The organism is Thermostichus sp. OS-CIW-30 (genome assembly GCF_054060215.1).
The window spans coordinates 1-84,183 of the sequence record NZ_JBSSCZ010000015.1; the positions used below are offsets into that span (position 1 = coordinate 1).

82 protein-coding genes and 1 tRNA gene are annotated in these 84,183 nt (G+C 57.9%); 41 read left to right on the forward strand and 42 right to left on the reverse strand.

The window, feature by feature from the left end:
- Window positions 1-124: 124 nt before the first annotated feature.
- From ACVWZF_RS07640 to ACVWZF_RS07665, 6 genes are all read right to left on the reverse strand, one after another.
- On the reverse strand, window positions 125-1,822 hold the full coding sequence (locus ACVWZF_RS07640) for a PP2C family protein-serine/threonine phosphatase (protein ID WP_238376753.1): 1,698 nt from the start codon (window positions 1,820-1,822) through the stop codon (window positions 125-127).
- Window positions 1,823-1,902: 80 nt separating this feature from the next.
- Window positions 1,903-3,072, reverse strand: coding sequence for a glycosyltransferase family 4 protein (locus ACVWZF_RS07645; RefSeq protein ID WP_011433651.1), 1,170 nt, complete (start codon window positions 3,070-3,072; stop codon window positions 1,903-1,905).
- A gap of 139 nt (window positions 3,073-3,211) precedes the next feature.
- Window positions 3,212-4,879 carry an MFS transporter gene (locus ACVWZF_RS07650; protein ID WP_238376752.1) on the reverse strand — a complete coding sequence of 556 codons (1,668 nt, stop codon included), beginning with the start codon at window positions 4,877-4,879 and terminating at the stop codon, window positions 3,212-3,214.
- A gap of 27 nt (window positions 4,880-4,906) precedes the next feature.
- A complete protein-coding gene (locus tag ACVWZF_RS07655; RefSeq protein WP_011433649.1) occupies window positions 4,907-5,251 on the reverse strand; it encodes an MgPME-cyclase complex family protein in 345 nt (114 codons plus the stop codon).
- 73 nt (window positions 5,252-5,324) lie between these two features.
- Complete coding sequence (locus tag ACVWZF_RS07660) at window positions 5,325-5,795, reverse strand: hypothetical protein (RefSeq protein WP_011433648.1); 471 nt, start codon at window positions 5,793-5,795, stop codon at window positions 5,325-5,327.
- Between the two features lie 160 nt (window positions 5,796-5,955).
- The gene (locus ACVWZF_RS07665) at window positions 5,956-7,074 is read right to left on the reverse strand and encodes a class I SAM-dependent methyltransferase (protein WP_011433647.1); all 1,119 of its coding nucleotides are present in this window, start codon (window positions 7,072-7,074) and stop codon (window positions 5,956-5,958) included.
- Window positions 7,075-7,329: 255 nt separating this feature from the next.
- On the opposite strand from ACVWZF_RS07665, the gene ACVWZF_RS07670 reads away from it, so the two are divergent.
- The 9 genes from ACVWZF_RS07670 (at window position 7,330) to ACVWZF_RS07710 (ending at window position 13,521) form a co-directional block, all read left to right on the forward strand.
- Window positions 7,330-7,986: a response regulator gene (locus tag ACVWZF_RS07670; protein WP_011433646.1), complete on the forward strand. Its 657-nt coding sequence runs from the start codon at window positions 7,330-7,332 to the stop codon at window positions 7,984-7,986.
- Window positions 7,986-8,678 (forward strand): queuosine precursor transporter, encoded by a 693-nt coding sequence (locus tag ACVWZF_RS07675; protein WP_457411219.1) that lies wholly within the window; start codon window positions 7,986-7,988, stop codon window positions 8,676-8,678. Before ACVWZF_RS07670 ends, ACVWZF_RS07675 begins: the two co-directional genes overlap by 1 nt.
- A gap of 142 nt (window positions 8,679-8,820) precedes the next feature.
- Window positions 8,821-9,006, forward strand: a complete 186-nt coding sequence (gene psbZ, locus ACVWZF_RS07680; protein WP_011433643.1) for a photosystem II reaction center protein PsbZ — start codon at window positions 8,821-8,823, stop codon at window positions 9,004-9,006.
- 350 nt (window positions 9,007-9,356) lie between these two features.
- Window positions 9,357-9,875, forward strand: a complete 519-nt coding sequence (locus tag ACVWZF_RS07685) for a DUF2808 domain-containing protein (protein ID WP_238376751.1) — start codon at window positions 9,357-9,359, stop codon at window positions 9,873-9,875.
- 222 nt (window positions 9,876-10,097) lie between these two features.
- Window positions 10,098-10,940, forward strand: a complete 843-nt coding sequence (locus tag ACVWZF_RS07690; RefSeq protein ID WP_457411220.1) for an undecaprenyl-diphosphate phosphatase — start codon at window positions 10,098-10,100, stop codon at window positions 10,938-10,940.
- Window positions 10,941-11,025: 85 nt separating this feature from the next.
- On the forward strand, window positions 11,026-11,163 hold the full coding sequence (locus tag ACVWZF_RS07695) for a DUF4351 domain-containing protein (RefSeq protein WP_011433640.1): 138 nt from the start codon (window positions 11,026-11,028) through the stop codon (window positions 11,161-11,163).
- 316 nt (window positions 11,164-11,479) lie between these two features.
- Complete coding sequence (locus ACVWZF_RS07700) at window positions 11,480-12,091, forward strand: hypothetical protein (protein ID WP_041436645.1); 612 nt, start codon at window positions 11,480-11,482, stop codon at window positions 12,089-12,091.
- Between the two features lie 18 nt (window positions 12,092-12,109).
- Window positions 12,110-12,742 (forward strand): hypothetical protein, encoded by a 633-nt coding sequence (locus tag ACVWZF_RS07705; protein WP_041436643.1) that lies wholly within the window; start codon window positions 12,110-12,112, stop codon window positions 12,740-12,742.
- Window positions 12,742-13,521, forward strand: coding sequence for a hypothetical protein (locus ACVWZF_RS07710; RefSeq protein ID WP_011433638.1), 780 nt, complete (start codon window positions 12,742-12,744; stop codon window positions 13,519-13,521). The genes ACVWZF_RS07705 and ACVWZF_RS07710 overlap by 1 nt, the downstream gene beginning before the upstream one ends.
- A 37-nt stretch (window positions 13,522-13,558) precedes the next feature.
- Here the strand turns inward: ACVWZF_RS07710 and ACVWZF_RS07715 are convergent, their stop codons facing one another.
- Window positions 13,559-15,121 (reverse strand): NAD(P)H-hydrate dehydratase, encoded by a 1,563-nt coding sequence (locus ACVWZF_RS07715; protein WP_457411221.1) that lies wholly within the window; start codon window positions 15,119-15,121, stop codon window positions 13,559-13,561.
- A gap of 56 nt (window positions 15,122-15,177) precedes the next feature.
- Window positions 15,178-15,579, reverse strand: coding sequence for a VOC family protein (locus tag ACVWZF_RS07720; RefSeq protein ID WP_457411223.1), 402 nt, complete (start codon window positions 15,577-15,579; stop codon window positions 15,178-15,180).
- Window positions 15,580-15,729: 150 nt separating this feature from the next.
- On the opposite strand from ACVWZF_RS07720, the gene ACVWZF_RS07725 reads away from it, so the two are divergent.
- On the forward strand, window positions 15,730-16,041 hold the full coding sequence (locus tag ACVWZF_RS07725; RefSeq protein ID WP_457411225.1) for a hypothetical protein: 312 nt from the start codon (window positions 15,730-15,732) through the stop codon (window positions 16,039-16,041).
- Window positions 16,042-16,449: 408 nt separating this feature from the next.
- Window positions 16,450-17,160, forward strand: coding sequence for a ribulose-phosphate 3-epimerase (rpe, locus tag ACVWZF_RS07730; RefSeq protein ID WP_011433633.1), 711 nt, complete (start codon window positions 16,450-16,452; stop codon window positions 17,158-17,160).
- 149 nt (window positions 17,161-17,309) lie between these two features.
- Here rpe and ACVWZF_RS07735 read toward each other — a convergent pair whose 3' ends face one another.
- Complete coding sequence (locus tag ACVWZF_RS07735) at window positions 17,310-18,164, reverse strand: hypothetical protein (protein WP_457411226.1); 855 nt, start codon at window positions 18,162-18,164, stop codon at window positions 17,310-17,312.
- Window positions 18,165-18,288: 124 nt separating this feature from the next.
- Between ACVWZF_RS07735 and miaA the strand changes: the two genes are divergently transcribed.
- Window positions 18,289-19,302, forward strand: coding sequence for a tRNA (adenosine(37)-N6)-dimethylallyltransferase MiaA (miaA, locus tag ACVWZF_RS07740; protein ID WP_457411227.1), 1,014 nt, complete (start codon window positions 18,289-18,291; stop codon window positions 19,300-19,302).
- Here the strand turns inward: miaA and menD are convergent.
- Both menD and ACVWZF_RS07750 read right to left on the reverse strand, forming a co-directional pair.
- Window positions 19,226-21,037: a 2-succinyl-5-enolpyruvyl-6-hydroxy-3-cyclohexene-1-carboxylic-acid synthase gene (menD, locus tag ACVWZF_RS07745; protein WP_457411229.1), complete on the reverse strand. Its 1,812-nt coding sequence runs from the start codon at window positions 21,035-21,037 to the stop codon at window positions 19,226-19,228. The two genes, miaA and menD, sit on opposite strands and share 77 nt — an antisense overlap.
- 10 nt (window positions 21,038-21,047) lie before the next feature.
- Window positions 21,048-21,956, reverse strand: coding sequence for a cyanophycinase (locus ACVWZF_RS07750; protein WP_414416841.1), 909 nt, complete (start codon window positions 21,954-21,956; stop codon window positions 21,048-21,050).
- A 188-nt stretch (window positions 21,957-22,144) separates the two neighbouring features.
- Between ACVWZF_RS07750 and ACVWZF_RS07755 the strand changes: the two genes are divergently transcribed.
- Window positions 22,145-22,387: a hypothetical protein gene (locus tag ACVWZF_RS07755; RefSeq protein ID WP_011433628.1), complete on the forward strand. Its 243-nt coding sequence runs from the start codon at window positions 22,145-22,147 to the stop codon at window positions 22,385-22,387.
- A gap of 132 nt (window positions 22,388-22,519) precedes the next feature.
- Here the strand turns inward: ACVWZF_RS07755 and ACVWZF_RS07760 are convergent, their stop codons facing one another.
- From ACVWZF_RS07760 to ACVWZF_RS07805, 10 genes are all read right to left on the reverse strand, one after another.
- Window positions 22,520-22,852 carry a fasciclin domain-containing protein gene (locus ACVWZF_RS07760; protein WP_011433627.1) on the reverse strand — a complete coding sequence of 111 codons (333 nt, stop codon included), beginning with the start codon at window positions 22,850-22,852 and terminating at the stop codon, window positions 22,520-22,522.
- A gap of 288 nt (window positions 22,853-23,140) precedes the next feature.
- Window positions 23,141-23,365 (reverse strand): DUF3134 family protein, encoded by a 225-nt coding sequence (locus ACVWZF_RS07765; protein WP_011433626.1) that lies wholly within the window; start codon window positions 23,363-23,365, stop codon window positions 23,141-23,143.
- Between the two features lie 102 nt (window positions 23,366-23,467).
- Window positions 23,468-24,805: a UDP-N-acetylmuramoyl-tripeptide--D-alanyl-D-alanine ligase gene (locus ACVWZF_RS07770; RefSeq protein WP_011433625.1), complete on the reverse strand. Its 1,338-nt coding sequence runs from the start codon at window positions 24,803-24,805 to the stop codon at window positions 23,468-23,470.
- A gap of 320 nt (window positions 24,806-25,125) precedes the next feature.
- Window positions 25,126-25,842, reverse strand: a complete 717-nt coding sequence (gene rpiA, locus ACVWZF_RS07775) for a ribose 5-phosphate isomerase A (RefSeq protein WP_011433624.1) — start codon at window positions 25,840-25,842, stop codon at window positions 25,126-25,128.
- Between the two features lie 50 nt (window positions 25,843-25,892).
- Complete coding sequence (rimO, locus tag ACVWZF_RS07780; RefSeq protein ID WP_011433623.1) at window positions 25,893-27,377, reverse strand: 30S ribosomal protein S12 methylthiotransferase RimO; 1,485 nt, start codon at window positions 27,375-27,377, stop codon at window positions 25,893-25,895.
- Window positions 27,361-28,191 carry a cobalt ECF transporter T component CbiQ gene (gene cbiQ / locus ACVWZF_RS07785; protein WP_011433622.1) on the reverse strand — a complete coding sequence of 277 codons (831 nt, stop codon included), beginning with the start codon at window positions 28,189-28,191 and terminating at the stop codon, window positions 27,361-27,363. The genes rimO and cbiQ overlap by 17 nt, the downstream gene beginning before the upstream one ends.
- Complete coding sequence (gene cbiM / locus ACVWZF_RS07790) at window positions 28,178-28,879, reverse strand: cobalt transporter CbiM (protein WP_011433621.1); 702 nt, start codon at window positions 28,877-28,879, stop codon at window positions 28,178-28,180. The genes cbiQ and cbiM overlap by 14 nt, the downstream gene beginning before the upstream one ends.
- 8 nt (window positions 28,880-28,887) lie before the next feature.
- On the reverse strand, window positions 28,888-29,388 hold the full coding sequence (locus ACVWZF_RS07795) for a hypothetical protein (protein WP_187147228.1): 501 nt from the start codon (window positions 29,386-29,388) through the stop codon (window positions 28,888-28,890).
- Between the two features lie 304 nt (window positions 29,389-29,692).
- The gene (locus ACVWZF_RS07800) at window positions 29,693-30,454 is read right to left on the reverse strand and encodes an SH3 domain-containing protein (RefSeq protein WP_011433619.1); all 762 of its coding nucleotides are present in this window, start codon (window positions 30,452-30,454) and stop codon (window positions 29,693-29,695) included.
- Between the two features lie 226 nt (window positions 30,455-30,680).
- Window positions 30,681-31,061: a hypothetical protein gene (locus tag ACVWZF_RS07805; protein ID WP_011433618.1), complete on the reverse strand. Its 381-nt coding sequence runs from the start codon at window positions 31,059-31,061 to the stop codon at window positions 30,681-30,683.
- 469 nt (window positions 31,062-31,530) lie between these two features.
- On the opposite strand from ACVWZF_RS07805, the gene ACVWZF_RS07810 reads away from it, so the two are divergent.
- On the forward strand, window positions 31,531-32,250 hold the full coding sequence (locus ACVWZF_RS07810) for a response regulator transcription factor (protein WP_011433617.1): 720 nt from the start codon (window positions 31,531-31,533) through the stop codon (window positions 32,248-32,250).
- A gap of 56 nt (window positions 32,251-32,306) precedes the next feature.
- Here ACVWZF_RS07810 and ACVWZF_RS07815 read toward each other — a convergent pair whose 3' ends face one another.
- Window positions 32,307-33,155 carry an ABC transporter ATP-binding protein gene (locus ACVWZF_RS07815; RefSeq protein ID WP_011433616.1) on the reverse strand — a complete coding sequence of 283 codons (849 nt, stop codon included), beginning with the start codon at window positions 33,153-33,155 and terminating at the stop codon, window positions 32,307-32,309.
- 443 nt (window positions 33,156-33,598) lie between these two features.
- On the opposite strand from ACVWZF_RS07815, the gene ACVWZF_RS07820 reads away from it, so the two are divergent.
- The 3 genes from ACVWZF_RS07820 (at window position 33,599) to ACVWZF_RS07830 (ending at window position 35,927) form a co-directional block, all read left to right on the forward strand.
- A complete protein-coding gene (locus tag ACVWZF_RS07820) occupies window positions 33,599-33,877 on the forward strand; it encodes a hypothetical protein (RefSeq protein WP_011433615.1) in 279 nt (92 codons plus the stop codon).
- A 60-nt stretch (window positions 33,878-33,937) separates the two neighbouring features.
- Window positions 33,938-35,563: a TM0106 family RecB-like putative nuclease gene (locus ACVWZF_RS07825; RefSeq protein WP_238376749.1), complete on the forward strand. Its 1,626-nt coding sequence runs from the start codon at window positions 33,938-33,940 to the stop codon at window positions 35,561-35,563.
- A 130-nt stretch (window positions 35,564-35,693) separates the two neighbouring features.
- Window positions 35,694-35,927, forward strand: coding sequence for a hypothetical protein (locus ACVWZF_RS07830; RefSeq protein ID WP_041436636.1), 234 nt, complete (start codon window positions 35,694-35,696; stop codon window positions 35,925-35,927).
- A gap of 169 nt (window positions 35,928-36,096) precedes the next feature.
- Here ACVWZF_RS07830 and ACVWZF_RS07835 read toward each other — a convergent pair.
- Window positions 36,097-36,170 (reverse strand) — tRNA-Pro (locus tag ACVWZF_RS07835).
- 233 nt (window positions 36,171-36,403) lie between these two features.
- On the opposite strand from ACVWZF_RS07835, the gene ACVWZF_RS07840 reads away from it, so the two are divergent.
- Window positions 36,404-37,597, forward strand: a complete 1,194-nt coding sequence (locus ACVWZF_RS07840; RefSeq protein WP_011433613.1) for an RNA-guided endonuclease InsQ/TnpB family protein — start codon at window positions 36,404-36,406, stop codon at window positions 37,595-37,597.
- Window position 37,598: 1 nt separating this feature from the next.
- On the opposite strand, the gene ACVWZF_RS07845 is transcribed toward ACVWZF_RS07840, so the two are convergent.
- Window positions 37,599-38,012 (reverse strand): NfeD family protein, encoded by a 414-nt coding sequence (locus ACVWZF_RS07845; RefSeq protein ID WP_011433612.1) that lies wholly within the window; start codon window positions 38,010-38,012, stop codon window positions 37,599-37,601.
- 90 nt (window positions 38,013-38,102) lie between these two features.
- Window positions 38,103-38,342, reverse strand: a complete 240-nt coding sequence (locus ACVWZF_RS07850; protein ID WP_011433611.1) for a hypothetical protein — start codon at window positions 38,340-38,342, stop codon at window positions 38,103-38,105.
- A 139-nt stretch (window positions 38,343-38,481) separates the two neighbouring features.
- On the opposite strand from ACVWZF_RS07850, the gene ACVWZF_RS07855 reads away from it, so the two are divergent.
- A complete protein-coding gene (locus tag ACVWZF_RS07855) occupies window positions 38,482-38,676 on the forward strand; it encodes a hypothetical protein (RefSeq protein ID WP_011433610.1) in 195 nt (64 codons plus the stop codon).
- Here the strand turns inward: ACVWZF_RS07855 and ACVWZF_RS07860 are convergent.
- The 3 genes from ACVWZF_RS07860 to ACVWZF_RS07870 form a co-directional block, all read right to left on the reverse strand.
- Window positions 38,673-39,728, reverse strand: coding sequence for an SAM-dependent methyltransferase (locus tag ACVWZF_RS07860; RefSeq protein WP_071818169.1), 1,056 nt, complete (start codon window positions 39,726-39,728; stop codon window positions 38,673-38,675). The two genes, ACVWZF_RS07855 and ACVWZF_RS07860, sit on opposite strands and share 4 nt — an antisense overlap.
- Window positions 39,725-40,327 (reverse strand): 3-isopropylmalate dehydratase small subunit, encoded by a 603-nt coding sequence (leuD, locus tag ACVWZF_RS07865; RefSeq protein ID WP_011433608.1) that lies wholly within the window; start codon window positions 40,325-40,327, stop codon window positions 39,725-39,727. Before leuD ends, ACVWZF_RS07860 begins: the two co-directional genes overlap by 4 nt.
- Before the next feature lie 107 nt (window positions 40,328-40,434).
- Window positions 40,435-40,761, reverse strand: a complete 327-nt coding sequence (locus ACVWZF_RS07870; RefSeq protein ID WP_011433607.1) for a phasin family protein — start codon at window positions 40,759-40,761, stop codon at window positions 40,435-40,437.
- A gap of 42 nt (window positions 40,762-40,803) precedes the next feature.
- Here ACVWZF_RS07870 and ACVWZF_RS07875 point away from each other — a divergent pair, with 42 nt between their 5' ends.
- Both ACVWZF_RS07875 and ACVWZF_RS07880 read left to right on the forward strand, forming a co-directional pair.
- Window positions 40,804-41,142 (forward strand): hypothetical protein, encoded by a 339-nt coding sequence (locus ACVWZF_RS07875; protein WP_011433606.1) that lies wholly within the window; start codon window positions 40,804-40,806, stop codon window positions 41,140-41,142.
- A complete protein-coding gene (locus ACVWZF_RS07880; RefSeq protein ID WP_011433605.1) occupies window positions 41,139-41,615 on the forward strand; it encodes an urease accessory protein UreE in 477 nt (158 codons plus the stop codon). The genes ACVWZF_RS07875 and ACVWZF_RS07880 overlap by 4 nt, the downstream gene beginning before the upstream one ends.
- A 43-nt stretch (window positions 41,616-41,658) precedes the next feature.
- Here ACVWZF_RS07880 and ACVWZF_RS07885 read toward each other — a convergent pair whose 3' ends face one another.
- Both ACVWZF_RS07885 and ACVWZF_RS07890 read right to left on the reverse strand, forming a co-directional pair.
- On the reverse strand, window positions 41,659-42,363 hold the full coding sequence (locus ACVWZF_RS07885) for a Uma2 family endonuclease (RefSeq protein ID WP_041436634.1): 705 nt from the start codon (window positions 42,361-42,363) through the stop codon (window positions 41,659-41,661).
- Between the two features lie 177 nt (window positions 42,364-42,540).
- A complete protein-coding gene (locus tag ACVWZF_RS07890) occupies window positions 42,541-44,469 on the reverse strand; it encodes a S9 family peptidase (protein ID WP_011433603.1) in 1,929 nt (642 codons plus the stop codon).
- A 383-nt stretch (window positions 44,470-44,852) separates the two neighbouring features.
- Between ACVWZF_RS07890 and urtA the strand changes: the two genes are divergently transcribed.
- The 6 genes from urtA (at window position 44,853) to mnmH (ending at window position 51,635) form a co-directional block, all read left to right on the forward strand.
- Window positions 44,853-46,127, forward strand: coding sequence for an urea ABC transporter substrate-binding protein (gene urtA, locus ACVWZF_RS07895; protein ID WP_011433602.1), 1,275 nt, complete (start codon window positions 44,853-44,855; stop codon window positions 46,125-46,127).
- Window positions 46,128-46,231: 104 nt separating this feature from the next.
- Window positions 46,232-47,389: an urea ABC transporter permease subunit UrtB gene (urtB, locus tag ACVWZF_RS07900; RefSeq protein ID WP_457411232.1), complete on the forward strand. Its 1,158-nt coding sequence runs from the start codon at window positions 46,232-46,234 to the stop codon at window positions 47,387-47,389.
- Between the two features lie 3 nt (window positions 47,390-47,392).
- Entirely contained in the window at window positions 47,393-48,601 is a 1,209-nt protein-coding gene (gene urtC / locus ACVWZF_RS07905; protein ID WP_457411233.1) for an urea ABC transporter permease subunit UrtC, read from the forward strand.
- A gap of 174 nt (window positions 48,602-48,775) precedes the next feature.
- Window positions 48,776-49,543, forward strand: coding sequence for an urea ABC transporter ATP-binding protein UrtD (gene urtD, locus ACVWZF_RS07910; protein WP_457403932.1), 768 nt, complete (start codon window positions 48,776-48,778; stop codon window positions 49,541-49,543).
- Between the two features lie 34 nt (window positions 49,544-49,577).
- Window positions 49,578-50,342, forward strand: coding sequence for an urea ABC transporter ATP-binding subunit UrtE (gene urtE / locus ACVWZF_RS07915; RefSeq protein ID WP_011433598.1), 765 nt, complete (start codon window positions 49,578-49,580; stop codon window positions 50,340-50,342).
- A 219-nt stretch (window positions 50,343-50,561) separates the two neighbouring features.
- Entirely contained in the window at window positions 50,562-51,635 is a 1,074-nt protein-coding gene (mnmH, locus tag ACVWZF_RS07920; RefSeq protein WP_457411235.1) for a tRNA 2-selenouridine(34) synthase MnmH, read from the forward strand.
- Here the strand turns inward: mnmH and ACVWZF_RS07925 are convergent.
- The 3 genes from ACVWZF_RS07925 to ACVWZF_RS07935 form a co-directional block, all read right to left on the reverse strand.
- Entirely contained in the window at window positions 51,628-52,431 is an 804-nt protein-coding gene (locus ACVWZF_RS07925) for a M55 family metallopeptidase (protein ID WP_457411237.1), read from the reverse strand. The genes mnmH and ACVWZF_RS07925 overlap by 8 nt on opposite strands.
- Before the next feature lie 192 nt (window positions 52,432-52,623).
- The gene (locus ACVWZF_RS07930; protein WP_011433593.1) at window positions 52,624-53,658 is read right to left on the reverse strand and encodes an amidohydrolase family protein; all 1,035 of its coding nucleotides are present in this window, start codon (window positions 53,656-53,658) and stop codon (window positions 52,624-52,626) included.
- A gap of 127 nt (window positions 53,659-53,785) precedes the next feature.
- Window positions 53,786-54,664: an isoaspartyl peptidase/L-asparaginase gene (locus ACVWZF_RS07935; protein ID WP_011433592.1), complete on the reverse strand. Its 879-nt coding sequence runs from the start codon at window positions 54,662-54,664 to the stop codon at window positions 53,786-53,788.
- Window positions 54,665-54,899: 235 nt separating this feature from the next.
- Between ACVWZF_RS07935 and ACVWZF_RS07940 the strand changes: the two genes are divergently transcribed.
- The gene (locus ACVWZF_RS07940; protein WP_414357523.1) at window positions 54,900-56,504 is read left to right on the forward strand and encodes an NAD(P)H-quinone oxidoreductase subunit 4; all 1,605 of its coding nucleotides are present in this window, start codon (window positions 54,900-54,902) and stop codon (window positions 56,502-56,504) included.
- A 51-nt stretch (window positions 56,505-56,555) separates the two neighbouring features.
- Here the strand turns inward: ACVWZF_RS07940 and ACVWZF_RS07945 are convergent, their stop codons facing one another.
- Both ACVWZF_RS07945 and ACVWZF_RS07950 read right to left on the reverse strand, forming a co-directional pair.
- Window positions 56,556-57,152 carry a Uma2 family endonuclease gene (locus tag ACVWZF_RS07945; protein WP_414387789.1) on the reverse strand — a complete coding sequence of 199 codons (597 nt, stop codon included), beginning with the start codon at window positions 57,150-57,152 and terminating at the stop codon, window positions 56,556-56,558.
- A 65-nt stretch (window positions 57,153-57,217) separates the two neighbouring features.
- Window positions 57,218-57,964 carry a rhomboid family intramembrane serine protease gene (locus tag ACVWZF_RS07950; protein WP_414412638.1) on the reverse strand — a complete coding sequence of 249 codons (747 nt, stop codon included), beginning with the start codon at window positions 57,962-57,964 and terminating at the stop codon, window positions 57,218-57,220.
- Window positions 57,965-58,171: 207 nt separating this feature from the next.
- Between ACVWZF_RS07950 and ACVWZF_RS07955 the strand changes: the two genes are divergently transcribed.
- Window positions 58,172-58,846: a response regulator transcription factor gene (locus ACVWZF_RS07955; protein WP_414342386.1), complete on the forward strand. Its 675-nt coding sequence runs from the start codon at window positions 58,172-58,174 to the stop codon at window positions 58,844-58,846.
- 88 nt (window positions 58,847-58,934) lie between these two features.
- A complete protein-coding gene (locus ACVWZF_RS07960) occupies window positions 58,935-59,879 on the forward strand; it encodes a hypothetical protein (protein ID WP_457387643.1) in 945 nt (314 codons plus the stop codon).
- A 172-nt stretch (window positions 59,880-60,051) separates the two neighbouring features.
- Here ACVWZF_RS07960 and psb35 read toward each other — a convergent pair whose 3' ends face one another.
- Complete coding sequence (gene psb35 / locus ACVWZF_RS07965) at window positions 60,052-60,360, reverse strand: photosystem II assembly protein Psb35 (protein WP_414331646.1); 309 nt, start codon at window positions 60,358-60,360, stop codon at window positions 60,052-60,054.
- Window positions 60,361-60,497: 137 nt separating this feature from the next.
- Window positions 60,498-60,716: a hypothetical protein gene (locus ACVWZF_RS07970; protein WP_414374672.1), complete on the reverse strand. Its 219-nt coding sequence runs from the start codon at window positions 60,714-60,716 to the stop codon at window positions 60,498-60,500.
- Window positions 60,717-60,900: 184 nt separating this feature from the next.
- Here ACVWZF_RS07970 and ACVWZF_RS07975 point away from each other — a divergent pair, with 184 nt between their 5' ends.
- The 4 genes from ACVWZF_RS07975 to radC are packed head-to-tail and all read left to right on the forward strand — an operon-like array spanning window position 60,901 to window position 65,737.
- Complete coding sequence (locus ACVWZF_RS07975) at window positions 60,901-62,178, forward strand: cysteine desulfurase (RefSeq protein ID WP_457411238.1); 1,278 nt, start codon at window positions 60,901-60,903, stop codon at window positions 62,176-62,178.
- Between the two features lie 38 nt (window positions 62,179-62,216).
- Window positions 62,217-63,278: a CIA30 family protein gene (locus ACVWZF_RS07980; protein WP_011433583.1), complete on the forward strand. Its 1,062-nt coding sequence runs from the start codon at window positions 62,217-62,219 to the stop codon at window positions 63,276-63,278.
- The gene (locus ACVWZF_RS07985; protein ID WP_011433582.1) at window positions 63,271-64,998 is read left to right on the forward strand and encodes an ArnT family glycosyltransferase; all 1,728 of its coding nucleotides are present in this window, start codon (window positions 63,271-63,273) and stop codon (window positions 64,996-64,998) included. Before ACVWZF_RS07980 ends, ACVWZF_RS07985 begins: the two co-directional genes overlap by 8 nt.
- Before the next feature lie 7 nt (window positions 64,999-65,005).
- Window positions 65,006-65,737: a RadC family protein gene (gene radC, locus ACVWZF_RS07990; RefSeq protein ID WP_041436627.1), complete on the forward strand. Its 732-nt coding sequence runs from the start codon at window positions 65,006-65,008 to the stop codon at window positions 65,735-65,737.
- A gap of 107 nt (window positions 65,738-65,844) precedes the next feature.
- Here the strand turns inward: radC and fmt are convergent, their stop codons facing one another.
- From fmt to ACVWZF_RS08005, 3 genes are all read right to left on the reverse strand, one after another.
- Window positions 65,845-66,813: a methionyl-tRNA formyltransferase gene (fmt, locus tag ACVWZF_RS07995; protein WP_011433580.1), complete on the reverse strand. Its 969-nt coding sequence runs from the start codon at window positions 66,811-66,813 to the stop codon at window positions 65,845-65,847.
- Between the two features lie 80 nt (window positions 66,814-66,893).
- Window positions 66,894-67,622: a hypothetical protein gene (locus tag ACVWZF_RS08000; RefSeq protein WP_011433579.1), complete on the reverse strand. Its 729-nt coding sequence runs from the start codon at window positions 67,620-67,622 to the stop codon at window positions 66,894-66,896.
- Window positions 67,623-67,787: 165 nt separating this feature from the next.
- On the reverse strand, window positions 67,788-69,512 hold the full coding sequence (locus ACVWZF_RS08005; protein ID WP_011433578.1) for a 4Fe-4S dicluster domain-containing protein: 1,725 nt from the start codon (window positions 69,510-69,512) through the stop codon (window positions 67,788-67,790).
- Window positions 69,513-69,605: 93 nt separating this feature from the next.
- Between ACVWZF_RS08005 and ACVWZF_RS08010 the strand changes: the two genes are divergently transcribed.
- The 3 genes from ACVWZF_RS08010 to ACVWZF_RS08020 all read left to right on the forward strand — a co-directional run bounded on the left by ACVWZF_RS08010 (window position 69,606) and on the right by ACVWZF_RS08020 (window position 74,737).
- Window positions 69,606-70,757, forward strand: coding sequence for an anhydro-N-acetylmuramic acid kinase (locus tag ACVWZF_RS08010; protein ID WP_238376748.1), 1,152 nt, complete (start codon window positions 69,606-69,608; stop codon window positions 70,755-70,757).
- Window positions 70,758-70,938: 181 nt separating this feature from the next.
- Window positions 70,939-72,387 (forward strand): DUF2079 domain-containing protein, encoded by a 1,449-nt coding sequence (locus tag ACVWZF_RS08015; RefSeq protein WP_011433576.1) that lies wholly within the window; start codon window positions 70,939-70,941, stop codon window positions 72,385-72,387.
- Window positions 72,388-72,736: 349 nt separating this feature from the next.
- The gene (locus ACVWZF_RS08020; RefSeq protein ID WP_457411240.1) at window positions 72,737-74,737 is read left to right on the forward strand and encodes a PhoX family protein; all 2,001 of its coding nucleotides are present in this window, start codon (window positions 72,737-72,739) and stop codon (window positions 74,735-74,737) included.
- A gap of 175 nt (window positions 74,738-74,912) precedes the next feature.
- Here the strand turns inward: ACVWZF_RS08020 and ilvD are convergent, their stop codons facing one another.
- A complete protein-coding gene (ilvD, locus tag ACVWZF_RS08025; RefSeq protein ID WP_457411242.1) occupies window positions 74,913-76,610 on the reverse strand; it encodes a dihydroxy-acid dehydratase in 1,698 nt (565 codons plus the stop codon).
- Between the two features lie 373 nt (window positions 76,611-76,983).
- Here ilvD and fbp point away from each other — a divergent pair, with 373 nt between their 5' ends.
- The 3 genes from fbp to ACVWZF_RS08040 all read left to right on the forward strand — a co-directional run bounded on the left by fbp (window position 76,984) and on the right by ACVWZF_RS08040 (window position 80,581).
- Entirely contained in the window at window positions 76,984-77,982 is a 999-nt protein-coding gene (gene fbp / locus ACVWZF_RS08030; protein ID WP_011433573.1) for a class 1 fructose-bisphosphatase, read from the forward strand.
- 37 nt (window positions 77,983-78,019) lie between these two features.
- Window positions 78,020-79,573 (forward strand): glucose-6-phosphate dehydrogenase, encoded by a 1,554-nt coding sequence (zwf, locus tag ACVWZF_RS08035; protein WP_011433572.1) that lies wholly within the window; start codon window positions 78,020-78,022, stop codon window positions 79,571-79,573.
- Window positions 79,574-79,669: 96 nt separating this feature from the next.
- A complete protein-coding gene (locus tag ACVWZF_RS08040; RefSeq protein WP_457411243.1) occupies window positions 79,670-80,581 on the forward strand; it encodes a tetratricopeptide repeat protein in 912 nt (303 codons plus the stop codon).
- 13 nt (window positions 80,582-80,594) lie between these two features.
- Here the strand turns inward: ACVWZF_RS08040 and dxs are convergent, their stop codons facing one another.
- A complete protein-coding gene (gene dxs / locus ACVWZF_RS08045) occupies window positions 80,595-82,541 on the reverse strand; it encodes a 1-deoxy-D-xylulose-5-phosphate synthase (RefSeq protein WP_011433570.1) in 1,947 nt (648 codons plus the stop codon).
- A 522-nt stretch (window positions 82,542-83,063) separates the two neighbouring features.
- On the opposite strand from dxs, the gene cysK reads away from it, so the two are divergent.
- Window positions 83,064-84,020, forward strand: coding sequence for a cysteine synthase A (gene cysK, locus ACVWZF_RS08050; protein ID WP_011433569.1), 957 nt, complete (start codon window positions 83,064-83,066; stop codon window positions 84,018-84,020).
- Window positions 84,021-84,183 lie beyond the last annotated feature (163 nt).

The following is an 84,183-nucleotide window of genomic DNA, read 5'->3' on the forward strand; positions in this document are numbered from 1 at the left end:
AACTCTCTCTTCTGTCTGTAAAAAAGCCAATATCTTCTGCCATTTGTTTTCATCTAAAAAAACCAACTTCATCCTCTTTCCTCTATAAATTATTCCCTCTATCCTAACATAAGATCAACACGACCTAGGCTGGCTCGGAGTCGGGCAACACCTTCAACACCACCAGCGTTGTGTCGTCCACGGGCTCAGGCCGCAGGGAAATCTCGTCCTGCAACAGGAGCTCTGGATCCTCGGGCAGCCATAGGGGAAGAGGGTGGGATCCCCGGCGGCCTCGGAAGGCATCCATCTGCTCAAACAAGCTCTCCAAAATGTCTTCGGGGGAGTCGTAGCGACGGGCAGCGTACTGGATGGCGTCCATCAGCCCAGAGGTTTCCAAGCGCTCGCCGCGGGTGTTGGCTGTCTCCGTGTAGCCATCGGTGTAGTACACCACCACATCCCCGGGTTGCAGTTGCACGCAGCTTTCCGAGTAGTGGCTGTTTTCTTCCAAGCCGATCAGCGCCCCCTCTGTGTCCAGGGGTTGAATTTCTCGGGTGCGGGCCTGCCACCACAGGGTGGGGTTGTGGGCCGCGTTGCTGAAGCAGAGGCGATGGGAGCGGGGATCGTACTCCGAATAAAACAGGCTGATGAAGCGATTGGAGTTTTCCAGGTCACTGTACATGGCCCGGTTCAGATGTTGCAGAACACGGGCCGGCGAATGGCGGTTGAGGGCCTCCGCCCGCACCATGGCGCGGGTCATGGTCATCAACAGGCCGGCGGGCACCCCTTTGCCCATCACATCCCCAATGACGATGGCCAAGCGAAAGCCTGCCGTTTCTTCAGATGAGTCGGATGTTTCCAGGCGTTCGCCGGGAATCTTGATGAAGTCATAGTAGTCGCCCCCCACTTTGCTGGCCACCCGGCAACGGGCTGCCAAGCGAATCCCCTTGACTTGAGGGCACTCCCGAGGTAGCAGTTGGGTCTGGATGTAAGAGCCAATCTCCATTTCTTTTTCCAGGGCCATCTTGCGGCGCAAGGCTGCCGTCAAGCGGTCATTTTCGATGGCCACCCCTGCCTGATCGGCGACCAAGCGCAACAGTTGTTGGCGACGTTCATCCCAGTGGTAGCCAGGCTGACGGCTGAAGACGTACAAGCGACCCTGGACAGAGTTGCGAATCAGCAGCGGCGTGCCGAAAAGGCGTACATCCGGCCCCAAGCTCTGGCGGAACCGTTCGTCCAAGAGGTGTTCCAGGGCAGGGATCTTAACAGACAGGGATCCCTCCGTTTTGAGGATGGGCTCTTGAGCCGAGAGGGTCTGGGTAATTTGCTCCATCTCAGCCCGAATCTGCTCGCGGTGATTGAGATCGGAACAATGCAGTTGATCCAACTGGATGGTGCCGTTGGGATTGAACAAAACCAGGGCTCCGCCTTCGGCATCGGTCAGTTGGCTGGCCACAAAAGCCGTCAGCTCCAGGATCTGGTTCAAGTTGTTAAAAGAGCGCAGAGCAAAAGCCAGCCACGCCAGCAGATACTGCATCCGATGGTGTTCTCTCTCCAGTTCTGCCACCCGATCCGGCATTGCAGGGGCAGGCACAATGGCCGGCTTGACCTCCGGCAGCTCTCTATCATCGGACGCAACGGCACCTGAAGAGGTGGGATCCTCATCCTGGCCGGTCTGAGCTGAGCGCAAGTCCCCCGAATTGTCCGTGGGCGACAGCGACGGAGCATTGGGGGGGAGGGGATTTTTGCCCGAATCCTGGGCCAGCAAGGACTCTGACCACAAAGAATCTGACAGCCCGGCAGGGGGCTGCCCTAAAACGGCCTTTTGGGGGCTGTGATCATCCATCGGGAAGACTGGCGTTAATCCCTTGGAAACGTAACGAAACAGCTTAGCAAAAATATCACAAGCTTCATCACACTCATCCCTCACACCCAGCGATGCTGACGGGATCCCTGGCACAGCTCTCGGTAGAGCTGTTCCACCTGGCTGAGGTTGTGGCTGAGGGTATAGCGCTCCAGCACCCGCTGGCGGGCCTTCATCCCCAGCAGTTGGGTAAACTCCCGTTGATCCCGCAGCAAAGGCAGCAGCGTTTGCAGCTCTGCTGTCACCCGTGTCGGATCCAGCGGGATCCCGGCTCCATCGGCCAAAACCTCTCCATCAGCACCCACATCGGTGGCCACTGCTGCCAGCCCACAGGCCATCGCCTCCAACAGGGACAAAGAGAGCCCCTCGATTAAAGAGGGCAAAATAAACACATCGGCTCCTCGCAAGATCTCGATGCGTTGCTGCTCGTCGGCAATATAGCCCAGCCAGTGGATCCCATGTTGAAGGGTGTAGAAGGGCTTGAGGGTGTTGAGCAGCGGCCCATCCCCCACGATCAGCAGACCACACTTCTCCCCCATTTGGGCGTGTTTCCAAGCCTTGAGCAGGGCCTCCAGGTTTTTCTCCGGCGAAACCCGCCCCTGATAGACGAAGATCCGCTCCAGTCCCAACCGCTGTTTGAGGGTGGAGGGCCCAGGCGCATACTTGTCCACATCGACCCCATTGGGAATGACCACCACCTGTTGGGGGCGCACCCCCAGCTTGACCAAGATCTCCCGCTGCGTTTCCGAGAAGACGATGGTGCGGTGATAGTTGGCCAAACACGGTGCGTAGAGCTGGTAGGCCAAGTATTGGGTGCGAGAGGCGATGTTGCGCCGCCGTCGGTCGAAGGCAGGGTGGAAAGTAGCCACCAGCGGCTGGTTGAGCTCAGCGCAGATCTCCGGCAACACAAAGTCGATGGGAGAAATGGTCAAGGAGGCATGCACCAGATCCGGCTGCAATTCCTTGAGAGCCTGGGTGAGCAACCGCTTGGCGTTGGGGGCCGGGATCGTGTAAATCTGCGATTTGTACAGACAGGGGAGGGAAACGTCTCGACGATCCAGCTCCGCCCTCCAGCCTTCACCACCGGGATCCAGAGCGGGCGGTTGGCCCTCGTTGGTGAAGTGAAAAAAGCTCACTTGATGCCCTCGATCCAAAAGGCCGTTGGTCACCTCGCGGCTATAGGTGACGTTGCCACAGAAAGGTGTTTTTTTGCCTATCCAGGCGATGTGCATGGGCGGATCCCCGCGGAGCTAAAACGCTGAGCTGCAAAGGGAGTCTCGATGCTCAAGCCTCTACAAGAGTAGCAGAGTTAGCTCCTGCCTTGGCCCGTCCCCTCGGAAGAGGATATCCAACCTCGCGCTGCGGCAGGATTTACGAGACCTCTCTGCCCAATAGGCTCCAGGTGTACAGCCCCGCCAGCCCCGCCAGAACAGACAGGGCCACAAACATCCAGGGAAGGCCAAGGCGGGCTTCCGCCAATCCCGTGAACACCAGCGGCAAACTGAGGGCAATGTTGGCGGCGTTGTTCTGGAGCCCAAAGATCTTGCCTCGCAGATGGTCAGGCGTTTCCTCTTGGATCAAGGTTTGCATCGGCACCGCCACCAAAGCCCCCCCACAGCCCAACAGGGCAATCCAGCCCAAGCTGGGCAGCAACCAGTGGGTCGTCCAGGATAGGGCTGCCAGAGCCCCACAGAGCAGCAGGGATCCCAGGCCAACCCAGGCGCGGCGGCTCACCCGTCGGCCCGTATGGCCCACCCAAAAGGCGCCGATCCCCATGCCCAGGCCAGCAGCGGCCAACAACACCCCGAACTGATCCGGCTTCAGCTCTGCCATCACTTCAGCCATGCGCACCGCCAAAACTGCCAGCGCCGCAAACAGCGAGTAAAGCACCACCACCTGCACCAAGGCAGCTCGGATCAGGGGCATCTGGCTGACATATTGCAGGCCCAAGCGGAGATCTTCCCAGAGGTGAGGGACTTCCCAACGCCGGGGCTCCAGCTTCTCGTGGGGTTGCAGCAGCAATAGCAGGGATCCCGCCAAGAGGTAGGCTCCTCCCACCAACAGCTCCGGCCCCACTTCCCAGCCCGGCAACCAATGGCGTATCCAACGATCCGCCAGGGTTAACAGCGGCTCCCCCACGGCAAACCCGACGATCAGCGAAGCCATCATCGTGGTGGTGTACAGGGAGTTGGCCGCCAGCAACTCTCCTTTCGGCAGGATCAGGGGCAAAGTCGCCTGCTCGGCAGGAGCAAAAAACTGGGTTAGAACCGAGACGGCAAAGCTCACCAGCAACAGCCCCGCAAACCCCAAGGGGATCCCCGGCCAAAGGTCGCGCCCGGCAGTGAGCCAGAGCAGCGGCGGCAACAGCAGCACTAGGATCCCACGCCCCAGGTTGGAGAGCACCAACACCCCTTTTTTCAGCCAGCGATCCACAAATACCCCTGCCAGGCTGCCCAATAGCATCGCCGGCAGCGTAAAAGCCAGCATGATGGCCGAGACCCAACCGCTGATGGAAGCCCCTTCAGGTTGAAATTCGCGGGCAACCAAGCCGATCAGCAGCACCAATAACACCTTGTCCGCCAACTGCGAACACACCTGCCCCATCCACAGCAGCAGGAAATTGCGTCGGCGCAGCACGGCAAGAAAGTTTCTCAGGCCCGGCTCAGACAGACCTTGATCTTCCTTCTCTGCTTTTTGCCCCTTTTCGGGATCCTCAGGAGGTGGCTCCGGCAGGGGATCCCCAGGAGAACACTCCGGCGAGCTGAGGGCGGGGCTTGCTGTCGGCTCAGGCAAGAGAGCTTCTGACTTCAGCCCCCAAGTTGGCGTTGACGCAGGTGGGGGATTCTGGAGAGGGGAATTGGGGTGGCAGATCCCTGCCCCTCCCTCCGGCCAGCCCCATCGTTGCTCCAAAGTCATCATGCTCCCCAGGTGACCTGCCCATTTCCCCGACGTCGGCCCCACAACAGAATGGGATCCCGTCAGCAAACAAAAGTGGAAATGGGGTGCCCCGATCTTATCTTGGCCCGCCTTCCAATCCACCAACCCAAATCTTGGGAATCGGCAGGCCTAGCTTCCTGCGGCAGACAAGGAGCGCAAGGGATCCGGGATCGACTCGCTGGGAGCCACAAAGCTGCCCTTTTCCACAAAAGTCAGGCGCAGGCTCAGCCAACGAATAAAATCCGCGTTGGTGGATACCACTGCCCCCAGGGGCTCCTTCAACTTGTCCCGCAGGGGCTTTAACTCTGGAGCCTCCATGAAGGCCGGCTGCGGCACCCAGAAGAAATCGACAGGGTGATGGTGCTCCTCGCAGTATCGACGACGCTCCTCCAGCACCTCTTCCAGAGGCTCAGAACGTAAGAAAGACAGGCTGGCAACGACAAAATGATAGGTAGTCGGTTCGGCAGCAGACATAAGATTGCTGTGGAACTGTGTTGAGAATAAAGGCTAGAGCCGGGCGTCCACCGCTCCTTGCAGATCCTCTCCCTCAGAGAGAGGCAGATTTGAGCAGATGCGGAGCCGGATCGCGGGAGCTACACAGCGGCTGACAGTCTTCCAACTGCCGGAGAACGGGTAGCCGCGCCATGACTTCCTCAGGGGGCATGGAGTGTTCTGAAGCCTGCTTGAGGGTAGGTAGAGCCTGAGCTGCCCATTCCCGAGCCCAGGGAGCGGACTCAGGAGTTTCCTTCTCCTCCAACAGCTCTTGGCAAAGGGCAGTTGAGCGCTCCAAGTCACCACTGCCCTGATATGCCATGATCAGAGCTACACGAGCCAAAACGCATTCTTCCGGATCTGCCCTCGAGCCATTGCGCTCGCTCAGGCGGCGGGACAAACTCTCTTGTCTTTCTTGGATGGAACAGCAGTAGCAGAAGGACTCGAGAAGGTTGATCGCCTCCAGGTAGCGCTCCTGCTTGAGAGCAGTGATACCGGCGCGGAGGGATCCATGGGGGTGGGACATGAGCCTAAGTACAAGAAAAGAGTTCGGACGGACTTGCACCTGAAGGTTATCCAGTCAGTGGCCCGTCTTCTCATCCAAGGTTTCGTGTCTAAAACTACTATACACCCTCTGGACGAGTGACCGCCGATTTACTCTTCCTCTTAACTTGTGGAAAGGGCGCTCAACCCTTACGGGCTAGGGTGTAGGCGCTGACATAGTGAGTCTCCCGGCGCAGCACCGCACAGCCTGCCTGTTGCAGGCGCACCCCCAGATCGTCGTGGATGTAGTCGCGGTAGTAGGGTTCGTGGAAGGTTTGCATAAAGGCTTCCATCGTCTCCTTCAGCTCTGGCGAATCCAGCAGTTGCACCGAGTCGCAGATGACCACCACGCCCCCTGGCTTCACCACCCGACTCATCTCGTTGATGACATTTTGTCTGGCCGGGCCAGGCAGCTCATGAAAGAGAAAAACGCTGATGACGGCGTCAAAGGTGGCATCGGCATAGGGCATGGCCTCGGCGTTGGCGCGGATAAGCTGGGGCAGCTCCCCCGGCAGCTCCTGCAACAGTCGGTTGGCCTTGCGCAGATAGGCAGGAGAAAGATCCAGGCCATACAAAGCTGCTTTGGGCAGGGATCCCCGCAGTAGGCGCAGCATCCGCCCCGTGCCACAAGCTACATCGAGGATGTGGGGGCTGACCAAGGTGGGATCCAAGGCATCTTTGAGCAGGCGAATCACCCGACGGCGCATCGCGTCCGCTGTGCCCCCAAACAGCAGCTCCACCTGCAGGTCATAAAGCTCAGCCGAGCTGTCGCTCAGGTAGCCGTTGGTTTGGTAATGAAAATTTTGCAGGTAGTATTTCGGATAGCCCTCGGTGGAGATGTCTTGAGAAAACTCTTGGTAACGCTTGCTGTGAACCCGCCGAGTAATTTGCGGCAAATCCAACCACACCTGTGGGTAATAGCGGGCAAAGTCCAGCCAGGGGTTGTCGAACAGGAGCGCGTGCGGGTAGTACCCTGCCTCAGCATCTTGCCAGTCCGCTTGCAGGAGTTGTTCGTAACGGGCCCGCAACACCTGTAGCGTGTCAGCGCTCACCCGCACCTTGGCCCGCGGCGGCGGGGTCCTCCCGGAGGAGAAGCTTTGCAGATCCCTGAGCACGGAGAGCATCAGATCTGAAGCTTGGGTGGAGAGCGCTTTGTGGGCAAAGCCGAAGATGTTTTTGCCCCACTGAAAAGCGCGGTAGGCAGCTTCTCCGACTGGAGATGGGATCGGCAGCGACAGCTCAGGACTTAGTTGTAGGCTCATAACCCTGCAAGGTGCGAATGAAGAATGAAGGCTTAACGTTTGTTTACACTTAATTATAGCAAGGCGGCCACGCCGGGCCGGCAGCCGCTGGGCGCGGGGAAAACCTGGCGGAATTGGATCCCTGAGCACACCCCATCTGGCCAAGCAGGGGAGTACTCTAGTGGTGTCCTCAAAAGGATGTCCCCGATTGCCCTATGAGCTGGAGGAAGGGGCTGATCAGGTCGATTTGATAATGGGAAGAGGGAGCGCCTCAGCATGACAACCAAGACGGTGTTGGTCATTGACGATAGCATCATGATTCGCAAGATGGTGGCCAGCATCTTGGCCGATCAGTTCCAAGTGGTGGAGGCCAAAGACGGGTTGACAGGGCTGGAAGCGGCCAAAAAACATCACCCCGACCTGATCCTGCTGGATTTTGTCATGCCCAAGATGGATGGCTATGACACCTTGCAGGCCATCCGCCGCGAAGACAGTCTGAAAAATACTCCTATCATCATGATGTCGGGGCTGAAGGAACAGGTGACTGCCCGCATTCCTGAGCCCTTTGTCGATTTTGATTTCATCGAGAAACCGTTTGAGGCAGATGCCCTTTTGGCTCTTATCCAAAAGGTCCTCCAGGTTGCCCCTGCCGCTGCACCGGAGCCGGGATCCGAAACCAACACCCAACTGATTCTGAACCGGCTCACCGCCATCGAGACGCTGCTGATTCAAGGTACGGAAAACTTGATCCAGCGGGAGGTGGTGGCGCGGCTTTCTGGGATCAACCAACGCCTGGCGCGTCAGGAATCCCGCAGCAGCAATCTGGAGGCCCAGATCAGCAAGCTCGCCGGCGAAGTGGAGCGACATGCCCAGGGTTTGGCCTTGATCGTCAAGGAGCTGCGACAGATCCGTAAACTTCTAGGAGGATCCTGATGTCTGAGAGGGTTTTTGAGCGAGCTTATCGACACCTAGATGCGGTGACGGCTCTATTTGTGGCCGTGCTGCTGATTTCCAACATCGCCTCGACCAAGATCGTTCTTCTGGGGCCCTTTACCTTTGACGGGGGCACCATTCTCTTCCCCCTCAGCTATATCTTTGGCGACATCCTCACGGAGGTCTATGGCTATGCCCGCTCGCGACGGGTGATCTGGCTGGGATTTCTCTCGGCGGCCCTCATGTCGGTAACGTTCATGATCGTGGGATCCCTGCCTGCGGCCCCCGACTGGCCCTATCAAGAAGCCTACGACCAGATTCTGGGCCTGACGCCCCGCATTGTCCTGGCCAGCTTAATCGCCTATTGGGGAGGCAGCTTTGCCAACGCCTACGTACTGGCCCGCATGAAGGTGTGGACGCGGGGACGGTGGCTGTGGACACGCACCATCGGCTCTACCTTGGTGGGCCAAGCGGTGGACACGGGTCTGTTTGTCACTTTGGCTTTTTGGGGGGTGTTCCCTGGCCTGGACAGCTTAATACTCTCCAACTATGTATTCAAGTGTGCCGTTGAGGTGGCGTTTACGCCCCTGACCTATGCCATTACCGGCTGGCTAAAGCAGCAAGAACAAGAAGACTACTTCGATGTGGCAACCGACTTTAACCCCTTCCGCATCCAGCCTGTATCCAGGTGAGTCCATCAACTGCCCCAACGGATTTGGCTTTGAGAGGGATCCCATTTTGGTATAGTCAAAGCGTTATCCTTTCTATCCTGCTGCCGTCCGGTGTTGCCGGGAGCTTTTATCCAAGACAAGACTTTTGTGAGGGATCCGCAAGATGATGCTCGTTTTCCAAATTGCTTTGTTGGTGTTGGTGCTTTACAGCTTGCTCTTGGTGGTGGCGGTGCCAGTGCTCTACAGCTCAGCCAGCGACTGGAGCCGGGCCAAGAATGTGATTTTGGTGGGATCCCTGCTCTGGGTGCTGATGGTGATCGGGGTGGGGGTGCTGAGTTTCCTCAAGTGAAGCCGTAGAAGGGCGAGGGCCAATCCACCGAAGGTCACCTTGTGGTCGCAATCAGCGTTGCGTGGGAGCTGCACCGTGGGTGTGGCGGCCCAAAGTTTTTGTCTGGGATCCTGGACGAACTACGCACTTCCGCACCTCGATAAGCCTTAAGCTCTCTCGGTAGAGGGGATCCCATCCTCTACAATGGACGGCGAGGCGTCGGCCTTGCTTGCCATCGGTCAGGCTGTCTACAGGCCGCGCTAGTGAGCTTTGAAGGTGCTGAGGTGTTTCAACCAGCGGAGGTTTGGGTGTTGAGAGCAGTGATGAGAGCAGGGAAATGTTCGCAGGAACTTGGCCTTGCTCGGCGAGGAATGAGGCTGGCCTTGGCGGTTCTGGTGATGGGGAGCCTGGGATCCCTGGTGATGCCCCATTCTGCAGAGGCGCAGTCGGGTTTGGTGATCACCGGCAGTGAAGGGGTACCTGTCCTCAGCTATCGGCTCGATTTTGGCGGGGTTCGCAGTCGTTTGGATCGCTATCGCCTGACCATTCCCCCCCAGAATGTGGCGGTGGCAGAAGTGCAGATCAACGGGGACAGGAATTTCGATGGCCGCATCGATCCGGAAAGTGTCCGCCTGGAGGTAGAAGGCCGCCCTGTAGAGCTGGATCAAGTGTACTGGAACGAGGAGTTTCGCTCTCTAGAGGTGGTGGCCCGTCAACCCATTGCTGCCGGTCAGGAGATCCGTCTGGTGCTCTCCAATGTGCGCAACCCCTCGTCTGCCGGCATCTATCGGGTGGAGGCGCGGGTACGGGGTACGGAACCCAACCCCCTCTTCCGGAATGTGGGCAACTGGCTGATTACCATTGAAGACCCAGAGCGGATTGGCTTCTGATCTATTGACCCGATGATCTGACCTACTGTCGATCTTTGCGGCGATCCTATAGGCACAGCCCTTTTGCGGGTCTGGGACAGCGACACCCAAGTTCCCGGCCAGTTGGGGTGGGATCCCTCTCCAAGTGTTTGTTCGCCGTGGTATGGGCTGCTGGAAAAAGCCGGAGTTCTGAGTTTTTCTAAGAATGGGGATTGTGCAAATCCGGCAAGTTTGGGTGGGGGAGTGTTTACCTTGTTGCTTGCTGACACCTGGTATCCCAATTGGTGGCAGGCTCTAATTTTGGGCATGGTGCAAGGGATCACCGAATTTCTGCCCATTAGCAGCACGGCCCATCTGCGGGTGTTTCCGGCTTTGGTGGGGTGGCCGGATGCGGGAGCTTCGTTTACGGCGGTGATCCAGTTGGGCAGTTTGGGGGCGGTGCTGATCTACTTTGCCTCTGACCTGCGCCAGTTGATCCTCGGCTCTTGGAAGGCTTGGCGAGAACGAGATTTTCAGCAGGAGCCTTGGCGGCTGTCGGTCGGGATCCTGGTGGGAACAGTGCCAATTGTGGTTGCCGGCTGGGCCATCAAGGCCATTTGGGGATCCCCGCCCCGCCAGTTGTGGGTGATCGCCACCGCAGCCATTGGCTTGGCTGTGTTGTTGGGCTGGGCAGAGCAAACGGGCAAACGCCAGCGAGACCTTCACAGCTTAGGCATTTGGGATGGGATCTGGGTAGGGCTGGCCCAAGCTTTGTCCCTGATCCCTGGGGTGTCGCGCTCCGGCTCGACGCTGACGGCAGGGCTGTTTCTCCATTTGCAGCGCTCGGCTGCCGCTCGCTACTCCTTCTTGCTGGGGATCCCGGCATTATTTTTGGCGGGGGTTGTGGAGTTTATCTCCGAGTTCGAGGCAGAGGCCCTGCTGCCGCAGGGGTTGGGGACGCTTTCGGCCTTCGTCTTTTCCTACTTGTCTATCGATTGGCTAATTCAGTTTTTGCAGCGCAGCAGCACCTGGCTGTTCATTGTTTATCGGATTGGCTTTGGCTTGTTTATTATCTTGGGTTTAGCGCTGGGGTTCCTAAGACCCTAATCAAGCTCAGTCAACTACAATCCACGGGGATCCCTGAGGTGGTCACTCCTTTCTGGCTGCTTTTCCCACTGAGAAGATTGGCAAAATGGGATCCCTGCCTGAGGAGGTGGAAAGTCAGATTCGCGCGTTGCCAGTGGAACGCTTAGAAGAGCTGGGTCTAGCCTTGCTGGAGTTCCAGTCGTTGATTGACCTCACCACCTGGCTTGATGGATTCAGCCATTAAAGGTTCTCCCCTTCAAAAAAGGGCTCCGTATCATACGCTGACGAATCTAAAGATTGAGCCCGTGTGTTGCAGCGCACTTGCACTTTGTTGAAGCAGATGTTAGTTTCTGCTTGAGCATCAGGCTGCAAATCCAGTCTTGCTCTTGTCGGGTGATGAACGGTAGATCCTCCTGAGAGAGTTCCTTCTAGGGATCCCTGCCCTAATTTTGTGTTGCTTGTAGCTCCAATAGAAGGATTGCCGGATCCCTGTGGGGGTCACTTGTGCCACTTGAACTGCTAGAACCAAGGCGATTATGAACGGCCTCAGGATACTGCTTATGTTGATGCTCTCTTCTGTGTTGGTGTTGCTGTGTGGGTGCAGTGGCGGGGGAGGTTCTACCCCCAGTGCAGAAGAAGAGCCCAATCCTGATCCCACTACTGGATTTGTGCCAGAAAATCCGGGTGAGGATCCCTCTCCAGATATGATCCCGGTCGATGAACTGGATAGATTGTTTCCGAATTTGCCACCGGATCCAGGGGAGGCGGGCAAGCAAACTTTGGAGGGGATTGATGCCGATGGAGATGGCGTGCGTGATGATGTGCAGCGCTGGATTTACCGCCGGTATCCCAATGATGAGCTGAAGCGGAAGGCCATGCTGCGATACGCCAAAGCTTTACAGGCAAGCATCGTGAATGTTGACAGGGATAGTCGAGACCAGGTGCGTGCAAGAGTGCTTGATGGTTTCCGAGCAGAGCGATGTGCAAGATTGGCATTCGGCGGAGTTGATCAATTTGATCTCATTGATGAGGTTGCTGAGGCAGTAAGGGAAGTGCAATTTCAAATGCTTAACACTCAAGAAAGAGTCATTGCAGATTTAACAGTTGATGCCAAGTTCTCTGGACAAGTCGTTGGCGCAGAAGAATGGACATGTACTGACCCAATTCGCTAGATTAGTGAGGATAAATGGATGTTCGGTCGAAATACTGTTCGTCTTGTTGTTTTATTGTGCTGTTGCCTGTCTGTACTGATTCTCAAGTCTTGCTCATTACCAAACAGACCAAATATTCACTCAGTTATTTCTCCCAATTTCAGCTTCAATACCGCTGCACTTGTCCTCAAGTCTAAAATTTACTATATTAACGGACTGGCAACTGAAATACGTGACGCTGAGGATAATCGTGATAGAATCATTGCTGCCATTGGAGGAAATGAAGAGAATGTATTGATCCGACTCAAAGACAATATTGGGTTCGAGCAAGACATCGCAAACTATCGGCTTGCTTACAGCATGGCTTTGGGAGGAATAACTGCGTCTGGAAATGTAACTCAAGCAGCAGACAACCCAACCTTTCAAATCGTTGCATCCATTGCACTCAAGATTCGGGAAGCACTGCCAGAACTGTCAGACCCTCAAGCGTGGCAATATGCTCGTGTTCTTCTAAAAGCCCCAAATGCAAATGATATTCTAAGGCCACTATTGCAAAGGTTTAATGTCCAAGAAACTCTAATTAATCTTCTTGGTCAAACAATGCAGAAAAAAATGAATGGCCAGGCTATTCAGAGTGGTTCCGCAGAATCGGTGCATTTGAAGATGGGGTGATGCTGCTGAAAGGCACTCGGAGCTTTGATGCAGGGGTTGGAACCCGGAATGTGGGGGTTTTGAACAAAGTGAATGCCCAGGGCCAAGTCTCGACGTTTGTGGATGATCTCCCATTTGGGGCCTTCGGAAGAGGAACTGCAGAATACCTATCCAACCTCGTTCAGGTGGGCAATAGCGTCGTTTTCACCCGGTATAGCTTCCCGGTGATTATGGCTCGGCAAAGTCGGGATTGGCTGCGTTCCTGTTGTGGTCAGGAGTTGCTGCAGGTGGATGCCACAGGGCAAACCACTCAGGTGATGGATTTGAGTGCTTTTTTCCCGCCTGGGTTTTCGCTTATCTCGGATAACTCCGCAACCAAGCTCGTCGGGCAGGAGTATTATTTTCTGGCCAATAACCAAGGGAATCCGAGTATTCTCAAGGCCAATCCCAGTCAGGGGCTAGCGGTAGTGGTGGATGGGCGGGTGATACGAGAACAAAATGGTGGAGATTCTGTACCCATCCGGGATATTGACCTACAAGGAGCCAACTTAGTGGCTTTGTTGGGGCAGAGTCGTCTTTTGGAAGATGCAGAAGGGTCTTGGCGCAGTGGGTTGGCACGGGTGTCCCCTCAGGGATCCCTGAGTCCGATTTTCCGGATCCCGCAGGATTTTAGCTTGCAGCCGGAGAAGATAGTGGTGGAGGATGCGGGCTTTGGTTTGGTGGCCTGTCCAAGGCTTTCGAGTAACCAGCCAGAATTCTATTCCTGTGCCCTTTACCGGGTGACCCCTAGTGGAGGGTAGGAGCAAGCAGGAAGGCTTGGGCTATGACTTAGAGTATTTATTCACCCGCCTGCGACACGGTATGAACAACTTCCTCCTGTTGAAGAGCTTGCAGCGCCTGGGGCAAATGCTCCGCCAGCCGTGCCGGATCCACTCCCGTTAGGCCGCGTTCTTGCGCCAGATGGACAGCCGCCTGAGCATGCCACCACACCCCCGCACAGGCGCAACTGAGCAGGGCGGGAGCGTCCAAAGGTTGACCGGCTTGAGCTCTTCTTCGCGCCACTAGGCCCCCGATCAAACCGGTCAAGACATCGCCGCTGCCACCGCGGGCCAAAGCCGGTGTGCTTTCCGGGTTCACCCAGCATTCCCCAGTGGGAGAGGCGATCACCGTCCGCGCCCCTTTCAAAACCACCACTGCTCCACTCTGGGCTGCCGCCCTTTGGGCTGCCTCGATGCGATCCCCAAGCGGGATCCCCGGAAAAAGCCGCCGAAATTCCCCCAGGTGGGGGGTGAGGATGGCCTGGATCCCTTTTTCCTGAAGGCGCTCTACCCCCATCTCCGCCAGAGCATTCAGCCCATCCGCATCGATCACCCAGGGGATCCCGGCCCAATCCCGCAGCAGGATCTCCAGCAGGGGCAAACGGGTTTCTCCCAAGCCCGGCCCCACGGCCACCGCCTGAAAGGGTTTCTCGGCAACCGGCGGCAGAGAAGGGATCCCTTCCCAGGCATGAACCAAAACCTCTGGCAAGGCGCTGTGGATCAGTCCTTTCAACTCCGCCGGCGCCGCCATCGTCACCATGCCCACCCCGCTGGCGCGGGATCCCAGCCCCGCCAACACCGCTGCTCCAGCATAGGCTGCCGAGCCTGCCACCAACAACAGGGATCCCTGGCGGTATTTGTGGGTATCCAAAGGGGGATCCGCAGGAAAGTGCTGCCAAGGCCGCAGCAACAACCGGGGAACCTCATCCTCTGGGCAGGCCCAAGGGGGGATCCCAAAATCAACGCGATGTAACCGTCCTACCCAAGGCAGAGCTGCTTCCTGCCACAGCCCCCGTTTCCAAAGGCCAAGGGTATAGGTATGGCTGGCGCGAATGCAGCAGCCCCAGACTTCCCCGGTTTGGTCGTTGAGGCCAGACGGCAAATCCAGGCTAAGGATGGGGATCCCACTGCCATTGGCCCACCCCACCGCCCCCGCCCAAGGCTCCCCCAAAGGCCGGTTCAGACCGATCCCAAACAGGGCATCAATTAACAAATCGCAATCGGCCAGCTCTTCAAGACTCTCCACAAACTCTGCCCCCAGCGCCTTGAGATAGCGGGCGTGGTCTGCCGTCAGGGGTTTGAGATCCGGCTTGCCCAGCCACACCTTCACCGACTTTTGGGCCAGCCATAGCTCCCGCCCGACCACCAACCCATCGCCACCGTTGTGCCCTGTCCCACAGAGGATGCCAATGCGCTGGGCTTGCGGAAAATCCTTCTGCAACTGAGCAACAACGGCCAGCCCCACCTTCTCCATCAGAGCGGCAACGGGCATGCCGGCAGAGAAGATCTGCTCCTCAATGCGCTGCATCTGCGCGGAACTAACCAAGCTGATGGCCGGATCGAACTGGCAACGAGAACCCATATCGCTACGCAACGCTGTTGCAACCGGCGGCATTGCTGAGGGGAGATGGCTCATGGCTAAGTTGCGCTAATCGAGCTTAGCTCTATCACATTCCCATCCGGATCCCGGACAAACACAGCCGCCCGCCCGGAAGCGCTCGGTTGCACCTCATACCCTTCCTGCCGCAGGCGAGCCTTCACCGCTTCCAAGTCATCTACCCCCAGCGCCACATGGGGATTACGCCCCCACTTTGAGGATCCCGTTCCGCTTCGCTGCCGTGGATCCATCAGCTCCTCGGCCACGATTAAATGAATTTGGGAGGAACCTACTTGATACCAAGCGCCGGGAAAGTTAAACGCAAACCGTTCCACCTTGGGGATCCCAAGCACTGTCCCGTAAAAATGTTCGGCTCTGGCCAGATCGCTTACCCAAAGGGCGGTGTGCAGGTGCTGGTAGGTTGGCTTTCGTGGAGTAGTCATCGTCTTGGCGGCGGATCTTGACCCGAGGGCTTTGCAGGATCTGGTGCAAACAGGTTTATTTTCTCGCAACAGCCAGCCAAACCTGTGAGCTAAGGTGGAGCTAGCGCACCCGCGACAACCGTATCTTTGTTTTCGCACAGGGGTTGGCCCATGGGATCCCGCACCAAGTTTTTTGGCACGGTCTTGGCCATGCTGGCCGTGAACAGCATCTACATGCAGTTGCAGCAGCTTTCCCTGAGGCTGGAGGAAAGGGATCCCGCCCCCTCTGAGCAGTCTTCTCCAGAGCCTCAAAGCAGCCAGGACTCCGTCCTGCTTCCGCGAGCGGAACGGCTGGATCCCTGGCGTCGTGTTGCCCAAGTCTTGCAGGGTCTGTGGCCCGGCGATGCGAGCTTGAAAGGACTCCGTTCCGCCAACGCGAACGGGATCCTGTCGCCAGAGTCCACGTCCCCCCTGGAGCCTTGAGTGCCAAGCTGAGAGCATGACTCTAGTCAATAATAAGCTCAACTATACTGAAAATAATGTATAATATGTTCAGTACGGATTACTACCAGTTGATCTTTCTGTTTACTTTCGAGTCTGCCAACATGGTAGCCAAAGCAAAGCAGAAAATTGGTAGTAAGACGACACGGAAACTGCGCTTTGGGTATTCTACTCAAAGCTTTGCGGGATACCGCCATTCTGTTTGGACTCCGTCCCGCTAACGCGAATGGAAACAAACAGAATGCTATCGCTGCATAGTTGAACAGTGATGTTCAGCAGTGTTCAGCGTAAATGTATCAGGGGATATGACGCTTTGCAAAGGGGATCAAACCCCGTACCATAGAGGAGCAGGTTTCTCCGTTTCTCTGTTTTCAATCCCCAGGACTCACCATGGTGCAGCCGTCAGCGACCTCTGGGCAAAAGCCGATTGTGATCGCCCCTTCCATCCTTTCAGCCGATTTCAGCCGGTTGGGGGAGGAAGTGCGGGCAGTGGATGAGGCGGGGGCCGACTGGATCCATGTGGATGTGATGGATGGCCGCTTTGTGCCCAATATCACCATCGGCCCGTTGGTGGTGGAAGCCCTGCGCCCGGTGACGGCTAAGCCCCTGGACGTCCACCTGATGATCGTGGAGCCGGAGAACTATGTGGCGGATTTTGCCAAGGCAGGGGCCGACATTATTTCCGTGCACGCAGAGTCCAGCTCCACCATTCACCTGCACCGCACCCTCAGCCAAATCAAGGATCTGGGCAAGCAAGCGGGCGTGGTGCTCAATCCGGCCAGCCCTTTGGAGCTGATCCAATACGTGCTGGATCTGGTGGATCTGGTGTTGATCATGAGTGTCAACCCCGGATTTGGCGGGCAAAGCTTCATTCCGGCAGTGGTGCCCAAAATTCGCCAGTTGCGGGCCATGTGCGATGAGCGGGGCCTGGATCCCTGGATCGAGGTGGATGGCGGCATCAAAGCCAGCAACGCTTGGCAGGTGATTGAAGCAGGAGCCAACGCCATTGTGGCCGGTTCGGCAGTGTTCAAAGCCAAAGACTATGCCGAAGCCATTCGCAGCATTCGCAACAGCCGCCGTCCCGAGCTGGTGACAGTTTGATTTGAAGGAAATTGCTCCCTTCTAAAATCCAGCTTGGCCCTGGCGCTTTGCGCCGCTGACTTAATCTGGCCCCCCACTCCCGGCTCTTCGTCCACAGAGGGGGAATGGTTTTAGCCTCACAACCTTATTGCTACGCAACACTGTTGCAACTAGCGCATAGCCGCAGTCTCTTTCTGGGCAGCGTGAGGCGCCGTCCCGCTGTTGGCAGCAGTCGTGCCCAAGCAATGGGGAGGCCCATCGACGGAGGGTGGGATGATCGGCTGGGGCAAAGTGGGGCTGAAAAAAGTCTGACAAAAAGGCACGTGGTTGCGCCGAATATCGGCAAGGTAGGGAGGAGGAATGGTGCCCAAATAGGCGCCCAGCACCTGCTGCTCGGGATCCTCTGGCAACACTTGGTAATACAACATCAGGCGATTATCGGGAAACCAGGCGCGGATAAGCCTTTGCAGGGCCTTCAAGTTGAAGCCCGGCTCTTCAGGGTTGCGAATCAGGTGCATTCCCGCCAGGCGCCCGCCGACAAAATAGGCTTGCACATAAAACCCACGGGCATAGATGGGGGGCTCCAAGGAGTTCTGAGATGAAGGGGAATCGGGCAGGTAAAGGGCTTCACCCCCAGGACGCAGTTGCCAGCGGCTCCAGCGGGGATCCTCCCGGTCGCTAGAAAGGGTCTCCCAATTGTTGGCGCGGGCGTAGCTCAAGAAGCGCTCCTCGACCATGCCCAGATAGAGCATTTCCATTTGCAAGGGCAGCCGAGCCCGGGTTTGCAACAGGGGCAGAGTGCGCACTTCTCCCTGCTTGAGCACCAAGGTCTCCCCCCGCGCCGAGCAAGGGACACCTATGAGCATAGCCATCAGCAACCCTGTTCCAATTGCCCGTCCAATCTGGCTGAGGCCGCGCCTTGCGAACAGCTCTAGCCGGAGAGGTAAAAACTGCGCCACTGGCTGCGGCTGTGGCCCATTGCCCCTCAAAACCGTCGAAGCAGGAATGTAGGATGAGATCAGCACAGCAAAAAAGCAGGGTAGTAAGTAACCGATCCTAACCCAAAGAGACAAGGTTCTTCGAGAATCTTAATCTGGTCTCTGAGGAAAGTTGCTTGCCAGTCTGCCCTGCCGATGGTTTGGGTAGCGAATGCGCATTACCCTCGAGAATGGCATTCCCGCTGCAGCAGCTTCTGACCGGACAGAATGGCCGGGATTGATCGTCATTGCCGGCCCCACGGCCACCGGGAAATCTCGACAGGCACTGCTTTTGGCCCAACGGCTGGGATCCCCGTTGTTGAATGCGGACTCTCGCCAGGTCTACCGCGAGTTCGACATCGGCACAGCCAAGCCTACCCCCGCCGAGCAGGCCCTTTGGCCCCACGAGTTGATCGACATTGTTGATCCCTGCCACACCTACACGGTGGCTGAGTTTCAGCAGGCGGCCCAAGCCCGCATCGCCGAGGCCCATCGGCAGGGACAGACTCCCATCTTGGTGGGGGGCACCGGTCTCTACATCCAATCGGTGACTGCTGGCCTAGGGATCCCTGCTGTACCCCCGCAGCCCCAACTGAGAAGACAACTGGAAACTTGGCCCCCTGAGATCCGCTACGCCTGGCTGCAGCAGTTGGATCCCGTTGCCGCCCAGCACATTCATCCCCATGACGCAGTGCGCACGCTGCGGGCTTTGGAGATCGTTTACACCACCGGGAAGCCGGCTTCCAGCCTACGGCAGGCCCATCCCCCCCACTACCCTATCTTGATCTTGGGTCTGAGCTGCCCAATGCCCCGTTTGGAACAACGCATTGCCCGGCGCACGGCGGAGATGATGGAGCGGGGGTGGATCGAGGAGGTGAAAACCCTGCGGGAGCGCTACGGGCCAGACTTACCCCTCTTGCAGACCTTGGGCTATGCGGAGATCGGCGCTTACCTGGAGGGGCGGATCCCGGAAGCCGAGCTGCAGCCCCTGATTGTGCGGCGCACCCGCCAATTTGCCAAGCGGCAGATGACCTGGTTCCGGGCCCTGCCAGGGATCCAGTGGCTGGACTGCGAAGCTGAGGATTTGCCGGAGCAGATCTGGAAGCAGGTCAAGGCTTGGATGGCAGCTCCGACCACTGTTGAAACCAGTCCCGCCGCCGCTGAGCATCGGCTTTTCGATCCGTAAGGATCTCCAACACCCGCACCCCTTGGGCAGGTAAGGGATCCAGAGCTTCGGCCAGCTCCTGCCAGCTTTCCACTCGGCGATGGGGAATGTGGTGGGCCTGACAGAGCAGGGCAAAATCCACCGCCTGGGGCGTGGCGAAATAGGGCTCGAAGGGTGGGCCCACCTCAGCGATGGGCAGCAGCTCAAAAATCCCACCCCCCTGGTTGTTGATGAGGAGAATGGTCAGGGATCCCCGCACCTGTTGGCCGAGCCGTAGGCCACTGCTGTCGTGGAGAAAGGCCAGATCCCCGGTCAGCAGCACCGTTGGGCGTTTGTGAGAGCCGTGGGCCACCCCAAGGGCGGTAGAGAGAAGGCCATCGATGCCGTTGGTGCCGCGGTTGAAGTAGGGCCGGATGCGGCGGTCGTTGGGGGGCCAAAACCACTCCACATCCCGCACCGGCGTGCTGTTGGCAATGAATAGCGGCGTCTCTGGCGGCAGGTGGCGGGCCAGCCACCAGGCTATCCTACCCTCAAACCACTCCGGCAGGTCAGCCATAGCCTGGTCTAAGGCGGTCCGGATTTGCGCTTCGGCTGTCAGCCAGCCCTGCAGAAAAGTTGTTTGCTTGGCCGGTGCTTCTGGGATCCCGGCGACCCACTCCTCTACGGCGAAAGGCAAGTGGGTGGTGGGGTTGTGCAGGGGATCCCCATTGTCGGGACGGGGATCCAACCGCCAAACGCGGGGAGCAACCTTGGCCAGGGTTTGCCGCAGCGCTTTGCTGGTGGGCAGGGATCCCAGTTGGATGACTTGCTGCGGCCAAAGCTGGGGATCATCCCGCTGCAGGATGAGGTCGTAGGTGGTGATGAGATAGGGGTTGAGGGAAGCGTAGTTCCGCAGGGGAGAAAGCCCCTCCGCCAGCACCGGCCAGCCCAAAGCCGTCGCCAAACGGGCCACTGCCTCCACATAACGCTGGGGATCCGCCGGTTGAGCCGGCCCCGCCAAGATCACCCCCCGCTCACAGCCGCGCCACTCCTGCCAAAAAGAAGCTGTCTCCGTCTGCAGAGGGCTCCGCACCGCCTGCAAGGAAGAGCCGGTGCATGGCGGAACAACTCCACGAAAAAAGGTCTTCTCAAACTCCGGATCTTCCTGCAAATGAATCAAAGGCGCAGTGCTGCCGTCAGCAATGGGAGCCAGGGGATCCCGGAAGGGCACATTCAAATGCACAGGGCCGGGGAAGGGGTAAAGGGTGCGCTCCCAGGCGTGCACTAGGGTTTGGCGCAGGTAGGCCAGGGCTTCTGGAGCCGCGCTGGGCACGGCCAATTCCGCCTGCCAGTTGGGGTAATGGCCGTAGAGCTTCACTTGGTCAATTGCTTGGCCGGCGCGACAGTGGCGCAGCTCTGGAGGCCGATCCGCCGTCAGGATCAACAGGGGAAAGCCACTTTCGGCTGCCTCAAGGAGAGCCGGGAAAAAGTGGGCGGCAGCACTGCCAGAAGTACACACCAGGGGGATGGGCTGCCGGGTTTGCTGGGCCAACCCCAGAGCAAAAAAGGCTGCCGACCGCTCATCCAGCACGGGAATTGCCTCGATGTCGGGGTGCTGGGCCAGCGCGTAGGTCAGGGGTGCTGAGCGGGATCCCGGAGACACCACCGCTAAACGGCAACCCAGCCGACTCAAGGTTTCGGCCAATAGGGATCCCCAGAGGGTGTTGAGGTTGCGCCAGTCCAGCCGCCTTGGCAGGACAAAGTTTTCAGCAGTCACATTTCAGCAGTCAGAGTGGAGACAAGGTGTTGAGATCGAATCGGGATCCCGGCGGCAAAAAGTGAATGCGGGCATTGTGCAGCCGAAAATACTCATCCGCCGCCGCCTCCTGAACGGTCGAGTACAGTTGCGTCCCGTCCACAATCGTCACCGTCCCCAAGCCGATCACCTCCATCACATCGTTGGCCTGGATCACCACCGCCGTATTCTCATCAATGCCGATACCCAAACATTGGGGATAGTGGGCCACCGCCGTAACCAGCCGCACCAGGCGATTGCGCTGATGGAAATGTTGATCGATGATGACGCGAGGCAAAAGGCCCAGGCCTGTCTTCACCGTTACAATTGCCGGCGTGGGCGGTTCTCCGCTGTAGCCGCGGGAGATCATCTGCTGCCCCAACGCAGAAGCTCCGGCGCTGGTTCCGGCAATTACCGTCTGCCCCCGCTGCCACTGCTGTCGAATGGCCTCCATCAGCTCGCTGTGGGCCAGCACCTCTGCCAGCCGCTCCTGATCCCCACCCGTAAAGTAGATGCCGGTGGAGAAGCGGATTTTCTCAACGTTATCGGGATCCCTTGCCTCCATCGGGCTGCGGATATCTAGAACTTGGAGGCTGGCCGCCCCCATCTGCTGAAAAATGTTGGCGTAGATCTCCCCCAGCACCGCCGGGATCCCAGAAGCCGCGGGCACGATGGTGATGTGGGCAGACTTTCCCCCCGCTCGGCGGAAGAACTCCCAAAGGATGTGGCGCTCATTTTCCTTATCCTCTGCTCCCCCGACGGCGATGATGTCGGAACGGGCGGTGATGGGATCCTTCACGGTAGAGCGGCTCAGGGGTTGGGCGTCGTTTGTCGGGGTGGAAGGAACTCCGTTCCACTCCAGCTCACGGTGGGCAGCAGAAACATCAGGCAAATGGGGCATGGAGCGCGAGGAAGATTAAAATGAGCACATTTCACTTTCACTATGCTACGGCTTGGGATTCGGTTTGGCGCAGCTCAATTCCAGATTTCACGGAAGAGTCAGGGGTTGGTTAGGGGTCTCAAAAGGGGGAATAATGTTCATAAGAACACCCCTCGTCTCGTCCTTCGGTTCACCCAGCAGGAGCATCCATGGCCAGAAAACCTGACGGATATCTTGTCCACATCATGCTGGAAGGTGGACAAACCATGCAGGTACGGGTCAAAGAAGCCAGAGAATACACCGAGCTGATCAACAACCTCATGGTGGGCGGCGAAGAGTTCATCACCTTGCCCAAGCAAATGGACAATGAGTACATGATCGTGCGTCCTCAACGGGTGTCCGGCGTGTCGGTGGAGGCGATCTACGCTTCCAGCGTTGGCATCGACCTATAGAGCCTATAGAGCAGACCAAGGTCAGGGATCCCTTGAGTATCGCCGGGCTGACAACGCAAAGCCCCCACCACTAGGGGCAGGGGCTGCCAGAGGACTAGACCCCGCAGGATTTAGAACCTCAGTACCGACAGGTTAGCTTTGCGGGGGCAGGATCACCTTGTCGATGACGTGGATCACGCCGTTGGAAGCTTCAATGTCGGCTGTTACCACATTGGCATCGTTGACCTTGACACCATCAGCCAAAGAGATTTCCACAGGGGATCCCTCGACCGTAACCACTTCCCCAGCTTCCAAAGAGGTAGAGAGAACTTTGCCGGGCACTGCATGGTAAGTGAGAAATCGAAAAAAGTCCCCGAAAAAGATGTTTCTACTGCCCCAAGATGCTTTCTTACAAAGGCTGCGGGGGTATCTTCCACTAAGGTTAGATTTGCAACAATCATCGCAGGGTGGTGGTGAGCAATCCAAAACAGGCTGAAAAAGGATCCCTTGAGGCTGAGGGATCAGTTACGTTTGTCTGCATCTATAGTCATTCTGATTCAAACTAAAACGCTGCACCCACACCTGAAGCGTTGAATGCGCGGGGCTGGAAGACTTTTCTTGGTAGCTCAGGCGTCTCACTCTAACCTGAAACGACTGTACTGTTTTGTTTGCTCGAGCTGTCTATCCAGCGGCAGCACAAAAAATAACACCCTCACGGTGCCGAGCAAAGGGATAAATGAGTTAACGAGCTCGTAATAATCCTGGCAGTTGTGCTTACTCTTCTTCCGGCTCGAAGTCTTCGTCGTAGTCGTCCCCGATCAAATCGTCGATATCGTCGATGTCTTCTTCCAAAATCATCTCAGGGACCTCAATGGGCTGCTCGATCAACCGGCCCTCTTTGCGCAACCAGTCAAGAATGGAGAGGCTGCTAGGAGAGGGCACCACCGTTGGCGGTTGATCGCGGGGTTCTTCGCGCAGAGAGGGATTGTGGTAGTACATGCCGTACAGAAGGCAGCTATCGACGAGGAATGAGCCCGGCTTGGGCTAAGCCCCTCTCAACAGAGGGACGCGGGCTTTTCATCAGCCGTTTCTTAGCTTAGCCTACGCCTGCCACTCCTGCAAAAAGCGGTGCAGCACCCGCTCCAGTTCAACAGCCCGCGCTGCCTTGAACAGCAGCCGATCCCCGGCTTGCACGTGATGGAGCAAGATTTCCAGCAGTTCGGATACCTCCTCGCAGCGTTCTGTCTGGGCTGCCGGTTTTTGGTCGAGCAGCGGTTGCATTTCTCCTTCGGGATCCAAGAGCAAGATCCGATCCAGCCCCAGAGGGGCAGCCGCCCGACCCACCTCTGCATAGAGCTGAGGCGCATGCTCTCCCAACTCCCGCATCGGGCCGAGAATGGCCCAGCGCCGTTTTCCCGGGGTTTGGGCCAGCAGGTGTAGAGCCGCGATCATCGCTTCCGGCGAGGCGTTGTAGGTTTCGTCCCAGATTTCCACATCTCCTGCCAGCTTGAGATGGCGGTTGCGCCCCTCCAGAGGGGTAGGCAAGGCGATGGGTTCTCGGAGCCGCTCCCAATCCAGCCCCAAGCTGCGCAAAGCAGCCAGCACCCCCATCCAGTTGAGGGCATGGTGTCTTCCCGGCAAGGGCACCGGCAGCGTTAGGCCCTCCACGGTTACCGTTTGGGCTTGGGGATCCCATTCTCCTCGTAAGTCCCCCTGATCCAGGCCATAGGTAAGGGTTTGTCCCGACCACAGGCTGGCGGCGGTAGACAACAGCAAGGGATCTTCTCCATTCAGCAGAGCCACCCCCTGCCCTAGCTCCTGCAGCAGCTCGCACTTGGCAGCAGCAATGGCCGCGCGGGATCCCAGTCTGCCGATGTGGGCGGTGCCAATATGGGTGATCAAGGCGTGGGTGGGCTGAGCCATCTGAGCCAGGCGGCGAATTTCTCCGGGGCCTCGCATGGCCATTTCCAGAACCACAAACTGATGCTCCGGTCGCATCTGGAGCAGGGTTTGAGCAACCCCGATGTCGTTGTTGTGGTTGGCCTCACTTTTGAGAACTGTGCCGTAGCGGGATAGGGCAGCCGCCAGCATTTCCTTGGTGGTGGTTTTGCCTGCTGAGCCCGTGATGGCTACTACGGAGGGGGGAAACTGCTCCCGCCAGCCTCTGGCAATGCGCTGGTAGGCAGCTAGGGTATCTGAGACTTGAAAATGGGGCCCAGCCACCGGACGCTGGCTGATGACGGCAACGGCCCCCCTTGCCAAAGCTTGTGGAATAAAGTTGTGTCCATCAAACCGTTCCCCCCGCAGCGCCACGAAGACTGAGCCTGGCTGGAGTTGGCGGCTGTCGGTGCAAATGGCTTGGACGGGAAGACCCAACAAATGGGGATCCCCCTGCAGGGGAGTTTGCAGCAGGTCAGCCACAGTTCGTAAGGTCAGCATCGGGCAGAAACTCCAATTCGCCTACAGCCTCTTCGTCTATGGTCATTTCAGACCCGATTGAGACATTTCCCAAGCGCTCCCCCTCACCCCCAGCCCCTCTCCCAGGGGGAGTCAGCCCTCACCCCCAGCCCCTCTCCCAGGGGGAGAGGGGAGTTGGGGATAGCTGTACAGCTTTTTTCAGCGTTGTTTACCACAGCCAGTGTCAATCAATCTCTTGCGTGGGAAGGCTCCCGCTTGGCTACGGAACTCCCATGAAGTCGGAAAAAGCTGTAAACCCAGTTCCTGGGCAACGCCAATACACGACTGGGTATAGGAAGTTGTCAGCTGGGTTGCAGCGTTTCGATCCCAGTCGGGAGGGCGATGATTGCCTCTTTGGCCATGCCGATGAACAGGCCATGTTCCACAACCCCCACCGTCCCCTTGAGTTGATCGGCGATCTTGGCAGGATCCGCCATGGGGCCGAATTGGCAGTCGAGGATGTAGTGCTGCTCGTCCGTCAAGTAGGGATCCCCGTTGGCATTCCGCCGTAAGGTGGCTGTGCACCCCAGAGCCTCTACCCGCGCCAAGGTGGTTTTCCAGCCAAAGCGCACCACCTCTACCGGCACCGGGAAGCGAATGCCCAACTGCGCGACTTTTTTAGAGGCATCGGCGATGATGATCAGCTCGGCAGCGCTGGCCTCCACCAACTTTTCCCGCAACAGGGCCCCTCCTGCCCCTTTGATCAGGTTCAGGGATCCCACTTCAATCTCGTCGGCCCCATCGATGGCCAGATCCAGGCGCGGCTGCTCTTCTAGGGTAGCCAGCGGGATCCCCAGGGAGCGGGCCTGTTCAGCCGTGCGCTCCGAGGTAGGCACGCCGATAATCTGGAGACCTTCGGTTTGCATCCGCTCTGCTAGGGCGCTCACGGCAAAGGCGGCTGTGGATCCCGTGCCCAGCCCCACCACCATCCCCGACTGCACCTTTTGAACCGCGGCTCGGGCTGCTGCTTGTTTCAGATCATCTAAAGACTCGGTCCCGCTGACGCGAAGGGTAGTCATTCCCAGCTCCTCTCCCGTGGATGAAGATCCTACCAAAGTGCTTTGCACCGCTACCGCCCGCTCCAGCTAAAACCCTCCGGCGCTGCCACCACTTGGCCAAAGAGATCATAGGGCTCAGCGCGGGTGATCTGCACCGGCACCAGGGATCCCAGGGATCCCTGCCCCTGCACATACACCACTCCATCCACCTCGGGGGCAAAGCGGGGGGAACGGCCAATCCACTCGCCGGTTCTGGGGTTTTCCTGCTCCAAGAGAACGGGAACCACCCGGCCTACCTGCTCGCGGTTGCGGCGGAAGGTGATCCCCTGCTGCACCTGCATCAGGCGGGCACGGCGCTCCTGTTTGACGGCCTCTGGAACCTGATGGGGGAGGTGGTAGGCAGGGGTGCCCTCTTCGGGAGAAAAGGTAAACACCCCCACATGGTCAAACTGATGGCGCTGGACAAAGTCTAGTAGATGCTGGAAGTGCTCCTCCGTCTCCCCAGGAAAGCCGACGATAAAGCTGGTGCGCAGCACGGCATTGGGCAACGCCTGGCGCAGCCGCTCGATCACCCGGTCGTTGACCTGCCCTTGCCAGGGGCGATTCATGGCCTTGAGGATCTGCGGATGGCTGTGCTGTAGGGGCAAATCCAGGTAAGGCAAGAAATTGGGAGTTTCTTGGATGGCCTCCACCACTGCAGGCGTGACGCCGGTGGGGTAGGCGTAGAGCATGCGGATCCAGGGAATGGGGATCTTGCCCAGGGCGCGAATGAGATCTGCCAGCCGCGGCTCCCCGTAGAGATCGATCCCGTAGTGGGTGGTGATCTGGGAAATTAAAATCAGCTCCTGCACCCCCTCTTCGGCCAGCTGTTCTGCTTCCCGTAGGATCGACTCGATGGAGCGAGAGCGTTGGTCGCCCCGCAAGTGGGGGATGATGCAGAAAGAGCAGCGGTAGTTACAGCCCTCGGCTACCCGCAGGTAGGCCACCGGCGCGTGGGTGGTGCGATAGCGAGGTACGGTCTCGTCGGCAATGTAATCCAGGCTAGAAGTAACGGCATTGACCCGCTCTCCCCGCTCCACCCGCTCGATGATTTGGACGATCTGGTGATAGTCGCCCGTACCCACGATAGCCACCGCCTCCGGGATCTCCTGCAGCAGCTCCTCCTGGAAGTGTTGCGCCAAGCAGCCGGCAATGATGATCTTTTTGCCTTGTACCGCCAGCTCCATCAGGGTACTGACCGACTCCCGTCGCGCTGCCTCGATGAAGCTACAGGTGTTGACAATCACATAGTTAGCGCTCTCTTCGTCCCCATCCACCCGGTAGCCCGCTTGGGCCAGCAGGCCCAGCATGTGCTCGGTGTCCACCCGGTTTTTCTCGCAGCCCAGGTGTAAAACGGCAACCGACGCCTTTGTACGCTGCACCGCTGTTCGCGTAAGCGGGACGGAGTCCTTAACGGATGGGAAACTGGAGACGGTCGCTTCTAACCCATTCATGGACTGAGCATCAAAAAGGGGGCAGCTTGCCAGAGGCTTATCTATTCTAGTTGAGGGCCGCATCAGCGTTGCGGAGCAATAGAGCCGTAGCCACGGCCAACGCGGTGGCCGCCCAACTGTAGGGATCCCCGCCAGCCGCCGTCGAAAACAGAGGTGCCCGTCCATAGCCCCGCAGGCGCAAAGCCTGATAAACCCTCTGCGAGCGCTCGTAGCTGCGAACCAACAGGGTGCCCACCGAAGCGGCCAGAAAGGGCAGATCTTGTCTTAGAGACGGCCCAGGACGCCACAGGGATCCCCGCGGTCGCCAACCCCTCAGCCGGGCTGCCCGTTGCATCTGCTGCCACTGAGCGGCCACCTCCTGCAAATAGCGCTGGGTGAGCCAGGCCAGTTCCAGCAGGAGGTCTGGGATCCCCAGGGCCCGCAAAGCTGCCAACAGTTCCGATGTGGGAGTGGTCTCCAGCAGCAGCATCGTGAGGGCAAATAGGGCCAGCCCTCTCCCCCCAATGCGAAGCGCCATCTGCAGCCCCTCCCAACGCAGAGCCAGGGATCCCCAGCGCCACAGGATGGTTTCCCCCGCCCAGAAGGGTAGGATCCCCATCAACCCTGCCACCAACAGCCCTGGGGCTGCCAGCCGCCTCAGCCCGAGGCTCCAAGGCAATCCCGACAGGCTCCACAGTCCAGCCACCAGCGCCCAGATGAGCGGCAAGAGGGCCAGGCACCTCACCGAGGCGAAAGCCGCCATCAGCGCCATCAGGCCCAGCACCTTGGGCAGAGGTTGCCACCGGTGCAGCCAGGAAAGGGGTTTGGAGGGGTGAGGATGGGATTGTTGACCGCGCCAGCAGCAAGGGATCCCTGAGCCGGCTTCATCTCTTGCCATAGTCTCCCAGCAGCGCCGGTTGTACCCGCTGCAAAAACAGCACCACCCAACTGGCGAACAACCCCTCCACCACCATCAGGGGGATGTGGGCCACCACCAAGCTCCCAAGAGCCAGGCGACCGGCTTCTGTGGAGAGGATCCCGCTGCCAGCGTCAACCACAGCAGCCATGACCACCCCGTAAAACAACAGCACTGCTAGACCCACCCCAACCGCTCCCGCCAAGAAGGCAGACACTCCGGCCCCCATCACCCGACGGCCTGCCCGAAAAATCCCACCGGCCAGGAGCGCCGGGATCCCCATAATGGCGGCGTTGATGCCCAATGTGGTCAGGCCCCCATGGCCAAAGGCCACCGCCTGAAAAAACAAGCCCACTACAATCGCCGGATAGGCCAAAGCCCCCAACATCAGACCCATCAACCCGTTCAGCACCAGATGCAGGCTGGCCGGGGGAAAGGGCAGGTGAATCGAAGAGGCCACAAAAAAGACAGCCGTGAGCAAAGCCGCTTTGGGCAACTGGTCGCGACAGCGTTGCGTAGCAATATGGCGGGGATCCCGTTCCCACCAAGGACATTGCTCCGCAACGCTGGCGCGACGGAGAAGCCGCAAGCTGTAGCTGGTGATCAGGGCGGTGATGCCATAACCCCCTAGCCAAAGCGGTGCCGGCAAAATGCCATCGCTGATGTGCATGGTCAGTCCTACTCCAGAGCAGAGGAGCCAGCCTGGGAGCCTGAGATTCCTGACCCTGGAGATCCCGAAACCGGTGGGCTCTCCACCGCTGCGTAACCAGATTGACGGGGCCTGGAGAAGAACAGAGCTGTGCCCAGACAGCCCCAAATGACACAGGCGGCCATAACCCCCCGCTGCAAAGGCCCAAAGGGTGGGGAAGCGCTGGGGATCCCTTCTGTCTGAGGGAACTCCTCGCCCACCGGCACATTGACCAATACCCCATGCCCGGCCTGGCGAATCCGCACCTGCCAGAGGCCCGTCAGGTTGGGATCCGGCTGCAGCAGAAATCGTCCCCGCGCATCCGTCTGTCCCTCCTGCCAAGGGGTAGTGGGATCCGTTGGCGCAAATACCGTCACCCGGGCGGATCCCATCGGTTCCCCAGAATCGTAGCGGGCCTCGATCTCAAAAGCGGGAACAGCCCGAAGAGAGGCTTCCACCCCATGGGCCCAAGCCGGAGCAGGCTCAAGCAAGCCAAGAAGCAGTAGCAAGCAAGAACGAGAAAGGATCCAGGGTTTTGGTCTGTCCATGGGCGGCGAAGATGGGGTCAGCAACTGCTTGATCTCCAGGAGATCAGAGGCAAGAACTCTGCCCTCCTAGCACTGAAAGCAGATCCCCCGACGCACTTCACCATTGCTCCGCGCTGCCAGCACGGTCGCGTAAACAAGCTGCAGCCCCAGCATAGCTTGGCATCGGTACTGTTCTACCGAAACACAGCCTTCCCGGTCGTCACAATCCCCCACCAGGGCATCTGTAGGGCTATGCCTATGGCAAGGGCTACTCCTGCGCCAGATTCCCCGCCCGCACCCAACCTTCCTGCCCATTCTGACGGCGGATGCGCTGCCAACGACCATCTTCGCTGAGGCCCAGCACCGTCACCACCTCGTTCATGGGCACACCACCAATGTAGGTTCCCTCCCGCTCTGGAGTGGCCCGCAGCGCCAGGCCAATGGGCTCGATCACCCGTCCCTGCCCACCTACTGCCACCATGGGGGGTCGAGCCGGCAAAGGAGTTAATTCAGGGTTGGGTTCAACCGTGGGAGCTGTAGAAGTTGAAGCTGAAGCACCATCCACAGGGCCCAAATTGCCGGCGCGCACCCAGCCCTCTTGTCCGTTCAACTCCCGCCGCACCCGTTGCCAACGACCATCGGCGCTGTACTCCAACACCGTCACCGTTTCCCCCACCACAATTCCCCCTTGGTAGGCTCCATCGGCAGAAGGTTGGCTGCGGATTGCCAGGCCAATTGGCTCGATCACCCGCCCGCGGCTGCCGGGGGGAAATCCCTCAGGGTCAACAGTGCCTGCAGCAGGGCCAGAGGGGGGAGAGGGAAAACTGGCTGGGCGGGGCAAGGGATCCAAGCGCACCGCCTGCGGAAATTGAGGCGGGGCAGGGGGGGCCAACATGGGGGCGACGAGCTGCCACAACTGCCAAGCCAAGGCGGCCAGAGCCCCAACCGAGACACTCACCACCACCAAGGTGCCCAAGGGAAAACCGCCAGAAGCAGGAGAAGAACGGCCTCGCATCGGGTAGTTAGCCATCCGAAATACCTTCCCGCAATGCTGCAGGCAAGAATCCGCAGAGAAGATGGGATCCCCGTCAAAACCGGGGATTTACGAAAGCCAGAGCACGACTGCTGCGCAACGCTGACGTGATTGCATCCCAATGTATCGTGTTCCGCAGCGCTCTTGCTAGGCCTGTGCAGAGGAATCGCAACGCTGACGGGGCGACGCGACCCCAGAGGGCAAGGGCGTCGGAGATTAGCTTCTACTTATTGGTGTTGGTGAACTTATTCTGCCAGTCGGTCGTCAAAATCTCTCGGCCAAATACCCATCCTGCCAGAAGGAGGGGCAATGCCAAGCCCAGAAAGCCAAAAAGACTGACCACCTGAGCCACTTGCCGCTGGGCTTGTTTTCTCCTGGGATCCGGGATGTTGTTAGCAGCCAGCACCACTTTAGAACAAAAAGCCACCACAACCGCCCCCACCGGCCCCAAAACCAAAGAGGGCCACAGCCAAGCCGCCACTTGCGAGAATGCGTAGGCTCCAGTGAATGGGATAATCACGAAACAAGCCAGCTCCAGGATCCCCCACGTGAAGAGGGCCAACCAGACATCTTTGCGGAAGACTTCATCGGGATTGGTGTACATAGGCCTCCAGGATAAACCGCCCACACTAAGGCCAGACCTCGAGACAGGAACGGAAGCGCCACGGCCTCCAGATTAACTCCAGGTGCTAAGGATCTTGCTTGACGGATCCTCCTTACGCTACTTTTCCCCTTGGGCAACTCAGTAAGATAATGCCCAAGATTCTTGGATAAGCCTCCGTTAATTTGGAGAGAAGGGCAGCCTTGACAAGGATGAACTCCCCCTGTGACCCCATACGTAAAGACTTGAAATAAGATTTAAGTGTTCAATCACTCATGAATTGCCTGCGCCTGTGGCCCTTTCCGGCCGAGGTTGGGGTCAAGCTTGCCCTGTTGAGAGGGCTCTTTATTCACCCGCGAGCCGAGGGCCCATCACCTCTGCACGATTGTTGCCCATGAGCTGCCGAAGGGATCCCCACACCCCAACGCCCTGCAACCTTGTCTCCTGCTGACTTCGAGAGTGCCAAGCTGCCATGTCACGCATCCTCATCATCGATGATGATCCCAGCATTTGTGCTCTACTGCAGCGGTACTTGCAGCGGCAGGGGTATTCGGTTGAGGTGGCGATGACGGGGGCCGAGGGCTTACAGCAGTTGCGCGCTTTTCAGCCGGCCTTGGTAATTTTGGATCTGAACTTGCCGGATGTGAGCGGCTACGATCTCTGCCAGCAAATGCAAAAAGAGACCGGCGTGTACGTGTTGATGTTGACCAGCCGCGTCAGCCCTGCTGATAAGTTGCACGGATTCCAGTTGGGGGCAGATGACTACCTGACCAAGCCCTTCAGCCTGCCGGAGTTACAGGCGCGAGTGCAAGCCATTCTGCGGCGGCAACGCATGAAGACCGAAGTTGCCAGCGCACCGGTCTTGACCTTTGCCTCTTTGGTAATCGACCCGGAAACCCGAGCAGTCATCCGCGAGCAGCGCCTGATCAACTTAACAGCACTGGAGTTCGATTTGCTCTATGCTATGGCTCGACATCCGGGGCGGGTTTGGCGACGGGCTGAGCTGATTCAAGAGGTGTGGGATTTTAACCACGAGGGAGATGAACGGGTGGTCGATGTCCACATTGGCCAAATTCGCAAGAAACTAGAGACTGATACCAGCCAACCGGAGTTGATCCGCACCGTGCGTGGAGTTGGCTACAAGTTTGAGCCCCCCGCTCCGAAGGAGGGATGGGGAGAGGAAAAACCTTAACCCCCAAATAACTCTCCCCTCTTCACGTTGGGAGAGGGGCCAGGGGTGAGGGCCCGTTAATCCAAGCGGCGGCCTGTCAAACGCACAAAAATGTCTTCTAAGTTGGCCGGGCGCACCATGAGGCCGGTTTTGTCAGGTTCAGCTTCCAACTGCCGCTGAGCTTCCGCCAAGCTGGGGAAAAAGGTGTACTCCACCTCCCGGCCAGGACAGGATCGCACCAGCAGGGCCTCTCCATACTTGGCCCGCAGTTGCTCGGTGCTGCCCAACTCGATTAACCTTCCCCCATCCATGATGCCAATGCGGTCGCACAGCTCTTCTGCCTCCTCCATGTAGTGGGTGGTAATCAGCAAGGTCATGCCCTGCCGATTGAGATCCCGCAAGATCTCCCACAACAGCCGCCGCGCCTGGGGATCCAACCCGACGGTGGGCTCGTCCAAAAACAAAATCTGGGGGCGATGCAGTAACGCCCTGGCCACCTGCAAGCGTCGTTTCATTCCCCCTGAGAGGGTTTTCACTTTGTCTTGCCGGCGATCCGCCAGCCGCACATACTCCAGCCATTCATCGATGCGCCGTTGCCGCTCTGGGTTGGGGATGTGGTGCATACGCCCGTGGAACTCCAGGTTTTCCCAAACGGTCAGCTCTGCCTCTAGGGTGATAGGCTGCAGAACTACGCCAATTTGCTGCCGCACCGCCACCGGATCCCGCACCACGTCATACCCCCCCACCCGGATGGATCCCTGGCTGGGTCGGGTAAGGCTAGTAAGCATGCGGATGGTGGTGGATTTGCCGGCGCCGTTGGGCCCCAACAGGGCAAACACTTCCCCCTGGGGGATCTGCAGGCTCAAATCTTGAACGGCAACCTGCTGCCCAAAGCGCTTCCACACCCCCTGCATTTCCACCGCCACCGTCTTGGTTTGGGGCAAGGTTGGGGCCGTCGAAAGAGCTGTCACAGTCTGCTCCGGTAAAGTGTAAAGAAATCTTTATTCTCCAGCATACGCCAGCCGTGTCAGCAAGCTGCAGGTCTTATCAGGGATCCCTGCCCTTGGCAGTAGTTTATGCTATCCCTTCAAGTCTTCCGTGGCTGTGATCTCGTTCCCTGTGGTTTTTCTCCAAGCTCTGCAAAATAGTGCACATTGCACCTGAAGGGTGAGTTACGTCCGCAGGGCAGGGCGTGATCGTACAGCAGATAGGGGAAGTCGCACTAAATAGCTAGTGCTGTATCTGTACGTACGGGTAACAATAAAGACACAAGCTTGAGCGGGCTGACTGTTCGGCTTGGGGCTTTTTCTTGGTGAAGTGACTTCCCTTCAGCGCCCACCGATACCCTCTACTAACCAATGTAAGGAAAATGCAGAGCAAAGACCGATTCGACCAAATTGACTTCCGGCTGGATCGCCTGGTTGGGGCTGTGTTGACCCTGGCCGAGACCGTCAGCTTCGTCAAGGATGACCTAACCCATCTGAAAGCCATTGTTCAACAACAGGTGCTGATATCCCAGGAGCAGAGCACTTGGCTGGGAGAGTTAAAGGCAATATGTCAACAGCAAGCCGATACAGCTCGTCGCCAATCTGAGATGATTGAGCGCATTATTGCCCATCTCCTGCCCACTCAGGATCCCAAGTCTTGAAGGATCAGAGGGCAACCTGGGGGCGTGCCACAATGGCAGCAGAGCTGAGGTTTTCCACCGTTGGAGTGCCAGGTTGCAGCAGCAGGACAGGGTTCTGTTGAGGCTGAGGAGCTGTTTGCTTTCTTTCGTTGCCGACGCTTGCCTTACCTGGATCGCTTTGGCCCTCAAGAGGCCAAGCTGCCGCCGGACAACCTGCTGGAGCAATGGCGGCGGGATCGCCAAGCCCTGGCAGCCGCTGTGTTTGAGCGATTCCCCGGAGAACAGGTTGCGCCGGGCAATGAAGCTCTCTTGGCAGCCATGGCCGACGGGGCGGAGCGGATCTACGGCGGACGGATTGCCGCAGAGCTGTTTTGGCAACCGCAGGAAGATCTCAACTGTACTGCTGAGGCAGAGCTGTTGCAGCTTGCTTCTGAACCTGTCCCTCACTCCTCCTCTCCAAGGGATCCCATCCCTGCCCCAGAAGACTGCGAGATGGTGCCCGCTCTTGCGTTGCCGCCTGAAGCTGTTCCAGAGGGACGTTCAGTTTGGGTGAGCAGCTCCCTGGATCTGCTGATTCGGGATCCCGCTCTCGTTGGCAGAAGTCGCCACGCCGCCCGATCCTCTTACCTGCCGGTTCATATTCGTATCGGCAAACGCCCCAAACCGGAATACGAATTGTTGCTGGCTTTGCAGGCAGAGTTGCTCGGATCCCTGCAGGGAAACGTTCCCAAGCGGGGCATTTTGATCCTGAAAGATGGGAAGTGGCACCCCGTCCACCTGAGCCGCCGACGAGCACAGGTGCGGCAATTGCTGCAGGAGTACCTGCACTCCCTCAACCAGCCGGAACCACCGCAGGTGTTCATGGCCCGCAGCCGCTGCCATCTTTGCCACTGGCGGGAGCATTGTCGGCAGTTGAACGCCGCCGCTCAACCCCTCAGCCTGCTGCCGGGCGTAACGGGATCCCGCTATCCCCTTTTGCAAGAGGCGGGGATCCACTCGATTGAAGCCCTGGCCAACGCTCAGTTGGATAGGTTGCAAGCCATTCCCAAGTTGGGATCCGGCGTGGCCCTGCAACTGCAGCTTCAAGCCCGTGCCACCCTCAGCCGGCAGCCTCTCTGGATTCAATCCCCCCCGGAAACCCTGCCCACCACACCCGTAGAGCTGTACTTCGATATCGAGGCGGATCCCCGCCACAACGTCGCCTATCTGCTGGGGCTGCTGGTGGTGGAGCAAGCCGAGGGGAAAAAGGTTGCGAGCTATCACAGTTGCCTGGCCGCCGAGCCGCGGGAAGAAAGGCAAGCTTGGGAGCAATTCTTGCAACTGGCACAACGCTATCCTGACGCTCCCATCTACCACTTTCACGGCTTTGAAGTGCAGACCTGCCGACGGCTGGGGGAGCAATACCGCACGGATCCCCGACAGCTGCGGCAGTTGTTGCAGCGCTTTGTGGATTTACAGGCCTGGGTGCAACGCTCGGTGGTGTTACCGATTGAGAGCTATTCCCTGAAAAACATCGCCCGCTGGTTGGGGTTTCAGTGGCGTCTGCCGGATGCCAATGGCGCCCAGTCCATTTATTGGTATAGCCAATGGCTGGAAACTCGGGAGCGCAGATATTTGGAGCACTCGATTATCTACAACGAGGATGACTGCCGGGCTACCCACCGCCTAAAAGACTGGCTGTCCCAAGGAGTCCTCCATGCCGAATGATGCGAATAAATTGACAAAGACGGCCTATCCCCAGCCGCAAATGCCGCAGCTTGCGCCGCCAGTCTTGTGGCCAGTTGCTGAGGTTTCGTTTAGAATCAGGCAGGACTGTTTAGTTTATCAGGGGAATCCCATGCTGTTGAAATCTCATGAATCTCCTCGCCATCAGGGCAGAAACCGTCGCGGTCGTGGGGGATCGGCACGCAAGCGCCAACTGGACAAACGGAACCGCGCCTTGATGCAACGATTACGACAACGAGAGCAAGCTCTCAACTCTCGATCTTCTCGGCAGGGGCAAGTTAACCCTGCCTTTTTTGTGCTTGCTTCTCCTTGGCCTGGCTACGAGGGATCCCGCTTGGCTGCCTGATCCGCCCATTTCTTTCATGGCATCGAAGAATCGAAGAGTTTGCTTCTTGCGCCTTCAAGACAAAGACTGCACCCCTGCCGATAGATGCGGGTTTTGGCTGCGGGGCTCTGGATAGGTGGGAAACTCTCGGTCAATAGCGTAAACGGCTCAATTCCCGTCGCAGTCAGGATCGGGATGACAGGATTTGAACCTGCGGCCCTCTGCTCCCAAAGCAGATGCGCTACCAAGCTGCGCTACATCCCGGCTTAACTTTTGTGATTATGCCAGATCCCCGCCTCCGATGCACCCCTAAGCAGGGATCCCTCGCTCAGATCAACAGGGGAACAAAAGAATCTGTCCGCTTCAGCTAGAGCCCGCAGGAGCCCCGCACTCTACATTAGTGGCTAGTGACTAGTGGCTAGTCACTACCCACTCACCACTATCCAGGGTCAGTGCCGAGAGGAATGCGGCCTTCCTTGATGAAGTACAATCGGCGCATGACCCAAGCCCTGACTGTAGCTTGCAAGCTCAAGGTGTCCCAGTCGCAGGCCGCAAAGTTGGATGCGACAATGGATGCCTTTGTGCAGGCGTTGAACTGGGTCAACCAAAACACACCAGAAAAAGTAGTCAACGCAGTCAAACTCCAATCCCTTTGCTATTACCAGATTCGCGCTCGGTTTGGCTTGTCCAGTAATCTGGCCCAGCAGGTCTGCAGACGGGTGGCAGGCGCTCGCAAAGTGGCGAGACAGCGCAACCGTCCAGTTAAAGAGTTCAAGCGTAGGTTCGTTACCTACGATGCACGTATCTTCTCGTTTCGCGAGAAAGACTGGACAGTGTCGCTTGCCACGGTTGATGGAAGAGAACGCTTTGAGCTAGCCATTGGCAACTACCAGAGGGGAATGCTGGCTGGCTCTAACCCCAAATCGGCCACCCTAGTCCAGCGCAAAGATGGCTCCTACTACATCCAGATTTGCGTAGAGAAAAAACCACCCAAGCAACAAGATACCGACAAGGTGATCGGGGTGGATTTGGGAAGGATAGATATCGCTCATACCTCAGAGGGGAAGAACTGGAATGGACAGCAGTTAAACAAGGTACGAGACCACTACTCCAAGCTGAGGGCGGCACTCCAACGCAAAGCCAGTAAGGGCACACGCAGTTCGCGGCGCAGATGCAGAGAACTGTTGCAACGGCTGTCTGGCAAGGAGAGGCGCTTTCAAGCTTGGGTGAACCACAGTATCGCTAAGAGCATCGTTAAAACAGCAAAATCTCTTTCTGCCTGCATTGCAATTGAGGACTTAAGCGGCATTCGAGAACGCACCAATCAACACCCCCGCAGTCGTGAGGAGCGGCGGCGTAGCAATAGCTGGGCGTTCTACCAGCTGCGGCGGTTTATCGAATACAAGGCTGTGAGGGCGGGTGTCAAAGTGGTAGCTGTCCCTGCGGCCTATACCTCGCAGATCTGCCACAAGTGCCTGCATATTCATCCCGACTCCGCTCAATCCTATCGCAAGGGTAAGCAGTTCAAATGCGGGCACTGCGGTTGGGAAGGGGATGCGGATTTTAACGGTGCGAAGGTGATTGCGCTTTTGGGGGCTGCTGTAAACCAGCCTAGAGGTTCGTGGTTGGCTTGCCAACTGCAGGGCTACCAAAAGCCCGCCCTGTACTGCGAAGCAGTCAGGGTCGGGTAGTTTACGACTTGAGCATCTTGGCCGGCATGACAATGAGGGTATTCCCCTGTCGCTCCACCACGTAGAGCTCCTGTCCGGCTTGGATTTCTAGGTTGGGAATGCTGCACTTGGCGTTCCAGGTGGAACCCAGATAAGAAACCCGCCCCCGTTCGCCTGGGGGAATGGGGGTGATTGCCCGCGCCTCGCGAGATTCCTCTACCTGAACCGATCCATGGGGCACCAGACGGCGGCTGAGGATAATCAACACCACCGATGCCCCAATCCAGCTGGCAAATTGTACCCAGATCGGCAGCCCCAAATAAGCCAAAAGCCCCGCCAAGAGCGCCGCCAGCCCCACCGAGCTGGCAACCAATTCTGGCAAAAACAATTCGGCAGAAATGAGGACTAACCCGATGATGATCCAAGGCCAAACCATAGAATCCAGGGATCCCACCTAACTCAGTATGGCTCAAAACCCCTGGATCCTCAGCAGGGATCCCTTGTCCTTAGGGAGACTGGTTGGGGCTTACCCGCCCAAGCGGTAATTCTCCAAAAACTGCAGGGGATCCATCTCTTCCTGAGGGGAGCTTTTGGGTAGGTTCTTGGATTCGGCGATCCGCATCAAGGTCTCCCAGTCGGTGCTCATGACAAAGGCCACGGCTTGGCGAGCCGCCTCTCGGTGGGGGCAGTCCTCTCCCAAGACACAGCCATCTCGACAGAGGGTGGCGCAATCGTGCGCAGTGCTCCTGGGATCCGGGCCAGCCATGATGTCTTCCTCTCGGTGGGTTTCACGTTTTCTTTAGGATACCTGAAGAGAATCTTGCGCTTGCAGGAGATTTGGGTCAGGGCGGGTAGCTTGGATGAGGAGATGAGGCGACAAGACCTGTTCAAGCAAGAGGAGCCTTATGGAGTTTTCGCAATTGCAAGCGCTGGTGGATCGAGCGCTGGAAGACAAAAAGCTCACCCGCACAGAGGTGGATCAAATCGTCAACGCCATCCGGTCGGACGGCAAAATCTCCCCCGAAGAGATAGGCTTGCTGGAGTCCATTCGCGAAATGGTGCTCCGTCGGGAGATTCAGGTGGTGGAAACGGCAGATTAAGGGGCAGGGATCCCCAAGTAGAGGGTGACTTCGCTGCGGTTGTGAAACAGGTGGCGGGCCCTCACCAAGGGGAAGGCACTACCCAAGATCTCCAAACTTTGCCGCAGCACCCGCAGGCGGTGTTGGCGAGGTAACTTCAGGGTCATCACAGCTCTCCCCTGTGGCTGCAGATGGGGGGCAAAAGCCACCATCAGGCGGGCAGAAGCCGGGCCATCCATCCGCATGTCGTTGAGGATCAGGTGAAACCGGCCTGGGCCACGGGCCAAGTAGGCTTGGGCGCTGAGGCGATGGTGGCAGATCCCCGGATCTTGGCTGAGGCGCTCGTCCAAGTCCGCCGGATCCACTGCCGTGACCTGCTGGCCATATAGACGCAAAATGCGCGACCATCCCCCCGGCGCTGCCCCCAGATCCAGAGCCTGTCCCCCTGGCACCAAGGGAATCTGAAACACCTGGATGGCCTCCAGCAGCTTAAACTCGGAGCGGCTGATCTGCTCTGGATCCTGCCGAAAGCGATGGATCCCACCGGCCCAGTTGGAGAGGTTCTGGGCAGCCAAGGATAGGCCCAGCCAAGCGCGAATGCCCATCGGTTGAGCCAGGATCACCACCGAGATTACCTGCTGGGGGTCTTTGACCTGCAGGGGGGATCCCACCGCTGCCATCACCTGTTCGGCCAGGGTTTCATTGACCTGGAAGGGCTTGAGAGCCGGCTCTCCAAACAGGCGCGTCTGAACCGAAAAGCTGAGGGCGGGGTCAATGGCTGCCAACATTTCCCCATCAAGGCGCAATTCAACTAAGGATCCCTCGGCCAGCCGCCGTTCTTGGTGAATGGGGCAGATGTGGCGCAAAAAAATGGGCGGGTCAGCTTGCCAAGCCCCAGCCAGGTCGGCAAATGAGCGTTGGCTGCATACCCACACCAAGCCAGGTGCTTCCTTTAGCCGCTGCACGGCAGCCTCTGGATCCGCAGCTTCTATCTCCCGGATCGCCAAATCCATAAAATCCGGGTCGGCACTGCCCAGCCATGTATGGGTATCAGGGGGGAGAGGATTGCTCAACGGGCTCGCTGCCAACGCACGTAGGGTAAAGAAGCGGCTACTTGCTGAATCTGGGCTTGGGCGGCCAGCAGTTGTCCTGTGGCGTCCCAGGTGCCCTGCACCAGCATTTGCCAGGCTCCCTGGGGGATCTCCACAGCAGCGGCGTTCTCCCCCCAGCACACCTGTTTGCTGGGCAGATCCAGTGTCAACTGGAGCTGGGGATTTTCCGCCACCGCCTTCTGCAGGGCTTGAATCACAGCCGGGGGTGCCGTAACACAAGGGATCCCTAGGGCCAAGCAGTTGCCGAAGAAGATCTCGGCAAAGCTTTCGCCAATGAGGGCGCGGATCCCCCATTTGGCCAGCGCTTGGGGGGCATGCTCCCGGCTGGAGCCACAGCCAAAATTGGCATTGACCACAAGGATCTGGGATCCCTGGTACTGAGGCTGATCGAAGGGGTGTTGGCCGGGATCCTGGGCGCGGTCGTCGGCAAACACGTGCTGGCCCAAGCCGTCAAAAGTGACGCACTTCAAAAAGCGGGCCGGGATAATCCGATCGGTGTCGATGTCGTTGCCCAGCAGGGGGATCCCTCGGCCTGTGACGGTCAAAACTTCGCTTGACATGGGAACTTGATGAATTCTCCCAGAGAGGACTTCAGGGTATCGCAACGTTCGGCAAAACCCTGCCCAACGGCAAAGGAAAGCCGGCAAAAGGGGAAGGCTTGGCTCGGCTACCGGCGGTAAACCTGATTTTCCAAATTGCGCACCTGCCGCTCCAGCCGATCCAGCCGCCCGCGCAGCTCGTCCATTTCCGATTGGCGGGGCACGCCCAGATCCTGCAGGACGTTGCGCACCTGCCGCTGAACGTAGGATTCAAAGTTACTCTGCTCGGCCTTCACCTGGTTGAGCAGGTTGTTGATGACATTGGATGCCTCTTCTGGGTTGAGCTGCCCCTTCTGCACCAAGTCGTCGGCAGCCTTTCTCAACTGTTCTGCCAGCAGAGTGGTTGTGCCCACGCCCATTAGCAAGAGCTGACGTAAGATACTGTTGTTGTCCAATGCTGCCCTCCAAAGGACGCTTCGCGAACGGTACGGGCCTCCATGACTACCCATTTTCCTCAGTTTGCCCTCAACTTCGCAACCGGCTCGGCCAGTTTCTCCCTTTCGCCTGAGGCGGCACAACAATGGCACAAGGCTCTGCAAATCCTCTTGGAGCGACTCAAGATCCGTTCCCGACAGCAGCCTCAGGAGCCGGTTGAGTTTCGTTACCCTACTGAAGATTTCAGCTTGGAGATGTTCTGCAACCCCAACATCTGGGCTGGCCCCCACGCAGCCAAGGTGCTGGTGACTCTGAAAACCAAGGTGCTGCGCCTTTCCACCGAAGTGGAGTTCTCTCGCCTTCAAGAAGACCTCAGCCAATATCTGGAGTCCCTAACATGAGCGAAGATGCCCATGCTGCGGGAGAGGATCCCGCGGCCATTACGGTGACGCAACTGCTGGACGAGCCGCCAGAGGGGATCCCCGGCCACTTGGAAGTGGTTGCCCTCACTTGGCACGACCGCCAGCGATCCCGGCAACGGCTGGTGAGCGACTGGGGTACCGAGATCCAGTTGATGCTGCCTCGGGGCACCCATCTTCACGATGGGGATCTGCTCTATGCGGATGCGCAGCGACACATTCGGGTCAAAGCCCAACCCGAACCGGTGCTCTTGATTCAACCTGAAAACCCCATCCAGATGGGCCAGGTGATTCATCAACTGGGCAATTGGCACCGCCCGGCCCACGTTTCCCCCCAAGGGCAGATCCTGGCGCTGGCCGATGATCCGCTGCAGGACTGGCTGGCCCACATGGGGATCCCGTTTCGGTTGGAGATGGCTGTCTTCGAGCCCAACCTGTTGGCCCACAGCCATTAACCTGGGCCTTTCTGAGCGCAAACCCGTCCCTCCGACTCATGGCCTAGGCTCCAGCCTCTGCTTCTCGGGTTGCCAACCGCGCTGCAAACTCTCGGTGTTCCTCCGACTCAATTCCCCTTTGCAGCACACCCAACACCTGCTGCATGTTGCCCGTCAGCAGCGCGTCCACGGCTAACCACAACCCCGGAAACACCCGACTGTACAAAACGCCCAACTCATTGGGCTGTTGCTGCACGTACTCTCCATTCTGGAAGACATACCAGCGAAAGGCTTGCTCTTGGGTTAGCCAGACCAGATATTCCCGCACGCCGTTGCGCCGGTAGGCCCGCAGCTTATCATGCAGGTCGTAGGAAGCTGTGCTGGCGGCAATCTCCACAATCAGCTCCGGTGCACCCTCAATGTAGTCATCCTCGCTAATGCGGGACTGTCCCCCACAAGATTCGTGCATCCGCAATATGGCATCTGGCTGCGGCTCATTGTCCAAGTCCAGGCGAACGGTTGGATTGCCCGCCGACTCAACCCCCGGCGTTGCTGCTTCATAAACTCCCAGCCAGGCCATGATGTGGCTGTGTGGTCTGCCATGTCGGCGATATCTGAGGGGAGATGCCACGTAAACAATTCCCTCAATCAGCTCGGCTTTTTTGAGCTGAGGCATGGCTTGATAGCGCCGTTCAAACTCATCGCGGGTGAGACGATCGCCGCTTTCTAAGATGGGCAGTTCACGGAAGGAAGGGCTACTGACGCTCATGACCAGCTCTCTTACCAGCAGTCGCGACAGTGTTGCGGAGCAATATCGATGACTCCATCCGGGTTGGCTGGTAAGTCCATCATAGAGGGGCTGCTCTGTCGCGACAGCGTTGTGGAGCAACAATGGGCCATAGATGGGACGGGATCCCTTTCTATTCGACCCATTGAGCAGTCATCATCAGATGTCCAAGTTCTCGATCCGAACCGGCTCAAGAGGTTCTGCCAGCGGAAACCCCAGCACCTGGGCATAAAAGTAAAGCTCTGCCTCCAAAGCCCGTTTGATGTTGGCCGCCTGGCGAAAGCCGTGTTGCTCTCCCTCGAAGGGCACATAGGCCACTGGGATCCCTTTGGCCCGTAGGGCTGCCACCATCCTCTCCGCCTGATTGGGGGGCACGATGGCGTCTTCCAACCCTTGGAAGAAGATAACCGGACAATTGAGGCCCTCCAGGTGATGAATGGGGGAACGCTCCCGGTAGAGATCCCGCCGCTCTGGGTAGGGGCCAATGAGGCTGTCCAAGTAGCGAGACTCGAACTTGTGGGTCTCCTGGGCCAGGGCTTCTAGATCGCTCACCCCGTAGTAGCTGGCACCTGCTCGGAAGACGGCGTGGAAGGTCAAGGCCGCCAACGTGGTATAGCCGCCAGCGCTGCCCCCTTGAATGAGCAGCCGTTCCCCATCCACCTTGCCCTGTTCTGCCAAAAATTGGGATCCGGCGATGCAATCTTCCACATCTACCAGGCCCCACCGGCCTTTGAGAGCATCCCGATAGGCCCGTCCGTAGCCGCTGCTGCCCCGGTAGTTCACATCCAAAACGGCAATCCCCCGACTGGTCCAGTATTGGATCCCCAGGTTGAGCACGGCTGCCGTCGCCCCGGTGGGCCCGCCGTGGCTTTTCACCAGCAGGGGTGGCTTTTCGCCAGCAGGGGCAACAAAGTCTCGGTTTTTGGGGGGATAGAAGAAGGCGTAGGCCACTTCCTTGCCGCCACCGGTGGGAAAAACAATGGGCTCTGGGATCGACAGATAGTCCGGATCCACCGCCACGCTGCTGGAACGGGCCACCACCTCCACTTGGCTGGAGGGTAAGTCTAGGCAGACCAAGGCAGTGGCTTCCGTCGGGGATCCGGCCAGGAAAGCGGCTTTTTCCCCACTCACCTGCAAACCGCTGATCTGGGTGTAGGGCAAGGGGATCCCTGCCAACTGTCCTGAATGGGGATCCAGATAAGCCAGATGAGACAGCCCGTCTTGTTCATAACAGGCCAGGATGCGCCCATCGCCACAGAAGCCGTAGGTGCTCAGGCCAAACACCCACTGCGGCTCTCCAAACTCCGCTTCCATAGGGCAGAGGGGAATGGGGCCCTGGGGATCCCAGCGATAGAGGTTCCACCAGCCGCTGCAATCGGAAACAAAGTAGAGATCCCCTTGCGGTGACCACTGGGGCTGGAAGATCGACTCGGCAGGGCCACCGGCCAGCTTTTGAGGTTCTCCCAAGCTGCCGTCAGGGTTCACCTCAGACCGCCACAGTTCCGTCCCATCCCAGGGCATCTGGGGGTGATCCCAGGTCAGCCATACCAAGGTCTGGCCGTCTGGACTGAGGCGCGGGCTGGCGTAGAAGTCGTGCCCAGAAGCCAAAATCTGCTGGGATCCGCTTTCCAAGTCAATCGAGACAAGGCTGTTTTCCGGCTCTCCCTGGCGGCTGTGATCTTCCCGCACACAGAGGATGCGTCCACGCGCCCGATCCACCACCCCATCTGCATAGCGATAGGGGCCTGCTTCTGTCAGGGGCTGGGGATCCGAACCCGGCAGCAGGCGGTAGAGCCGTTGGTCAGCGAAGTTGCAAAAATACACTACCCCTGCCGACACCCAATAAGCTCCACCCCCATACTCATGCACCCGTGTCCGCACATTGAAAGGTGCCGGTGTCAGCTCCACCAGGATCCCGTCGGCAGAGCGCCGCATCAGCACGTTTCGCCCCTTCTCTTGTGGGCGACCCTCCGTCCAGTAGAGATCCCCTCCATCCCAAACTACCTGTCCCAAGCGCAGGGATCCCGTCACCACCAGGTCAGCGGTAATCGGGGATCGCCAAGATCCATAGCCGGCCTGTTGCACCATAAGCTATTAACTCTCAACTAATTCTCGACCCCAGAACCCCTATTATGCCGGCAGCAAGGGATCCCTGCCTTTGCCTACAGCCTGTGGGGAAAGGGCTCGGATTCTGGGAAAAGGTATCCCGCGATACAATTCTCTCCGGGCTGAATGGGTTTGATGGAACACGTTAAGGCAACAGGGATGCACAACGCTTTCTCGACTGCAGGATTAGCCTTTCCCCTGTTGACGTTGGGAAGGCATTCGGTGAAAGCCTCAGCCGACTGCAGTTGGGCAAATTTAACACATGGGCGAGGTGATGAGCTAAGTGCTTCCCTCTGTTGGCCGGGCTGCTGCAACAACTGGACTTCTTAATACCCTTTGCACTCACTTCGTTTCGGAGATCACCGATGGCTCTATCATTTAATCGTCGTCAAGTGCTGAAAATGGGCGCTCTGGCCGGAGCCGGGGCTGCCCTAGGGCCGCAGATCTGGGTGAAGCGATCCGTGCCCGCCTACGCCCAGGGAGAGACCATCCGCGTTGGCATTTTGCACTCCCTTAGCGGCACCATGGCCATTTCGGAAACCAGCGTGGTGGATGCGGAAAAGCTGGCCATCAAAGAGATCAATGCCGCCGGTGGGGTTTTGGGCAAGCAGATCGAGCCGATTATCGAGGATGGCGCTTCCGATTGGCCAACCTTTGCGGAGAAAGCCACCAAACTGATCGATGTGGACAAGGTGGCAACGGTATTCGGCTGCTGGACTTCGGCCAGTCGCAAAGCCGTGTTGCCGGTGTTTGAATCCAAGCAGCACCTGCTCTGGTATCCCGTGCAGTACGAAGGACAAGAGTGCTCCAAAAACATCTTCTACACCGGCGCTGCCCCCAACCAGCAGATCGAGCCTTCGGTGGAATGGCTGCTCAAGAACAAGGGCAAAGAGTTCTTCCTGGTGGGATCCGACTACGTGTTCCCCCGCACGGCCAACACCATCATCAAGGCCCAGTTGGAAGCCCTGGGGGGCAAGGTGGTGGGTGAAGACTATCTGCCTTTGGGCAACACAGAAGTTACCCCCATCATCAGCAAGATCCGGGCCGCTCTTCCCAATGGCGGTGTGATCTACAACAGCTTGAATGGCGACAGCAACGTGGCCTTTTTCAAACAACTGAAAGGGGCAGGGCTGGGGCCGGATCGTTATCCTTCCATGTCCGTCAGCATTGCCGAAGAAGAGGTGCAGGCCATTGGCCCCGAATTTTTGGAAGGGCACTTCGCCGCCTGGAACTACTTTATGACGGTGGATACGCCTGCCAACAAGAAGTTTGTGGAGGCTTTCAAGGCAGAATACGGCCAAAACCGCGTCACCAACGACCCGATGGAAGCCGCCTACATCATGGTTTACATCTGGAAGCAGGCGGCAGAAAAAGCGGGAACGGTGGAGATCGACGCCGTGCGGCAGGCAGCCTACGGCCAGACCTTCGATGCCCCTGAAGGCTTGGTAACCATGAACACCAACCACCACCTGACCAAATATGTGCGGATCGGCCAGGTGCGCTCCGATGGCTTGTTTGATGTCATCTTTTCTACGGATGCCGTGGAACCACAGCCCTGGAACCAGTTTGTGGCAGAGACCAAGGGCTTTGCCTGCGATTGGTCAGATCCGGCCAAGGGCGGTCGCTACAAAGTCAGCTAGTCCTGGCCAGGGCTGGGATCCCTTGCCGTTTGGATAGGGTCGGGGATCCCGCCTAGATGCTCGGTTAGCCTCCCTAGTTTAGTTGGAAGGAGGATCCCCTGCCCATGACCTTGCTCTTGGATAGCTTGTTTAACGGCCTTAGCATCGGCACCGTCTTACTAATAGCCGCCTTGGGCTTGGCCATTGTTTTCGGCCTCATGGGGGTCATCAACATGGCCCATGGGGAGCTGATGATGTTGGGGGCCTACACCACTTTTGTGGTTCAAAATGCCTTTCGTCCCCTAGGGGATCCCTGGCGGGATCTGTACATCTTTCCAGCTTTGGTAGCTGCCTTTGCCGTCACGGCTCTGGTGGGACTAGCCCTGGAGCGGGGGGTGATCCGCTTTTTGTATGGCCGACCGCTGGAAACCCTTCTGGCCACTTGGGGTGTGAGCCTGATCCTGCAGCAGTTTGTGCGCAGCGTCAATTGGGTGCTGGCTTTCCGCTTGGGGGCCTTCGCGGTGCTCTTTTTCGGCGGCTGGTGGCTCTTGGCCAGGCGAACGGATTGGCCGCGCCTCAAAGGGTGGACGCTGGCGCTGCTGTTGGTGCTCTCCACGGCCATTGCATCGGTGGGGGGGCGGGTGCTGGCGCAAACCTATGCTTTAGCAGTCACTCAACCCTGGTTTGGAGCCCAGAACAAAGATGTGACCGCTCCCCGTTGGCTGGGGGGTGGGATCCCGGTGGGCAACCTGTTTTTGCCCAATACCCGCCTGTTTATCATCGCCCTCACTGTCTTCTGCATCCTGGGGCTGTACTTCTTCTTGCAACGCACCCGCTGGGGGCTGCGCATCCGGGCGGTTACCCAGAATCGGGCCATGAGCGCCTGTGTAGGGATCCCTACGCAAAAGGTGGATGCCCTTACCTTTGCCATCGGTTCGGGTCTGGCGGGAGTGGCCGGCGTGGCGGTCAGCCTGCTGGGATCCGTGGGGCCGAACACCGGCCAAAACTACATCGTGGATACCTTTATGGTGGTCGTCGTGGGGGGTGTCGGTAAGCTTTTGGGCAGCATTGTGGCAGCGCTTGGGATCGGGATTGCCAACTTTGTCATCGGTTCCGGGACGCTGGCTTTGATTTTTCCCAACGTGCCCATCCTGACCGATACCCTCAACTTTTTTGCCACCACGAGCATGGCCAAGGTGATGGTCTTTGCTTTGATCGTGGCCTTTTTGCAGGTGCGACCTCGGGGCCTTTTCCCCGAAAAAGGTCGTATGGTGGATGCCTAGGGAATGATCTCGCTTGGCGAAAACTCTAGGACCAGACTCTCCATCTTCTACTCCCTCACAAAGCCCATGAAACTGGTTCATTCCCCCCGTGCTGATCATGAAGTGGCTGCTCCCGCCGCGGGTGGGGATCCCAATTCTTCTCGCAAGCTTCTGTGGGAGGCCGGGATCCTCATCGTTTTGGTGCTGGCCTTGATCTTTGTGGCCCCAACTGTGCTGTCTGGCTTTCGGCTCAACTTGTTGGGGCGGTTTCTGGCCCTCAGCATTGTAGCTTTGGGGATCGACCTCATCTGGGGCTATACCGGCATGCTCAGTCTGGGACATGGGGTGTTCTTCGCCTTGGGGGGCTACGCTCTGGGGATGCACCTGAAATTGCAATTGCCGGAAGGTCAGATACCGGAGTTTTTCAGCCTCTACGGGGTAACGGAATTGCCCTGGTTTTGGTATCCCTTTTATTCGTTTCCGTTTACGGCTGTTGCTGTGGTCTTGATCCCGGCTTTGGTGGCGGCAGCCCTGGGGTATTTGGTGGTGAGAAATCGCATCCGAGGGGTTTATTTTTCCATTTTAACTCAGGCCACCACGATTATTTTCTTTAACTTCTTCAACGGCCAACAGCGCTTAATTAATGGCACCAACGGCCTGACCAACTTCCAGACTTTGTTTGGCCTAGATGTCAACTCGTCCGAAATGCGCTTTGCTGTCTATGTCACTACAGTTCTGGCGGTGGTTTTGGCTTACCTTCTCTGTCGTTGGCTGACCAGCGGCCTATTCGGTCGGATCCTGGTAGCCATTCGAGATGACGAGCCACGGGTTCGTTTTTCCGGCTACGATCCCACCGGCTTTAAAGTGCTGGTGTTTGCCGTGTCTGCTGCCCTGGCAGGCATTGCCGGAGCTTTGTTTACCTTGCAAACTGGGATCATCTCTCCCAATGCGATGGCCGTTCCCTTTTCCATTGAGATGGTAATCTGGGTGGCGGTGGGCGGTCGGGCCAGTTTGGTGGGGGCGGTGCTGGGGGCTCTGTTGGTTAACTTTGCCAAGAGCTTGCTGAGCGAAAATTTTCCCGAAATTTGGTTGTTTTTCCAAGGGGGATTGTTCCTGCTGGTGGTGCTGGTGTTGCCGGATGGACTGGTGGGTTGGGTGCGCACCCAAGGCAGGCAGCTTTGGGTCACTGTCCAGCTTTGGCGCAGGCGCTTGGCAGATACTTCCCCAGCTTAAATCTGGCTTTCTGTCGATGTGCATCATACGCAAGGTGCAAGTTCAGAGTAAAAGGATCCCAGATCTGATGGGTGAGCCAGCGATGCCAAGTTTCCTCTCCTATTTGATGGGTTTATTTGATGGGTTGAGAATCCGGTTTGACCTTTGGCCTTTCCGTTCTTGGATGTGATCCCTATGCTTACTGCAGCTCCCACCGCCACCCGACAAATTTTACAAACTCAGGATCTCACCGTCAGCTTCGACGGCTTTAAGGCTTTAGATGGGTTGAACTTCTCTCTGGAGGAAGGAGAGCTGCGGGTGGTCATCGGTCCCAATGGGGCGGGTAAGACTACATTTCTCGATGTGCTGACGGGCAAGGTTAAGCCCACCCGAGGATGGGTGCTGTTCAAAGGAAAGGATCTGGCCAAGCTCAAGGAACACGAGATCTCGATTTTGGGTGTTGGGCGCAAGTTTCAGACGCCGCGGGTCTATCAAAACTTGAGCGTGCGAGAAAACTTGGAGCTATCCCTCAACCCTGACAAAAGGGTTTTTTCCACCCTATTGGGCAAAAAGCATCTGCGAGAAAAAACGGATGCTCTTTTGGAAACCATTGGCCTCAGCCGTAAGGATCGGGTTCCGGCAGGGCTGCTTTCCCACGGAGAAAAGCAATGGCTGGAGATCGGCATGGTGATTGCTCAAGATCCGGATTTGCTGCTGCTGGATGAATGCGTGGCCGGGATGACGGACAAAGAAACAGAAGCTACAGGAGAGTTAATTCAATCCTTAGCCCAAAGCCACACCATTTTGGTGATCGAACATGACATGGTGTTTGTACGACAAATTGCCCGCAAGGTTACCGTTTTACACCAAGGCTCGGTGCTGTGCGAAGGTACCTTTGAGGATGTGAAAAACGACCCGCGAGTGATTGAGGTCTATCTCGGATCCCACAAGGGGAAAAACTAAGCAAAGAGGCTATAGTTCTGTATCTAATCGACTCATGCGCAGGCCTATGAATACGGAAAACGCGACCGCAACACAAAACTTATCCCGAGATGGATCCGGGCCTCTCCTGGAGGTCTCCAACTTGAGGGTTTACTATGGTCAGAGTTTAATTGTGAAGGATCTCTCTTTTAAGATCTTTCCCGGCCAAGCGGTTTGCCTTCTGGGCCGCAATGGTATGGGCAAAACCACCACACTTAAAGCCCTGATGGGACTTCTGAAAGACTGCACAGGCAAAATTGCTTTTGAGGGCCGTCCTATCAACCATTACCCTCCCAATTGGCGAGCCCGCGCCGGTATTGGCTATGTACCCCAAGGTCGAGAGATATTTCCCCGCCTAACGGTTGAGGAAAACCTGCTGGTGGGGCTAGAAGCGGCACCGGACAGAGAACGGATCATACCTGAGTTTGTCTATGACCTATTCCCAATTCTGCGTTCTTTTCTTAAACGGCTGGGTGGGGATTTGAGCGGTGGGCAGCAGCAGCAACTGGCCATCGCCAGAGCTTTGGTGGCAGAGCCCAAACTTTTGCTCCTGGATGAGCCTACAGAAGGGATCCAACCCTCCATCATCATCGAGATTGAAGAAGCCATCACCCGTATTCAAAAGGAGCGGGGCGTTTCGGTGTTGCTGGTGGAGCAGTATTTTGAGTTTGCCCAAAGTCTGGCCGATTACTTTTATCTTATGGAAAATGGATCCCTTATCATGGAGGGGCCGACTGACCAAATGGACGAAGAAAAAGTCCGAGCTCACCTTTCTATCTGAGGTGGCACCTGGAGAGCCTGAAAACCTCTATAACTTTTTTGAGAGAGGCAAATGGCATCCTGCATGTTCCAGAGACCTTGCCTAAACTTCTGGAAAAGCGAGAAGTCCACCTGCGAGGGGATAGGCTAGGGTTAGCCCTGGGCTTCCTTGAGCAGCAGCGTTGGCTAAGCTAGAAACTGTTCAAGATTGCGCTAGCTTGCCATTTCCATCCACAGGTTTGTGTCTCCTCCGATTCACTTCACTGCAGAGCCCTGGCTGCACACCTACAGCGAAATTATCGATGTGCGCTCTCCGGCAGAGTTCGCAGAGGATCATTGGCCGGGAGCCATCAACTTGCCTGTACTCTACGATACAGAACGGGCGGAGGTGGGCACGCTCTACAAGCAGGTGGATCCCTTCGCAGCCCGCAAACGAGGGGCAAGCTTGGTGGCCCAGAACATCAGTCGCCACTTGCAAACCCATTTTGCCGATAAAGATCGCGATTACCGGCCCCTAATCTACTGCTGGCGGGGAGGGCAGCGCTCTGCCAGCTTGGCATTGGTGTTGTCCCAGGTGGGCTGGCAGGTTACGGTTTTGCAAGGTGGCTACAAAACCTACCGGGCCTGGGTGCGCCGACAGCTGCAGATCTTGCCCCAGGAATTTACCTACCGAGTGCTCTGCGGACCAACAGGGAGCGGCAAAACCCAGTTGCTTCACCATCTGCGCCAACAGGGATCCCAAGTTCTCGATCTGGAAAAGCTGGCCTGTCACCGGGGATCCCTCCTGGGGGCCGAGTGGGGGGTGCCACAGCCCAGTCAGAAGAGCTTTGAAAGTCAACTGGTGCAGGTTTTTCTCCAGTGGGATCCCGCCAAACCGGTCTGGGTAGAAGCTGAGAGTGCCAAAGTGGGCCAGCTCCATCTGCCCCCTGCCCTTTGGCAAGCCCTCACCCAAGCCGACTGTGTCGAAGTGCAGTTGCCTCTAGAGGAGCGGGTGAAGGGGCTGATCGCCCATTATCCCCACTGGATTGCTCACCCCCAAGCGCTGAAGGAAAAATTGCTGCCTCTGAAGTCCCGTCTTGGCCAGGCCCGCCTGCAGCGTTGGTTTGAGCTGATCGACGCCCAAGACTGGCCGCAGTTTGTGCAGGAGTTGCTGGAGCAGCACTACGACCCCACCTATCGACACGGACTGCAGCAAAACTTCAATCGCCTTCGGGCCCGGATTGAGCTGTCTGACCTTTCCGAGACCAGCCTCAGGGAAGCTGCTGCTCGCCTCATCCAGATGCCGCTTGGATCCCCATCGGTCGCGGCTAGGTGAGCACAATAAACTCCAAAGCCCGCAACACCTCAAACCAGTCGGAAACTTCCAGCCGAACCGTGGAATCGGCAACCCACCGGCAGCCGGGATAAAAAGACTTGCGGTAGGCGCGAGCGGGATCCTTGTAGTCCACTTCCAATTGAAAGTGATCCGGCAGTGGGCGAGGCCGGTAGGCCGGCAGCCGCCTCAGGGATCCCTCTACACCTTGGCGGATGGCCCGCAAAACTTGCTGCGGATGTGGCGCAATGACCGACTGGCCCATTCCTTTGTGGGTGACCACCGTCTCGATTTGGGCGTCATAAGCTTTTGCTTCAGCACACACCTCCGCATCTCCGGCTACAAACACAACTGGGACTCCCTCATAGGCAGCCGTGAGGCTGACCAGGTGAAACTCGGCGATGGCCTGGCCGTTCAGCCGGATTTGGCTAACTTCGGTGGTGTAGGTGTGGGCGAGGGGGTTGGCAGCAGATCCGGCGCGGGCATGATAGCCGATTAGGAGCAGGGCATCGTAACTGCGATCCAACTCTTGCACCATACAGTAGGGGTGGCCGCTCCAGCCGCGGATGAGTTGCACCGGCTCCGGCAACCGTTCGGGGATGAGGTTTCGCCCGGAGTCATGGGCATCTTTGACCGTGATCTGCGTGGCTCCGGCAGCCAGGGATCCCTCACAAGCCGCGATCACTGCTCGGGTCATCTGCTCTCGGAATGCCTCGTAACCCGGCTGGCCGATGGTGGCCTCATCCCAATGGCTGATGCCGGCGATCCCTTCAATATCGGCACTGATATAGACCTTCATGCTTGGCTCAGTAGACTCAGCATTGGATTCTGTTGGGCTTCATCCACCCTCAGATGCCGCTCAACATCGCTCTGCACAAGGGATCCAAGCGGTTATTTCCCTTGCGAAAGCTGCCCCTGTCTCCGTTACGGATCCCTTCCCTATTCTCAAGAAGCTCGGATGAAGAATAAAGACTCCATCCTGCTGAGGCGGTCAGAGAGCCACCAAAGAAGCAGATACCCCCTGCTGTAACTCCGACAACAATGAGGCCGGACGCCCCTTGTAGGGCCAGGCAAAAGCGTGACGAAAGGCTGCTTCCTGGCAGTGTTTGAGCTGCTCGAAATCGATAATGTCGTGGGTTAGCAGGTTTTCGTACTCAAACGGCAGCCGCACATTGTGCAAGCCGGCGTTGTCGGTGCAGATGGCGATATCTACCCCCGCCTCAAAGCAGCGGTCAAAGACAATCTTGAGGGGCTCCAAACTGGGCAGGGTTCCCGTTTTTAGATAGGTGGTGGGACAAACTTCTAGGCATTGGCCTCGCCGCGCCAGCTCCGGCAGCAATTCTGGATAGTGGAGGGGGATCTGAATGCCGTGGCCGATCCGCGAGACATAGGGCAGCAACTGTGGGTAGCAGCCATCCAAAGTTTCGTACAGGTGGGCAGTGGTTTTCAGGCCGCGGGCCAGCGCATACTTGAACAGCTCAATCCACTCGTCCATCCGTTCGCCGTAGGGCTTGTCTCCCCCGGCCAGGTCGATGGCACACACATACTCCGACTCAGCGGCAGCTTCCACCATGGCCCGGTTGATGTGGCTGGGCAGGCGTGAATGCAAACAGACGATCTGGGTGGTGACGATGGGATACTCCCGCTGCTGGCTGGCCTGCCCCACCGTCTCGATTACCTGGCGCATCTGCTTGAGGCGCTCCGCCTCATCCAGGCTGGGATCCGTGCGTAGGTAGGGAGTGTAGCGAATCTCCAGGTAGGCCAGATCCTCAAAGACGTAGGCTCCCCGCAGCAGGCGGTAGATAAAATAGGGCAGGGTTTCCAGGGTTTGCACCTGTTCCACCAGCGTGTGCAGCTCCAGGTAATCTTCGAGGGTGTTGCGCGGGCGGGTGTAGAACTCCTCGAACTCGGCATAGGTGGGAAAGCGCTCTGCCACAGGGGATCCCTGGCGGTGAAAATAGCGCCACAGAATTCGGGGGACAACCGAACCGCCCAAATGACGGTGCAACTCCGCGTGAAGTGCCATAAACGCTCTACAGTGGCCCGCCAGGGGGCAGACTTGGTTTGTTTAAGTACTATTTCTACTCTTATCCTACTCTTATCCAACCGCCTCAGGCTTGTCCAGGTCTAATCCCGCAAGCCCGGCTAGAAGTTTAGATCGTCAAGCCGATCCCCTGCCCATCGTGATAGGCGGCCAGCAGTAGGTCGGTGGTGGTATCCCAAGCAATCTCGCCCGAGCGCGATAGAGCAATGGCCCCAAAGGAGCGGCGACGTTGGCGGGCCTCTTGAAAAGACTTGGCCATGGCAGCCTTCAGGCTGAGGCCATCTTCCACTCGAATCACAATCCGCGCCGCCAAGCTCTCATCCAAAATATCTTCCCCGACACCAGTACAACTGACCCCCGCCGCCGCACTGGCATAGGTTCCCGCTGGAGTGGCCGAATCGCTTACTCGCCCCACCCGTTCAAACCCCCGCCCGCCGGTGGAGGTGCCGGCACAGATTTGCCCCTGTTGATCCAGCGCCACCGCCCCCACCGTGCCCATGGCCAGAGCAGTGAGAACCCTGGTCGGGGGATGGGTTTGACGCAACTGCACCCACTCTTGAACCCGCTTGAGAGTGGCCGGGTCATAGACCGGCAACTGCAGCTCCCGCGCCAGCTCTGCTGCCCCTTGTTCGGCCACCACGCGATCCGGGCTTGATTGCAGAGCCTGGGCCATGAGGATGGGATGCTGAACTCGGCTGACGTTGATCACCCCGCTAAAAGACTGGGTGGCCCCGTTCATGAGAGCGGCGCTCATGCGGATTTGCCCATCCGATTGCAAGACCGACCCCGTCCCGGCATTGTAGAGCGGATCATCCTCCAGCAACTGGCAGGCATGCATCACCGCCGCCTCGGCACTCTGCCCAGCCAACAGCAGCTCGTAGGTGCTCTCCACCACCTGCTGCAGGGATCCCCTCACTTTTTCCAGGCTGCTTTCCCCTTCCAGGGCGCTGCCGGCTCCGCCGTGGATGATCAGTTTGGGCTGAGGCATGATGAGATCGGTTACCTTGTGAGAACAGTGGAAGACTATATTTTGATTTTCGGGTACAACATCCACCCATGCATCTGCTCCATCCCAGGGATCCCAACGCAAAGGGAGAGGGAGCCTTAAGATAATCCTGTAGATTTGCTAAGCATAGATACTCAAGGGCGATTCTGGTAAAGGGCTGTCGGATTGCAGCCGGCAGGGATCCCCCTGATGGTATGGCACAAGCGAGGTTACATCCATGGCGCTGCCCAGCTTGCACGAGTTTCCTTGGCTGACCACGGTCATCGCTTACCCTGTGTTGGCCGCCCTATTTATTCCCCTGATCCCAGCACCGGCTGGGGATCCCAGTACCCGCGCCTATGCGCAAAAGTTGGCCGAGCGGATCCGCTGGTTTGCTTTGTTCATTGCGGTCACGGATCTGCTGATTCTGCTGGCCGGCTTCTATGTCGGCTACGATCCCGGCCAGACAGGTTTGCAACTGCTGGAGCGCTACACCTGGGTACCCCAAGTGGGCTTGAGTTGGTCGGTGGGGGCTGATGGCCTCTCCATGCCCCTGATCCTGCTCACGGCGTTTATCACTACCCTAGCCATCTTGGCCGCTTGGCCGGTCACCCTCAAACCTCGCCTCTTCTACTTTTTGATGCTGGCCATGTATGGCGGGCAGATCGGGGTGTTTGCCGTGCAGGACATGTTGCTGTTTTTCCTGATGTGGGAATTGGAGCTGATCCCGGTGTACTTGCTCCTCTCCATTTGGGGGGGATACAACCGCCTGTATGCGGCCACCAAGTTCATCCTCTACACGGCTCTCAGCTCCCTGTTTATCCTGGTGGCAGGTCTGGCTATGGCCTTCTACGGGGATCCCATCAGCTTTGACATGACGGATCTGGCCCACAAGACCTATCCACTCACCTTCCAACTGCTGATGTATGGGGCCTTTCTGATTGCCTATGGGGTGAAGCTGCCCATTTTCCCCTTGCACACTTGGCTGCCCGATGCCCACGGCGAGGCCACTGCGCCGGTGCACATGTTGCTGGCCGGGATCCTGCTCAAGATGGGGGGCTATGCCCTGATGCGCATGAATGCGGGCATGCTGCCGGATGCTCATCTTTACTTTGCGCCAGTGCTGATCGTGTTGGGGGTGGTGAACATCATCTTTGCCGCCCTCACCTCTTTTGCCCAGCGCAACCTGAAACGGAAGATCGCCTATTCTTCCATCAGCCACATGGGCTTCGTGCTCATCGGTATCGGATCCCTGACGGAGATCGGCATGAGCGGCGCCATGCTGCAGATGATCTCTCACGGACTTATCGGGGCCAGCCTGTTCTTCTTGGTGGGGGCCACCTACGACCGCACCCACACACTGGAGCTGGAAGAAATGGGCGGTGTGGGCCTGAAGATGCCCAAGATCTTCTCCATGTTCACCGCCTGCTCCCTGGCTTCGCTAGCCCTACCCGGCATGAGCGGCTTTGTGGCCGAGATCATGGTGTTTATCGGCATGGCCACCACCGATGCCTACTCTCTCCCCTTCCGGTTGGTGGTGGTTTTCCTAGCGGCAGTTGGGGTGATCCTGACCCCCATCTACCTGCTGTCGATGTTGCGGCAGATTTTCTTTGGCCCAGAGAACAAAGAGCTCACCGAACACGAAGAGTTGGTGGATGCCGAGCCGCGCGAGGTGTTCATCATTGCCTGTCTGCTGATCCCCATCATCGGCATTGGCCTCTATCCCAAGCTGGTGACCAGCCTCTACGACCAATCCACCAACGCCTTGGTGGCGCTGCTGCGGCAGGAACTGCCTCAAACTGGTGAGACGGTTGCCCAAGCTCCTGCCCTCTACAACAACTGAATGTTGAATTTGAATTGAGAATTGAGGGATGGAAGGAGATCCACTCCCTTTCTATCCCCTATTGGGCTTGCGGCCCTCACCAGCTTGAACTTGCATCCAGCCAAACAAAGTTGCGATTGTCAGTTGGATCCCTGAGGCGAAGGCGGGAGCGGGGATCACCTCTTGGGGATCCTCATGCACCGTCGGCTGCTGCCCGGCAGGGTAGGCGAAAACAACCCTTTCTTCGGGAGCCACGATCCACCCCATTTGGCAGCCGTGATCCAGGCCGATCAAGATTTTTTTGACCAGCTTCATTGGATTTTGATCGGGAGAGAGAATCTCGATCATCCAATCAGGGCAAAAGGGGATGAGATTTTGAATGGTGCCATCTTCATCTACAGGGATCCGATCCCAGGGGATCACAGAAATATCGGGCACAATCGCGTATCCGGCGAAGGTGCAGCGCAGCTCTGGAAATGCCATTCCCAGTTGAGAAGGCTCCAACATCTCGTTAATGAAGCTACCCAGTTTTAGTTGGAGACGGCTATGTTTTCCCTGTGGCATGGGCTTCTGGATAATTTCTCCTTTGATGAACTCGCTGGCGGGCTGAGTTTCCGGCTGTTGTAGAAAGTCTTCCAGAGTTAGAGGCTTGGCAGATAGACTGACCATGGCTTTCTCCCATCACGCTGCTATCCGATTAACAATAGACTGAGAAAGTATCAAAGCTGATCAAATCAAAACAGATCCCTGTCACGTTGTTGCCATGTCATTTGGCGGTCATAAGGGCTTTTGCCGGAAAACAAACCCATTAGCGGCCCCAAAATGGCCCCAAACACAAAACCGCCTGCATGGGCCCAGTAAGCAATTCCCCCACCCTGCATACCGATATTGGTAGGCGTCTGTAGGCTGGCAATGCCGTAGAAAGCTTGCTGGATGAACCAAAAGCCTAGGAACACCCAAGCCGGAACGTAGAGGGTTGTGATGAAAATACCCAAGGGCACCAGGGTCAGAATCTCGGCCCGTGGAAAACGCAAAATATAGGCTCCCAATACGCCAGCAATAGCGCCGCTTGCCCCCAGTGAAGGAATGGGGGATCCCATATCGAAAAACCACTGCGTTAGCGCAGCCAAAGCTCCGCAAGCCAGGTAAAAGATGAGGTAGCGCACATGGCCCAAGCGATCCTCAACGTTGTTGCCGAAAACCCACAAAAAAAGCATGTTCCCGCCAATGTGGAGAAAGCCCCCATGCAGAAATTGTGAGGTGAATAGGGTTACCCATTCCGGACGCGACGAAGAGGTGAGCTCCCCTCGAAAACTGGCCGTCAACTCTATCGGTACCACTGCCCACTCCCGGAAAAAAGCTGCCAGCTCTTGTGGCGACAGGGTTAGCTGGTACAGAAAAATTAAGATGTTAACGATCACCAGGGCATAAGTGACATAGGCTGTGCGGGTGGTTGGGTTGCGATCTTGCAGGGGTACCACAGTTCAGATCCGGTTGACGTCACCCTCTAGCCTAACCTGTCCTTTCCCACCCCCCCAGGCTCACCTCTAAGCCCCTACCTGAGGCTACACTGGGGTAGTCGGCTGGGAGCTATGCTTGCAGACGGATCCCTTGCCGACGAACGCATCTCGGCCAAGCTCGCTCGGCAGAGAATGGACTACAAGATAAGGATTTAGAGGAGTGGATTGATGCCCGAGGTTGAAAGCGCCACTGCCCCGCTCAAGTTTTTGATCGTCGAAGATCATCCAGAGGTGGCCCAGAACAACTGTGAGTGGCTGCAACGGATTGCAGCCGATGCTCAGTGCATTACGGTCACCAACCCTATGGACGCCATCCTGCGCTTGCAGCGGGAACAACCGGACTTGGTTGTAGCCGATCTGCTCTACGGTCAAACCAGCGGGGAGCAGTCTGCCGAGCCTGGCCTAGAGTTCCTGCGTCATATCTTTGAGAACTACCCCACCCTAAATGTGATGGCCTATTCCAGCGAGCCGCTGCTGCTAACTCCATTGGTGGGCCTGATCAGCAAACACCAGGGTGGGTTTGCCGCGGTCAACAAAATGGAACGGCGCACCGTGTTTCTGGAGGGGGCCAAAAGCGCCCTGAATGGAGAATTGCGCATGCCGCGGGAGTTGCGCGGTCTTACGAAGCTGACAGAACGAGAAATTGAGGTCTTGAACTTGCTCTGCAAAGAAGCCCTCACCGATCAGGCCATCGCAGATCGCATTCACACCAGCAAGAAGACCGTACAAAACTGTATCCAGAGGCTCAAAGAAAAGTTGGATATTTTCGGCTCTGAGGATGAGATCAATGCTCGCGTTGCCATGTGTATGACAGCCGTTCAGAAAAAGATTATCCAGTGGTGAAACAGAATAGATTATGAGTTTGTCTCTAAACACTACTTTGGCATAGATTGCCAATGGAGCTTATCCAAGAAGTGAGGGGGGATAAGTGATGTTATTAGAGGCCGAGACAAAGCTGGTACGGGATAAGTCACTGGGATACCTCGTAACAACAGAAGAAACGCCAATCGAGAAATGGAGCCCTTTTACTTTGCTGATGCGTGTTGTGTCGGTATCTTTATCTACATTGCTACTTATTGGACTTCCTATCTTCGCAGTTCTATCGGCAATACTTTCTGCCTTAGGGACATGGATCCCTAGCACTTTGGCCAGTGGCATACCTCCTATTGCTATGGCTTTTTCTGGATTGTTGGGTGGTTTATCGATGCTTCTTTGGTACTATTGGTACTCAAATCAACCCTATAAATCTAGGGTTGTTATTTTGAGCAATGGCTTCATTTATCATGACATCTATCGTGACATCCTAGGAAAGCAGAACAGACTTGCCTATAGGTATAACGAAATTGTCTCAGTGAACGTGGACTTCAGAAAGAAGAGTGTCGGTTTTGTCAAATCAGAATGCTACCCATACTACAGCTACTACATCAATTGCCAAGGAAATCCTGTCGTATCTATATCTTCCCCGTCTTTGCCTTTGATGAGGTACGTAGCCAGCTACATTTGCTCCACGCGCTGGAAAGGCATGAGAGAAGCAATTGAGCGTGGACAAGAGGTTTCATTTGGATGCGTTGCCATAAGTAGGGAGTACGTTAGAGTCGAGGATTTCGGTTCTTCAGAGCGATTGTTATTTAGGATCCAGGCTATCAAAGAGATTAAGCTGTGCATTGATAGTGAGGATGGTTACGTATTCCGCCTGGAGTTTATCTCAGGGTCTAGGTCAACAAAGAGCTCTGATTGTTACTTCCGCTGTGACAAGGTAGATAACTTCCATCTATTTTTCAAGACACTCAAGCTTGTGGGTATCCCTACGAACCTTTCTGAGCTTCCAGCACGTCTCACCTTTGAGAATCATATTAGACAGGCAACAGATGGCTAGACACCAACCGAATGGAGGAGGCACCGATCTTTGGGTACAGCCTTTCCAGGAGATAAGCGAGGTAGTACTGCACGGCAAAGACAAAGAGCACGCATGAGGAAAAAGCAGGCTTCCATAGCTTCCGCCTTTATTTCCTCGAGACGACTGGGCGCCGGACAGCTTTCAACTTGGATCAGTGGATCCCCAGTGCAGAGGCAAACACGCTGTGGCCCACAATGGCCTCTACCACAACACTGATGGCAAACCCCAGCATGGCCAGCCGTCCGTTCCATCGCTCGGCCTTCTCCGTCCAGCCAATCTCCCACTCCGGCGGGGTATCGCCGTCTTGACCGTACTGCGGCACGTACCGCGGGCGACCGGCGCCTTCCCAGCCAGCAGGGCGCTTGGAGTTGAAGAAAGCCATCGAGCCAATCACAACAGCGGCCACCAGCCCGGCCACCATGACGGCAATGTAGGGGAGGAAGGGATTGTCAAGCATCATCGGACTGTCGAGATAGGGATTGAAGGGTGAAAAAGCTCCCAAAAAGGGTAGAGCTGTAACATCTCAAAGCCGAAGAGAAAGTCTGTGAGATGTCCAATGTGGCTCTACCGAAAAGTTCTTCGACAAATTATTGCAGGTTATTGCAGACCTAGCCACTGGGCGAGAGTGCTGGCAAAAACACTGTGGCCCAACGCCGCTTCCGTAGCGATGCTGATCACCAAGCCCAACATGGCCAAGCGTCCATTCCAACGCTCCGCTTGCTCTGTCCAGCCTGGGATCCAGTCGTTGGTGGTGTCGTAGTACTGGGCAACAGAAGCGGAGTCCAGACGAGAAGGGATTCTGGGAGACGATTGCATTGCTAATACCTCGTATTGGTTGCTGTAACCAAACTTAACACAAAGTTACATTTTGTGACAAGCTTCGCTTTCAGGTCAGGGAGGAAGGGATCCCTGGATGCTGGAAGGGATTGGGCGGATGGGTTTGCCGAAGGCTGGCCCGAAGCAATGTCATACTGAGGGAAGCAGGCTTTTTGCGCAGACCATGGCGGTATCCCCCCTTTCTTCTCTCAAGCTTGACCATTCTTTCGATCTGGCTGCCCAGGTGCGGTCAGATTTTCCGATTTTGCAGCGCCAGGTCAACGGCCACCCGCTAATCTACTTTGACAATGCCGCCACTTCTCAAAAGCCACTGGCGGTTATACAGGCGATGGATCATTACTATCGACACTGCAACGCCAACGTGCATCGCGGGGTGCATACGCTGAGCAACGAAGCCACAGATGCCTATGAGGGGGCGCGGGAAAAGATCGCTCGTTTTGTGAACGCGCCTTCTCCTCAGGAGATCATTTACACCCGCAATGCCAGCGAAGCCATCAATCTGGTGGCCTACAGTTGGGGCTTGAGCCATCTGGAGCGGGGGGATGAGATCGTCCTCTCGGTGATGGAGCACCACAGCAACCTGATCCCGTGGCAATGGGTGGCCCAAAGGACGGGAGCCCACCTCAAGTTCATCCAGATCACGCCAGAGGGAGAGCTGGATCTGGAGCACTACCAATCTTTGCTCAGCGACCGCACCCGCTTGGTGGCGGTAACCCAGGTCTCCAACATGCTGGGATCCATCAACCCCGTTCAGGAGATGACTGAACTGGCCCATCGTTACGGAGCCAAGGTTTTGCTGGATGCTTGCCAGAGTGTGCCCCACATGCCTGTGGATGTCCAGGCGCTGGATTGCGATTGGTTGGCCTTTTCGGGGCACAAGATGTGTGGCCCAACGGGGATTGGCGTCCTCTACGGCAGGCGGGAGCTGCTGCGAGCGATGCCCCCTTTTTTGGGTGGGGGAGAGATGATCGCCGATGTGTACTGGGATCACGCCACCTATGCGGATATCCCCCACAAATTTGAAGCCGGTACGCCGGCGATTGCCCAGGCGGTGGGGTTAGGGGCAGCCGTAGATTACTTGAGCCAGATCGGTCTGGAGCGGGTTCATGCCCATGAACAAAGGTTGATTACCCACCTGTTGGACGGGATCCAGCACATAGCGGGTATTACGGTTTATGGCCCCAAGGATCCGGCGCGACGGGCAGGGCTGGTTAGCTTTTCGGTGGAGGCTGTCCATCCCCATGACCTGTCTACTTTGCTGGATGAGCAAGGCATTGCCGTTCGAGCGGGGCACCACTGCACTCAACCCCTCCATCGCTATTTGGGAGTACAATCCACTGCCCGAGCCAGTGTTTACCTGTACAACACGTTGGCGGAGGTGGATCGCTTTTTAGACGTGTTGGCAGAAGCGGTGGAGTTCTTCGGCGCTGCCCTAAGCTAGGGATCCGGGATAGACCTCTGAAGAGATGAGGTAGACTCATGCCTTGGGATCTGGGGCGGTTCTGGAACACGCTCACCTACTATGAGGCCCTGCCTTTGGCGGAGGTGTGGCGTCGGGTTCAAAATGGGTTCCAGGCCGTGGAGGATGATTTTGTGCCACCTTCTCTTTCCGAGCCGGTCGCTATCCAGATAGGGGTGGTGGGGGAAGGTTTGCCTGACGGGTTGGCGGAGGCCCTGCGGCAGCAGGGCGTGGAGGTGAGCCATACGCCAGATTGGGCGACAGCAACCGTGATCCTAGGTTTGGGGGATCCACCAACGGCCAAGGCTTATCTGGAGCAATTGCGCAGCAGTGGGCAAACGGAGCGGATGCTGTTCGACTTTCGCCGGCCCAACCCAGATCTGAACCGGTTTTGGGGCATTTTGGACGATGTGGTCATGGGAGGGGTGAGCCAAAGCCAGTTGCAGTGGGGGGAGGGGCAGCTTCTGTTTACAGGGCAAGTTTCCACGGCCAACTTTGGGGGGTTTGTTTCCACGCGCACCCGCAATTGGCAGCCGCCGCTGGACTTGTCGGGGTTTGCCGGTCTGGAGCTGCGCCTGCGAGGGGATGGGCAGCGGTATAAGGTCTTACTGCGGGATCAAGGCGGCTGGGACAGCCCCGCCTACGGCTATGCGTTCGACACTGCGCCGGGAGAAGAGCAGACCGTTCAGATCCCCTTTGCGGAGATGGTTGCCACGTTCCGCGCCCGCCGGGTTTCTGCTCCCCCTCTCAATAGTCGCCAGATCTACTCGCTGCAACTGATGCTAAGCAAGTTCGAGGCCGATGGCAGCCCAAACCCCCGCTTCCGGCCTGGGCCCTTTCAGCTGGCCGTGCGCTGGATTGGGCTGTATCGTCGGGAGCCTCTGCCGCAATTGATCGGGGTGGCGCGGGGATCCCTTGCCCCGGAGTGGATAGCTGCCCTGCAGGGTAGCTCCAGCCGTTGGTGTGGGGTGGAGATTCCGGTAGAGACAGAGGGATCCGCTCTGGCAGCCCAGTTGCTCCGCCTCCTGCGCTCGCCTCAGAGCGTGGGCCGGGTGGTGTCTTCAGAAGCTTTCCATGCCTAGCTTTCTGGGCCGCCTCAAGGGATCCCTGGGGATGGGGCTTTTGGCCGGCCTGTGGCTGTGGGTAGGTCAGGGGATCCCCTACCTGTTCGACTGGGATGAGCTGATCTACGCCAGCTTGGCGCGGCAGATGCTGGCCAGCGGGGATCCTTTCTCGTTGGCCATCAACGGGGAGCCTTTTTTCGAGAAGCCCCCTCTCTTTTTTTGGCTGCAGGCCCTGTCCATGGCTGTTTTAGGGATGAACGAAGGGGCAGCGCGCTTGCCCAATGCTTTTGCTGGCGGGATCACGGTGGCGCTGCTGGTGGGGTGGGGATCCCATCTGCGTGGGGTGGGGTTTGGCTGCCTGTGGGGGATCCTACTGCTGACAGGCTACCTGCCCTTGTTTTTTTACAAAACTGGTCTCATCGACCCGCTACTCAACCTGGGCATGGGGGTGGGTCTGGGATCCCTTTGGGCCGCCGAGGAGGCCTGGCGGGCCGGGTACTCTGGACGCAGGTGGAGAGCGGTGGGGGCGCTGGCCCTGGGCTTGGCAGTGTTGGCCAAAGGGCCGGTGGGGCTGGTGTTGCCCCTGGCTATCTGGATCCTCTACAAGCTCTGGCAACGGGATCCTCCCCTTCGATGGGGGGAGAGCCTGGTTTTCCTCAGCCTAGCTGTGACTGTTCCCCTCACTTGGCTGGCGTTGGAGGGGGTGCAACGGGGGCCAGAATGGGTGGAAGAGTTTGGGCGCTACCAATGGCGCATCCTCACCAGCTCAGATGGGCATCCCGGCCCGGTTTATTTTCATCTGTTGGCCTTTGCCCTGGGGTGCTTTCCCTGGGGCGCTCTGGCTTTGGCCGAGATCCTGCAGCCCATCCCCAGGAGCGTGGGCTCGGTGGATTTGACTCGGCGGGCAGAATCTCTGCTGTTGGTGGCTTTTGGGGTGGTGCTGGCCCTGTTTTCGCTGCTGGTGCAAACCAAGCTGGTTCACTACACCTCGCTGCTGTACCCCATTGGGGCCTACTTTGCTGCCCTGCGCTTGCAGCGCCTGGTTGCTGAGAAAAGAGGGCCCAGTTTTTGGGAAAGTGCCTGGATCCTGCTCAGTGGCTTGTTTTGGCTGGCCCTGTGGCTGTTGCTGCCCTGGCTGGGATCCCAGGACCCCGCTGGGCTAGTCCAAGCATGGGTCTTTGCCGGCATCCCTGACGACTTTTCCAGCAGCTTGGTGCTGGGATACCTGCAGGCTGAGGTGGAGTGGCCGGTGTTGACCTACGTCCCCGCCGCGATCCTGCTGCTGGGAATTCTCCTTTGGAGTCGAGGACGGCGGCGGGCTTGGGGCTGGACAGTTTTGCTCTTGGCCACGGGACTGAGCGCCCAACTGGCCTGGTGCTGGGTCTTCCCCCGCCTGCTGCAACACACCCAGGGAGGAGCCGTCCACTTTTTCCGGCAGTTTGCCACTTCCGAAAACAACGCCCAGCCGGCTCTCTCTGGAACGGTGGGCCTGTACGGCTTTCGCTCTTTTGTACCCTATTTTTATGGCCCGCTGCAGGTTCCCTACGCCGCCAGCCCAGAAGAGCTGGCCGACTGGCAAGCCCAGGGGCAGGCGCCCGACTACCTGGTTACCTGGGATCCCTTTGTAGCTGAACTTACAGCTCCCGAGGGCGAACAGGCAGCCATTCTGGGATCTTGGCGGGTCGTCGAGCGCCGCAGTCCCTTTTGGCTGTTGAAAAAAACCTCTTCTCCTCCCTAGGCCCCAGATGAGCCAGTACGTGCTGCGCATCAGCGATATTCCTGCCCAAGATCGTCCCCGCGAGCGGCTGCTCAGCCAAGGGGCAAGGCACCTCTCCCACGCCGAGCTGCTGGCCATCTTGCTCAACACTGGCCAGGGGCCAGGCAAGCTCTCGGCAGTCGGCCTCGCCCAGTTGCTCCTGAAAAAATTGGAAGCCCAAGGAGATCCCTTGGCCCAACTGCGCCAGGTGGAGGCAGGGGAGCTGCTGCAAATTGAAGGCATTGGCCCGGCCAAGGCAGCCACAGTGTTGGCCGCCATCGAGCTGGGACGACGGGTGTTTTTGAGTCGTCCGCCAGACCGGACAGCCATTGAGTCGCCAGAACAAGCGGCTATGGCTCTGAGTGGTGACTTGATGTGGGAATCTCAAGAGCACTTTGCCGTCTTGCACTTGGATGTCAAGCACCGTCTGCTCAGCCAGCAGATTGTAACCCGGGGCACCGCCACCGAAACCCTGTCTCATCCGCGGGAGACTTTCCGCAGCGCCATCAAACAGGGGGCCAGTCGCATCCTCGTCGCCCACAACCACCCTTCCGGGAGCTTGGATCCCAGCCCAGAAGACCTTGCCCTTACCCGGCAACTCTTGCAAGCGGGGCAACTGCTGCAGATCCCGGTCTTGGATCACCTTATCCTCGGCGGCGGACAGTTCCTCAGCTTGCGCCAGCGCACCAACCTTTGGCAGGAGTTTCCCCAGCCGGAGTAGTCTTCACCCCCAGCCTTTCTCCCAGAGAGAGAGAGTAGAATCAAGGCAACGGACAGGTTCGCCGTCTTTGGGTTGACCACGCCCAAGGGATCCCTGTGTGTGGGCTCTCAAGAATTGGGCAGCGGCTCAAAGCGCATCCCCACCTTGAGCTGGCCGCCATTGACCAGGTCCCAAGCGGACTGTTCTTTTTTGCCAGGCAGTTGCGCCCGCCGGATCAACAGGGATCCCTCTCCTGTGGCTACGTAGATCCCTTCTCCTCTGGCCAACCCCACCACTTCTCCGGGACTGCCCTGGGGGATTTCAGGGGGTGGCGAGTGCAGTTGGGGAGAGGCGGAGCGGACAATCTTTATCCGCTGTCCCTCTATACCGGTGAAACAGTTGGGGGAAAAGGCGCGGATTTGGTTGTGCAAGGCCTGGGCAGGGCGCTGCCAGTCGAGGTGAAAGTCTTGTTTTTTGAGCAGAGGGGCGTAGGTTGCCCGGGATCCATCCTGAGGAATAGGGGTGAGTTCCCCTTTCTCCAATTTCAAGAGCGTTTCCACCAAGAGTTCTGCCCCCAGTTGAGCCAGTTGGGGTGCCAATTCTAGGCTGGTTTGCTCTGGCCCAATGGGTAGCTTGGCCTGGAGCAGGATGGCCCCCGTATCCATTCCCTCATCCATGAGCATCGTGGTTACGCCGGTCTCGGTTTCGCCGTTGGCAATAGCCCACTGGATGGGGGCAGCGCCACGATAGGCGGGCAGGAGGGATCCATGCACATTCACACAGCCCAGCTTGGGCATCTGCAACACCGTCAGGGGCAAGATCTGGCCGTAGGCCACCACCACAAACACATCGGCAGCCAGCGCCTCCAGAGCCGCCAGCACTTGGGGATCCCGCCGCAGGCGGACAGGCTGCCACACCGGGATCCCGTGGGCCTGGGCGAGAACCTTGGTAGGGGGGGGAAGCACCTTTTGTCCCCGTCCCTGGGGCCGATCCGGCTGGCAGACCAATCCCACCACTTCAAAGGGGGACTGCGGCTGCAACAGGATCTGCAGCGAAGGCAGGGCAAACTCTGGCGTGCCGAAAAAAACAACCCGCATGGCCAACCCCAACGAGCACTGTCCTTCAGAATACGCTCAGCCAGCGGCTGCAAACGCTCGGCTACTTACTATCTCCTCCGTCAACTGACACCCGGAGATTCAGTCTGGGAGGCAGGAGAAGGGGGTGGCGGCTTATCCAGCGGAGAGATTTCTCTCTCTGAGATGGGGGATCGCCCGGTCAAGGGCACCTGCGGGGACTGCCAAAAGGCGGGCTGTTTGAGATCGAACTCCTGGCTCCAGGCCGGGAAAAAGGAGCCCAGTTTTTGCCCGGAAAGCCGCAGCCTTTGCAAGAAAGTCCATTCCAGACGGGTCAAGGCTCGCCGCAGAAAATCCCTAGCCCAATCCGGATCCGGGGCTTCTGCCGCCTGCAAGTTCACCTGCAGGAGGCCCAGTTTGGGATGGAAATGAACCCGTGCTTGGATCCCTTCCGGACGCAACAGGTAATTGAACACCTGCTGGATGGCCACCTCATCCCCCCGCTGAGCGCGATACAGAGGGCTGTTGGGGTTGGGCTGGGGCTGGTAGCGCCACTCGCAGTGCCATTCCGGGATCCCTTCATTGGCCAGAAAGCCAAACAGCTCCACCTGACGCTGCCTGTGGGTCAGCGCCATTTGCTCCAAGGCCGGCGAGAGGCTCCCCAGCAAAGCATCCGGCTCAGGCAGGGGATCCCCTTCTAGACGCAGCAACAGGCGGTGGCCGGAAAGCCGCGCTTGTACCTGGAGATAACCCAACCCCAGGGATCCCAGGGCTTTTTGCAGATCGGCCAAAATGGCGGGCAGAGGAGCCTGGACATCCAAAGAATCGCTCACCGACAAAAGATCTCCAACAAGCCCTAACCCAACCTAGCCAATTTCCAAGGTTGCTTGGATCCCTGGGATCGCCGGCCAAGATGGCCAGATCCATTCTGCTTTGGATAATTGCTAGATCCCCAGGATCAGGCGAGCTGCAGCGAACTGAGTTAACCTCAGCAACGGCTACAGCCCATAGAAATCCGGCCCGGATCCCTCGTAGCTGGGGTTGACCCGCAAGTTTAAGTGGGGACAGATGATCTCGCAGGTGCGGCACTGGATGCAGTTTTCCAAAGACATGGCATGGGAGCGGATGCCATTTTGGTCGCGGATGTGGTGTACCTCTGCTGTGCAGTCGGCAACGCAGGGGGTGGGGCGATTCAGCTTGTCGTAGGTGGCGATGCACCGGCGGCAGGTTTCGGCGTCGAACTCCAGGATGTGACGGTTACCCTCGGGGTAGCGGGGATCCGCGAAAAAAACCGCATCGGGCCGCGAGAAATAGCCCGGTCGAGAGGCCAATTCCTGGGGAGCCAAGGTTGTGGGGGCCACAAAATCCGCTTGAATGGCAGCGTGGGGGGCCACATAGCTGCGCGGGGGTGGCTCGCTGGGGCTGACCCGCCCGGTGAGCAGGGTGTAGGCGCGCAGAGTTTCTCGTCCGCGGCGAACGGGATCCTGCAGGCCCCAGCGCAGGGATCCCAGCCAGGGGTGGCCGGCATCGACGCTGCGGCACACCTGAGGTAAGTATTCTTCCAGCAGGCGGGAGTTTTCCAAAAAAGCCTCGCGGAAATAGCGACTGCGGTAGAGGTTTTGCCCCACTGCACTTTCCATCACCGCCTTTTGATAGTCGGCTTGGATGCGCAGATCCCCTTTCAAGAAGCCATCGTGAATGAGGCCCGCCGCCAGATAGCCGGTTTCCATGGCATTATCCACCCCGGCCAAGCTGCCCACATCCAACACCCCCAGCGCATCCCCCAACAGCAGGGCTCCCTCAACGCCAAACCGGGTGGGCAGGCTGTGGTAGCCCCCTTCGGGAATCACGGCAGCCCCGTACTTGAGCAACCTGCCGCCAGCAATTAGGGACTGGATCCAGGGGTGAGCCTTGAACTCCTGCAGACGTTGCTGGGGGTTGAGGTTGGGGTTTTTGCTGTCGAGGCCGATGATCAGACCCAAAGCCAGGCGGTTTTCCTTAAGGCCATAGACGAAGCCGCCGCTGAAGCTACCATCCAAAACCGGGTAGCCCAAGGTATGCCACACCTGCCCCTGCAGGGACTGGGGGATCTGCCACACCTCTTTGACCCCCACCGACCACAATTGCGGGTTGGGGCGCAGTTGAAACTTCTCGATGAGATCTTTGGAAATGAAGCCTTTGTCGCCAAAGCAGGTGAGTTCGGCAAAGATGCAATCTTCGTACACTTGGCCAGAATCGCTTGCCCGTACCCCGATCACCCGCTCCCCCTCGTAGAGGATTTCATGGGCGGCAAAGCCGGGGAACACATCGAGGGTAACATTTGGGATCCCTTTGGCTTTTTCCTGCAGGGTTTCGGCCAGCCAACGGATGACGTGGCTGAGGGTGAGAATGAACTGTCCCTGCTTGCGAAATCCCGGCGGGATCACCGCTTCCGGCAGATCCCAGCGCTGTTGGGATCCCAACACGCTCAAGTGATTGGCTTCCACCCGGCCTTCGTGGGGAAATCCTTGGCTTTCAAAATCGGGGAAGAGCTTGGCGATCACTTGGAGGTTGCAGATGGCGCCACTGACGATGTGACCGCCGAATTGGCGGGCTTTTTCCAAAATGGCAATAGAGATTTTCAGCCCAGAGAGCTTGGCCAGATCCAAAAGGCGGTGGGCCAAGATCAAGTTGGAGGAGCTTCCCCCCACCAAAAGAAGGTCGTAGCGGATGGCTTCACTCATAGTCCCCCACACGGTAGCTCTGGATACCCTGCCTGTATCCTAAAAAGGGGAGGGGAGAAAGAGGGCAAAACTTTAGACCTTCTCAAGCCTCTGGTGCGAGCCCCCAGCAAGATGATCGTCGTCGGCCTAATGTCGGGCACTTCGGTAGACGGGATCGATGTAGCCATCGTCCGCATCGAGGGCGACGATTCCCTACAGTGGGAGTTAATGCATTTCCAGACGATCCCCTATTCCCCAACGCTGCGGGCGGAGATTTTGCGGGCTGCGGATCCCAAAACCGGCACGGTAGATCACATCTGCACCTTGAACTTTCGCTTGGGTCGAGCTTTTGCGGCAGCGGCCTTGCAAGGGATCCAGGCGGCCCATCTTACCCCCCAACAGATCGATCTCATCGGCAGCCATGGTCAAACCCTTTGGCATAACCCCAGTGGGCCAGAAGCTTCGACTTTGCAAATCGGTGAAGCTGCAGTTATTGCCGAGCTGACCGGGATCCCGGTGGTGAGCAATTTTCGGGCGCGGGACATGGCGGCAGGAGGTCAAGGCGCACCTTTGGTAGCTTTTGTGGATTGGCTGCTGTTGAGGCATCCCCACCTTCATCGTGTGGCCCAAAACATCGGCGGCATTGCCAACCTCACCTATCTCCCCAGCCTCTACAGTGGGGGATCCCCCTTGGCTTTCGACACCGGCCCCGGCAATGTTTTGATTGATTTGGCGGTGATGCGGGCCAGTCAGGGACATCAAGCCTTTGATCGCGACGGAAAATGGGCTGCCCAAGGCCAGATCCACTGGGAAAAAATTACAGAATGGATGCGGGATCCCTATTTTCAAAAGGCACCGCCCAAAACCACTGGTCGGGAGTATTTTGGATCCCTTTATTTGGAGCAAATTTGGACCCAATTTATATCCGCTCACGACTGTATTGCCACCCTCACGGGGTTCACAGCCTGCTCCATTGCCCAAGCCTATAGGGACTTTTTGCCCGCGACCCCAGATCAAGTTATCCTCAGCGGTGGCGGCACCCAAAACCCTGTCCTTATGCGACTGCTGCAGGAACAACTGCCGACCACAACCCTGTTGACTTCCGACCAAGTGGGGATCCCTTCTAAGGCCAAAGAGGCCCTTGCCTTCGCGGTATTGGCCTATAAAACCTGGCAAGGTAAGACCAACAATTTACCGGAAGCAACTGGGGCAAGACATGCTGCCATCTTGGGCCAAATCACACCCTCTTGTCGTAACCAGTCCTAACTCATCTGTATCGTTATCTCCAACAAGCTTGAGCCATTCCTCTTACTCCCGAGGAAAGAGAAATGTCCAGAATTGCGGCGGAGCCTCTGCCGAATCCAGATCTCGCTAGGATGTCACGCAAGGCTGAGAAAAGCGATAAAGTTACCTTGCCAAAATCTATAAATCAAAAGCCCTAGTTCTTATGAAGGATCGTCCTCTGCCTCCACTTCTGCTGGCAATCATGATTTTTAATTTCTTCATTCTCTTTGGCTGTAGTGTTGTCCGGCATCACCTGTTTCAGTCTGGAGGATATGATCTTGGCATCTTCGACCAATCCATCTATCTAATCAGTCGGGGAGAGGTCCCGTTTTCGACCATTCGAGGGATCCACATCTTGGGAGACCACGCAGCCTTTATTCTCTATCCCATCAGCTTTTTGTACCGCATTGTCCCCTCGGTCTATTGGCTGTTTGGGCTCCAATCCCTGGCGTTAACCTTGGGAGCATTGGCTATTTATCACCTTGCACTTCAGGCCAAGGTCGATCCCAGCCAAGTGATGGTGATTGCCACAGCCTATCTTCTCTATCCGGCCATTTTTAACGCCAACCTTTTTGATTTTCATCCAGAGGTTTTGGCCGTTCCCCTTTTCTTGGCGGCTGTGCTCTGCATTCGCTCTGGAAAATTGAGGGGGTTCCTTCTCTGTTTGAGCGGCATTCTTGGCTGTAAGGCGGTGTTATCTCTCAATGTTGTTGCTCTGGGAGTCTGGCTGTTGTTTTGGGAAAAAGGACGAATTCAAGAACGCTGGCAACAGCGCTGCCAAGTGGGCGGCTGGACGGCAATTGCGGCAGGATCAGCTTGGTTTGGGATAGCCACTTTTGGGGTCATTCCTCACTTCAGCGGCAGCGAGCCGGCAGCCGTTTCTCATTACGACTATCTAGGGAATTCTGTTGCGGAAATTGTTCAAGGTTTAATCTTGAGACCGATGCTGGTTTTGAGCAAAGTCTTCTCCCTGGACACCCTGCTTTATGGAGTTTTGTTGGTCGTGCCTTTGGCTTGGGGTCTCTCTTGGCGGCATTGGGATCCCTGGATCCCTGCCCTGCCTACCCTGGGTTTGAATATACTCTCCAGCAACCCCGCCTATCGGGATCTGGTACATCAATACGCTTTGCCTATCGTTCCTTTCTTGTTCTTGGCCGTCATCGAGAATGTGAAAAACCATCCCTTGCAGAGCCATTTTATAAAAGATGGAAAACTGCCCCTGATCTGGTCTTCGCTGGCCTTTTTGGCCTTGGGGAAATACACCTTTTTCGGCTCGATTTATCTCAGCTCCCTGGACACTTGGCAGGCAACCCGACAGGCTCTTGCCCAGATCACCACCCAAGGGGGCGTCCTCACCACCCACGAGATCAGCCCTCACCTCACCCAGCGACCTGTAATCTACTTTACAGACGAGGGCCGCTTCAATGGATCCCCGCCCTCTCAGTGGGATCCCTTTGATTATGTGTTGCTCAACACCCGTCATCCGGGGTGGCGCAGCACTCCAGAGTTCTCCCGTGTCCTGATTGAAGCTTTACAGAAGGAAACTCAATTCCAGCTTCTGTACCACCAAGATGGGGTGTATTTGTTCTCTAGGTTACGAAAAGACCTCTAAGAATCGCATAAGAATCGCAATTCTAAGGACTGCAGACTACTTTATTGGCACTTGATCTAATTGACTTAAACCAAGTCTTCTTCTCGTTGCAACAAATGATTAAGAAACTGCTGCTTCAATCTAAAGAAATTGTTTACACTTGCAAGGCTTAATCTGAGCTTAGTCTTCTCTTAACTTCAAGCCACTAACTCTGTAGTGCCTATCCTCATGCGCGAATAGAGTAGCGCAGGGGTTAGGTGCTGTTTTATAAGACTCGCCAAGTTTCTAAACAAAACTTGTCAAGACAAGAGGAGAAGTCAACGTGAGTATCCATTCGCATGGCCCTAAGCTTCGTCCTGGAGACGAGCCTATGTGTAACCACTCTCCCAACCCCACTTTCAGCAGCATCCTGGAGAGCCGTTTGCAGCGGCGTCAAGTGTTGCAGGGGGGAATTGCTGCGGCGGTGGCCACCTTTTTTGGCTTGCCTGCGCTGAACGGTGCTTCCAAATCGGCAAAAGCCGCCAGTGGCAGTGCTTTGCTGGGCTTCAAGGCAATTCCTGTGAGCGCGGAAGACAAACTGGTGGTGCCCGAAGGCTACACTGCCCGTCCGCTGCTGGCTTGGGGTACTCCCATCACCGGCACCTATCCACAGTTCAAGCTGGAAAACACCGGTGCCGAGCAGGGAATGCAGGTGGGCAGCCACCACGATGGCATGCACTTCTTCCCCATCGAAGGGAAGGATCCCTGGCAGGGCAGCTCCACCGAGGGTTTGCTGGTGTTTAACCACGAGTACGTCGAGCCTCGGTTTATGCATGCTGCGGCTGTGGGCCAAAAGCTGGATTCCGACTTGTATCCCACCAATCCTGACGGCAGCCGCGATCCCGACCAGGTGCTGAAAGAGCTGAATGGCCACGGGGTGAGCATTGTCCACATCAAGCAGCAGGGAGACGGCAGTTGGGAAGTGGTGCGGGATCGCCTCAACCGCCGCATCACCGGTCTTACCCTCATGGAGATCCAAGGGCCAGTGCGGGGATCCGACTTCGTGAAAACCAAGTTCAGCCCTGAAGGCACAATGACCCGGGGTACTTTGAACAACTGCGCCCACGGCGTCACTCCCTGGAATACCTACCTCACCTGTGAGGAGAACTGGGCTGGCTACTTCAGCAACACCAGCAAAGGCCCCGACCAAAAGCCCAACCTGCCCCGGGAGCACAAGCGCTACGGCGTAAGCACCGAGACTTCCCGCTACGGCTGGGAGCTGGCCAGCAACAAGGCGGACGAGTTCATCCGCTTCAATGCCACCCCCACCGCTGCGGATGCCACCCAAGACTACCGCAATGAGCCCAACACTTTTGGCTGGGTGGTGGAGATCGATCCCTTTGATCCCAGCAGCACGCCCAAGAAGCGCACGGCTCTGGGCCGCTTTGCCCACGAGGGCGTGGTGTTCCAGCCGCCGGTGGAAGGCCAGCCGATTGTGGCCTACATGGGGGACGATGCCCGCTTTGAGTACATCTACAAGTACGTCTCTGCCGAGCCCTACCGCAAGGAAACGGCGGGCGGACATCTGTTGGACAATGGCACCCTGTATGTGGCCAAGTTCAACGAAGATGGCACAGGGGAGTGGCTGCCGCTGGTGTTTGGGAAAAACGGTCTAACCCCGGAAAACGGCTTCACCAGCCAAGCAGATGTGTTGGTGAACACCCGCACGGCGGCGGATTTTGTCGGTGCTACTAAAATGGACCGGCCTGAGTGGGGAGCGGTGGATCCGCAAACCCGCATGGTCTACTTCACCCTGACCAACAACAGCCGTCGGGAACAAGACCAGGTGAACGCTGCCAACCCCCGTCCCAAAAACAAGTGGGGTCACATCATCCGTTGGAAGGAAGCCAACGACCGGCCTCAAGCCACCCGTTTCGAGTGGGATCTCTTTGTCTTGGCCGGGCCGCCGGAAGATAGCCGCAAGCTATCGGGCCAGCCCCTCAATGAAGACAACATCTTCAACTCTCCCGATGGTCTGTGGTTCGATGCCAGCCGTCGCCTCTGGATCCAGACCGACACCAGCGACAGCAATCTCAACAAAGAGGAGTTTGCGCCTTTTGGCAACAACCAAATGTTGGCTGCCGATCCGGATACAGGGGAAATTCGCCGCTTTTTAACCGGGCCGATTGGGCAGGAGATCACCGGTGTGGTCACCACTCCCGATCAGCGCACCATGTTCATCAACGTGCAGCACCCAGGCGCCAGCACCAGCGAGGACGACTTTGCTGCCGGCAAGGTCGATTCCCGCTGGCCAGACTACGACCCCAATCTCTACCCCCGCTCGGCGGTGGTGGTGATCACCAAAAATGACGGCGGGATCATCGGCACTTAATCGGCGCTGAATCCTCATTATCAACCGCATCACGCAATCAGGCGGCAGGGATCCTTCATCTCTGCCGCTTTCTTGCACTTAACCCAGCAAGGCTGATCCCTGCAGGGTCAGGAATCTGGAGCTATCTCTCAAGTACCAATTCTCCCTCTGGGAGACGAGCCGGGGGTGAGGGAAATTAATCCCACAGGTTCAAATCCGTCACTGCTCCCAAGCTGCTGCTGGAGACCAGCTTGGCGTACTTGGCTAGGGTGCCCCGTTTGTAGCGAGGCTCAGGAGGAGACCAGCGGGCGCGGCGGCGGGCCAGCTCTTCTTCGCTCACATGCAAGTGCAACTGGCGAGCCGGGGCATCAATGGTGATGAGATCCCCTTCCTCCACCAGGGCAATCGTGCCCCCCACATAGGCTTCGGGAGCCACATGGCCCACTACCATGCCGTAGGTGCCGCCGGAGAAGCGGCCATCGGTGATCAGGCCAACGCTATCCCCCAAGCCGGCGCCGATGATGGCCGAAGTGGGCGAGAGCATCTCCCGCATGCCGGGGCCACCTTTGGGGCCTTCGTAGCGGATCACCACCACATCCCCTGCTCGGATCTGGCCGGAGAGGATGGCCTGCAGGCAGGACTCCTCTGAATCGAAGACCCGCGCCGGCCCGGTAATTTTCGGGTTCTTGACGCCGGTAATCTTGGCTACTGCTCCTTCGGGAGCCAGATTCCCCTTGAGGATGGCCAGATGCCCTTGGGGATACAGGGGGCTGTGCCAAGGGCGGATCACCTCCTGATCCGGGCTAGGCTCGTCCGGCACATCCCGCAGGACTTCGACGATGGTCTGGCCGGAGATGGTGAGGCAGTCCCCGTGCAGCAGGCCGTGGTTGAGCAGCATTTTCATCACCTGGGGGATCCCGCCAGCCCGGTGCAGGTCGGTGGCCACAAACCGCCCTGAAGGCTTGAGATCGCAGAGGACAGGCACGCGAGCACGAATGGTCTCGAAATCATCTAGCGTCAGGGGCACTTCTGCCGCATGGGCAATGGCCAGAAAGTGGAGCACGGCGTTGGTGGATCCCCCTACAGCCATGATCACCGAGATGGCATTTTCAATGCTTTTACGGGTGATGATGTCGCGGGGGCGGAGGTTGGCTTTGATGGCCTCTGCCAAGACCTTGGCCGATTGGGCGGCACTTTCGGCTTTCTCTTCGTCTTCTGCAGCCATGGTGGAGGAGTAGGGCAGACTCATCCCCATAGCCTCAAACGCGCTGGACATGGTGTTGGCCGTGTACATGCCGCCGCAGGATCCCGCACCAGGACAGGCGTGGCGCTCCACCGCCAGCAGCTCTTCCTCGGAGATGCGCCCGGCACTGAACTCCCCCACCGCTTCAAAGGCGCTGACGATGGTGAGGTCGCGGCCATTGTAGTGACCCGGCTTGATGGTGCCGCCGTAGACGAAGATCGAGGGTACATTGAGGCGGGCCATGGCGATCATCGCCCCCGGCATGTTCTTGTCGCAGCCGCCGATGGCCAAGAGGCCATCCATGCTCTGGCCGTTGACCACTGTCTCGATGGAATCGGCAATCACTTCCCGCGACACCAGGGAGTATTTCATCCCCTCCGTGCCCATCGAGATGCCGTCGCTAATGGTGATGGTGCCGAACACCTGGGGCATACAGCCCGCTGCCTTCAGAGCCGCCTCCGCCCGCTCCGCCAGAGTTTGGATCCCCATGTTGCAGGGGGTGAGGGTGCTGTGGGCGTTGGCAATGCCGACAATGGGCTTGCCGAAGTCTTCGTCGCGAAAGCCTACGGCCCTGAGCATGGCGCGGTTGGGGGAGCGCTGTACTCCCTGGGTAACCACTTGGCTGCGCAGCGGGAAAGGGGAATTGGCCATCATTGCAAGAGGAAACCGGGACGAAGTAGGGAGAGGAGAAAAGGGGTAGAACTCATCCTACCGCGTTTCTTCGGGGGAACATGAGCTTTCCCGGAAAGAGGGATCCAAACCAAATCTGAAGCAACTCTGTAAGTTGTCTGCACCTGCGCCGAGGATCGGCCAGCCTACCTAATAGAAGGGATCCCAGGTTCCAATCGCCCTGGCAAGACCGAGTCCTTGCACTCCGGGTCAAGACGCAGGGGTCGGGGATCCCTTGTATGGGTGTTTTTCTTTCGTGTTGGCGAAGCCTCGTATGGTTCTCAGCTCTCCTCTCCCCTCGCCTGCAGTGCCCAGCAGTGCCGACCGCGTTAGCGGGACGGAGTCCTCACGGGAGATGTTGCGGGATGTGCTCACCCTCTCCCGTCATGTTTTACAGCAGTTTGGCAGTTTTACGGCAGAGGCCCAAGACTTCAGCGCCCTGATGAACCGCATTGCCCTGGCCGGCAAGATGATCGCCCGGCGGCTGAGTCAGGCAGGACTGATCGAAGGGGCGCTGGGGGTTACCGGCAGCCTCAATGTCCAAGGGGAAGAACAGCAACAGATGGATGACTATGCCAACCGGGCCTTCATTCGCGCTTTGGAGCAAACGGGCCTGGTGTGTCGGCTGGTCTCGGAAGAGATGAAAACCCCGGCTCGCCTGCCGGAAAACTGCTCCCTCAGCCGCCTGGCCCTGATGATCGATCCCCTGGATGGATCCTCCAACATTGACGCCAACCTCAGCGTCGGCTCTATCTTCTCCGTCCTTCACCCTCTTGAGGATCGCCCGGAAGCGGACAACCAAGACCTGCTGCAACCGGGCCGTCGCCAACTGGCTGCAGGATATATTCTCTACGGCCCCAGCACCCAATTGGTCTATTCCGTCGGCAAGGGGGTACACGGTTTTACGTTGGATCCCAGCTTGGGGGAATTTATCCTCTCCCGCAGCGACATCCGCATTCCTGAACGCGGCTCCGTCTACAGCCTCAACGAGGGCTATTTTTGCCAGTGGAGCGAAGGGATCCAGAACTATGTCCGGTATGTTCACCGCCGCGATGGCTACATCTCCCGTTACAGCGGCGCTCTGGTGGCGGATTTTCACCGCATTCTCCTGCAGGGCGGAGTTTACCTCTATCCCGGCACCCAGAAAAAACCGGAGGGCAAGCTGCGCCTGATGTACGAGGCCAACCCCCTGGCTTTTCTGGCCGAGCAGGCGGGCGGGGCGGCCACCACTGGCACCGAGGCCATCCTAGACATCGTCCCCCAATCTCTCCACCAACGGGTGCCCCTTATCATCGGCAGCCGCGAGAACGTGGAAGAAGTGCTGCGCTGCCTAGAGGGTTCTCTGGTGCCCTAGGTTCTTCCCAATCCTTCTCTTTGAGCCAAGCTGGCCTATGGTAACCCTGGCAGAAAACCCCCTTCGCGTTGGTCTCAACCAAGAACGCACCCCGGATCCCTGCATTGTGGTGCAGTTTGGCGCTTCTGGGGATCTGGCCGCCCGCAAGCTGCTCCCGGCCTACTATCGGCTGTTTGGGCAGCGGCGGCTGCCGCCGGAGTTTACTTTGGTGGGGGTGGCCCGCCGCGATTGGACTCACGAGGTTTATCGGGAAAAGATGCGGGCTGCCGTGCAGGAGTTTGCCCCCCAGGACTTGGGGCCGGAGGCCCTCTGGCAGGACTTCGCCAGCCGCCTGTTCTATTGCCGCCTCGATATCGGAGATGCTGAGAGCTATCTGCGCCTAAAGCAGCTGCTCAGCCAGCTGGACGAAGAGCGGGGCACCCGCGGCAACCGAGTGTTCTATCTGGCGGTGGCGCCGGACTTCTATGCCCAGGCCATCCAACAGCTGGGGGCAGCTGGCATGGTGGCCGATCCGACCAAAACGCGGGTGGTGATCGAAAAGCCCTTTGGCCACGACCTCACCTCGGCCCAGGAACTCAACCGCCTTGTGCAGCGAATTTGCCAGGAAGAGCAGATCTACCGCATTGATCACTACTTGGGCAAAGAGACGGTGCAAAACCTGCTGGTCTTCCGCTTTGCCAACGCCATTTTTGAGCCTCTCTGGAACCGCAACTACATCGACCATGTGCAGATCACCGTGGCGGAGACGGTGGGGGTGGAGGATCGGGCCGGCTACTACGACACTGCCGGCGCCCTGCGAGACATGGTGCAAAACCACCTAATGCAGATCTATTGCCTGACGGCCATGGAGCCACCTGTCTCACTGCGCAGCGATGGGGTGCGCAACGAAAAGACCAAGGTGCTGCAGGCCACCCGCCTAGCGGATCCCCGCAATGTGGCAGCCGCAGCGGTGCGGGCGCAGTACGGCCCTGGCTGGATTGCCGGCAAGCCGGTGCTGGGCTATCGGCAGGAGCCCAATGTCAATCCCCAGTCCAAAACCCCCACCTACGTCGCTCTGAAACTGGAGTGTGATACTTGGCGGTGGAAGGGGGTGCCCTTCTACTTGCGCACTGGGAAACGCCTGCCCAAGAAGGTTTCGGAGGTGGCCATTCACTTTAAGCAGGTGCCCCTTTCCCTGTTCCAATCGGCAGCTCGGGAGGTGAGTCCCAACATCCTGGTACTGCGCATCCAACCCAATGAGGGCATCTCGTTGCGCTTTGAGGCCAAGATGCCGGGGCCAGAGATCCGCACCCGCTCGGTGGATATGGATTTCCGCTATGGGACTGCCTTTGGAGCGAGTACACCGGATGCTTACGATCGCCTGCTCCTGGATTGTCTGCTGGGGGATCCAACGCTGTTTACCCGTGCCGATGAGGTTGAAGCGGCCTGGCGGGTGGTGACGCCGGTGTTATCGGCCTGGGAGTCTGAGCCCGGCAGCGGCAATGGCGGCGGTGCTGCACCGCCTCTGTTCACCTATGAGGCCGGCACTTGGGGGCCAAAGGCTGCCGAAGATCTGCTCACCCAATCGGGGCGGCGGTGGCGGCGCCTCTGATTTGGCCGATGGCAGTTGCAGAGGAGAACACTGAGAAGTAGGGATCCCCGGCTGTTGCAGCTAACATGGGCATGGCCTGTTTATTGCGTGGGTATCATGCCGCCACTGTTGTTCCGGTTATCCGTCCGGCCCTGGCGAGCCTTGTCGGTGGGCCTGGCAGTTGTGTTGGGGATGGGAGGGTGGAGCTCTGCCCAGGCCCAGGTGTTGCTGCACGTCCCTCTGCCCAATGGGGGCTTGATGCAGGCCCAAGCGCTGCAACTGGCCACCGACTCGCTGCGGTTAGCCCAGTTTGGCCAGACGGAAGAAGCGCTGCGCCGCCTGCAACTGGCCGTGTCCATGGTGCCCAACTCCTCAGAGCTACTCTACGTTTTGGGCAACGTACACCTAGAACTGGGGGACTTGGAGCAGGCGATTGCCTCGTTGCAAAAGGCCCGCGCCCTATCTCCTCAAGATGGGGATGTCCTCTACTCGCTGGGATCGGCTTATTTGCGGCAGGGCAGCTACTTTGCCGCTGCTGAAACCCTGGAACGAGCTGTGGCCCTGCAACCGGATAACCCCAATGCCCGCTTCCAACTGGGCAATGCCTACCTCATGCTGGATCGGTGGGATGCGGCCCGGCAGGAATATGAGAAGACCTTGGAGTTGGATTCCGCCTATTGGCCGGCCATGAACAACATTGGCTTGGTGGACTATGAGCAGGGGGATCTCGACGCCGCCATCGATCGCTGGGAACGCACGATAGAGATGAACAATGCCGTAGCAGAGCCCTATTTGGCCCTGGCGACTGCCCTCTACATTCGGGGAGAAACCGAACGAGCTGAGGAACTGGGGGCAAAGGCCATGCGCTTGGATCCCAACTATGCCCGCCTGCAGGTGTTGCGGGAGAACCTGTGGCGAGAAAACCTGCTGCGAGATGTGCAGATCCTCCTGCGCACCCGCCCTGTTGCAGAAGCTCTGCAGCAAGCCGCTATCGAGCAGTTCAACCGGCGGATGGGCCTCTCAGAATAGATTCAGGATAGATTTAGGAATTGACAGTGGGAAGTTCTGCAGGGGATCCCTTGAGAACTCGTGCCTGAAACTTGGCCCGAATCCGCTCGGCAATCCCGGCACTGTTCAAGCCTAGTTCTGCCAAGGATTCCTCGGGGGTGGCGTGCTCCACCCACACATCCGGCACCCCCAAGCGCAACAAGGGCACTGCCAGGTCGGCGTCGAGCAGGGCTTCGGCCACTGCCGAGCCAAACCCACCCATGAGGCAACCTTCTTCCACCGTCACCACCAAGCGGCTCTGTTCGGCCAAAGGCAGGATCAGCTCAGTATCCAGAGGCTTGGCGAAGCGGGCATTGACCACCGTGGCTGAGATGCCGTGTTCTTTCAAGATCTCCGCCGCCTGCAGGCTGGGATGCACCATCGACCCATAGGCCAGGATCAGCACCTCGCCGCCGCTGCGCAACACCTCGGCTTTGCCGATGGGCAGGGGTTCCCATCCCTCTTCTGCCAGAGGCACCCCCACGCCAGATCCGCGCGGGTAACGCATGGCGATGGGGCCCTGGGTGTACTGGATCCCGGTCACCACCATGCGCTGTAGCTCCGCTTCATCTTTGGGAGCCATTAGCACCATTTCCGGAATGCAGCGCAGATAGGCGATGTCGTACATGCCTTGGTGGGTGGGGCCATCGGCTCCCACAACTCCCGCCCGATCCAAGCAAAAGAAGACCGGCAACTTTTGGATACAGACATCGTGGATGATCTGGTCGTAGGCCCGCTGCAAGAAGGTGGAATAAATGGCCACCACTGGCCGCATTCCCTCACAGGCCATGCCAGCCGCCAACGTTACAGCGTGCTGCTCGGCGATCCCCACATCCACAAACTGATCCGGCAGCTTTTCCTTGAGCTTATCCAGGCCAGTGCCCGTATCCATAGCGGCGGTGATGCCGATGATGCGGGGATCCCGCTCGGCCAGCTTGCAGAGGGCATGGCCAAAGACCTTGCTGTAGCTGGGGGGCTTGGGCTTGGTGGGCGGGTAGGGCTTGCCGGTGGCCAGGTCGAAGCGGGATTGGGCATGATACCCCACCTGTTCCGCTTCGGCAGGCGGGTAGCCCTTGCCTTTGACGGTAGCTACATGCACCAGCACCGGGCCGGAGATGCCGTGGGCCAACTCAAAGGCATCCAACAACTCCGCCAGGTTGTGCCCGTCCACCGGCCCCACGTAGGTAAAGCCCAGCTCCTCAAAGATGATGCCTGCCTTGTTGTTTTGCACGGCGGTAACCAGCTTCACCGTTTCCTTGAGGCGGTCAATTTCTGGGCTGAGGCTGGATCCCAGTAGGGGCAGGTTCTTCAGTTGCTCTTCTAGGCTGTCGGCCAAAAACTGCACCGGCGGGCTGAGGCGCAGGCGGTTTAAATAGCGAGGGATCGCCCCCACATTGGGGGAAATAGACATGCCGTTGTCGTTGAGCACCACCATCAGGTTGGTCTTGGGCAGGTGCCCGGCGTGGTTGATGGCTTCATAGGCCATGCCTCCGGTCAGGGCACCATCCCCAATGATGGCCACCACCTTGAAGTTGTCTCCCCGCCGATCCCGAGCGATGGCCATGCCCAAAGCTGCCGAGATGCTGGTGGAAGCGTGCCCCGCCCCAAAGTGATCGAAGCGGCTCTCGCTGCGCTTCAGGTAGCCGGAAATCCCCCCCTTCTGGCGCAATGTGTGGAAATTGTGGTACCTGCCGGTGAGCATTTTGTGGGCATAAGCCTGGTGCCCCACATCCCAGATCACCTTGTCTCGATCCAGATCGAGGGTCTTGTAGAGGGCCAAGGTCAGCTCCACCACCCCCAGCCCTGGCCCCAGATGACAGCCGACCGGGGAATTGGCAGCCGTCTGCAGATGTTTGTCGCGAATCTGGCGGGCTAGGCTGCGCAACTGGCTCAGGTTCAGGTTTCGGAGCTGGTTGGGATGAGTGATGTCACTCAGGTGCATAATGGACTCGTCCTTCCGGTGTGATCTCACTCTAATTCATTTTCAGGAGGGGTTTTGTAGCCCTCCCTGATACATTTACGCTGAACACTGCTGAACATCACTGTTCAACTATGCAGCGATAGCATTCTGTTTGTTTCCAAACAGAATGGCGGTATCCCGCAAAGCTTTGAGTAGAATACCCAAAGCGCAGTTTCCGTGTCGTCTTACTACCAATTTTCTGCTTTGCTTTGGCTACCATGTTGGCAGACTCGAAAGTAAACAGAAAGATCAACTGGTAGTAATCCGTACTGAACATATTATACATTATTTTCAGTATAGTTGAGCTTATTATTGACTAGAGTCATGCTCTCAAAACTTCAAGGAATGCAGGGATCCCCTTAATGCTGGGCCAAGGGCAGTGAGATCTTGAAAGGGGCACGCCAAGGAGCTTATTCAAGGGTTAGCCTCGCGTAAGGCCCTCGGTTGCTCCGGAGTTAAGGGCTAGGGCCCACTGCCGCGATGGTTTCTTCCTTTTTGTTAGCCATGAAAATTGCCGCCAACATCACCCAGCTCATCGGTCGCACCCCGCTGGTGCGGTTGAATCGGATCCCTCAGTCGGAAGGGTGTCTGGCCGAGATCGTGGTGAAATTGGAGAGCTTTAACCCTGCCGCTTCGGTGAAAGACCGCATTGCCGTCAGCATGATCGAGGCTGCCGAACAGGCCGGTTTGATCACCCCCGGCAAGACCATCTTGGTGGAGCCCACCTCTGGCAATACCGGCATTGGCCTGGCCATGGCCGCTGCTGCCAAGGGTTACCGGCTCATCATCGTCATGCCTGAGAGCATGAGCCTGGAGCGGCGACTGCTGTTGAAAGCCTACGGAGCAGAGGTGCACCTGGCCAGTAGCGCCGGCGGCATGGGGGAAGCCATCTGGAAGGCTGAAGAGATCGTCCGCCGCACTCCCAACGCTTACATGTTGGGCCAGTTCACCAATCCCGCCAACCCCCGGATCCATGCCAGAACCACCGGCCCGGAAATTTGGGAAGATACCGATGGTCAAGTGGATATCCTGGTGGCAGGGGTAGGTACCGGCGGCACCATCACGGGGGCGGGCGAGTTTTTGAAGGGGAAAAACCCAGCCATTCGACTGGTGGCCGTTGAACCCAAGGCCAGTGCCGTCTTGAGTGGTGGACGGCCCGGCTTTCATCGCATTGAAGGGATCGGAGCGGGATTCGTGCCTGATGTGCTGCGGCGCGACCTGCTGGATGAGGTGATCCCAGTGGAAGATGAAGAGAGCATGGTCTACAGCCGGCGCCTGGCCAAAGAAGAAGGGATCCTCTCCGGCATTTCCACTGGGGCTGCCTTGGCGGGAGCCATCCAGGTGGGGCGGCGACCGGAAAACGCTGGCAAGCGGATTGTAATGATCCAGCCTAGTTTTGGGGAACGCTACCTGAGCACACCTCTTTTTCGCGACTTGGAGCGGGATTCCGATTCGAGATGACGATGATGCTGAGACTGCTGCCCTACAGGTCGCCCTGGCCCAGAGGGCGAGCTAGCATGGGTGAGAGTGACGTGGCGGAACGGCAGACGCGCTAGACTTAGGATCTAGTGCCGCAAGGCGTAAGGGTTCAAGTCCCTTCGTCCGCATGAGAATCCCCTACTTC

What these genes read in the sequence shown, in the direction of transcription:
- ACVWZF_RS07940 (WP_414357523.1), top strand. Translation starts at nt 54,900, where the DNA reads ATGGCGCTGCCCAGCTTGCACGAGTTTCCTTGGCTGACCACGGTCATC.
- ACVWZF_RS07675 (WP_457411219.1), top strand. Translation starts at nt 7,986, where the DNA reads ATGTCTGAGAGGGTTTTTGAGCGAGCTTATCGACACCTAGATGCGGTG.
- ACVWZF_RS07710 (WP_011433638.1), top strand. Translation starts at nt 12,742, where the DNA reads ATGCTGCTGAAAGGCACTCGGAGCTTTGATGCAGGGGTTGGAACCCGG.
- ACVWZF_RS07720 (WP_457411223.1), bottom strand. Translation starts at nt 15,579, where the DNA reads ATGACTACTCCACGAAAGCCAACCTACCAGCACCTGCACACCGCCCTT.
- urtA (WP_011433602.1), top strand. Translation starts at nt 44,853, where the DNA reads ATGGCTCTATCATTTAATCGTCGTCAAGTGCTGAAAATGGGCGCTCTG.
- ACVWZF_RS07660 (WP_011433648.1), bottom strand. Translation starts at nt 5,795, where the DNA reads ATGTCCCACCCCCATGGATCCCTCCGCGCCGGTATCACTGCTCTCAAG.
- urtE (WP_011433598.1), top strand. Translation starts at nt 49,578, where the DNA reads ATGCGCAGGCCTATGAATACGGAAAACGCGACCGCAACACAAAACTTA.
- fbp (WP_011433573.1), top strand. Translation starts at nt 76,984, where the DNA reads ATGTTGCGGGATGTGCTCACCCTCTCCCGTCATGTTTTACAGCAGTTT.
- urtC (WP_457411233.1), top strand. Translation starts at nt 47,393, where the DNA reads ATGATCTCGCTTGGCGAAAACTCTAGGACCAGACTCTCCATCTTCTAC.
- radC (WP_041436627.1), top strand. Translation starts at nt 65,006, where the DNA reads ATGAGCCAGTACGTGCTGCGCATCAGCGATATTCCTGCCCAAGATCGT.
- ACVWZF_RS08015 (WP_011433576.1), top strand. Translation starts at nt 70,939, where the DNA reads ATGAAGGATCGTCCTCTGCCTCCACTTCTGCTGGCAATCATGATTTTT.
- ACVWZF_RS07925 (WP_457411237.1), bottom strand. Translation starts at nt 52,431, where the DNA reads ATGAAGGTCTATATCAGTGCCGATATTGAAGGGATCGCCGGCATCAGC.
- leuD (WP_011433608.1), bottom strand. Translation starts at nt 40,327, where the DNA reads ATGTCAAGCGAAGTTTTGACCGTCACAGGCCGAGGGATCCCCCTGCTG.
- ACVWZF_RS07880 (WP_011433605.1), top strand. Translation starts at nt 41,139, where the DNA reads ATGAGCGAAGATGCCCATGCTGCGGGAGAGGATCCCGCGGCCATTACG.
- ACVWZF_RS07715 (WP_457411221.1), bottom strand. Translation starts at nt 15,121, where the DNA reads ATGGGTTCTCGTTGCCAGTTCGATCCGGCCATCAGCTTGGTTAGTTCC.
- ACVWZF_RS07945 (WP_414387789.1), bottom strand. Translation starts at nt 57,152, where the DNA reads ATGGTCAGTCTATCTGCCAAGCCTCTAACTCTGGAAGACTTTCTACAA.
- ACVWZF_RS07645 (WP_011433651.1), bottom strand. Translation starts at nt 3,072, where the DNA reads ATGCACATCGCCTGGATAGGCAAAAAAACACCTTTCTGTGGCAACGTC.
- ACVWZF_RS07960 (WP_457387643.1), top strand. Translation starts at nt 58,935, where the DNA reads ATGTTATTAGAGGCCGAGACAAAGCTGGTACGGGATAAGTCACTGGGA.
- ACVWZF_RS07770 (WP_011433625.1), bottom strand. Translation starts at nt 24,805, where the DNA reads ATGCTGACCTTACGAACTGTGGCTGACCTGCTGCAAACTCCCCTGCAG.
- ACVWZF_RS07810 (WP_011433617.1), top strand. Translation starts at nt 31,531, where the DNA reads ATGTCACGCATCCTCATCATCGATGATGATCCCAGCATTTGTGCTCTA.
- psbZ (WP_011433643.1), top strand. Translation starts at nt 8,821, where the DNA reads ATGATGCTCGTTTTCCAAATTGCTTTGTTGGTGTTGGTGCTTTACAGC.
- ACVWZF_RS07845 (WP_011433612.1), bottom strand. Translation starts at nt 38,012, where the DNA reads ATGGTTTGGCCTTGGATCATCATCGGGTTAGTCCTCATTTCTGCCGAA.
- ACVWZF_RS07850 (WP_011433611.1), bottom strand. Translation starts at nt 38,342, where the DNA reads ATGGCTGGCCCGGATCCCAGGAGCACTGCGCACGATTGCGCCACCCTC.
- dxs (WP_011433570.1), bottom strand. Translation starts at nt 82,541, where the DNA reads ATGCACCTGAGTGACATCACTCATCCCAACCAGCTCCGAAACCTGAAC.
- ACVWZF_RS07885 (WP_041436634.1), bottom strand. Translation starts at nt 42,363, where the DNA reads ATGAGCGTCAGTAGCCCTTCCTTCCGTGAACTGCCCATCTTAGAAAGC.
- ACVWZF_RS07640 (WP_238376753.1), bottom strand. Translation starts at nt 1,822, where the DNA reads ATGGATGATCACAGCCCCCAAAAGGCCGTTTTAGGGCAGCCCCCTGCC.
- ACVWZF_RS07890 (WP_011433603.1), bottom strand. Translation starts at nt 44,469, where the DNA reads ATGGTGCAACAGGCCGGCTATGGATCTTGGCGATCCCCGATTACCGCT.
- ACVWZF_RS07830 (WP_041436636.1), top strand. Translation starts at nt 35,694, where the DNA reads ATGCTGTTGAAATCTCATGAATCTCCTCGCCATCAGGGCAGAAACCGT.
- ACVWZF_RS07800 (WP_011433619.1), bottom strand. Translation starts at nt 30,454, where the DNA reads ATGGCTAACTACCCGATGCGAGGCCGTTCTTCTCCTGCTTCTGGCGGT.
- ACVWZF_RS07855 (WP_011433610.1), top strand. Translation starts at nt 38,482, where the DNA reads ATGGAGTTTTCGCAATTGCAAGCGCTGGTGGATCGAGCGCTGGAAGAC.
- ACVWZF_RS07840 (WP_011433613.1), top strand. Translation starts at nt 36,404, where the DNA reads ATGACCCAAGCCCTGACTGTAGCTTGCAAGCTCAAGGTGTCCCAGTCG.
- zwf (WP_011433572.1), top strand. Translation starts at nt 78,020, where the DNA reads ATGGTAACCCTGGCAGAAAACCCCCTTCGCGTTGGTCTCAACCAAGAA.
- ACVWZF_RS07805 (WP_011433618.1), bottom strand. Translation starts at nt 31,061, where the DNA reads ATGTACACCAATCCCGATGAAGTCTTCCGCAAAGATGTCTGGTTGGCC.
- ACVWZF_RS07695 (WP_011433640.1), top strand. Translation starts at nt 11,026, where the DNA reads ATGGGATCCCTGCCTGAGGAGGTGGAAAGTCAGATTCGCGCGTTGCCA.
- ACVWZF_RS08040 (WP_457411243.1), top strand. Translation starts at nt 79,670, where the DNA reads ATGCCGCCACTGTTGTTCCGGTTATCCGTCCGGCCCTGGCGAGCCTTG.
- ACVWZF_RS07655 (WP_011433649.1), bottom strand. Translation starts at nt 5,251, where the DNA reads ATGTCTGCTGCCGAACCGACTACCTATCATTTTGTCGTTGCCAGCCTG.
- ACVWZF_RS07970 (WP_414374672.1), bottom strand. Translation starts at nt 60,716, where the DNA reads ATGCAATCGTCTCCCAGAATCCCTTCTCGTCTGGACTCCGCTTCTGTT.
- ACVWZF_RS07725 (WP_457411225.1), top strand. Translation starts at nt 15,730, where the DNA reads ATGGGATCCCGCACCAAGTTTTTTGGCACGGTCTTGGCCATGCTGGCC.
- ACVWZF_RS07765 (WP_011433626.1), bottom strand. Translation starts at nt 23,365, where the DNA reads ATGTACTACCACAATCCCTCTCTGCGCGAAGAACCCCGCGATCAACCG.
- cysK (WP_011433569.1), top strand. Translation starts at nt 83,064, where the DNA reads ATGAAAATTGCCGCCAACATCACCCAGCTCATCGGTCGCACCCCGCTG.
- urtB (WP_457411232.1), top strand. Translation starts at nt 46,232, where the DNA reads ATGACCTTGCTCTTGGATAGCTTGTTTAACGGCCTTAGCATCGGCACC.
- urtD (WP_457403932.1), top strand. Translation starts at nt 48,776, where the DNA reads ATGCTTACTGCAGCTCCCACCGCCACCCGACAAATTTTACAAACTCAG.
- ACVWZF_RS07670 (WP_011433646.1), top strand. Translation starts at nt 7,330, where the DNA reads ATGACAACCAAGACGGTGTTGGTCATTGACGATAGCATCATGATTCGC.
- ACVWZF_RS07700 (WP_041436645.1), top strand. Translation starts at nt 11,480, where the DNA reads ATGTTGATGCTCTCTTCTGTGTTGGTGTTGCTGTGTGGGTGCAGTGGC.
- cbiQ (WP_011433622.1), bottom strand. Translation starts at nt 28,191, where the DNA reads ATGGCAAGAGATGAAGCCGGCTCAGGGATCCCTTGCTGCTGGCGCGGT.
- rpe (WP_011433633.1), top strand. Translation starts at nt 16,450, where the DNA reads ATGGTGCAGCCGTCAGCGACCTCTGGGCAAAAGCCGATTGTGATCGCC.
- ACVWZF_RS07930 (WP_011433593.1), bottom strand. Translation starts at nt 53,658, where the DNA reads ATGGCACTTCACGCGGAGTTGCACCGTCATTTGGGCGGTTCGGTTGTC.
- psb35 (WP_414331646.1), bottom strand. Translation starts at nt 60,360, where the DNA reads ATGATGCTTGACAATCCCTTCCTCCCCTACATTGCCGTCATGGTGGCC.
- ACVWZF_RS07755 (WP_011433628.1), top strand. Translation starts at nt 22,145, where the DNA reads ATGGCCAGAAAACCTGACGGATATCTTGTCCACATCATGCTGGAAGGT.
- ACVWZF_RS08020 (WP_457411240.1), top strand. Translation starts at nt 72,737, where the DNA reads ATGTGTAACCACTCTCCCAACCCCACTTTCAGCAGCATCCTGGAGAGC.
- rpiA (WP_011433624.1), bottom strand. Translation starts at nt 25,842, where the DNA reads ATGACTACCCTTCGCGTCAGCGGGACCGAGTCTTTAGATGATCTGAAA.
- ACVWZF_RS07665 (WP_011433647.1), bottom strand. Translation starts at nt 7,074, where the DNA reads ATGAGCCTACAACTAAGTCCTGAGCTGTCGCTGCCGATCCCATCTCCA.
- ACVWZF_RS08005 (WP_011433578.1), bottom strand. Translation starts at nt 69,512, where the DNA reads ATGAGTGAAGCCATCCGCTACGACCTTCTTTTGGTGGGGGGAAGCTCC.
- rimO (WP_011433623.1), bottom strand. Translation starts at nt 27,377, where the DNA reads ATGCGGCCCTCAACTAGAATAGATAAGCCTCTGGCAAGCTGCCCCCTT.
- ACVWZF_RS07975 (WP_457411238.1), top strand. Translation starts at nt 60,901, where the DNA reads ATGGCGGTATCCCCCCTTTCTTCTCTCAAGCTTGACCATTCTTTCGAT.
- ACVWZF_RS07750 (WP_414416841.1), bottom strand. Translation starts at nt 21,956, where the DNA reads ATGCCCCATTTGCCTGATGTTTCTGCTGCCCACCGTGAGCTGGAGTGG.
- ACVWZF_RS07955 (WP_414342386.1), top strand. Translation starts at nt 58,172, where the DNA reads ATGCCCGAGGTTGAAAGCGCCACTGCCCCGCTCAAGTTTTTGATCGTC.
- miaA (WP_457411227.1), top strand. Translation starts at nt 18,289, where the DNA reads ATGCGCATTACCCTCGAGAATGGCATTCCCGCTGCAGCAGCTTCTGAC.
- ACVWZF_RS07820 (WP_011433615.1), top strand. Translation starts at nt 33,599, where the DNA reads ATGCAGAGCAAAGACCGATTCGACCAAATTGACTTCCGGCTGGATCGC.
- ACVWZF_RS07875 (WP_011433606.1), top strand. Translation starts at nt 40,804, where the DNA reads ATGACTACCCATTTTCCTCAGTTTGCCCTCAACTTCGCAACCGGCTCG.
- cbiM (WP_011433621.1), bottom strand. Translation starts at nt 28,879, where the DNA reads ATGCACATCAGCGATGGCATTTTGCCGGCACCGCTTTGGCTAGGGGGT.
- ACVWZF_RS07935 (WP_011433592.1), bottom strand. Translation starts at nt 54,664, where the DNA reads ATGCCTCAGCCCAAACTGATCATCCACGGCGGAGCCGGCAGCGCCCTG.
- fmt (WP_011433580.1), bottom strand. Translation starts at nt 66,813, where the DNA reads ATGCGGGTTGTTTTTTTCGGCACGCCAGAGTTTGCCCTGCCTTCGCTG.
- ACVWZF_RS07685 (WP_238376751.1), top strand. Translation starts at nt 9,357, where the DNA reads ATGAGGCTGGCCTTGGCGGTTCTGGTGATGGGGAGCCTGGGATCCCTG.
- ACVWZF_RS07980 (WP_011433583.1), top strand. Translation starts at nt 62,217, where the DNA reads ATGCCTTGGGATCTGGGGCGGTTCTGGAACACGCTCACCTACTATGAG.
- ACVWZF_RS07985 (WP_011433582.1), top strand. Translation starts at nt 63,271, where the DNA reads ATGCCTAGCTTTCTGGGCCGCCTCAAGGGATCCCTGGGGATGGGGCTT.
- ACVWZF_RS07705 (WP_041436643.1), top strand. Translation starts at nt 12,110, where the DNA reads ATGTTCGGTCGAAATACTGTTCGTCTTGTTGTTTTATTGTGCTGTTGC.
- ilvD (WP_457411242.1), bottom strand. Translation starts at nt 76,610, where the DNA reads ATGGCCAATTCCCCTTTCCCGCTGCGCAGCCAAGTGGTTACCCAGGGA.